General features: G+C 72.1%; 63 protein-coding genes and 4 pseudogenes. 41 read left to right on the top strand and 26 right to left on the bottom strand.

Annotated elements, in window-relative coordinates; translation table 11 throughout:
* Positions 1 to 320 precede the first annotated feature (320 nt).
* Positions 321 to 1176: pseudogene (locus AB0C46_RS33745) on the top strand (IS5 family transposase).
* Between the two features lie 29 nt (positions 1177 to 1205).
* On the opposite strand, the pseudogene AB0C46_RS33740 reads toward AB0C46_RS33745, so the two are convergent.
* Positions 1206 to 1355 (bottom strand): annotated as a pseudogene (locus tag AB0C46_RS33740) (IS256 family transposase); the annotation flags it as partial.
* A gap of 180 nt (positions 1356 to 1535) precedes the next feature.
* On the opposite strand from AB0C46_RS33740, the gene AB0C46_RS33735 reads away from it, so the two are divergent.
* Positions 1536 to 3722, top strand: coding sequence for an NACHT domain-containing protein (locus tag AB0C46_RS33735; protein ID WP_362832535.1), 2187 nt, complete (start codon positions 1536 to 1538; stop codon positions 3720 to 3722).
* Between the two features lie 125 nt (positions 3723 to 3847).
* Positions 3848 to 4093, top strand: a complete 246-nt coding sequence (locus AB0C46_RS33730; RefSeq protein WP_362832528.1) for a hypothetical protein — start codon at positions 3848 to 3850, stop codon at positions 4091 to 4093.
* Between the two features lie 195 nt (positions 4094 to 4288).
* Here the strand turns inward: AB0C46_RS33730 and AB0C46_RS33725 are convergent, their stop codons facing one another.
* Both AB0C46_RS33725 and AB0C46_RS33720 read right to left on the bottom strand, forming a co-directional pair.
* The gene (locus tag AB0C46_RS33725; protein WP_362832526.1) at positions 4289 to 4891 is read right to left on the bottom strand and encodes a hypothetical protein; all 603 of its coding nucleotides are present in this window, start codon (positions 4889 to 4891) and stop codon (positions 4289 to 4291) included.
* Between the two features lie 172 nt (positions 4892 to 5063).
* A complete protein-coding gene (locus tag AB0C46_RS33720) occupies positions 5064 to 6371 on the bottom strand; it encodes a glycoside hydrolase family 27 protein (protein WP_362832524.1) in 1308 nt (435 codons plus the stop codon).
* Positions 6372 to 6548: 177 nt separating this feature from the next.
* Here AB0C46_RS33720 and AB0C46_RS33715 point away from each other — a divergent pair, with 177 nt between their 5' ends.
* From AB0C46_RS33715 to AB0C46_RS33695, 5 genes are all read left to right on the top strand, one after another.
* The gene (locus AB0C46_RS33715) at positions 6549 to 8114 is read left to right on the top strand and encodes an NAD(P)/FAD-dependent oxidoreductase (protein ID WP_362832523.1); all 1566 of its coding nucleotides are present in this window, start codon (positions 6549 to 6551) and stop codon (positions 8112 to 8114) included.
* A 111-nt stretch (positions 8115 to 8225) separates the two neighbouring features.
* Positions 8226 to 9329 carry a nitronate monooxygenase family protein gene (locus AB0C46_RS33710; RefSeq protein WP_362832522.1) on the top strand — a complete coding sequence of 368 codons (1104 nt, stop codon included), beginning with the start codon at positions 8226 to 8228 and terminating at the stop codon, positions 9327 to 9329.
* A 19-nt stretch (positions 9330 to 9348) separates the two neighbouring features.
* Positions 9349 to 10908 (top strand): acyl-CoA synthetase, encoded by a 1560-nt coding sequence (locus AB0C46_RS33705; RefSeq protein ID WP_362832521.1) that lies wholly within the window; start codon positions 9349 to 9351, stop codon positions 10906 to 10908.
* A 114-nt stretch (positions 10909 to 11022) separates the two neighbouring features.
* Positions 11023 to 12585 (top strand): acyl-CoA synthetase, encoded by a 1563-nt coding sequence (locus tag AB0C46_RS33700; RefSeq protein WP_362832520.1) that lies wholly within the window; start codon positions 11023 to 11025, stop codon positions 12583 to 12585.
* A gap of 112 nt (positions 12586 to 12697) precedes the next feature.
* Positions 12698 to 13498: a VOC family protein gene (locus tag AB0C46_RS33695; RefSeq protein WP_362832519.1), complete on the top strand. Its 801-nt coding sequence runs from the start codon at positions 12698 to 12700 to the stop codon at positions 13496 to 13498.
* 53 nt (positions 13499 to 13551) lie between these two features.
* On the opposite strand, the gene paaK is transcribed toward AB0C46_RS33695, so the two are convergent.
* Positions 13552 to 14868, bottom strand: a complete 1317-nt coding sequence (paaK, locus tag AB0C46_RS33690; RefSeq protein ID WP_362832533.1) for a phenylacetate--CoA ligase PaaK — start codon at positions 14866 to 14868, stop codon at positions 13552 to 13554.
* Between the two features lie 122 nt (positions 14869 to 14990).
* Here paaK and AB0C46_RS33685 point away from each other — a divergent pair, with 122 nt between their 5' ends.
* Positions 14991 to 15689, top strand: a complete 699-nt coding sequence (locus AB0C46_RS33685; protein ID WP_362832518.1) for an alpha/beta hydrolase — start codon at positions 14991 to 14993, stop codon at positions 15687 to 15689.
* A 99-nt stretch (positions 15690 to 15788) separates the two neighbouring features.
* Here the strand turns inward: AB0C46_RS33685 and AB0C46_RS33680 are convergent, their stop codons facing one another.
* Positions 15789 to 17105, bottom strand: coding sequence for an ice-binding family protein (locus tag AB0C46_RS33680; protein WP_362832517.1), 1317 nt, complete (start codon positions 17103 to 17105; stop codon positions 15789 to 15791).
* Between the two features lie 286 nt (positions 17106 to 17391).
* Between AB0C46_RS33680 and aroQ the strand changes: the two genes are divergently transcribed.
* Complete coding sequence (gene aroQ / locus AB0C46_RS33675) at positions 17392 to 18042, top strand: gamma subclass chorismate mutase AroQ (RefSeq protein ID WP_362832516.1); 651 nt, start codon at positions 17392 to 17394, stop codon at positions 18040 to 18042.
* 27 nt (positions 18043 to 18069) lie between these two features.
* On the opposite strand, the gene AB0C46_RS33670 is transcribed toward aroQ, so the two are convergent.
* Positions 18070 to 19698: an acyl-CoA synthetase gene (locus tag AB0C46_RS33670; RefSeq protein ID WP_362832514.1), complete on the bottom strand. Its 1629-nt coding sequence runs from the start codon at positions 19696 to 19698 to the stop codon at positions 18070 to 18072.
* A 164-nt stretch (positions 19699 to 19862) separates the two neighbouring features.
* Here AB0C46_RS33670 and AB0C46_RS33665 point away from each other — a divergent pair, with 164 nt between their 5' ends.
* The 5 genes from AB0C46_RS33665 to AB0C46_RS33645 all read left to right on the top strand — a co-directional run bounded on the left by AB0C46_RS33665 (position 19863) and on the right by AB0C46_RS33645 (position 24228).
* Positions 19863 to 20663, top strand: a complete 801-nt coding sequence (locus tag AB0C46_RS33665; RefSeq protein ID WP_362832513.1) for a crotonase/enoyl-CoA hydratase family protein — start codon at positions 19863 to 19865, stop codon at positions 20661 to 20663.
* A gap of 15 nt (positions 20664 to 20678) precedes the next feature.
* Positions 20679 to 21635, top strand: a complete 957-nt coding sequence (locus AB0C46_RS33660; protein ID WP_362832512.1) for an OB-fold domain-containing protein — start codon at positions 20679 to 20681, stop codon at positions 21633 to 21635.
* Entirely contained in the window at positions 21635 to 22684 is a 1050-nt protein-coding gene (locus AB0C46_RS33655) for a thiolase domain-containing protein (protein ID WP_362832511.1), read from the top strand. The genes AB0C46_RS33660 and AB0C46_RS33655 overlap by 1 nt, the downstream gene beginning before the upstream one ends.
* Positions 22684 to 23850 (top strand): thiolase domain-containing protein, encoded by a 1167-nt coding sequence (locus AB0C46_RS33650; RefSeq protein WP_362832510.1) that lies wholly within the window; start codon positions 22684 to 22686, stop codon positions 23848 to 23850. The genes AB0C46_RS33655 and AB0C46_RS33650 overlap by 1 nt, the downstream gene beginning before the upstream one ends.
* Positions 23851 to 23988: 138 nt before the next feature.
* The gene (locus tag AB0C46_RS33645) at positions 23989 to 24228 is read left to right on the top strand and encodes a DUF397 domain-containing protein (RefSeq protein WP_362832509.1); all 240 of its coding nucleotides are present in this window, start codon (positions 23989 to 23991) and stop codon (positions 24226 to 24228) included.
* A gap of 70 nt (positions 24229 to 24298) precedes the next feature.
* On the opposite strand, the gene AB0C46_RS33640 is transcribed toward AB0C46_RS33645, so the two are convergent.
* From AB0C46_RS33640 to AB0C46_RS33630, 3 genes are read right to left on the bottom strand one after another with little or no spacing between them, the layout of a single operon-like run.
* Positions 24299 to 25039 carry a leucine-rich repeat domain-containing protein gene (locus tag AB0C46_RS33640; protein WP_362832508.1) on the bottom strand — a complete coding sequence of 247 codons (741 nt, stop codon included), beginning with the start codon at positions 25037 to 25039 and terminating at the stop codon, positions 24299 to 24301.
* Positions 25040 to 25076: 37 nt separating this feature from the next.
* A complete protein-coding gene (locus tag AB0C46_RS33635) occupies positions 25077 to 25805 on the bottom strand; it encodes a maleylpyruvate isomerase family mycothiol-dependent enzyme (protein ID WP_362832506.1) in 729 nt (242 codons plus the stop codon).
* Positions 25802 to 25981 (bottom strand): hypothetical protein, encoded by a 180-nt coding sequence (locus tag AB0C46_RS33630; RefSeq protein ID WP_362832505.1) that lies wholly within the window; start codon positions 25979 to 25981, stop codon positions 25802 to 25804. The genes AB0C46_RS33635 and AB0C46_RS33630 overlap by 4 nt, the downstream gene beginning before the upstream one ends.
* A 51-nt stretch (positions 25982 to 26032) precedes the next feature.
* Between AB0C46_RS33630 and AB0C46_RS33625 the strand changes: the two genes are divergently transcribed.
* The 3 genes from AB0C46_RS33625 (at position 26033) to AB0C46_RS33615 (ending at position 27646) form a co-directional block, all read left to right on the top strand.
* Complete coding sequence (locus tag AB0C46_RS33625) at positions 26033 to 26641, top strand: ABATE domain-containing protein (protein WP_362832504.1); 609 nt, start codon at positions 26033 to 26035, stop codon at positions 26639 to 26641.
* Positions 26642 to 26650: 9 nt separating this feature from the next.
* Positions 26651 to 27046, top strand: coding sequence for an ACT domain-containing protein (locus tag AB0C46_RS33620; protein WP_362832503.1), 396 nt, complete (start codon positions 26651 to 26653; stop codon positions 27044 to 27046).
* 99 nt (positions 27047 to 27145) lie between these two features.
* Positions 27146 to 27646, top strand: a complete 501-nt coding sequence (locus tag AB0C46_RS33615) for a hypothetical protein (protein ID WP_018090673.1) — start codon at positions 27146 to 27148, stop codon at positions 27644 to 27646.
* A gap of 87 nt (positions 27647 to 27733) precedes the next feature.
* Here AB0C46_RS33615 and AB0C46_RS33610 read toward each other — a convergent pair whose 3' ends face one another.
* Positions 27734 to 29740 carry an N-acetylmuramoyl-L-alanine amidase gene (locus AB0C46_RS33610; RefSeq protein WP_362832502.1) on the bottom strand — a complete coding sequence of 669 codons (2007 nt, stop codon included), beginning with the start codon at positions 29738 to 29740 and terminating at the stop codon, positions 27734 to 27736.
* Between the two features lie 336 nt (positions 29741 to 30076).
* Complete coding sequence (locus AB0C46_RS33605; protein WP_362832501.1) at positions 30077 to 31210, bottom strand: aminoglycoside phosphotransferase family protein; 1134 nt, start codon at positions 31208 to 31210, stop codon at positions 30077 to 30079.
* A 285-nt stretch (positions 31211 to 31495) separates the two neighbouring features.
* Between AB0C46_RS33605 and AB0C46_RS33600 the strand changes: the two genes are divergently transcribed.
* Positions 31496 to 33025 (top strand): hypothetical protein, encoded by a 1530-nt coding sequence (locus tag AB0C46_RS33600; RefSeq protein ID WP_362832499.1) that lies wholly within the window; start codon positions 31496 to 31498, stop codon positions 33023 to 33025.
* A 164-nt stretch (positions 33026 to 33189) separates the two neighbouring features.
* Here the strand turns inward: AB0C46_RS33600 and AB0C46_RS33595 are convergent, their stop codons facing one another.
* Positions 33190 to 34656 carry a SpoIIE family protein phosphatase gene (locus tag AB0C46_RS33595; protein WP_362832498.1) on the bottom strand — a complete coding sequence of 489 codons (1467 nt, stop codon included), beginning with the start codon at positions 34654 to 34656 and terminating at the stop codon, positions 33190 to 33192.
* 311 nt (positions 34657 to 34967) lie between these two features.
* On the opposite strand from AB0C46_RS33595, the gene AB0C46_RS33590 reads away from it, so the two are divergent.
* The 5 genes from AB0C46_RS33590 to AB0C46_RS33570 all read left to right on the top strand — a co-directional run bounded on the left by AB0C46_RS33590 (position 34968) and on the right by AB0C46_RS33570 (position 43914).
* The gene (locus AB0C46_RS33590; protein WP_362832497.1) at positions 34968 to 36386 is read left to right on the top strand and encodes a HEAT repeat domain-containing protein; all 1419 of its coding nucleotides are present in this window, start codon (positions 34968 to 34970) and stop codon (positions 36384 to 36386) included.
* Between the two features lie 604 nt (positions 36387 to 36990).
* A complete protein-coding gene (locus AB0C46_RS33585) occupies positions 36991 to 38118 on the top strand; it encodes a glycosyltransferase family 1 protein (RefSeq protein ID WP_362832496.1) in 1128 nt (375 codons plus the stop codon).
* The gene (locus tag AB0C46_RS33580; protein WP_362832495.1) at positions 38115 to 39344 is read left to right on the top strand and encodes a glycosyltransferase; all 1230 of its coding nucleotides are present in this window, start codon (positions 38115 to 38117) and stop codon (positions 39342 to 39344) included. Before AB0C46_RS33585 ends, AB0C46_RS33580 begins: the two co-directional genes overlap by 4 nt.
* A gap of 23 nt (positions 39345 to 39367) precedes the next feature.
* A complete protein-coding gene (locus AB0C46_RS33575; RefSeq protein ID WP_362832531.1) occupies positions 39368 to 40300 on the top strand; it encodes an SGNH/GDSL hydrolase family protein in 933 nt (310 codons plus the stop codon).
* Positions 40297 to 43914: a hydantoinase B/oxoprolinase family protein gene (locus AB0C46_RS33570; RefSeq protein WP_362832494.1), complete on the top strand. Its 3618-nt coding sequence runs from the start codon at positions 40297 to 40299 to the stop codon at positions 43912 to 43914. The genes AB0C46_RS33575 and AB0C46_RS33570 overlap by 4 nt, the downstream gene beginning before the upstream one ends.
* A gap of 175 nt (positions 43915 to 44089) precedes the next feature.
* Here the strand turns inward: AB0C46_RS33570 and AB0C46_RS33565 are convergent, their stop codons facing one another.
* From AB0C46_RS33565 to AB0C46_RS33555, 3 genes are read right to left on the bottom strand one after another with little or no spacing between them, the layout of a single operon-like run.
* A complete protein-coding gene (locus tag AB0C46_RS33565; protein ID WP_362832493.1) occupies positions 44090 to 44953 on the bottom strand; it encodes a biotin-dependent carboxyltransferase family protein in 864 nt (287 codons plus the stop codon).
* A complete protein-coding gene (gene pxpB / locus AB0C46_RS33560; RefSeq protein WP_362832491.1) occupies positions 44953 to 45573 on the bottom strand; it encodes a 5-oxoprolinase subunit PxpB in 621 nt (206 codons plus the stop codon). The genes AB0C46_RS33565 and pxpB overlap by 1 nt, the downstream gene beginning before the upstream one ends.
* The gene (locus tag AB0C46_RS33555) at positions 45570 to 46352 is read right to left on the bottom strand and encodes a 5-oxoprolinase subunit PxpA (protein WP_362832489.1); all 783 of its coding nucleotides are present in this window, start codon (positions 46350 to 46352) and stop codon (positions 45570 to 45572) included. The genes pxpB and AB0C46_RS33555 overlap by 4 nt, the downstream gene beginning before the upstream one ends.
* Before the next feature lie 382 nt (positions 46353 to 46734).
* Between AB0C46_RS33555 and AB0C46_RS33550 the strand changes: the two genes are divergently transcribed.
* From AB0C46_RS33550 to AB0C46_RS33520, 7 genes are all read left to right on the top strand, one after another.
* Positions 46735 to 47478, top strand: coding sequence for a GntR family transcriptional regulator (locus AB0C46_RS33550; protein ID WP_362832488.1), 744 nt, complete (start codon positions 46735 to 46737; stop codon positions 47476 to 47478).
* 158 nt (positions 47479 to 47636) lie between these two features.
* A complete protein-coding gene (locus AB0C46_RS33545; protein WP_362832487.1) occupies positions 47637 to 48347 on the top strand; it encodes a DUF969 domain-containing protein in 711 nt (236 codons plus the stop codon).
* Positions 48344 to 49312 (top strand): DUF979 domain-containing protein, encoded by a 969-nt coding sequence (locus AB0C46_RS33540; RefSeq protein WP_362832485.1) that lies wholly within the window; start codon positions 48344 to 48346, stop codon positions 49310 to 49312. The genes AB0C46_RS33545 and AB0C46_RS33540 overlap by 4 nt, the downstream gene beginning before the upstream one ends.
* A 153-nt stretch (positions 49313 to 49465) precedes the next feature.
* Positions 49466 to 50110, top strand: a complete 645-nt coding sequence (gene pcp, locus AB0C46_RS33535; protein ID WP_362832484.1) for a pyroglutamyl-peptidase I — start codon at positions 49466 to 49468, stop codon at positions 50108 to 50110.
* 202 nt (positions 50111 to 50312) lie between these two features.
* Positions 50313 to 51836 carry a hypothetical protein gene (locus AB0C46_RS33530; RefSeq protein WP_362832483.1) on the top strand — a complete coding sequence of 508 codons (1524 nt, stop codon included), beginning with the start codon at positions 50313 to 50315 and terminating at the stop codon, positions 51834 to 51836.
* A gap of 136 nt (positions 51837 to 51972) precedes the next feature.
* Positions 51973 to 52983, top strand: a complete 1011-nt coding sequence (locus tag AB0C46_RS33525; RefSeq protein WP_362832481.1) for a hypothetical protein — start codon at positions 51973 to 51975, stop codon at positions 52981 to 52983.
* A gap of 79 nt (positions 52984 to 53062) precedes the next feature.
* On the top strand, positions 53063 to 57748 hold the full coding sequence (locus AB0C46_RS33520) for a hypothetical protein (protein WP_362832480.1): 4686 nt from the start codon (positions 53063 to 53065) through the stop codon (positions 57746 to 57748).
* Positions 57749 to 57775: 27 nt separating this feature from the next.
* Here AB0C46_RS33520 and AB0C46_RS33515 read toward each other — a convergent pair whose 3' ends face one another.
* Entirely contained in the window at positions 57776 to 58861 is a 1086-nt protein-coding gene (locus AB0C46_RS33515) for an S-(hydroxymethyl)mycothiol dehydrogenase (RefSeq protein ID WP_362832479.1), read from the bottom strand.
* 239 nt (positions 58862 to 59100) lie between these two features.
* Complete coding sequence (locus tag AB0C46_RS33510) at positions 59101 to 59907, bottom strand: IclR family transcriptional regulator (RefSeq protein WP_362832478.1); 807 nt, start codon at positions 59905 to 59907, stop codon at positions 59101 to 59103.
* A gap of 160 nt (positions 59908 to 60067) precedes the next feature.
* On the opposite strand from AB0C46_RS33510, the gene AB0C46_RS33505 reads away from it, so the two are divergent.
* Positions 60068 to 60397: a bifunctional 3-phenylpropionate/cinnamic acid dioxygenase ferredoxin subunit gene (locus AB0C46_RS33505; protein ID WP_362832476.1), complete on the top strand. Its 330-nt coding sequence runs from the start codon at positions 60068 to 60070 to the stop codon at positions 60395 to 60397.
* A gap of 159 nt (positions 60398 to 60556) precedes the next feature.
* On the opposite strand, the gene AB0C46_RS33500 is transcribed toward AB0C46_RS33505, so the two are convergent.
* Positions 60557 to 60973, bottom strand: a complete 417-nt coding sequence (locus tag AB0C46_RS33500; protein WP_362832475.1) for a hypothetical protein — start codon at positions 60971 to 60973, stop codon at positions 60557 to 60559.
* Positions 60974 to 61327: 354 nt separating this feature from the next.
* Here AB0C46_RS33500 and AB0C46_RS33495 point away from each other — a divergent pair, with 354 nt between their 5' ends.
* From AB0C46_RS33495 to AB0C46_RS33470, 6 genes are all read left to right on the top strand, one after another.
* Positions 61328 to 64171, top strand: coding sequence for a nitrate- and nitrite sensing domain-containing protein (locus AB0C46_RS33495; RefSeq protein ID WP_362832474.1), 2844 nt, complete (start codon positions 61328 to 61330; stop codon positions 64169 to 64171).
* Positions 64168 to 64608, top strand: a complete 441-nt coding sequence (locus AB0C46_RS33490) for a roadblock/LC7 domain-containing protein (RefSeq protein WP_362832473.1) — start codon at positions 64168 to 64170, stop codon at positions 64606 to 64608. Before AB0C46_RS33495 ends, AB0C46_RS33490 begins: the two co-directional genes overlap by 4 nt.
* A 96-nt stretch (positions 64609 to 64704) precedes the next feature.
* On the top strand, positions 64705 to 65118 hold the full coding sequence (locus AB0C46_RS33485; protein ID WP_362832471.1) for a DUF742 domain-containing protein: 414 nt from the start codon (positions 64705 to 64707) through the stop codon (positions 65116 to 65118).
* 510 nt (positions 65119 to 65628) lie between these two features.
* Positions 65629 to 66498, top strand: a complete 870-nt coding sequence (locus tag AB0C46_RS33480; RefSeq protein WP_362832470.1) for an alpha/beta hydrolase — start codon at positions 65629 to 65631, stop codon at positions 66496 to 66498.
* A 60-nt stretch (positions 66499 to 66558) separates the two neighbouring features.
* A complete protein-coding gene (locus AB0C46_RS33475; RefSeq protein ID WP_362832469.1) occupies positions 66559 to 67170 on the top strand; it encodes a TetR/AcrR family transcriptional regulator in 612 nt (203 codons plus the stop codon).
* A gap of 224 nt (positions 67171 to 67394) precedes the next feature.
* On the top strand, positions 67395 to 68006 hold the full coding sequence (locus AB0C46_RS33470) for an ATP/GTP-binding protein (protein ID WP_362832468.1): 612 nt from the start codon (positions 67395 to 67397) through the stop codon (positions 68004 to 68006).
* Between the two features lie 69 nt (positions 68007 to 68075).
* Here AB0C46_RS33470 and glpK read toward each other — a convergent pair whose 3' ends face one another.
* The 4 genes and pseudogenes from glpK to AB0C46_RS33450 form a co-directional block, all read right to left on the bottom strand.
* Positions 68076 to 69614 (bottom strand): glycerol kinase GlpK, encoded by a 1539-nt coding sequence (gene glpK / locus AB0C46_RS33465; RefSeq protein WP_362832467.1) that lies wholly within the window; start codon positions 69612 to 69614, stop codon positions 68076 to 68078.
* 86 nt (positions 69615 to 69700) lie between these two features.
* On the bottom strand, positions 69701 to 70468 hold the full coding sequence (locus AB0C46_RS33460; RefSeq protein ID WP_362832466.1) for an MIP/aquaporin family protein: 768 nt from the start codon (positions 70466 to 70468) through the stop codon (positions 69701 to 69703).
* Between the two features lie 390 nt (positions 70469 to 70858).
* Positions 70859 to 72037: a lipid-transfer protein gene (locus AB0C46_RS33455; RefSeq protein ID WP_362832529.1), complete on the bottom strand. Its 1179-nt coding sequence runs from the start codon at positions 72035 to 72037 to the stop codon at positions 70859 to 70861.
* Positions 72038 to 72232: 195 nt separating this feature from the next.
* Positions 72233 to 72658 (bottom strand): annotated as a pseudogene (locus AB0C46_RS33450) (zinc ribbon domain-containing protein); the annotation flags it as partial.
* A 127-nt stretch (positions 72659 to 72785) separates the two neighbouring features.
* Between AB0C46_RS33450 and AB0C46_RS33445 the strand changes: the two are divergent.
* Positions 72786 to 73444: pseudogene (locus AB0C46_RS33445) on the top strand (NUDIX domain-containing protein); the annotation flags it as partial.
* Between the two features lie 66 nt (positions 73445 to 73510).
* Here the strand turns inward: AB0C46_RS33445 and AB0C46_RS33440 are convergent.
* Complete coding sequence (locus AB0C46_RS33440) at positions 73511 to 74353, bottom strand: M15 family metallopeptidase (protein WP_362832464.1); 843 nt, start codon at positions 74351 to 74353, stop codon at positions 73511 to 73513.
* 163 nt (positions 74354 to 74516) lie between these two features.
* On the bottom strand, positions 74517 to 76919 hold the full coding sequence (locus AB0C46_RS33435; RefSeq protein WP_362832463.1) for a TIM-barrel domain-containing protein: 2403 nt from the start codon (positions 76917 to 76919) through the stop codon (positions 74517 to 74519).
* Between the two features lie 328 nt (positions 76920 to 77247).
* Here AB0C46_RS33435 and AB0C46_RS33430 point away from each other — a divergent pair, with 328 nt between their 5' ends.
* Together AB0C46_RS33430 and AB0C46_RS33425 are read left to right on the top strand one after the other, a co-directional pair.
* On the top strand, positions 77248 to 79278 hold the full coding sequence (locus AB0C46_RS33430) for an acetoacetate--CoA ligase (RefSeq protein ID WP_362832462.1): 2031 nt from the start codon (positions 77248 to 77250) through the stop codon (positions 79276 to 79278).
* Positions 79279 to 79477: 199 nt separating this feature from the next.
* Entirely contained in the window at positions 79478 to 80407 is a 930-nt protein-coding gene (locus AB0C46_RS33425; RefSeq protein ID WP_362832460.1) for a hypothetical protein, read from the top strand.
* Positions 80408 to 80492: 85 nt separating this feature from the next.
* Here AB0C46_RS33425 and ptsP read toward each other — a convergent pair whose 3' ends face one another.
* Positions 80493 to 82163, bottom strand: coding sequence for a phosphoenolpyruvate--protein phosphotransferase (gene ptsP / locus AB0C46_RS33420; RefSeq protein WP_362832459.1), 1671 nt, complete (start codon positions 82161 to 82163; stop codon positions 80493 to 80495).
* Between the two features lie 75 nt (positions 82164 to 82238).
* On the bottom strand, positions 82239 to 82688 hold the full coding sequence (locus AB0C46_RS33415) for a PTS glucose transporter subunit IIA (protein ID WP_018090628.1): 450 nt from the start codon (positions 82686 to 82688) through the stop codon (positions 82239 to 82241).
* Between the last annotated feature and the right edge of the window lie 653 nt (positions 82689 to 83341).

The following is an 83341-nucleotide window of genomic DNA, read 5'->3' as shown; positions in this document are numbered from 1 at the left end:
GGCGACCGAAGGGGAAGGTTGATATGCCACCCCGACAGCCTCCCACCCACACGGCCACCACACCCACCGAACTTACGAAAAGATCAGTAGAGGTCGTTTTCATCTTGAGTGCGGTTGTCGGGGGTGGATTGTTCTGCCTGTCGATGTGCTGCTGGTGAGGCTGTGGTGGCGGCTGTGTGTGGTGAGGCTGGCGGTGTGACAGATGGGGCGGAGGCCTGCTTGCGCCTGTCTCATTCCAGGACGCCCGAGTCTGTCCCGTGCTTCGACGCGGCAGGTTGCACGCCTGGGCGCACGCCCCCGCACGGCGGTATGCCCAGGTCATGACGGAACGTCGTGCGTATCCAAGTGATCTGTCCGATGCACGCTGGGAGTTGATCGAGCCGGTGCTGTCCGCCTGGCGCTTCGAGCGCCGCGGTCGGGCTCTGGACTTCGGCCGGCCTTCCACGACATGACCTGCGCGAGATCATGAACGCGATCCTCCACGTGGACCGCACCGGCTGCCAGTGGGCCTATCTCCCGCATGACTTCCCGCCACACCAGAGCGTACGGCTACTTCGCCAGGTGGCAAAAGGACGGTGTCTTCGCCCAGCTCAACGGACTCTTGCGAGAGTTGGTGCGCCAGCAAGAAGGCAAGAGCCCCGAGCCCTCGGCCTGCGTGATCGACGCGCAGAGCGTCAAGACCTCCACCTCCGTCCCTGCCAAGAGTCAGGGCATCGACGCGGGCAAGGAGATCGTGGGCCGCAAGCGCAGCATCATCACCGACACCCTCGGACTGCTGCTGGCGGTGCTGGTCACCGCAGCCGGCGTCCAGGACTCCACCGCCGGGCAAACCCTCCTGGACCAGACCGCCGCTGACCATCCCGGCCTGCGCAAGGTGGCTACCGCAAACACTTCATCGAGCACGCCGCCACCATCGGCATCGACCTCGAAATCGTCCAACGCACGCCTGGCGCCAAAGGGTTCACCCCCATCCCGAAACGCTGGGCGGTCGAGCGGACCTACGGCTGGCTCATGCTCCACCGCCGCCTGGCCCGCGACTACGAAACCCACCCACACCGCTCCGAAGCCATGATTCACCTAGCCATGACCGACCTCATGGCCCGCCGCCTCACCGGCGAGAACACCATCTCCTGGCGCGACCCGACACCAGCCCATCAAAGCCGCATCCAGGGATGAAGCAACGGGACGAAACGACCTCTTAACGCCCTCTGAAGCAACCCACCCTCCCCGGTCAGCTGCAGGCCCTCCGACCGGGCCCGGTCCACGAGCATCGCAACCAACTGCTCGTCACTCGCCGCCACGGCCTCCGCCGCCGGCTCACCACCCGGTATCTGCTCGATGGTCGTGTCGCTCATCTGGCGTCTCCTTGATCATCGGGTCCGCTGATCATTGAACACTCCCGTTTCTGCGTGGGAATCAATACGCTGATGGTGTGACGGGGCGTCAGCGTCACGACAAGATCGCGACAGTCGGGGGAGTGCATGCGTAGGAAGCGCTCAGGGCCTTCTCGCGGCAGGAGGCAGCGGTTCTTGATCGTGGTGGTGGCGGTGCTCACCGCCTGGCTGCCGATCTACTTCGGTCCTCTCGGCGACTGGGTGAAAGAGCACCCACCGCAGTTCATAGCCTGGATGAAGAACGATGTCACGCTTGCGGTCGTCCTGCTCATGGCAGCTACTGCCCTGGTCGTGTGGTTGTCCATTCCGAAGCCAGCAACGCCACGGACATTGGACGACCTCGTTACTGACCTGGCCGATGCCGTAGCCGAGCGGTGGCTGGCGGAGGAGAAGACCCTCCAACTTCAGGCTCCTTGGCCGTTGCCGGTGCGGTGGATGAACACGGCGCGGTCGGTAGCAGACCACTGGGAGGCGATCAACGGTGCCCCCGATCAGAGTGAGCCCGTGGACCTTTCCGGGCAACTGCACAGGCAGGCGAACGATGGGGACATCGCTGCGGTATTCGGCCGGGTGGTCTCGCGGCGGCTAGTGATCCTCGGTGAACCGGGGGCGGGCAAAACCGTCTTGGCCCTGAGCCTGGTGCTGAAGCTCCTTGACCAGCGCCAAGACGGGGACCCAGTGCCGGTGTTGCTCTCGGTGGGCTCCTGGGACCCCGAGCGAGAGTCGTTGCACGCGTGGATGGCACGCCGATTAGGTGAGGACGACCCCAGGTTGCGGGCTCGGTCGGAGTCGCAACCCACACTGGCCTGGGAGTTGATCAAGGCCGGATGGGTGCTGCCAGTGCTGGATGGGTTGGACGAGATCCCCTCTGCGGCGCGGCGGACCGCGCTGGTGGCATTGAACCGGGCCCTGAAGAGGGGGGAGCCGCTGGTGGTGACGTGTCGGGCGAAGGAGTACGAGCAGGCGGTGAAGGAGAATGTGCTCATTGCCGCTGCAGTGGTCGAACTGTGCCCGCTGGACCAACCAGTCCTGCAGAAGTATCTGCAGGTCACCACGCCTCCCCGTCAGGCCGGCAAGTGGGATGAAGTATTTGCCGAGTTGGAGGACCACCCTGACGGGCCGGTGGCACGTGCTTTGACTACTCCATTGATGGCGTGGCTTGCTCGTACCGCCTACGCTGGCACCGGCGCCCGCCCGGCGACACTGGTCGCCTCTGACGATGACGGAAACCGTAGGTTCGCCGACCAGACGGCGGTGGAGAATCACCTGCTGGGCCGGTTCGTCCCCGCCGTATACTCCTCAGATTTGTCCGAGGAGGGTTCGCGGGAGTGGGCGAGTGAGGATGCGCATCGATGGCTGAGCTTCCTCGCCTGGCACCTGCGTCGGCTCGGCGCAGACGGCGTGGCCTGGTGGGAGATCGGCACCACTATGCGCCGATCTTCGCGCATGGTGGTGGTAGGCCTTGTCGCTGGGCTGTTGTTTGGGCTAATCGTCTGGTTGGTGGACGGGCTGATGTACGTCACTGGCGGGCTCGGGCTCACTCCCGGGTTCGTGTTCGTGAACGGACTGATGAACGGGGCCGAGGCCGCGTTGATTTGCGGACTTGCGCACGGGATTTGGCCCAGGTTGAACGGTGATGCCTTGAAGCCGTCGCGGGTACGCATACGGATCCGTGGATGGGAAAGGACGTTGGGTCCAAGAACGATCCCCAGGCTCCTGGGCGGGCTCGGGTTGGGGCTGGCAGTCGGGCTCATGGACGGGCTGGTGACGGGGCTCGGCCACGCGTTGATGTTCGACCGTGTGCCCTGGCTCATGATCGGACTGGTGGACGCGGTGTACTACGGGCTCGTGCTCGGGGGTGGAGCCAGCCTCGTTCTCGGGGCCACGGCCTGGTTTGAAGCTCCCATCGACACCACAACTGCCACTAGCCCCGCAGGCCTGCTGAATACCAATCGCACGACTGTGCTTTTCCAAGCGCTCGCGCTCGGACCTGTTTTCGGAATTGTGGCCGGGTTCGGACGCTGGTTCGTGGCAGATCTTTTTCACGGATACCTGTGGGGCGTGACGCTTGAGTGGGGATTCACGGACGGGCTGAGGTACGGGTTTCAGCTCGGACTTGGCGGCTGGCTCGCGGCTGGGCTCAGCCTGACCGCTTGGGGCCAGTGGGTGGTCCTGGCGCGCATCTGGCTGCCGCTGACCGGGCGGCTGCCTTGGGCCGTGAGTGCTTTCCTTAAGGACGCCCACCGGCGAGGCGTACTGCGCCAAAGCGGAGCGTACTACCAGTTTCGCCACGCCCGGCTCCAGAGTCACCTCCAGGAGTCGATGTAGTCGCGGATCTGCTTGATCAGGACGTGGACGCTTGTGAACGTGCCGCGGCGGATGGACTGCCGGGTGATGATTCCGAACCCAGTCTCAAGACCCTCGCGGCCAAGCACCGCTCGTCAGTGTCGAAAATGGCATCCAAACATAAGGCCAGAATCGACACTCTCAACGGGCCCCGAGTATGTTTCGAGACCCGTATCGAGCGGAAGAACAGGAAACCACTGGTGGCACGGTTCGGTGGAATTCGCCTCCAACGGCAGCGAGCGGCAGAATTCACCGATCGTGAGCCGGTGCGGGTGGACTATCTGCAGAAGGGACTCATCGCGAGACTTCTCGCGGACACCTGCGAGATCTGCGGAGGCAAGGGCAACGTGTAAGTGCACCATGTCCGCGCTCTCGCCGACCTCGCGCATGCCGGATGGCAGCCTTCTGAGAGGGCGTCACGAGGTCGTTTTGTCCCGTTGCTTCATCCCTGGATGCGGCTTTGATGGGCTGGTGTCGGGTCGCGCCAGGAGATGGTGTTCTCGCACGCAGGCACTATGGCCGACCGCTCCTCGCGGACCGGCGGGCGTCTAATGATCTGCGTGCTGCCCGTGCGAGGGCTCGGGCTGCCGTATCCACGCGGCCAGTAGCCGAAGCGCCTCTTCGGAGCTGGAGCCTGCCTCGGCGGTGTAGACACTCAGCCGCTGGTCCGGGTCGGCGGGCAGGGTGAGGGACTCGTAATTGAGGGCGAGCGGGCCGACGATCGGGTGGTGGAAGTGTTTGCTGCCATGCGTGTGGCGATACACGTTCTGGCCGGCCCACCAGCGGCGGAAGTCCTCATCCGTGATCGAGAGTTCGCCGACGAGTTCGGCCAGCAGTGGATCGTGTGGATGGCGTCCGGCGTCTCGCCGGAGCGAGGCGACAATGTCCTGGGCGTGGGTGTCCCAGTGGGTATACAGCGAGCGGGCGTTCTCGTCGCAGAACATGAACCGCACCAGGTTCCGCTCGCGGTGCGGCAGCGCGTCGAAGTCGGTGAGCAGCGCACGTGCCATCTGGTTGGACGCAAGTACGTCCAGTCGCCGCCCCAGCACAAGGGCGGGGGTGTGCTCGAGGATCCGGAGCAGGTCGCGCAGCCCCGGGGGCTGTCGGCCTCCACCGACTTCGACGACGTCAGCCGGTCCGTCTGATGTCACTCGCTGTCGGGCCCCAGCGCGGGGCCTCGACGGCGGCCTTCATCACCAAGCTGGCTGCTCTTGGTCCACCACGGCCGGACTGCTCGTAGCCGTTCACGCCACCCAGCACCTCCTGGTAACCGGGTGGAGGTTAAAACTCGAGCTAGGGGGTGTTCCTGGCCCGCCGCCCCGGTCACCTCGGAGTGACCCGGTAGAGCACGGTGCTGTGCGGCGGCACCTCCCGCGCCACGATGTTCCCCTTGCTGTGCGTACGGCGGCCGGTGATCAGATCGTGCAGCCGGTAGGAGCCGGCCTTCGCCAGCCCGGCCGTGCCGGCGGGGACGGACAGCGTGCGGGGGGTGCTGCCCGAGTTGAACAGGGCGACCGCCCGGTCGCCGTTCTGCAGCGGCTTGGACAGCACCGCCGAGCCGTCGTCCTGCGCGACGACGCGCCCCTGGACGCCGAGCGGATCCTGGTCGACGGCGATGACCTCCTCGTTCCCGAGCACCTCGCGCGCCGCCGGGGACAGCTTGCCGAGATCCGTACTGGAGATCAGCGGTGCCGCCATCATCGCCCACAGCGACATCTGGCTCTGCATCTCATGCCGTGTCAGGCCGGTGTCCCCGGCCAGCAGAAAGTCCGGATCGTTCCAGCGTCCGGGCCGTTGGAGGCCGGCCAGATGCGCGTTGTAGCGGAAGTTGTAGACGATGGAGGACCACTTCGCGGCCGGGGTGTTCTTCTGCAGTGCCACATCCCGCCCCGTGCGCCACAGATTGCCGAGCTCGGCCGACCAGCCGATGACCCGGCGCCAGACGCTGTCCCCGTCGTACTGGAAGTAGGCCGGTGCCGACACGGAGAAGGTCATCGGACGGCCGGTGGCGCGCAGGGCACGGCCCATCTGCCCGTACAGGTCCCGGTAGGTCTCCTCCTTGCGGTGTCCCGGGGTGACCGGCACATTGCAGCCGTCCGCCTTGACGTAGTCCACCTTCCAGCGGGCGAACAGCTTGGCGTCCTGCTGGAAATGACCGAGGCTGCCCGGGAACTTCTCGCAGGTGAGCGTCCCGACGTCCGTATAGATCCCGAACTTCAGGCCCATCCGGTGCAGCTGCTGCCCGAGGTGGGCCATGCCGTGCGGGAACTTGGTCCGGTCCGCCACCAGCCGGCCCTTGGTGTCACGCTGTCTGGTCATCCAGCAGTCGTCGACGGTGACGGTGCGGTAGCCCTTCCGGGCCAGCCCCGTACGGACCAGCGCCCGCGCATTGTCGAGGACGGCCTTCTCGTTGATGTCGCACATGTAGTAGGACCAGTTGTTCCAGCCCATCGGGGGCCTCGGGGCCAGATTCGGATACGCCCCGGTGGCGTGCGGGGCGCCGGGTGCGCGGGCCGGATCGGGGGTGGCGGACGCGGGCGCGGGGGCCGCGAGCAGCCCGGCCGAGCAGGCGGCGACGGCGGTCAGTCCGGCGAAGGTGCGGCCGATGCGGGGTACCGGGGGATGGGTCACGGGTCACCTCATGGGTGGGCGGGACGGCCTGCGGAGCGGAAGGCGGGAGCGGTGCCGGGCGGACACGGCCGGACGCTAGGAGCAGCCCCCGGGCCGGTCAAGAAGCCGCACCGGCCCGGGGAGAGGTTTCAGCCGCCTGCACCTGGCGACCGGGATCACCGCGTGCTACCAAGGGGCATGCCGGAACGGACTTCGTATGACGCGGTCATCGTCGGTGGCGGGCACAACGGACTGGTGGCCGCCGCCTATCTCGCACGCGCCGGGCGCAGCGTGCTGGTGCTGGAGCGGCTGGACCACACCGGTGGTGCGGCCGTGTCGACCCGGGCGTTCGCCGGGGTCGACGCCCGGCTGTCCCGCTACTCCTACCTCGTCAGCCTGCTGCCGCCGAAGATCGTGCGGGACCTCGGGCTGCGGTTCGCGGTCCGTAAACGCACCGTCTCCTCCTACACCCCCGCCGTACGCGACGGCCGTCCCACCGGACTCCTCGTCGGCGGCGGTGAGGCCCGGACCCGTACCGCGTTCGCCGAACTCACCGGCTCCGACCGGGAGTTCACCGCCTGGCAGCGCTTCTACGGCAGCACGCAGCGGCTGGCCGAACGGGTCTTCCCCACCCTGACCGAGCCGCTCCCCTCCCGCGCCGCGCTGCGCGCCGGGGTCGACGACGACGCCCTGTGGCACGCACTGTTCGAACGCCCCCTGGGCGAGGTGGTCGAGGAGACCTTCACCGACGATCTGGTCCGCGGGGTGGTGCTCACCGATGCCCTGATCGGCACCTTCGCCGGCGCTCATGATCCGTCGCTGCGCCAGAACCGCTGTTTCCTCTACCACGTCATCGGCGGCGGCACCGGCGACTGGGACGTCCCCATCGGCGGGATGGGCGCCCTCACCGACGCACTGGCCGACGCCGCCCGCCGGGCCGGGGCGGAGATCGTCACCGATTGCGCGGTGACCGGTATCGCGACGGACGGCCGCACCGCGGAGGTGACCTGCGACCAGGGCACCGTCGGCGCCCGCCGGGTCCTCGTCAACGCCGCCCCGCGGGAGCTGGCCCGCCTCCTGGGCGAGGCTCCGCCGCCACCCGCCGAGGGCGCCCAGCTCAAGGTCAACATGCTGCTCACCCGGCTGCCGCGCCTACGCGACACCCGGGTGGACCCACGGGAGGCCTTCTCCGGCACCTTCCATATCGCCGAGGGCTATCGCCAGCTGGAGGACGCCTACCAACAGGCCGCGTCCGGCGGGCTGCCGGTCTCCCCGCCCTCCGAGATCTACTGCCATTCCCTCACCGACCCCTCCATCCTCGGTGCCGACCTGGTCCGCCAGGGCTACCAGACGCTCACCCTGTTCGGTCTGCACGCCCCCGCGCGCCTGTTCACCGCCGACAACGACGCCACCCGCGACCGTCTCCTGGCGGCCACCCTCGCCGAACTGGACACCCACCTCGCCGAGCCCCTCGCCGGCTGTCTGGCCCACGACGCCGACGGCCGCCCCTGCATCGAGGCCAGATCCCCCCTCGACCTGGACCGTGAACTGGGCCTGCCTGGCGGCAACATCTTCCACCGCGACCTGGCCTTTCCGTACGCGGAGCCGTCGGACGACCCCGCCGAGGGCGCCGCCCCGGCGCGCTGGGGGGTGGCGACCACCCACCCCAACGTCCTCCTGTGCGGCGCGGGCGCGGTCCGCGGCGGGGGAGTGAGCGGTATCCCGGGCCACAACGCGGCGATGGCGGTGCTGGAGGAGGGGTGAGGGGTGCGGGCCGGCCGTTCCGGCCCGGTGAAACGTGCCCGTGGCACACGTTTCTGACGCTGCATCAGAAAATCTCTTCCCTCGTACGGCCCGCTGCGGCATCCTGCGCCCATGCAGACGGAGCTGAGCAACACGCTGGGAGCCGAGCACGCCGTCTTCGGGTTCACGCCCTTTCCCGCGGTCGCCGCGGCGATCACCCGGGCCGGCGGGTTCGGGGTGCTCGGGGCGGTCCGCTACACCGCTCCGGACGAGCTGGCGCGTGACCTCGACTGGATGCAGGAGCACACCGACGGGCTCCCGTACGGGCTCGATGTGGTGATGCCCGCCAAGAAGGTGGAGGACGTCAGCGAGGCCGAGGTCGAAGCGATGATCCCGGAGGAACACCGCCGCTTCGTCACCGAACTGCTGGAGAAACACCAGGTACCGCGGCTCGCGGAGGGCGAGGCGTCCGGCTGGCGGATCACCGGGTGGATGGAGCAGGTCGCCCGCAGCCAGCTCGATGTGGCCTTCGACTATCCGATCAAGCTGCTGGCCAACGCCCTCGGGTCACCGCCGGCCGATGTCATCGGGCGCGCCCACGAGCACGGCATCCTCGTCGCCGCGCTGGCCGGCAGCCCCCGGCACGCCCTGCACCACAAGGCCGCCGGCATCGACATCGTCGTCGCCCAGGGATACGAGGCAGGCGGCCACACCGGCGAGATCGCCACCATGGTGCTCACCCCCGAGGTCGTGGCCGCCGTCGACCCGCTGCCGGTGCTGGCCGCGGGCGGTATCGGCACCGGGGAGCAGATCGCCGCCGGGCTCGCCCTCGGCGCACAGGGCGTCTGGCTGGGCTCACTCTGGCTGACCACCGAGGAGGCCCAGCTGCACTCCCGGCGGCTGACCGCGAAACTGCTCGCCGCGGGCCCGGGGGACACCGTTCGCTCCCGCGCCCTGACCGGCAAACCCGCCCGTCAGCTGCGCACCGCATGGACCGACGCCTGGGACGACCCGAGCGGCCCCGGCCCGCTCCCCATGCCGCTGCAGGGCCTGCTGGTCGCCGAGGCCAACTCCCGTATCCAGCGGCACGAGGTCGAGCCGCTGCTGGGCACCCCGGTCGGCCAGATCGTCGGCCGGATGAACAGCGAGCGCAGCGTACAGGCCGTCTTCGACGAGCTGACCCGCGGCTTCGAGCGGGCCATCGACCGGATCAACCGCATCGCCGGACGTGCATGAACCCGAGGAGGACAGCGGAATGAGCAAGGACTCCCCACCGCCCAACGGCTTCTGGGCGCAGGCCGCCGCCGACCCGGACCGTACGGTCCTGATCACCGCGGACGGCGAGGAGTGGACCGCTGGCCGGCTGCACGCCGCGAGCAACCAGCTGGTCCACGGACTGCGCGCGGCGGGTCTGGAACGCGGCGACGCCTTCGCCGTGGTCCTCCCCAACGGCGTCGAGTTCTTCACCGCCTACCTCGCCGCGTCCCAGGCCGGTTTCTACCTCGTCCCCGTCAACCACCACCTGGTCGGCCCGGAGATCGCCTGGATCGTGGCCGACTCCGGGGCGAAGGTGCTGATCGCGCACGAGCGGTTCGCGCAGGCGGCCCGGCACGCCGCCGACGAGGCGAAGCTGCCCGCGTCCCACCGCTACGCCGCCGGTCACCTCGACGGCTTCCGGCCGTACGGGCAACTCCTCGACGGACAGCCGGAGTCCGCACCCGCCGACCGCACCCTGGGCTGGGTCATGAACTACACCTCGGGCACCACCGGACGCCCGCGCGGCATCCGCCGCCCGCTGCCCGGCACCCCGCCCGAGGACTCCTACCTCGGTGGCTTCCTCGCCATCTTCGGCATCAAGCCGTTCGACGACAACGTCCACCTGGTCTGCTCACCGCTATACCACACGGCCGTGCTGCAATTCGCCGGTGCCTCGCTGCACATCGGCCATCGCCTCGTCGTGATGGACAAGTGGACGCCGCAGCGCATGCTGGCCCTGATCGACACGCACCGCTGCACCCACACCCATATGGTGCCCACCCAGTTCCACCGGCTGCTCGCCCTGCCGGAGGAGACCCGTGCGGCGTACGACGTGAGCTCGATGCGGCATGCCATCCATGGCGCCGCGCCCTGCCCCGACCACGTCAAACGCGCGATGATCGACTGGTGGGGCGGCTGCGTCGAGGAGTACTACGCGGCGAGTGAGGGCGGCGGCGCCTTCGCGACCGCCGAGGACTGGCTGAAGAAGCCCGGGACGGTCGGAAAGGCCTGGCCGATCAGCGAACTGGCCGTCTTCGACGACGACGGCAACCGGCTGCCCGCGGGCGAACTCGGCACCGTCTACCTGAAGATGAGCACCGGCGGCTTCCGCTACCACAAGGACGAGGGCAAGACCCGGAAGAACCGGATCGGTGACTTCTTCACCGTCGGCGACCTCGGCTGTCTCGACGAGGACGGGTATCTCTTCCTCCGTGACCGCAAGATCGACATGATCATCTCGGGCGGGGTGAACATCTACCCCGCCGAGATCGAATCCGCCCTGCTCAGCCACCCCGCGGTCGCCGACGCGGCCGCCTTCGGCATCCCGCACGACGACTGGGGCGAGGAGGTCAAGGCCGTCGTGGAACCCGCCGAGGGCCACCCGCCGTCACCCGGACTGGCCGCGGAGATCCTGGACCACTGCGCACAGCACCTGGCCGGGTACAAACGGCCCAAGTCGCTCGACTTCATCGCCGTCATGCCGCGCGATCCCAACGGCAAGCTCTACAAGCGCCGGCTGCGTGACCCGTACTGGGAGGGCAGGGAGCGCGCCCTGTAACCGTGCCCGCGCAGCCGCCCGCGGCCGGACGCCCTCCGGGACCGCCGCGGGCGGCCGGCGCCGGACCCCGCCGGGTGCCTTGACCCGGAGGGGGGTGCGGCCCAGGATCGCGCCATGACGCGAGCGCGGAGCAATACGGTCGACGGAGTCCTGCGACGGAGCGCCCGACGGGTGCCCGGACGGACCGCGGTGCGGTACGCGGACCGGTCCTGGACCTACCGCGAGCTGGACGACGCGGTGACCGCCGCGGCCCGGGTGCTGCTGGCGGACGGCCTGGAGCCGGGCGACCGGGTCGCCTCCTACGGACACAACTCCGATGCGTATCTGATCGGCTTTCTGGCCTGCGCCCGCGCCGGACTGGTGCATGTGCCGGTCAACCACAGCCTGACCGGCGAGGATCTGCGCTACCTCCTGGACCAGTCGGGCAGCGCGCTGGTGCTCACCGACCCCGCGCTCGCGCACCGGCTGCCGGATTCCGCCCGCACCATGCCCCTCCACGGGGCGCCCGGCGGGCTGCTGGAGCGGCTCGCGGCCCGGGAAGCGCCCGCGGGCGCCGAACCGGGGCCGGCGGATCCCGGCGGCGCGGACCTGGTCACCGAGGTCCCCGACGACGCCCTCGTCCAGCTCCTCTACACCTCGGGAACCACCGCGCTGCCCAAGGGCGCGATGATGACGCACCGCGCCCTGGTGCACGAGTACACCAGCGCCGTCGTCGCCCTCGACCTGAAGGAGACGGACCGGCCGGTGCACTCGCTGCCGCTCTACCACTCCGCGCAGCTGCATGTGTTCCTGCTGCCGTATCTGGCGGTGGGCGCGGAGAACACCATCCTGGACGGGCCCGACCCGGACCGGATCTTCGCCTTGGTGGAAGCGGGCCTGGCCGACAGCCTGTTCGCGCCGCCGACCGTGTGGATCGGGCTGTCGAACCACCCCGACTTCACCGTCCGGGAGCTGAGCGGGCTGCGCAAGGCCTACTACGGAGCCTCGATCATGCCGGTGCCGGTCCTGGAGCGGCTCCGCGCCCGGCTGCCCGACCTCGCCTTCTACAACTGCTTCGGGCAGAGCGAGGTCGGACCGCTGGCCACCGTGCTCGGCCCCGGGGAGCACGAGGGCCGGATGGACTCCTGCGGGCGCCCGGTGCTGTTCGTCGAGGCACGGGTGGTGGACGAGGAGGGCCGGGAGGTACCCGACGGCACCTCGGGCGAGGTCGTCTACCGGTCGCCCCAGCTGTGTACCGGCTACTGGGACAAGCCGGAGGAGACCGCGGCGGCGTTCCGGGGCGGCTGGTTCCACTCCGGGGATCTCGCCGTCCGCGACCCGGAGGGCTATTTCACGGTGGTCGACCGCGTCAAGGACGTCATCAACTCCGGTGGCGTACTGGTCGCCTCGCGCCAGGTGGAGGATGTGCTCTACGAGCATCCGCAGGTCGCCGAGGTCGCGGTCATCGGGCTGCCGGACGAGCGGTGGATCGAGGCGGTCACCGCAGTGGTCGTACGGCGCACGGACGGCGCCGGCGGCGGCCAGGCGGTGGGGGAGCAGGAGCTGATCGACGCGGCCCGCGCCCGCCTGGCACCGTTCAAGGCGCCCAAACGGGTGATGTTCGTGGACGCGCTGCCGCGCAACGCCAGCGGCAAGGTCCTCAAGCGCGAGCTGCGGGCCCGGTTCGGCGCACCGTGAGCCGGGCCCGGCACGGCGTGCGTGAAGGGCGGCTGTCAGTGCCCGCTGCCATGCTGAGAAACGGCAGGCACACAGCCGTGAACGTCACGATCCGTGCAACGGAGGTCCCTCCATGCTGACCACCAACTATGTCCCGGGCACCCCGAACTGGCTCGACCTGGGAGCCCCCGACATCGACGCCGCCGTCTCCTTCTACTCCGCCGTGTTCGGCTGGAGCTTCCAGTCGGCCGGCCCGGATGCCGGCGGGTACGGCTTCTTCCAGCTCGGCGGCAAGACGGTCGGCGCCATCGGCCCGCTGATGGAAGAGGGCGCCCGCTCCGCCTGGACCGTGTACTTCCAGACCCCCGACACGGACGCCACGGCCAAGGCGGTGGAGCAGGCCGGCGGCTCGGTGCGCGTCCCGCCGATGGAGGTCTTCACCGCGGGCCGGCTGGCCGCCTTCACCGACCCCACGGGCGGCGACTTCGCCGTATGGCAGCCGGGCGACGTCCAGGGGCTGGAGCGGGTGATGGAGCCGAACACGCTGTGCTGGACGGAGCTGTACACCACCGACGCGGCCGCGGCGAAGGCCTTCTACCGCGCCGTCTTCTCCTGGGACCATCAGGACATGCCGATGGGCGGCGACATCGTCTACTCGGTCGTCTCCGCACCCGGCGGCGGCCGGGGCGACGACTCGGGGCAGGGCGGCATCATGCAGCTGCCGGAGGAGAATCTGCAGGCCGGTTCGACCTCGGAGTGGCACCCGTATTTCGGGGTGACCGACTGTGACGCCACCTTCGCGGCGGCCACCGGCCATGGCGCCACGGTACTGATCCCGCCCACCGATGCCCCCGGCGTCGGCCGACTGGCCATGGTCAAGGACCCGGCAGGAGCCCCGTTCGCCCTGATCAAGGGGGACCCGACGATGACTTGAGCGGGGCTGCCGCAGCCGTCAGCCACCAGCCGTCCGGCATCAGCCGTCAGCCGTCAGGCGGTGTCCCTCGGCCGGGCGTCCACGATGCGCTTGATCTTGCCGACCGAGCGCTCCAGGGTCTCCGGGTCGACGATCTCGACCGCGACCGAGACCCCGATGCCCTCCTTGACGCTGCGCGCGATCCGCCCGACGGCTGCCGTGCGCTCATCAGGGGTCGCATCCGGCCGGGCCTCGGCGCGCACGGTCAGCCGGTCCATCCGGCCCTCCCGGGTGAGCTTGAGCTGGAAGTGCGGGGCGACGCCGGGGGTTCTCAGCACGATCTCCTCGATCTGCGCGGGGAAGAGATTGACGCCGCGCAGAATGATCATGTCGTCACTGCGCCCGGTGATCTTCTCCATCCGGCGGAAGGCGGGACGGGCGGTGCCGGGCAGCAGCCGGGTCAGATCGCGGGTGCGGTAGCGGACGACCGGCATCGCTTCCTTGGTGAGCGAGGTGAACACCAGCTCACCGTGCGCACCGTCCGGCAGCACCTCCCCGGTGAGCGGGTCGACCACCTCCGGGTAGAAGTGGTCCTCCCAGATGTGCAGCCCGTCCTTGGTCTCCACACACTCCTGGGCGACGCCCGGCCCCATGACCTCCGACAGGCCGTAGATGTCCACGGCGTCGATCGCGAACCGTTCCTCGATCTCGCGGCGCATCTCCTGCGTCCAGGGCTCGGCGCCGAAGACGCCCACCCTGAGCGAGGTCGTACGGGGATCGATGCCCTGCCGCTCGAACTCGTCCAGCAGGGTGAGCATGTACGACGGCGTGACCATGATGATCTCGGGGCGGAAGTCCTGGATGATCTGCACCTGCCGGCCGGTCATCCCGCCGGACGCCGGGACGACCGTGCAGCCGAGCCGCTCCGCGCCGTAGTGCGCGCCCAGTCCGCCGGTGAACAGCCCGTATCCGTAAGCGATATGGACGGTGTGACCGGGCCGGCCGCCGGCCGCGTGGAGGGAGCGGGCGACCACATCCGCCCAGTGCGACAGATCGCGCTCGGTGTAGCCCACGACCGTCGGGCGGCCTGTGGTGCCGCTGGAGGCATGGATACGGCGTACCTCCGCCTTGGGGACGGCGAACATCCCGAAGGGGTACTGGGCGCGCAGATCGTCCTTGACGGTGAACGGGAAGCGGGCGAGATCGCCGAGCGAGCGGCAGTCCTGCGGATGCACCCCGGCCCGGTCGAAGGACTCCCGGTAGAACGGGACGTGGTCGTAGGCATGCTGCAACGAGGCGCGCAGCCGGGTGAGTTGCAGCGCGCGCAACGCGTCCCCGGAGAGCCGTTCCACCTCGTCGAACGTCTCACTTCCCGTAGCCGCTTCCGGCATGGAGTTCACCGCCTCGGTTTCCCTACCGATCATTCGGTAGCTGCATGCTGATCCAAGTAATCAGCGCGCGGCGAACACGTCAAGGGGCGTGGCGCAGCCGGCTCACGGGTAGCGTCCAGCGCATGAGTGACGTCCGGAAAGTGCAGGTCGGTGAGGTCCAGCTGGCATACCGGGTGTGGGGAGAGGGGGACGCGCCCCCGGCCGTGCTGCTGCACCGCCTCGGTGAGGACGGCGAGGACTGGCGCGGCGTGGTCGGCCGGCTCGCCGGCACCCATCGTGTCTTCGCGCTCGACCAGCGTGGCCACGGCCACAGCGACTGGCCGGGCGAGTACGGTTTCGCGCGGTGGCGGGACGATGCGATCGGCTTCCTCCAGGCACTCGGCCTGGCGCGGGTGACCCTCATCGGGCACTCGCTGGGCGCGCTGGCCGCCCTGCTGGTGGCCGCCGAGCGCCCGGATCTGGTGGCCCGGCTGGTCCTGGAAGAGGTGCCCCCGCCGCTGCCCGCCGACCCGCCGCAGGAGGTGCCCGAGCAGCCGGCCGGCCCGCAGCCGTTCGACTGGCAGGCCGAGGTCGCGGTGGTGGCGGAGCGCAACGCCCCCGACCCCGTGTGGTGGGAGGCGCTGGAGAAGATCACCGCACCGACCCTGGTCATCGGCGGCGGTGCGACCAGCCATATCCCGCAGGGACACCTCGGCGAGCTGGTCGAGCGGCTCCCCGATGCCCGCCTGGTGACGGTGGAGGGCGCCGGTCATCTCGTCCACGAGGAGCGCCCCGGAGAGTTCTTCGCCGCGGTCAACTCGTTCCTCGCGCCGCGTCCGTAGCCTGCCGCGAAGCCCTGCTCCGGTGCAGCGAAGAGCGCTCGGAGCATCCGGTCCGCCTGCGGGAAGCGGTTGCCGGTCATCCGCAGTGTGGGGGGCTCTTCACCACGGGCGGGTGATGCTGTTGGTGTCCAGGGTTACCGAGCCGTCGCGGGCCAGGGTCTGGCCGTTGACCGTCACACCGGCGTTCACGGTGATCGATACCTGCGCCAGGACCCTGCCTGCCAGGGCGGTGTCGGTGCCCAGAGTGGCTGAACTTCCGATCAGCCAGAGGACATTGCGGGCCGTGGCGCCATTGGTGAGCAGCACGCCGCTCGCGGTTGCCGTCGTCAGGGTCGATCCGATTTGGAAGATCCAGCGGGCGTTGCGGTCGCCCTGGGCATCCAGCGTGAGCGTGCCGGTGAGCCCGATGGAAGAGGCGGCGTTGTAGACGCCGGGAGCCAGTGTCTGGCCGCCGAGGTCTCCGGAGATGCTCGCATCCGGGATCTGGGCGACGGCGTTGTCGTATGTCGCGATCAGATCGGCGTGGCCCTGAACGGCGTCCGCATCCGAGATGTGGATGGTTCCGTTCACCTGGCCGGGCGGGAATCCGGTAATGGACACTCCCGGACTCACTCCGAGGTCTCCGGTGAGGCTTGAGGGGCCGGTGTTGGTGACCGACGCTCCGCCCAGCACCGCGAAGCGTCCCAGATAGGTATAGGCGTCCGGGGCGGTTGTGGTGCCACCGAGGGTGGTGACGGAGACGTCGGCCGGGCCGAGCGTTCCGGCCGGTACCACGGCGTCGATCTCGGTGTCCGAAGCGATCCGGTAGGAGAGAACGGGCGTGCCACCGAAGGTGACGCCGGTGGTGTAGGAGAAGGCGGTCCCGGTGATGACGACGAGATTGCCGCCGTCCACCGGTCCCGAGTCGAGGGTGACGACGGTGAGGGACGGCGCGTTGAGGTAGGTGTAGGTGACTCCGCTGGCGACTCCGCCCCTGGTGGTCACGGTGACCCCCACCGGACCCGCGGAGGCCGCCGCTGGAGCGGTCACGGTGAGCTGGCCGTCCGAGTCGACGGTGAACACGGCGGCCTGCGTACCGAATCGGACCTCACTCGTGGTGTAGAGGCCGATGCCGGTGAGGATCACCGTATTGCCGCCGGCCAGGGGGCCCGCGGGAGGCGGGACGAGGCGGAAGGAGGGGGGCGGCAGGTAGTAGAAGGTGCCGACAATCCCCGTTCCTCCGGGAGTGGTGACAGAGACCGGGACGGCGCCGCCGCCGGACGGGGTGATGGTGGTGGTAGTGGTGTCGCTGACGACCGTGAAACTCGTGGCCTGGCGCGATCCGTAGCGCACGCTGGTGGTGCCGGTGAAGTGGGTGCCGGTGAGGGTGACTGCATCGCCCCCACCGGTCGATCCTTGGTTCGGTGCGACCGGCATAGGGGTGCTCCCTGAATCCATCGGGTCGGCGGACGGGGCGTGTCGCGAGCCGGCTCCTCCGTCGACGAGCACAGCAGTTCCCTACGCCAAGTAGCCACTCGCGACATGGCGTGGCAATGGGCGGCACCTCATGTCACCCGAAAGGGTGATGTTCCGTCCTTCGTATCGAGCGGTCACTGCCGACGCGTCACTTTTCCTCCATGTCGGTGGATCGGGGCTTAGGCTCGCGGCTGTATGCCCCCCATGAACTCCCCTCGGGGTCCCTGAGGTTCGAGAAAGGCCGACCGTGCAGCTGACCACCTCGATACGGAGCGCCCTGATCGCCGGCGCCGCCGCGACCGCCCTGTTCACCGGCGCCGCCGGGGCCGTCGCGGCACCGGCCGCCCCGCCGGCACCGGCCGCCGCACCGGCCACCGCCACCGCACCGGCCACCGCCACCGGACACTCCCCGTACGGTCAACTCCGCCCGCTCGCCGCGCTGTCCGCGGAGCGGCTGGCCACCGGCGATTTGGTGGCCGCGGCGAAATGGGGCACCGACAGCCCGGTCGACGACCCGGTCCGGGAGCGGGAGGTGCTGCGGGCGGTGGCGGAACAGGCGCGGCAGCTGGGCGCCGATCCGGCGGTCACGGTGCGGATCTTCCGGGACCAGATCGAGGCGAGCAAGATCGTGCAGCGGGGGCTGCACCGTGCGTGGGAGGCGGACCCCGGCCGGGCGCCGACCGAGCGGCCCGACCTCGGCGAGGTGCGGAAGGAGATCAACCGCGTCAACGGCGAGCTGGTGCGGGCCATCGCCGGCTCCCCGTATGCCCGCTCGGCGCCGTACTGCGCTCCGCTGCTGACCGCGGCCGCCGTGCGGGTAGGCCAGGAGCGGCAGCTGGACGGACTGCACACGGGCGCACTGGCCCGCTCGCTGCGGTCGGTCTGCGACGGAGGCTGAGACCCCGGGCGGGCGCAGCCGCCCGCCTCAGGCCGTCGGCTCGCCCGCCGCCACCGCCTTCGCCCAGCGGTAGTCCGCCTTGCCGCTGGGTGAACGCCGGATGTGGTCGGTGAAGACCACGGCGCGCGGAATCTTGTAGCCCGCCAGCCGCGTCCGGCAGTGGAGCTGGATGTCCGCCAGGTCCGGCTCCGGCGCCCCGGGACGGAGGTGGACCACGGCGGCGACGCGCTGGCCCCACCGCTCGTCCGGCACCCCCGCCACCAGCGCGTCATAGACGTCCGGATGCGCCTTCAGCGCCTGCTCGACCTCTTCCGGATAGATCTTCTCGCCACCGGAGTTGATGCACTGCGAGCCCCGGCCGAGGACGGTGACGATGCCCCCCTCGTCGACGGTGGCCATATCGCCCAGCAGCACCCATCGGTCACCGTGCGCTTCGAAGAAGGTCTCGGCGGTCTTCTTGGGGTCGTTGTAATAGCCCAGTGGTACGTGCCCGCGCAGGGCGATCCGGCCCACCTCGCCGACCGGGACCGGCTCGTACGTCGCCGGATCCACCACTGCCGTACGGGAGTTGACGCGCAGCCGGAAGCCCTTGTCCGGGCCCGAGTCCTCGGTCGCGGTGCCGTTGAAGCCGGATTCCGAGGAGCCGAAGTTGTTGAGCAGCATGACGTGCGGGACCAGCGCGCTGAACTGGGCGCGTACGGTCTCGGAGAGGATCGCGCCGGAGCTGCTGACGCTGAACAGCGAGGAGCAGTCGGTGTCCTTGAGCGGCCCGCCGAGCGCATCGACGAGCGGGCGCAGCATCGCATCGCCGACCAGCGAAACGCTGGTGACCCGCTCCCGCTCGACGGTCCGCAGCACCTCCTCGGGCACGTACTTGCGGTGGATGACGACCTTCTGGCCGAAGTGGAAGGCGATGAACGCGGTGAGGGTGGAGGTGCCGTGCATCAGCGGGGGCGTGGGGAAGAAGACCAGGCCGTCGCCCCCGGCCGCGACCCGCTCGGCCAGCTCCTGCGGCCGTGTGACCGGTTCACCGGTCGGTGCCCCGCCGCCCATCCCGGAGAAGAAGATGTCCTCGTGGCGCCACATCACGCCCTTGGGTAATCCGGTGGTGCCGCCGGTGTAGATGACGATCCGGTCGTCGGCGGAGCGCGGGCCGAAGCCGCGCGCGGGAGAGCCGGCGGCCTCGGCGTCGGCGAGCGCGACGGGTGCGATCCGGGGCTCGGGGGTGCCGTCGGGCGGGGTGCCGACCCGTACGAGATGCCGTAGCCCGGGTGCCTGGGGGAGAACGGCGGCCACCCGGGCGGTGAACTCCGCGTCGAAGACCAGCGCCGCCAGGTCGGCGTCCCGGTAGAGGTAGGCCAACTCCTCTTCCACGTAGCGGTAGTTGACGTTGACCGGAACGGCGCGGATCTTCAGACAGGCGTAGACGGCCTGGAGGTACTCGACGCCGTTGTAGAGGTGCAGTCCGACGTGCCGGCCGGGGCCGATGCCCTGGTCGGCGAGGTGATGGGCCAGGCGGTTGGCCGCGCGGTCCAGCTCCGCGTACGTCAGCCGCCGCTCGGCGCCGGTCCCGGGATGGTCGACGTACACCAGCGCCTCGCGGTCGGGGACCGTGTCGACGATCGACTCGAAGAGGTCGGCAAGGTTGTACTCCACGTCTCCTCCAGACCGGGCGGGCGTCGGCTTGGCGGTCATTAGAGCGCCGCCGCGAGGAGCAGGGAAGGGCCACGGACAAGAAATCTGACTGTCTGTCAGAAAAGCCTTGAAGTCGCTGTGCGGCTACTGCAACCTGTTCTCGTCGTGAGACGGGAGGACGGAACATGGGTGGTACGGAACATCTGTCGGTGGAGCGCGTGGGCGCGACACTGGTGCTCACCCTCAACCGGCCGGAGGCGAAGAACGCGCTCTCGCTGCCGATGCTGGTGGGCCTGTACGACGGCTGGCTCGCCGCCGACGAGGACGACGGGATCCGCTCCATCGTCCTCACCGGTGCCGGCGGCACCTTCTGCGCCGGAATGGACCTCAAGGCCCTCGCGGGCGACGGGATGGCCGGCGAGCAGTACCGCGACCGGCTGCGAGCCGACCCGGACCTGCACTGGAAGGCGATGCTGCGGCACCACCGCCCCCGCAAGCCGGTGATCGCCGCCGTCGAGGGGCACTGCGTCGCGGGCGGAACGGAGATCCTCCAGGGCACCGACATCCGCGTCGCCGGTGAGAGCGCCACCTTCGGGCTCTTCGAGGTCCGGCGCGGACTGTTCCCCATCGGCGGCTCCACCGTCCGTCTCGCCCGCCAGATCCCCCGCACCCACGCCCTGGAGATGCTGCTCACCGGCCGGCCCTACCCCGCACGCGAGGCCGAACGCATCGGACTGATCGGCCATGTCGTGCCCGAGGGAACCGCGCGCGACAAGGCCCTTGCGATCGCCGATCTGATCAACGGCTGCGGACCGCTGGCCGTCGAGGCCGTCAAGGCCTCCGTCTACGAGACCGCCGACATGACCGAGACCGACGGGCTGGCCGCCGAACTCGCCCGCGGCTGGCCGGTCTTCGACACCGCCGACGCCAAAGAGGGCTCCCGGGCCTTCGCGGAGAAGCGCCCGCCCGTCTACCGGCGGGCCTGACCCAAGGAGTCCCGTATGCCCGAGGTCCTCACGGCACCCCTCGTCGTGGAGTTCCCCTTCACCCGCTCGCTCGGCCCGGTCCAGAGCGCCTTTCTCACCGGGCTGCGTGAGCGCACCGTCCTCGGTGTCACGGCGAGCGACGGCCGGGTGGTCGTACCACCGACCGAGTACGACCCGGTCACCGCCGAGGAGATCCGCGAGCTGGTCGAGGTGGGCAGCCGCGGCACCGTCACCACCTGGGCCTGGAACCCGTCCCCCCGCCGGGGCCAGCCGCTCGCCACCCCCTTCGCCTGGGTCCTGGTCCGGCTCGACGGCGCCGACACCGCGCTGCTGCACGCACTGGACGCACCCGGCCCCGACGCGGTACGCACCGGAATGCGGGTCCGCGTCCGCTGGGCCGCGGAGCGCACCGGGGCGATCACCGACATCGCCTGCTTCGAGCCGGACGACAGCCCCGGCCGCGACGGTGCACCGGCCCCGCACAGCGGGGAGTTCGCGCACCCCGTCACCGGAATCACCACCCCCGCCCGGCTCGACTACACCTACGCGCCCGGCCGCGCCCAGTCCCGCTACATCCGGGCGCTCTCGGACCAGAAGACCATCGGCGAACGCTGCCCCTCCTGCCGCAAGGTCTACGTTCCGCCCCGCGGCGCCTGCCCCACCTGCGGTGTCGCCACCGACACCCAGGTCGAGGTCGGCCCCCGCGGCACCGTCACCACCTTCTGCATCGTCAACATCAAGGCTCGCCATTCGGCGAATCTCGACATCGAAGTCCCCTACGTCTACGCCCATATCGCCCTGGACGGCGCCGACCTGGCCCTGCACGCCCGGATCGGCGGCATCCCGTACGACCGGGTCCGCATGGGGCTGCGGGTGGAACCCGTATGGACCGGGCACGGCCGCTTCCCCGACCACTACCGCCCCACCGGCGAACCCGATGCCGACTACGACAGCTACAAGGAGCTGATCTGATGCGCGAGGTCGCCATCGTCGCCTTCGGGCAGAGCGATCATGTCCGCGACAGCGCGGAGACCTCCGAGGTCGAGATGCTGATGCCGGTACTGCACGAGGTGCTGGACCGGACCGGCCTGGCCGCCCGGGACATCGACTTCACCTGCTCCGGCTCCTCCGACTACCTCGCCGGCCGCGCCTTCTCCTTCACCATGGCCCTGGACGGCGTCGGCGCCTGGCCGCCGATCTCCGAGTCCCATGTAGAGATGGACGGCGCCTGGGCGCTGTACGAGGCCTGGGTGAAGCTCCTCACCGGCGAGGCGGAGACCGCGCTGGTCTACGCGTACGGCAAGTCCTCGCCGGGCGACGTCCGCGAGGTCCTCACCCGTCAGCTCGACCCCTACTACGTGGCCCCGCTGTGGCCCGACTCGGTCGCGCTCGCCGCCCTCCAGGCCCAGGCACTGATCGACGCGGAGCTGACCGACGAGCGGGCACTGGCCGGTATCGCGGCGCGTAGCCGCACGGCCGCCGAGTCCAATCCGCACGCCCAGCTGCGCGGCGCCGTGCCCGCCGGCGAGCACCTCGTCGCCCCGCTGCGTACCGGCGACTGCCCGCCCATCGGCGACGGCGCGGCCGCCGTCGTCCTTGCCGCCGGCGACACCGCCCGCCGGCTGACCGACCGCCCCGCCTGGATACGCGGCCTCGATCACCGCATCGAGGCACCCGGCCTGGGCGTCCGCGACCTCACCGACTCACCCTCCACCCGGCTCGCCGCCGAGCGCGCCGGCGCCTTCGAACGGCCCCCCGACACCGCCGAGTTGCACGCCCCCTTCACCTCCCAGGAAGTCGTGCTGCGCCGCGCCCTGAAGCTCGACGCGCCGGACAGTACGGTCCGGATCAACCCGTCCGGCGGCGCGCTCGCCGCCAACCCCGTCATGGCCGCCGGGCTGATCCGCCTGGGCGAGGCCGCCACCCGTATCCAGCGCGGTGAATCCGACCGCGCCCTCGCGCACGCCACCTCGGGGCCGTGCCTGCAGCAGAACCTGGTCGCCGTCCTGGAGGGTGAGTGATGAGCAAGGAGCCCGTGGCCGTCGTCGGCATCGGCCAGACCCGGCACGTCGCCGCCCGCCGCGATGTCTCCCTCGCCGGACTCGTCCGCGAGGCCGCCCGGCGTGCCCTGGACGACGCCGAGTTGACCTGGGCGGACATCGACGCCGTGGTGATCGGCAAGGCCCCCGACTTCTTCGAGGGCCTGATGATGCCGGAGCTGTACCTCGCCGACGCCCTGGGCGCCGTCGGCAAACCGATGCTGCGGGTGCACACCGCCGGCTCGGTCGGCGGCTCCACCGCCCTCGTCGCCACCAACCTCGTCGCCGCCCGGGTCCACCGCACCGTCCTCACCCTCGCCTTCGAGAAGCAGTCCGAGTCCAACGCCATGTGGGGCCTGTCCCTGCCGATCCCCTTCCAGCAGCCCCTGCTCGCTGGCGCCGGCGGCTTCTTCGCCCCGCACATCCGCGCGTACATGCGGCGCACCGGCGCCCCGGACACCATCGGCTCCCTCGTCGCCTACAAGGACCGCCGCAACGCCCTCAAGAACCCCTACGCCCATCTCCACGAGAAGGACCTCACCCTCGAAAAGGTCCAGGCCTCGCCGATGCTCTGGGACCCGATCCGCTACTCAGAGACCTGCCCGTCCTCCGACGGGGCCTGCGCCATGATCCTCACCGACCGCTCCGGGGCCGCCCGCGCACCGCACCCGGCGGCCTGGGTGCACGGCGGCGCGATGCGCAGCGAACCCACCCTCTTCGCCGGCAAGGACTTCGTCTCGCCGCAGGCCGGCAAGGACTGCGCCGCCGACGTCTACCGGCAGGCCGGTATCACCGACCCGCGCCGGGAGATCGACGCGGTGGAGATGTACGTCCCCTTCAGCTGGTACGAGCCGATGTGGCTGGAGAACCTGGGCTTCGCCGAGGAGGGCGAGGGCTGGAAGCTCACCGAGTCCGGCGTCACCGAACTCGACGGCGCGCTCCCCGTCAATCCCTCCGGCGGGGTGCTGTCCACCAACCCGATCGGCGCCTCCGGCATGATCCGCTTCGCGGAGGCCGCCCTCCAGGTACGCGGCCAGGCCGGCGACCACCAAGTCGACGGCGCCCGCAGGGCGTTGGGGCATGCCTACGGCGGGGGCTCGCAGTTCTTCTCGATGTGGCTGGTGGGTGCCGACACGCCGGGCGGCTGACTTCCACCGGGGGCGGGCGCGCCCGGCCGGTGCGCCCGCCCCCGGATCACCACTCCACCGCCTCGCCACGTCCCCTGTCCGTCCCCGGGGGCAGTGGTTAGGCTGACCGCGGACGACGAACCGGGAGGTGCGGTACACGTGACCGACAGCATCACGGAGCAGCGGCTCGTGGGCGGGCCCAGGCCTGATCTCGACCTGACGCGGGCCGAGTGGCAGTCGAGCAGCCAGGGCGTGGGCGATGTCCAGATCGCCTTCGTCGAGGGCTATATCGCGATGCGCAACCGCCGCAGTCCCGAGGTCCCGGCGGTGATCTTCACCCCCGCCGAGTGGCGCGCCTTCGTCCTCGACGCGCGCGAGGGCGAATTCGACCTCACGTAGGGCGTGTCTCCAGGGCGTGTCTCCCGGCGCGCAGGGCACGCCCCGCAACGGATACGAGGAGCGACGGCGGTCAGGTGAGCACCACGCACCCGCTCTCCCGGAGCGCCAGGACCGGTTCCGCCCCGTCCGCCACGGTGTTCCAGCGCAGATCGAGCTTCTCCAGCGACGGCAGCTCCGCGATCCAGGGCGGCAGCTCCGCGATCCGGTTGCCGCGCAGGTCGATCCGGCGCAGCAGCGGCAGAGCGCGCAGCGCCTCCGGGACGTGGGAGAGGGCGTTGTCCCGCAGCTCCAGCACGCGCAGCTCGCGCAGCGCCGCGAGGCTCCCGGGCAGTGTCGTCAGCGCATTGCCGCCCAGCCACAGCTCCCGGAGCCGGCCGAGCCGCCCCAGCGACTCCGGCAGTCCGCTCAACTCCGCCTGCTGCGCGCGGAGTTCGACCAGCCCGGCCAGCTCGCCGAGCGCGGCCGGCAGCCGCCCGAGCGGATTCTCGCCGACGTTGAGATAGCCGAGCCGGTCCAGTCCGCCGAGGGTGTCCGGTAGCGCGGTGAGCCGGTTGTCGTGCAGGTAGAGAAAGCGGGTCAGCCCGGCGAGGCCGCCGATCTCGTCGGGGACCGCGGCCAGGGAGTTGTGGCCGAGGTCGAGGGTGTGCAGGGCGCGCAGCCGGCCGAGCGCCGCCGGGATCTCGGTCAGCGCGTTGTCGGCGAGGATCAGCACCTCCCAGTCCGTGCGCCGCCAGACGCCGGGCGGTACCGCACGCAGGCCCGCCTTCCAGAGGTTGAGCACGGGAGGACTGCCGGACCCGGGGGGAGGCACGGGGCGAGGTTCCTTCCAGGAGGCGGTGCCGGACCCGTTACGGCCAGCCGAGCAGCTCGGGCAGCGGGGTCAGCGCCCCCGACCGGCGGCAGTCGAGCGGGTGGTGCGGCCTGCGGCCGGTCAGCCAGGCCGCGAGGTCGGTGAGCGGGCCGCGCACGGTCACCGTCGGCGCGTCCCCGGAACCGTAGTGCCGTGACAGCGTGCCGTCCGTGGCCGTCACGACGAGGTGCAGGTCCTCGGGAACGCGGGGCGCCATATGGTCCAGGAGGTGGTGGCACAGCTCCGTTGGCCAGTCCCGCGGGCCGTGGCCGATCCCCGCGTCCGCCGTATGGATCTCCAACTCCCGCCACCAGGCCAGCAACGCGGAGCGCAGATCACCGTTGCGGTGCCGCACCGGCCGCGACCAGTCGGCCGGGCCGACCGCCGCCCAGGCCGCGGACGCCTCGGCCAGTGCGGCCCGTACGGCATCCCCCAGCGCCGCCGCACTCCGCACCGCTCCGGCCTCGATCGCGGCGTTGCGCGCCGGGCGTCCGCCGTCGTACGGCTCGATCAGCTCACCGCGCAGCCCGTAGCGGGCCTGCCGGGCCAGGGCCAGCGCGACGCCTTCGAGGTGCGAGAGGACATGGGCGCGGGACCAGCCGGGCAGCTCGCTGGGCTCCCGCACCCCGGCGTCGGTCAGGGCGGGCAGCAGGGCGCGCAGCCGCTCCTGGCCCGCCTCGATCCCGGCCCGTACCGCCTCGGCCGGCATCGGGTGCTCCGTCGTCATGGCCACAGCAGCTCCTTCGTCATGGCATGCGGCTCGGGGGCCTGCGCCCGTACGGCACCGAGGGGCCATACGGTGAGCGGTCCCACCGGGCCGTCGGGTGCCGTCGGCGGATCGGATGCGGGCAGCTCACCCGCGAAGACCGGGAGAACGCACAGCAGTTGACGAATGTCGGCCACACCGCCCCCCTCAGCCGGCTAATGGTTGCTGGCGACGTTACCATTAGCCTCATGGTCGCCACACGGCTCACGCTTGACCTCGCCGTCACCATCCGCCACGACGGACACGGCGGCGTCACCGATGACCTCGCCGGTCCGGAGGGGCTCGCGGTCTGGGTGCGCGAGCGGGCCGCGCTGCTGGACTGCGCCGGGCAACCGGTCGCCGTGGACGAGGCGCTGCACACCGCCGTACGGGAGCTGCGGGCTGCGGTCAGGGCGCTGTTCGCCCGCGCCGTCCGGCCGGGACCGCCCAGCTCCGCCGACGCCCACCGGCTGCTCCCGGAAGCAGAGGCGGTCCGCCGGCTGAACGCCGCCGCGGCCCTGGTCCCCACGGTGCCCCGGCTCAGCTGGGAGCCGGATGCCCGGCCCACACTGCGGTTGTGGCCGGCCGGTTCCCCGCCGGCCGCCGACCGGATCGTCGCCGCGCTGGCCCGCGCCGCGCTCACCTTCCTCGACGGGCCGGACCGCGCCCTGTTGCGGGCCTGCCCCGCCCCGCGCTGTGTGCGCTACTTCGTCAAGGACCACGCCCGCCAGGAGTGGTGCAGCCCCTCCTGCGGCAACCGCGCCCGGGTCGCCCGCCATCACGAGCGACGCCGGGAAGCCCGGGGCGACGCCCCGTAGGCTGGTGGCATGACGGGCGAACGTGATCTCCGGGCCCTGCTGAGCGGGATGCGTCCCGAGCGGAACGAGGGCCGTTACGTCTTTGCCAGCGTCCCCGGCGCGATCCCCGAGGAGCTGACGCCGGTGGTCACCGTCACCGAGCCCGAAGGCCGCACCCTCGTCGTCCACCAGGAAGAGGCCGACCGCGCGGGCCTGGCGTACGACTACGTCGCCGCCTGGATCACCCTGCGGGTGCACTCCGCGCTGGACGCCGTCGGACTGACCGCCGCCGTCGCCACCGCACTCGCCCAGGCCGGCCTCAGCTGCAATGTCGTCGCGGGCTTCCACCACGATCACCTCTTCGTGCCGTATGCCGCCGCCGACGAGGCGCTGCGGCGGCTTCGCGCACTGGCCCACCAGGCCTGAGACCACCGGCCACCGGAGCCGGCGGCGGCGCCGCGCACGGGGTGTCGCTGACCCCGACGTCCGCGCGGCGCGCCCGGCCGGGCCACGTACGATGGCGGCATGTCCTTCCTCCGCCGCCGCAGCGCAGCCACGCCCGCCGGGCCTGACTTCGACGTCCTCGCCATGGACCCCGGGGACTGGCCGGGCAACCTCGGAGCCGGGCTGCTGCCCGCGCCCGACGGAAGCTGCCAGGGTGTCTTCCTCCGCTACGACCTGTTCGGCGGCCGCGGCCCCGCGATGATCATCGGCAATCTGCCGGAAGGCTCCCCGGCCCGCGAGCTCGAGGACGACCAGGTGCCCTTCGAGGTGGCCCAGCTGCTCGCGGCGCTCGGCAACGACGAACCGGTGACGGTCGTCGAGAGCGAGGACACCCCGGTGATGCACGAGGACAACCTGCTGATCGTCAAGCGCATCAAGTGCTCCGAGAGCCGGATCTCCTGCGCTCAGTTCGACCGCAGCGACGGCGTACTGGTCACCATCGCCAGCTGGGACCGGCCGATCACCGACGACCTCTACGCCCTGCTCAAGCCGCTGCCGGCGGAGCTCTTCCAGCAGGGCTGAGCCCCGGCGCGGTACCGGAGCGGACACGGTCGCGCCCGGTGGACGGTTCCCCCGTCCACCGGGCGCGACGCGTTCACCCGACGGTGTTCAGGAACCCGAGCGCCGCACCTCGACGTCGGCCGCCCGCACATAACCGACCCGGTGCCCGAGCTGGATCTCGTAGTAGACGTCCTTGCCGCGCACGATCGCATGCTTGCTGACATCGAAGGTCGGGGAGTAGAAGTAGTCGCCCTTCATCCGGCCCCCGACGGCGTACTTCTGGCCGGCGGCGAGCTTGTACGGCAGCGGGGAGACCGTCTGGTACGGAACCCCGGCCGGGTAGGCGTCCTTCTCCGGGTACGCCCGGCCGTAGACCGGGATCTCTTGCCGGCCGGCCTTCGGTGTGGCGATCCGTCCCTTGGCGGGCACCGCCACCCGCTCGTCGTGCGGATTGTGGAACCACGCCTTCTGCCCGAGGTACCAGATCGCGGTCCAGTCGCCGGACCGGCCGGCCACCGCGAACCGCTGACCCGTCGTGGCGCGGGCGCCGGTGTCGTTCACACCGGTCGTCGAGGCGCTGCCGTCCGGGTGCAGTCCGACGTCCTTGACCAGCGGTGCGTCCTCGTCCGGCGCGCTGTACAGCCGGACCGCCGTGGAGCCGTGCGGCGCACAGGGCTCACCGGCCTTCGCACAGCCGGTGTACGCCGGCTGGTTCTCGTCGTAGTCGGGGCGGATGGTGACCAGCCCGCCACGCGGGCCCGCGGTGGCCTTGAACGGCTTACCCAGCAGGGTGAAGTAGTGCGCCCAGTCCCAGTACGGGCCGGGGTCGGTGTGCATACCCGGGATGGTGGCCGTCGTCGTGGCGGGCACATTGTCGTGCCCCAGGATGTGCTGCCGGTCGAGCGGCACGTCGTACTTGCGGCTCAGATACTTCACCAGACGGGCCGAGGTGCGGTACATCGCCTCCGTGTACCAGGCGTCCGGCGCGGCCAGGAAGCCCTCGTGCTCGATGCCGACGGAGTGCGAGTTGATGTACCAGTTCCCCGCATGCCAGGCGACGTCCTTGGTCGGCACATGCTGGGCGATCAGACCGTCCGAGGAGCGGATCGTGTAGTGCCAGGACACATACGCCGGGTCCTTGATCAGCTTCAGCGTGGTCTCCCAGGACCCCTCGGTGTCATGGATGACGATGGCGCTGACCCGCTGGTCCGCGGGACGGTCCGCCTTGTCGTGGTTGCCGTAGTCACCGTCGCCGAACTCCTCGTACGGCGCCGGGACCGACTCGCAGGCGACGTTCCACGGGCACTCCAGCGTGCGAGCGGCGGGCGCCGCCGAGGCCTTGGTGGCCGGCGCGCTGAGACGTTTCTGCTGCGTGGCGTCAGGAGCCAGACCCGGTGCGGCGGCCAGTGTGACCCGCTGTCCCGCGTCGGTGGTGCGGGCCTGGCCCTGGCGCATCACCGCGTACACCTCGTCCGCGAAGGCCTTACCGCTGCGCGCACTGTCCTGACCGCCGTAGCGCGCCACTGCCGCGTACCACCGTGCCGGGTCGCGGCCGGCGGCCGTCCCCAGCTTGCGCTGCTCCGCGGCGAGCAGCGCCGCACCGCCGAGCACATTCGCCGCGGGGTCGGTGCGCAGCTTCTCGGCCGGAATCCCGGTCAGCTTCGCGGCCGTCGGCAACGTACGGAGCCGGGCCGGGAGTTCGGTGGGCAGCGCGGCCCGCCGCGCCGCACCGGACGGCACCCTCTTACGGGCCCGCGACCCGTCGCCGCGCGCATCCTCGTCGCCCTCGCTGAACTCGGGCGTCCGCGTCAGGGCCGTACGGGCGTCGGTCAGATGCATCGGACCGTAGCCCCCGGAGACACTGGGCGCGCCACCGTGAGCGTCCCAGCGGGACTCCAGGTACGAGACGCCGAGCAGCACACTGCGCGGCACATGGAAGCGGGCGGCGGCCTCGGTGAAGGCGCGTTGCAGCGCGTCCGTCCGGGGCTGCCCGGCCTGTGCGGACGGCGCTCCCGAGAGCGGCAGCAGCAGCACCGCGGCCGCGACGGCGGTGGCGGATTTCCGCAGGGCGGGGCGGGGGACTCTCTTCTCGTCTTCCGGGGCGGATCCTTGCAAAGCAACCTCCTTGAGCCGGCCCGAACCGGGGCGGTGTGACGGTGGGTGCGCAAACGGCCGCACGGGCGGGACCCGAGACTAGAGCCCCCTGTCGGCTTAGAGCTATCCGTTTGCCGACGGTCCGTCAATCACCATGCCGGTTCGGGATTCCGCATGTCAGGGCGTCTCCAGAGGAGCCTTCCCGGACCGGTGCCGGGCCCGCGGAGTGTCAGTGGAATGGACCAATGACCCGGCCCGGCGGGCCGCCGAGGAGCAGAGCCGGCGGTTGGACGGGCGCACATGGGTGAGCGGCGCACCCCGTGCCCGGGTGCGCCGCTCACAGTCCCCCCTCGGCGGTCAGCGGGTGCCGACCGCCGCCCGTACCGCACGCCGCGCCATCTGGCAGTCGTCGTGCAGTCGGCGCAGGAGCAGCCGCTGCTCCTCGCCCGCCGCGGGCACGCCGGGATGTCCCGGACCCGGTGCCCCCGTCGGCGTGGGCTCGCGCATGGTCCGCTGGACCGCGGTTTCATAGCGTCGGATCTCGCGGGTGAGCACCAGCATCAGATTCACCAGGAAGGCGTCCCGCGAGGCCGGTCCCGCGTTCTGGGCGAGCTGGCTGATGTGGCGGCGGGCCACCGGTGCATCACCGAGCACGGACCACAGCGTCGCCAGGTCGTAGCCCGGCAGATACCAGCCCGCGTTGTCCCAGTCCAGCAGCACCGGGCCCGCGGGGGACAGCAGCACATTGTTCAGCAGCGCATCGCCGTGACAGAACTGGCCCTGGGTGTGCGACAGCCCGTGCATCAGCTTCTGCAGATCGCCCAGGTCCCGGTCGGTGAGCAGCCCCAGGTCGTGATAGCGGCCGATCCGGCCGGCGTAGTCCAGCGGGGTCTCGAACAGCCCGGACGGCGGACGCCAGAGATTGATCCGGCAGATCGCGCCGAGCGCGGCCCGTACGTCCGCGCGGGGCGGGGCCTCGGACGGGTGCCGGGTCAGGGCCGCGACCCGGCCGGGCATCCGCTCCATGATGAGGGTGCAGTTGTCGGGATCGGCCGCCACCAGCCGCGGCACCCGTACCGGCGGACGATGCCGGACGAATGCGCGGTATGCACTTATTTCCTGCCGGAACCTTTCCGCCCAGGCCGGAGACTGGTCAAGTAAACACTTGGCGACCGCGGTCATCCGGCCCGTCGTCCCCACGAGGAGGACGGATCTGCCGCTGCGACGCAGCACCTGCACCGGGTTGAACTCCGGGCAGACGCGGTGCACCGAGGCGACGGCGGCGCGCAGCTGGGCGCCCTGGGGGCCGGACAAGTCGAGCCGCCCGCTGAGCGGTTGGGTGCCTGTCCCCTGCACCCGCCGGGTACGGCCGCCGGGGAGACCGGTGACCGCCCCCGCGGAGGGGGAGGGGTCGAGATACGGCCCGCCTCCGGTGGGGTGCGGGCGGTGCGGCCGGGTGGGGGCGGTCACGGCGGACGATGCTGCATACATGGGTGAGACAGATCCCTTCGTGCGCCGGCGAGTTGCGTGCGCTCCCCGGCCCGGTGGTGGGAACCCGTGAACGGGCCCCGTGCAGGAGGCCGATCCAGGGTCCCTGTGAAGGGCGCGCACCCTGGGGAATGCGGTCCCGCCACCAGGCCGGGGGCGGCATATCTACAGAACACGTGGCTGCGGGTGGCAGACCATCTGGCGCAGGGTGGCGAACCCTGGCGAATGGACACAGCGCATGTCACCGGCCGTTACTGTCAACTCAGTCGAGGAACCTGGGGGCTTGACGTGGACAGGCAGCCGAACACCCGTCTCGCGGACCTTTTCGGCCTGGCCGGCTGGTCCAAAGGAGAGCTGGCGAGACTGGTCAACCGGCAGGCGGCGGCCATGGGCCATCCGCAGCTGGCGACCGACACCTCACGAGTGCGGCGCTGGATCGACATGGGGGAGACCCCGCGCGATCCGGTGCCCAAGGTTCTGGCTTCCCTGTTCACCGAGCGCCTCGGCCGTGTCGTAACCATCGAGGACCTCGGGTTCGCAAGAACCGGTCGCTCGGGGAAGCGGCAGGCCATGGACGGTCTGCCGTGGGCTCCCGAACAGACCGCTGCGGTCCTCACGGAATTCACGGGAATGGACCTCATGCTCAACCGACGCGGCTTGGTGGGTGCGGGCGCTGCGCTCGCCGCGGGTTCCGCACTCACCGGCGCCATGCACGACTGGCTGCACACCGACCCGACACCGGCCGGCGCCCCACGCCACGATGCCCCGTTCGCTACCGACTCCTTCGACGAACTCGATCAGATCGGCTTCGACCGCTACGAGGCGGCCCCCGTGGGGTCGCAGGAGATCGATGCGCTGGAGCGCTCGGTCGAGGTGTTCCGCGCCTGGGACGCGGCCCGCGGCGGCGGCCTGCAGCGCAAGGCCGTGGTGGGCCAGCTCAACGAGGTCGGCGGCATGCTCGCCTACCGCCACCCCGAGCATCTGCAGCGCAGGCTGTGGGGGGTGGCCGCCAATCTGGCGGTGCTGGCCGGCTGGATGTCCCACGACGTGGGCCTGGAGCCCACCGCCCAGAAGTACTTCATCATCGCCGCCCATGCGGCCCGCGAGGGCGGCGACCGCCCCCGTGCCGGGGAGGCGCTCTCGCGTGCCGCCCGCCAGATGGTCCATCTGGGCCGCCCGGACGACGCGCTGGATCTGATGAAGCTGGCCAAGTCCGGTTCCGGCGCGGAAACCCTGCCGCGCACCCGCGCCATGCTGCACACCATCGAGGCCTGGGCGCAGGCGTCCAAGGGGCACGGCCAGGCGATGCGCCGCACCCTGGGCGAGGCGGAGGATCTGTTCGTCTCGGACAAGGGCGATGTGCCGCCGCCGAGCTGGATGCAGATGTTCGACGAGGCGGATCTGCACGGCATGCAGGCGCTGGCGTTCCGTACCCTCGCCGACCACGATCCCTCGGTCGCCAGGGTCGCCCAGCACCACGCCAAGCGGGCACTGACGCTGCGGGAGAACGGCCGTCAGCGGTCGCAGATCTTCGACTACCTCTCGATGGCGTCGGCCTGCTTCATCGGCAACGACCCCGAACAGGCCGACCGTTACGCCAGGCTGGCGCTGGTGTCCATCGGGGAGAATTCCTCGCATCGGACCTGGGACCGGCTCCGTGAAATGTTCCGGCTCACGGGGCAGTACGCGAACTACGCCAAGATCCAGGACCTGCGCGAGGAGATCCAGCATGTCCTGCCGAAGGCGAAGCCCAAGTCCAAGGGATCGGGCCTGGGCCCCGGTATCGGGGCGGGCGTGGGAAAGAACTTCTCGGCCTGAGGCGGGCGGCGACGCGGGATGTGACGGTGCGTCATCTGCAGCCGCAGAGGGCGAAACGTCCTCCGCGGCCCTGCCGCCTCACCTGTCCACCGCCGGTCCGCCGACCCACATCACCAGGGCGGCCGCCACCAGCAACGGTCCGCCCTCAGCTGCCCCGATGTGTGTCAGCCGCCGACCCGGGCGATCAGCACACAGGCGTCGTCCTCGCGCTCGGCGGTGCCGAACTCCTCGACGACGATACGGACGCTGTCCTGGGCACTGCGTGCGGCGGCGAACCGCGGCGCCAGGGCGAGGAGCCGCTCGGCTCCCTCATGGGCGGCATCCGCGCCCTGCGCACGGCGCGGGACAAGGCCGTCGGTGTGCAGGACGAGGAGGTCGCCGGGCTCCAGCTGCTCGGTGTGCTGGGTGTAGGACGCACCCGAGGTCGCCCCGAGGAGTACCCCCTCGGGCGGCTCCAGCGCGCGCCCCGTGCCGCCGCGGAACAGCAGCGGTGCGGGGTGCCCCGCCTGGGCCCACTCCAGCGTCCGTGCGGCGGGGTCGAACCGGCCGCACACCGCGCTGCCCAGCGCCGGCTGGGTGGCGGTGTCCAGCAGTTGGTTGAGGAAGCCCATCAGGGGTCCCGGACGGTGACCGGCGACCGCCATACCGCGCAGCGCGCCGAGCACCATCGCCATTCCGGACGTGGCGGTGACGCCGTGCCCGGTGAGATCGCCGACGCTCAGCAGGGTGCTGCCGTCCGGGAGTTGCAGTGCGTCGTACCAGTCCCCGCCGACCAGGGCGCGGGTGCCGGACGGCAGATAGCGCCCGGCGAGGTCGAGGGCCACCGGGCCGCCGTGCGGGAACCGCAGGGAGCCGCGCCACGGCGGTAGCACAGCCTCCTGCAGCTCGACCGCAAGCCGGTGCTCGGTCTGCGCGATCTGCCGCTCGCGGTGCAGCGAGTCACGGGTCTCGTGTACCGCCTGCTGGCTGCGGCGCAGCTCGCTGACGTCCCGCAGCACGGCCCACATGCAGGCGGTACTGCCGTCGGCGTCGAGCACCGGCTCGCCCACCATGTGCACCGTGCGCAGGCTCTCGTCCGGACGCACGATGCGGAATTCGCCGTCGATCGGCCGGCCGTCCACCAGACAGTCCGTGACCATCGTGGCCAGCCCGTCCTGGTCCTCGGGGTGGACCAGGGACGGCAGCTCGTCGAGGGTGAGCGGGCCGTCGGACGGGGCCCGGCCGAACATCGTGAACAGCTCGTCGGACCAGCTGACCTCGTCGGTGAGCAGATTCCACTCGGCGCTGCCCACCCGGCGCAGCAGCGAGCCCCGCTCATGGGGCTCGGGCTCCGGCGGGGCGGCCGGCGGCCCGGCCTCCGGCGCCCGGTCGTCCTCGCTCTCGGCGGGCAGGCCCTCTCTCAGCTGGTCGAGATGGCCCCCGAGGTCGTCGAGGTGGTGCACGGCGAGATCGCACAGGGCCCGCTGCCAGCGCAGCTGCGGGTCGGCGGCGAGGTCGGTGTCCACCGTGGACTCCCGGCGGACCGCGTCGAGGCCACCGCGCAGGCGGCGCGCCTGCGTGATGAGTGCCTCGACCGTTTCACGCTCGGGGGGCCGGTCGGCTGGGTGATCCGCGAAGAGAGGGGGCGGCATGACGTACTCCGTGATCAGGCGGCGCCGGGCTGAGGGCCGGTAACGACTGTTGCACAGGCGGCGACGGTCCGTAAGGGATTTGGCACTACCCGATACGGTGGTGCATCTGGCATATGCCACCGGCCGTCCTGGGGAAACCCCGGGGCGAATCGGCGGAATAACAGCTTCCACGCTAGGCTTCGGCCGCCGTACAGCAGGCGTTCCCGCCGATCCATGGTGGGAACGAGGCTTACGGCCCGCGGTCACCGGCAAGAATGCCGGTCAGCGGAAATCCCGTTGCCAGCCTGTCCCCCGCACCGGATGCTGACCTCATGTTCGATCCAGACATAGCGCCCAGTGGCACCCTGCTCGGCCTCCTGCAGCGAGGCCGCGGCGACGGGACCCTGCATGCCCTCGCGGCGCCGCGGGCCGAGGCGCTCGCGGCACTCAACGACAGCGTGCTGCGCGACCCCCGGCGCGACTGGCAGGTCGAGAACCGCTCGCTCTACTACGCACGCCTCTACATGCAGCTCGACGGCGGGCTAGAGGAGATCGAACGTCACCTCTTCCACCCCGACGACCTCGTCGACACCGGCGAGGAGCGCACCGGCCTCGCCCTCGCCGTCCTCGGCCACCTCGCCGCGTACGGCAGGGACGCCGCCCGTCTGCTGCTGCGCAGCTATGCCGCGGTCGGCAGCAACTGGCGCTGGGCCCTGGACGAGCTTGCGCTGCGTGACGACGACGCCGGGCTGATGACCCTCGCCCACGCCGTCCTCGCCCGCTTCCCCGAGACCGAGCAGGGCGAGGCCGAGCTGGCCGCCGCCGTCCGCGACGCCTTCGAGCCCCGGCCCTGGCGGCTGTGGGCCGAGGACTCCCGTTACGGCGCACGTCTGGCCGCCGCCGGGGAACAGGGCTCCTTCGACCGCTGGCAGCGGCAGCTGCAACCCCGCGGGCCGCGCCCCGGCTGGAGCGTGACCGAGGTTCTGGACTGGGCCCAGCAGGGCCTGGAGCTGGAGCCCGCCGAACACCGGCACCACGCCGCCGCCCGCTGCCTGGGCGCCGTCGCCGGCCCCGAGGACCGCCCCGAGCTGCTCCGCGCCGCGCGCAGCGCCCCGGACGCGGCGCGCGCCGCCGTGCTCCACCACCTCGCCGAGCGCGGCGACCCGGGCACCCTCGACCTGATCGAGGCCGCGGTGGCCGACCTCTTCTCCTCCGAGCAATTGGTCTCCGCCGCGCTGGGCGCCTTTGCGCGGATGCGCAGTGTGGCCGCGGTCGAGCGGGCCCGTCTGTGGGCGCCGCGGGCGGACCGGCTGGGCGTGGCCGCCGCCGCGGTGCTCGCCCGCCGAGGCGGGCGGCGCGACGCCGAGCTGGTGCTGGCCGCGCTGCGCAGGACCGTGCGCGAGGAGGGGCCGGACGCCGACGGCCTGTGGGAGCTGGTCGACGGCACCGGCCGCCTCGGCGTCGGCTGCGCCGCCCCCGTCCTGCGGCACATCTACCGCGAAACCTCCTCCTCCCACCTCCGCGGTCGGGCCGCCGGAGCGCTCGCCGCCACCGACCCCGGGTTCGCGGCCGGCTTCGCCGTCGAGTGCCTGTGGGACTGCGAGGAGACCACCCGGGAACTGGCCGCCCGGCACGCCGCCACCGGCGACGACCGGGTCGTCGAACAGCTGCGGCGCCTCGCCGCCGACCCGGCCGAGGAGGACGAGGTCCAGACGGCCGTCCGCAGCCGAATCGGACCCGAGGGGTCCTAGGTTCTTCCCACGTTTTTGGCTTTCCCGCCGTGGTGGTTGCTCGCCGTTGCGCCTGCGGCGGGCGGGGTCCGCTGCGCGGGGCTGTCGGGGTGCGGTGACGGGCCTCCGGGGCAGGGGTATGGGACTGCTTCGCTTTACGTCCCACACCCCTGCCCCTCCGGCCCGTCCCCTCCCGTTGGGGGTGGGAAAAGGGCCGGTGGGGGTGCATGCCGGTGGTCCGGTGCTCCTCTTGAGGCAGGAGTGATGCGTCCTACGGACGCCCGCCCCCACTCACCTGTACTCACTCCTCCCACGGGAGGGGACGGGCCGGAGGGGCAGGGTGTCCGGACGTAAAGCGAAGCAGTCCGGACACCCTGCCCCGGAGGTCCGTCACCGCACCCGACACCCACCCGCCCGCCGCAGGCGCAACGGCGGGGAACCTTGCAAGCATCCCCCGAGCCCACGCCCCGCGCAGCGGACCCGCCCGCCGCCAGGCGAAACGGCGAGCAACCACCACGGCGGGAAAGCCGAATACGTGGGGGCAAAGGCAAAGCGCAGCGGAACGTTTTCCAGTAGGAAAGATCCCTTTGGTTCCCTCCACGCACGGTGCGCCGAGAACAGCGGTATGCGTGTCGTCCTCGTCACCGAATCCTTCCCGCCCGATGTCAATGGCGTCTCCCACTGCGCCCTGCAAACCGCCCGGCATCTCGTCCGGCGCGGTCACGATCCGCTGGTCATCGCACCGCTCGGGGGTGCTTCGGCGGATGCCGGTACGGACGAGAGTCCCTGCCCCGTCGTCCGGGTGCCCTCCATGCCGCTGCCCGGCTATCCGCAGGTGCGGATCGCGCTCCCCGGGCGCCGGCTGTCCGCGGCGCTCGACGGGCACCGCCCCGACCTGGTGCACCTCGCCAGCCCCTTCGTCCTCGGGGCCCGCGGAATGGCGGCCGCTGCCCGTCGGCAGGTGCCCGCGATCGCCGTCTACCAGACCGACCTGGGCCGCTACGCCCGTACTTACCTCGGCGGGGGCGCGGCCACGGCCTGGCGGCGTATCCGGGCGGTGCATGCCGCCGCCGACCGCACCCTGGCGCCGTCCAGTGCGGCGCTGCTGGATCTGACCGAGCACGGGGTGCCGCGGGTCCACCTCTGGCCGCGCGGTGTCGACTCCGAGCGGTTCCACCCGGGGCGGCGTGATGCGGTGCTGCGCAGCTCGCTGACCGCGGGGCGGGAGCTGCTGGTGGGGTACGTGGGGCGGCTCGCGCCGGAGAAGGACGTCCGGCTGCTGGCGGAGACCTCGCGGCTGCCGGGCGTACGTACCGTTGTCATCGGCGAGGGCCCCAGCGCCGCCGGGCTGCGCACCGCGCTGCCGGAGGTCCGCTTCCTCGGCCGCCGCACCGGAGACGAACTCGCACGCCTCTACGCGTCGTTGGACATCTTCGTGCACACCGGGCCTAATGAGACGTTCTGCCAGACCGTGCAGGAGGCGATGGCCTCCGGGGTGCCGGTGGTGGCGCCACGGGCGGGCGGTCCGCTGGACCTGGTGGACCACGGCCGTACGGGGCTGCTGGTGCCGCCCGGTGACGGCGGCGCGTTCCGGGACGCGGTGCAGCTGCTCGCGGGGAACGCCGAGCTGCGCGCCCGGTACGGCGCCGCGGCCCGCCGCACCGTCGCGGACCGCACCTGGGAGGCGGTCGGCGACCAGCTCCTGGGGCACTACGAGGCCGTGCTCAGCGACCGGACGGCGGTGGCGGCATGAGCGCGCGACGCGGCACCGGGGCGGGTCTGCGGATCGTCCGGATCGCCAACTTCGTCACCCCGGCCTCCGGCGGGCTGCGCACCGCGCTGCGCGAGCTCGGTGCGGGCTACCGGGCCGCCGGGCATGAGCCGGTGCTCATCGTCCCCGGCCCGCCGGGGGCGGACGGGACGGCCGGCATCCGCGACGAACTCACCGGGCAGGGGCGGGTGATCACCGTGCCGGGGCCCGAGCTGCCGGGCAGCGGCGGCTACCGCATGCTGACCGACCGCCGTCGGCTGGCGCGGCTGCTGGACACGCTGGCCCCGGACCGGCTGGAGGTCTCCGACCGTACGACGCTGCGCTGGACGGGGGAGTGGGCGCGCCGGGCCCGGGTGCCCGCGGTGATGGTCTCCCACGAGAGCGTGGACGGGGTACTGCGCACCTGGGGCGTGCCGCAGCCGCTCGCCCGCGCCGCCGCGGACCGGCTCAACCGCCGTACGGCGCACGCCTACAGCCGGGTCGTGTGCACCACCGAGTGGGCGGCGGCGGAGTTCGTCCGGGCCGGTGTGCGCAATGTGGTGCGCGCACCGCTCGGTGTCGACCTCGCCGCCTGGCACCCGGACTGCCGCAGCGCCGAGCTGCGGCGGCACTGCGCGGGCCGCGCGGAGTTCCTGCTGCTGCTCTGCTCCCGGCTGTCGCAGGAGAAGCGGCCGGGCCGGGCCCTGGACGCGCTCGCCGAGCTGCGGCGGCGCGGGGTCGACGCGGCGCTGGTGGTGGCCGGTGACGGGCCGCTCCGGGCGCGACTGGAGGCCCGGGTACGGGCCGAGCGGCTGCCCGTGGCGTTCCTCGGCCATCTCGCCGACCGCTCCCGGCTCGCCGCGGTGCAGGCCGGCGCCGATCTCGCGCTGGCGCCCGGCCCGGCCGAGACCTTCGGGCTGGCCGCCCTGGAGGCACTCGCCTGTGGCACACCGGTGGTCGCCAGTGCGGCGTCGGCGCTGGCGGGCCTGGTCGGCAGCGGCGGGGACACGGCGCTCGACGACGGGCCGTCCTTCGCCGATGCGGTTCAGCGGGTCCTGGCCCGGCCGGAGCCCGCCCGGCGCGCGGCCGCCCGCCGGCGGGCCGAGGGCTACGGCTGGCAGCCCGCCATCGATGCCTTCCTGGCGGCGCACGACGCGCCCGCACCGGTCGGCAGGCCGGTCGCCGCCGTGGCCGCGGCGCATCCGGCGGGCCCGTTGGGCGGGTGGTGACGGTGGGCTCCAAGGGTGTGGTGATACCGGCGCAGGCGTCGGGCGGCGGGCGTTCGCCGGCCCCGGGCTGCTTTGTCGCACTCGGCGATTCCCTGACCGAGGGGCTCGGTGACCCGGTACCGGGCGGCGGCTGGCGCGGCTGGGCCGCCCTGCTGGCCGAGGCGCTGGTCGCACGGTCCGGGAGCGTCCCGCTGGTGAATCTGGCGCAGAGCGGGGCACTCGCCGCCGATGTCGCTGAACGGCAGCTGGCCGCGGCGCGGGCGCTCGGGCCGCGCTTCGCGTCGCTGCTCGTCGGGGCGAACGACACCCTGCGCGCCGCCTTCGCCATCGAGCGGGTCGCGGCCGCGCTGGACCGGGCGCACGGCGCGCTGAGCGCCGACGGGGCCGTGGTGCTGACGGCATGTCTGCCCGATCCGGGCCGGATGCTGGGGCTGCCCGCGCCGCTGGCCCGTCCGCTGGGGCGCCGGATGCGTGCCGTGAACACCGTCGTCCATGCGGTGTCCACCCGCTACCAGGGCGTGCATCTGCACCTCGCCGACCACCCCTGGGTCGCCGACCGGGCCTCCTGGAGCGTGGACCGGCTGCACCCCAGCGAGCGCGGTCACCGGCTGCTGGCCCGCGGCTTCCACACGGCGCTCGCCGCCACCGGCCTGCCCGTCGGACCGCCGCCCGCGCTCACCCTCGACGGGCCGGCGCCGACCCGTGCCGGCTCCGCGCTGTGGATGGCGACCCGGGGGACCCGCTGGGTCGCCGACCGGTGTACGGATCTGCTGCCCGGTCTGCTCGGACTGGCGCTCCAGGAGTGCCGGCACGGACTGGCGGGGTCCGGGCGGCTGCTGGACGCCGCGGCCGACCGTGCCACCAGCTCGGCGCTCGCCGCGCTGGGCCGGACGGACGGCGCGGGGGCCGGCAAAGACCCTGCGATGACGAAGGGCGCTGCGACAATGGCGGGATGACCGGACGCTGGGAGTTCTGGATCGACCGGGGTGGCACGTTCACGGACGTCGTCGGCAGGCGGCCGGACGGGCGGCTGGTCACCACCAAGCTGCTCTCGCGCCATCCGGAGCGCTACCGGGACGCCGCGGTCGCCGGCATCCGGATGATGCTGCGGCTCGGCCCGGATGAACCGGTGCCCGCCGAGCAGGTGTCCGTCGTCAAGATGGGCACCACCGTCGCCACCAACGCCCTGTTGGAGCGCAAGGGGGAACCGACGGTGCTGCTGATCACCGAAGGCTTCCGGGACGCGCTGCGGATCGCCTACCAGAACCGGCCGCGGATCTTCGACCGGCGGATCGTGCTGCCCGAGGCGCTCTACGACCGGGTGATCGAGGTACCGGAGCGGATCGGCGCACAGGGCGAGCCCGTCCGGCCGCTGGACGCGGACGCGGTCCGCCGGGCCCTGATCCGGGCCCGTGCGGACGGTCTGCGCAGCGCCGCCGTCGTCCTGCTGCACGGCTACCGCCACGTCGAGCACGAGCAGGCCGTCGCCGAACTGGCCCGGCGCGCCGGCTTCGCCCAGGTCAGCTGTTCGCACGAGGTCAGTCCGCTGATGAAGCTGGTGCCGCGCGGCGACACCACCGTCGTCGACGCTTATCTCTCGCCGATCCTGGGCCGCTACGTCGACGAGATCGCCGCCCAGCTCCCCGGTATCCGGCTGATGTTCATGCAGTCCAACGGCGGGCTGCGGCAGGCCGCGCACTTCCGCGGCAAGGACGCGGTGCTGTCCGGGCCGGCGGGCGGCGTGGTCGGCATGGTCCGTACGGCGGCCGAGGCCGGCGGCGGCCATGACCGGGTGATCGGCTTCGACATGGGTGGCACCTCCACCGATGTGTCGCACTACGCCGGCGAGTTCGAGCGGGTCTTCGGCAACGAGGTCGCGGGCGTACGGATGCGCGCCCCGATGATGAACATCCACACCGTCGCGGCCGGGGGCGGCTCCGTACTCCACTTCGACGGCCGCCGCTACCGGGTCGGCCCCGACTCGGCCGGCGCGGACCCGGGACCGGCCTGCTACCGGCGCGGCGGCCCGCTCACCGTCACCGACGCGAATGTGATGCTCGGCCGCGTCCAGCCCGCGCACTTCCCGGCGGTGTTCGGGCCGGACGGTGACCAGCCGCTGGACGCCGAGGTGGTCCGCACCCGCTTCGCGGAACTGGCCGCGCGGGCCGCCGCGGAGGCCGGGGACGACCGCGGCCCCGAGGAGGTCGCGGCCGGCTTCCTCGACATCGCGGTGCTCAACATGGCCAACGCCGTCAAGAAGATCTCCGTCCAGCGCGGCCACGACATCACCCGCTACGCCCTCACCAGCTTCGGCGGCGCCGGCGGTCAGCACGCCTGCGCGGTCGCCGATGCGCTGGGCATCGACACGGTGCTCGTCCCGCCGCTGGCCGGGGTGCTCTCCGCGTACGGCATCGGGGTCGCCGACGCCACCGCGATGCGCGAGCAGGCCGTCGAGGCGGAGTTCACTGACCCCGCGGCCCTCGGCCGGGTCCAGGAGGTCTGCGACACCCTCGCCACACAGACCCGGCGCGAACTCCTCGACGACGGAGTACCGGACGCCTCGGTCACCACCCGCGCCCGGGTGCTGATCCGCTACGCGGGGACCGACTCCACCATCGGCGTCCCGCTGGCCGACGCCGACACCATGGCCGCGGAATTCGTCCGGGCGCACCGCGAGCGCTACGCCTTCACCATGGACAAACCGCTGGTGGCCGAGGTGGTGTCGGTCGAGGCGCTGGGCACGCCCGGTGGTGCCGGGGGCCACGAGACCCAACCCGGCGCCAGGGAAGGGGAGTTGGCGCCTGCCGCGACGATCCGGATGTACACCGGAGGCCGCTGGCAGGACACCGGTCTCTACCGGCGCACCGACCTGCGTCCCGGTGACACCCTCACCGGCCCGGCCGTCATCGCCGAGGAGGACGCGACCACGGTCCTCGACCCCGACTGGCAGGCGGCCATGGGCGACCGCGGACACCTCATGCTGACCCGGACCCGGTCGCGCACCGGCCGGGTCGCGGTCGGCACGGCGGCCGACCCGGTGATGCTGGAGGTCTTCAACAGCCTCTTCATGGCCATCGCCGAGCAGATGGGCGTCCGCCTGGAGAACACCGCACACTCCGTCAACATCAAGGAACGCCTCGACTTCTCCTGTGCGCTCTTCGACGCCGACGGCAATCTGATCGCCAACGCCCCGCACATTCCCGTCCATCTGGGCTCGATGGGGGAGTCCATCAAGGAGGTGCTCAGGCGCCGCGGCGACGCGATGCGGCCCGGCGATGTGTATGCGATCAACGATCCGTACCACGGGGGCACCCATCTCCCCGACGTCACGGTCGTCACCCCCGTCTTCGATGCCGACGGGGACACGCTGCTGTTCCTGGTGGCCTCCCGCGGCCACCACGCCGAGATCGGCGGTATCACCCCGGGCTCGATGCCCGCCTTCAGCACCACCATCCAGGAGGAGGGCATCCTCTTCGACAACTGGCTGCTGGTGCGCGACGGCGAGCTGCGCGAGGACGCGACCCGCGAACTGCTCGCCGCCGGCCCGTACCCCTCCCGCGCACCGGACGCCAACCTCGCCGATCTGCGGGCCCAGATCGCCGCCAACGAGAAGGGCATCCAGGAACTCCGGCGGATGACCGAGCAGTTCGGCCTGGACGTCGTACAGGCCTATATGGGGCACGTCCAGGACAACGCCGAGGAATCGGTCCGGCGGATCATCGCCCGGCTGTCGGACGGCAGCTACCGCTACGAAACCGACAGCGGGGCCGAGATCCATGTCGCGCTGACCGTCGACCGTGCCGCCCGCAGCGCCGTACTGGACTTCGCCGGCACCTCACCCCAGCAGCCCGGCAACGCGAACGCGCCCAGCTCGGTGGTGATGGCGGCCGTCCTGTACGTCTTCCGCACCCTGGTCGCCGACGACATCCCGCTCAACAGCGGCTGCCTCAAGCCCGTACAGGTCCGCATCCCGGAGGGCTCGATGCTCGCCCCCGTCTTTCCGGCGGCCACCGTCGCGGGCAATGTGGAGACCTCCCAGGCGGTCACCGGTGCGCTTTACGCCGCGCTCGGTGTCCAGGCCGAGGGCTCGGGCACCATGAACAACCTCACCTTCGGCAATGACCGGGTGCAGTATTACGAGACCGTCGCCAGCGGTTCGGGCGCCGGCGACGGCTTCGACGGCGCGGATGCCGTGCAGACCCATATGACCAACTCCCGGCTGACGGACCCCGAAGTGCTGGAGTGGCGCTACCCCGTCCGCGTCGACAGCTTCGCCATCCGCTCCGGCAGCGGCGGTACGGGCCGCTGGCACGGCGGCTGCGGGGTCGAGCGGCGGCTGCGCTTCCTGGAGCCGATGACCATCGCCCTGCTGACCAACCACCGCCGGGTCGCGCCGTACGGCATGGCGGGCGGCGCCCCGGGCGCACTGGGCGCCAACTCCATCGAGCGGGCGGACGGTGCGCACGAGGCCCTGGCGGGCTGTGACGCGGCGGACGTCGGCGTGGACGATGTGCTGGTGCTGCGCACACCGGGCGGCGGTGGATACGGGGTGCCGGACGGGCCGGGGTGATTCCCCGGGCGGCCTCGCCGAGGTCCCGTGCGGTTCGGCCGTGCCCCAACGGGGCGCGGGGAACGGCGCGACCGGCCACGGCGCGACCGGCCACGGAGCAGCTGGCCTCGGCGCGACCGGCCACAACGCGACCGCAGACACATGACGGCACTGCTCGGCACGCCCCGCGCGGCGCTCAGCGCATGCGGAGAAAGCGGACCGGTGTCCCCGGTACCGCCTGTGCCACGGTGGCCAGACAACGCTCGGGGACGACACCGATGACCGGGTAGCCGCCGGTCGTGGGGTGGTCGTGCAGGAAGAGGACCGGCAGGCCGTCGGGCGGGACCTGGAGGGCGCCCAGGGGCATGCCCTCGCTGGGGAGTTCGCCGGTACGGGCGCGCTCCAGGGGCGGTCCTTCGGTGCGCAAGCCGATGCGGTTGCTGGCGGGGGAGACCCGGAAGCGACCGGTGGTGAGGGTGTGCAGACCGGCGTCGGTGAACCAGGTGTCGCGTGGGCCGGGCAGGAACGGAAGGAGGAGTTCCGGCACCGGGCCGCGGTGCGGGACGGTATCGGTGCCGGCCGGGGGGCCGTGCGGGTCGCCCAGCGGGAGGACCGCGCCGTCGGTGAGCGGGTCCGGGCCCAGGCCGGAGAGCAGATCGGTGGCGCGGCTGCCGAGGACCGGTTCGGCGTCGACACCGCCGGCGAAGGCGAGATACGAGCGCAGACCGTGGGTGGCGGGTCCCGCGTCCAGGACGGCGCCCGCCGGCACCCGGACCGGGGCGCCCCAGGGGGCCGGGCGGCCGTCGATGGTCACCGGGCAGGGAGCGCCCGTGACGGCGACGGTGGTGGCCGTACGCACCCGCAGGGCGCAGCCCGTGAGCGTCGTCTCCAGAGTGGCGGCGGACCCGGGGTTGCCCACCAGGCGGTTGGCGAGCCGGTGCGCGGGTGCGTCGAGGGCGCCGGCCCGCGGCACACCCAGGTGGGCGTGGCCGGGCCTGCCGAGGTCCTGGACGGTGGTGAGCGCACCGGCCCGGACGACCGAGAAGGCGCGGTCGGTCATCAGGCGGTCTCCTGCGGGACGAAGCGGACGCGGGTGCCGGGTGCGAGCAGCGCCGCCGGTTCACGGCGCGGGTCCCACAGCACGGTGCCGGTGGTGCCGATCAGCTGCCAGCCGCCGGGGGAGGAGCGCGGATAGACACCGGTGTACGGGCCGGCGAGGGCGACCGAGCCGACCGGGACCTTGGTGCGGGGCGTGTCCCGGCGCGGTACGTGCAGTGGCTCGGGCAGACCGGTCAGATAGCTGAAGCCGGGCGCGAAGCCGCAGAAGGCGACATGGAATTCCGTGGCCGAGTGCAGCCGCACCACCTCGTCGGGGGCGACGCCCCACAGCGCGGCGACTTCGGCGAGATCGGGGCCGTCGTAGCGGACCGGGATCTCCACGCAGGGCCGGTCGCCGGCGGTGAGCGGCGGAATGTCCCAGGCGGCGAGTTCGGCGATGAGCCCACGGGGGTCGGCGAGGCCGTCGAGGAGCACCGTACGGGCGGCCGGCACGATCTCGCGCAGTGGCGGCAGGGCTCCGTCGGCGGCCCGGCGCAGCAGTTCGGCGTGCAGTGCCTCGACCTCCTCGGCACTGTCCAGCTCGATGAGCAGCCCGTGTTCACCGACCGGCAGCGGCCTCATACGAAGCTCCGTACGTGGACGCCGGCCGCGGTCAGCTCGGACCGGACCCGCCGGGCGAGGTCCGCGGCTCCGGGGGTGTCGCCGTGCAGACACAGCGAACGGGCCGTGATGCCCACGCGCCGGCCGTCGCGGGCGGTGACGGCGTGGTCGCGGGCCATGCCGAGGGCGCGCTTGACGACCTCGTCGGGGTCGTGGATCACCGCGCCCGGTTCACGGCGCGGTACCAGGGTGCCCTCAGGGGTGTAGGCCCGGTCGGCGAACGCCTCGCCGACCACGGGCAGCCGGGCCTCCCGGGCGGCCTCGTGCAGCCGGGAGCCGGGCAGTCCGAGGACCGGCAGCCCGCCGCCCGCGGTGCGGATGCCGTCGATGACGGCGCGGGCCTGCTCCTCGTCGTGGACACACCGGTTATAGAGCGCGCCATGGGGTTTGACATAGCCGACGTGCGCACCGGCGGCGCGCGCGAAGACCTCCAGAGCACCGATCTGGTAGGCGATCTCGGCGGCCAGCTCGTCCGGCGGTACGTCCATCGCGCGGCGGCCGAAGCCGGCCAGATCGCGGTAGGAGACCTGGGCGCCGATGACCACACCGCGCTCGGCGGCCAGTTCGCACACCCGGCGCATCGTGGCCGGGTCGCCGGCGTGGAAGCCACAGGCGACATTGGCGCTGGTGACGACGGAGAGCAGGGCCTCGTCGTCGGTGAGCTGCCAGCGGCCGAAGCCTTCCCCGAGGTCGGCATTGAGGTCGATGACGGGAGGGGTCCCCATGCTGCGCTCGCTCATGCCGAAACCTCGCTCCGCTCGGCCCCGCATTCGCGAGGCGCGCACCTTCCGCTGATTTGCTCGCTGCGCTCGCTCATGTGTGTCCGTTCCAGGGGTGCTCGGGGCCGACGCGCTGCGCACTGCGCGGCGTACGGGGCCCGTGTGCGGGCAGGGCGGGCGGGGACTTCCGGCCGGCCCGTATCCGTAGTGACTACCCCCGAGGGCACTTGAGCCGACCGGCACCGAGGACAACGTAGAGGATCGTTCAACGATCCGACAAGAGGTGTCTGCGAACCGTTCACGGGTGCGTTGTTTCGTCCTCCCATCTGGGATTGACTTTCGCTCAACGACACCGGGACGGCTCGAACCCGCCGCCCGGTACGGCGCGAGAGCGGGGAGCGGAATGGCCGGCGGAGTGGCGAAGAACGATCAGGGGCGGCTCACCGAGGTCTCGGGCCTGGAGCGGGACCGTCCCCTGCTGGGCCGCTCCAGCACGGCCGAGCGGGTCGCCGACATCCTGCGCGACCGGATCACCGAGGGCTACTTCCCGCCCGGCGCCCGGCTCTCGGAAGAGAGCATCGGCGGTGCGCTGGGCGTCTCCCGCAACACGCTGCGGGAGGCGTTCCGGCTGCTGACCCATGAGCGGCTGCTGGTGCACGAACTCAACCGCGGGGTGTTCGTCCGCGTGGTGACGGTCGAGGACCTGGAGGACATCTACCGGGTGCGCACCCTCGTGGAGTGCGCGGCGGTACGGGGGCTGGGGCAGGGGCCCTACGACGCCGGCGTGGCCGAGGTCATCGCGGCGATCGAGGCCGCCGTACAGGCCGGCGAGGCCGCCTCGGCGGACCGGGAGTGGCAGGCGCTCTCGACGGCCAACATCCGCTTTCACCAGGGCGTCGTGGCCCTGGCGGGGAGTCCGCGCACGGACGAGCTGATGCGCGGTGTGCTCGCCGAACTCCGGCTGGTCTTCCATGTCATGGCCGACCCCCGGCGCTTTCACGCGCCCTATCTGACCCGTAACCGCCAGATTGTCGAGGCGCTGCAGGCGGGCGATGCCGCCGAGGCCGAGCGGCTGTTGTTGTCCTATCTGGAGGACTCGCGCAACCAGCTGTCGGGGGCGTACGCGCAGCGCATCGCGGAGGGGTGAGGGGCGGGGGGAGGTGCTGCGAAGGCCGTCCCGGGAAGTGCCGCAGATCTGTTGTTGCAGACCCCTTGTCGGATCGTTGAACAATCGCCTAGCCTCCGCTGCAATCTCTTCATCTCCTCATGGGCCCTGTGGGGTCCCCGTACGCGGAAGGCGGATCCATGATCGTGCTCCTCGGCGTGCTCGTGGTCGTGATCGGCTTCGCCACGAAACGCAATCCCTTGCTGGTCGTGGGGGTGGCCGGCATCGCGACCGGCCTCCTCGGCGGGCTGTCACCGGGCAAGGTGCTCGCCGCGTTCGGCGAAGGCTTCGCCGGCAGCCGGGCGGTGACGATCTTCGCGATCACCCTCCCGGTCATCGGCCTCCTGGAGCGCTACGGCCTCCAGGAGCAGGCCCGTAACCTCATCGCCCGGTTCGCCAAGCTCACCACGGGCCGTTTCCTCGCGCTCTACCTGGGGCTGCGGCAGATCGGCGCGGCGGTGGGACTGACCCAGGTCTTCGGCCCGGCCCAGACCGTCCGCCCGCTTGCCGTCCCCATGGCCGAGGGCGCGGCCGAGCGCAAATACGGCGGACTCCCGGACCGCACACGGGAGAAGGTCCGGTCGTTCGCCGCCAGCGCGGACAACGTCGGCCTCTTCTTCGGGGAGGACGTCTTCCTCGCCGTCGGCTCGATCCTGCTGATCACCGGCTTCGTCAACACCACCTACGGCACCCACCTCGAACCGCTGCAGCTCGCGCTGTGGGCGATCCCCACCGCCGTGTGCGCCTTCGTGGTCCACGGGTGGCGCCTGCTGCGCCTGGACCGCCAGTTGGAACGCGAACTGCTCACCGCCCATGCCCACGACACCGCCGCAGTGGAGGCCGCCAAGTGATCAAGGCAGAGTGGTTCTACTGGCTGGTGGGCCTCAGCTTCCTGGTGATGGCCTCCCAAATGCTCGCCGACCGCAGCAACCCCAAGCGCTTCGGTACCGGTACCTTCTGGGGCCTGATCGGCGCCGGCTTCATCTATAGCAGCTGGGTCGTCACCAAGCAGGCACCCGCCGAGCCGCTGGGCGTCGCGGTGCTGGTCATGGCCTGTCTGGCCGGTTTCGGTTTCACCGGACGCGGCACCCCGCGCACCACCACCCCCGAGCAGCGCGCCGCGAGCGCCACCAGGCTCGGCAACCGGCTGTTCGTTCCGGCGCTCACCATCCCGGTCGTCGCCATGGCCTGCGCCATCGGCGTCAAGCACCTGTCCTTCGGGGGCGAGCCGGTCCTTGAGGAGGGCAGCGAGACCATCCTGGGCCTCGGCATCGGAGCCGTCGTCGCCCTCGTCGTCGGCATGGTCATCCTCCGTGAGAAGCGGATCTCCGTGCCCGTGCAGTCCGGCCGTTCCATGCTGGAGGCGATGGGCTGGGCCATGCTGCTGCCGCAGATGCTGGCCACCCTGGGCGCCATCTTCCAGGTCTCCGGCGTCGGCGACCAGGTCGGCAAGCTGACCCTCTCCGTCCTGCCCGAGGACTCGCTCTACATTGCGATCGTCGTCTACTGCGTGGGCATGTTCGCCTTCACCATGATCATGGGCAACGCCTTCGCCGCCTTCCCCGTGATGACCGCGGCCGTCGGCTGGCCCGTCCTGGTCGGGCACTTCGACGGCAACGCCCCCGCCGTGCTGGCCATCGGCATGCTCGCCGGATTCTGCGGCACCCTCGTGACCCCCATGGCCGCCAACTTCAACATCGTCCCGGCGGCGCTGCTGGAACTGAAGGACCAGTACGGGCCCATCAAGGCCCAGCTGCCCACCGCGGGTGTGCTGCTGGGCTGCAACATCGTGATCATGGCGCTGTTCGCTTTCTGAGGCCGCTCCCACTACGCGCCGCTCCCACTACGCGCCGCTCCCACTACGCACCGCGCCACGCACCGCCGTGCCACGCACCGCCGTGGCGCGGCGCGGCACCCGGGCCCTCACCCGCCCCGTCCCCGCTCGACCAGTCGCACCAAGGATGACCGTATGACCCGGGTACTGCTGACCGGATTTGCACCCTTCGACGGTGAATCCATCAACCCCTCCTGGCAGGCGGTCCGCGCCGCCGCGGCCGAACCGCCCGCCGGCATCGAGGCGTCCGCCGTCCAACTGCCCTGCGTCTATGGAGCCTCGGTCGCGGTGCTGCGCGCCGCGATCGAGGAGACCCACCCCGAGATAGTGGTGTGCGTCGGCCAGGCGGGCGGCCGGCCCGACATCACCGTCGAACGCCTCGCCGTCAACGTCGACGACGCCCGTATCCCCGATGCCACGGGCGCCGAACCCATCGACGAGGCGATCGTGCCCGGCGGCCCCGCCGCGTACTTCTCCACCCTGCCGATCAAGGCATGTGTGGCGGCCGTCCGCGCCGCCGGACTGCCCGCCTCCGTCTCCAACACCGCGGGCACCTTCGTCTGCAACCACGTGTTCTACGGCCTCGCCCACCTCATCGCCACCGAACTTCCCGGTATACGCGGCGGATTCGTCCACGTCCCCTACACGCCGGAACAGGTCGTCGACCGCGCCGAGCCGTCGCTCCCGGCCGACGCCGTAGCCCGGGCCCTGCGCGAGATCGCCCTCACCGCCGCGCACACCCGCACCGACATCCGCGTCGCCGGCGGGGCCACCCACTGAGACCGGCACCGGCGCCCACGGGACCTGGCGGCCGGCCACCGCGCGCCACGCCGTAGACTGTCGCGTCGGCCCGTGAGCGGTTCCGTGAACGGCCCGTGAGCGGTCCGTGAGCGGTCCGTCAACGGATCCACCAGCGGTTCCACCCATGAGCGGATCCGCGCCGTTTCGTCCGTTGTCAGTGCGAGCGCCTACTCTGTGCGACGTGACTTTTCCCGCCCCGGGGGCCGCTGCGCCCCAGCTCAACGGCCCTCACCGGCCTGCGCCGGGCCCGGCCGCCGACGAAGGCCTGGCCCGCCGGCTGCGTGCCCTGGCATGCACCGCGCCGCTGCACGACCTCGATGTGCGCAAGGCCAACCTCGCGGGCGAGTACGGCGTCTACGCCATGGCGGAGGTGGCGCTCGCCGTCATCGACCTCGTCACCCTCAACATGGACTTCGACACCGGCGCCGACCACGAGGAAATAGTGGCGAAGGTGCTCCCCCGGGTTGCCGCCCAGGCCACCCGCCGTCCTACGGGCGAGCATGAGCGGGTGGCCCGCTGGGTGCTGGAGAACCTGATCAACGTCGGCAGCGTCGACCGCGGCTTCCGGGCCGTCTACGGCACCTTCGACACCGAAGGCCAGTACGTCCGCCGCGACTACGACTTCAAGCTCATCGAGGAGGTCCCCGGCGCCGGCGGCAGCGTCTTCCTGCGGGCCACCGACGAAGCGGTCAACGTCCTGGTCGGCGCGCTCGACACGGACGTCACCAGCGCCCAGATCGCCGCCGAGGTCAAGCTGGAGGTGCTGATCAACCGCGGCCGGCTGGCCGACGCCCAGCTCGCCGCCGAGCAGGCCCGCTACCGCACCGTGCAGTATGCGGAGACGCTGCGCAGGACCCTGGACGCCACCCGCCGCAACGTCCGCGCCGTGGACTGGCTGGAGACCGTCCCGGACATGATCAACGAGGCGCTGGACCACGTCGCGGACCGCTACCGCCACGAGAACGCCATCCTGACGAACATCCGCAAGGCCCGGGACGAGACCGAGGAGCCCGAGCACAAGCGGCGGGCCGCCGAGCTCGTCGACATCGTCAAGGACTGCATCCGCCGCCACACCCAGCTCCAGTCCCGGCTGCTGGAGGCCGGGCCGCTGTTCCGCGCCGAGCAGGACCGGCAGGCCTTCGCCACCCCCGTCGCCCGCTCCGGACTCGACCTGTACGGCCAGTTGGTCGCCCCCCTGCTGCCGCTCCCCGCCGAGCAGGCCATCCGCGTCACCGACGCCTTCTTCGCCAAGGGCACGGGGCTGCGCACCCCGTCGGCCGTGCGCGTCGGGGATCTCGTCGAGATGCTGCTCACCCCGCCCATGGAGCGGGAGCACCTCGGCGCCGAGATGCCCGAGCCGGACCTGGTCGCCACCCCGGACGACAGCCGCTTCAGCGAGGCCCAGCTCGACGCCGCGATGGCGCTGCTCGACCTGCCCGCCGACGCGCCCCGCCGGCTCTCCGGCCTGCTCGCCGAGGCGCGCCGCAGCGACCCCGAACTCCCCTACCTCGTCGCCCTGCTGGCGGTACACGCCGCCAGCCCGCCGGTCGGTACGGCCTACCGCCAGGGCGAACAGCAGCTGCTGTTCGCCGTCGACGACGGCACGGAGCTGATAGACCCCGAGTTCGGCGGCGCCGACCTCATCGTCGGCACGGCACTGCTGGACTCCGCCGGAATGGCCGCGGACCGCTCGGAGGTGGCCTGATGCGCCGTGCCCAGGGTGAGCGGCCGGCGAACGGCGGGGCGCGCCCGGTCCGGCAGGGCTGTGGCGCGCCGGGCGGCCGTCCGCCGTCGCGCCGGCCCGAGATGTCCCAGACCGTCCCCTGCAAGGAGCTTGTTCCGTGACCCAGTACGACGAGACGCCGCAGCCGGACCTGGCGTCCGGGACCGGTGAGCCGGGCTGGGGCGCGCCCACCGCCGACGCCGAGCCGGCCGCGGCGGGGCCCTTCGCCAGGCTCTCGGCTTCTTCCCCGCTCTCGACATCAGTCGAGCGGGGGGACTCCCATGGGCAGGGGAGGAGCCCCCAACCCCTCACCCCCGCCGATGCCGCCGACGCCGCACGGCTGGTCTCCTTCGGCCTCCAGCCCAAGCTGCTGCCCGCCCGCGACGCCGAATACGGCGAACTCCTGCGCCGCTATCGGGACGACCCCGCCTTCGCCCGGCTCGCCGACGCCGTCGCTACCGGCCTCGGCCTGGTCGTCCTGGAGGTGTCCACCCGCGCCGGGATGGCCGTCACCGCCGACGAGGACTCCGTCTTCGCCGTACGGATGGGCGACTACGCCCGGCGTGCCTCCGCCGACTCCGCCGACCGCTTCCTGCACGGCCTGGCCCATCTCGCCGTCGCCGCGCTGGCCTTCCCGCGCCCCGAGGACCTCGCCGACGACGGCTATATCGGCCGGATCACGGTCAATGGCGTCGATGCCTTCGTCCGGCAGGCCTGCCGCCGGCTGGAGGAGCGCGCCGAGCAGGAGGGCGAGAACACCGACCCGGCCACCAACGCCCCCGGCCTGGAGTCCGCCTGGCGCATCTACGCGCGGCGCAGCGCGACCGGCGCCACCAAGGACGCCCGCCGGCTGGCCGGTTCCACCACCGGCATCATCGCCAAGGCCGTCACCTTCCTCGTCGACTCCGGATTCCTCCAGCGCACCGGTGACGACGCCGGCGGCGCCTACCGCACCACCGCCCGCTATCAGCTCCAGGTCCGCGACATGGCCGGCAGCGCCGCCATGGCCGAACTGCTGGAGCTGGGCATCGTCCCCGTCGCCGACGGCAGTGCCGCACTGCTGCCGGGCGAGGACACCGACGACCTCGACCTGGTCGCCGGCGCCGGACTGCCCTTCCACTCCGGCTGACGGGGCCGTCCGACCGCTGACGCGGTGGCCCCCCGCCGCCGCTCCGACCGCCTACCGAACACGACAACGAGAGTCCGCCATGTACGAGCTGTCCCGGGTCCGCCTCTACTCCATCGGGCCCGCCGGTGCGCGCTACGCCAACACCGTCATGGACCTGCGCGGAGTCGGTGCGCCCGTACCCCAACCGGCCCCGGCCCAGGCGGACTTCTTCGAGGACGAACCGGTCGGCCCGCCGCGCCGCCCGGCCCCCGCGGGCGTGCTCTTCCTGGAGAACGGCGGCGGCAAGTCCGTCCTGCTGAAGCTGATCTTCTCGGTGATGCTGCCCGGCCACCGCAACACCCTCGGCGGCGCCAGCTCCGGTGTGCTGCGCAAGTTCCTGCTCGCCGACGACTGCGGCCACGTCGCCCTGGAGTGGCAGCACGTCCTGACTGGCGAGAGCGTGGTCGTCGGCAAGGTGAGTGAATGGCGCGGCCGGCAGGTCTCCAACGACCCCCGGAAGTTCGCCGAGGCCTGGTACAGCTTCCGGCCCGGCCCCGGCATGAGCCTGGACTCCCTCCCCGTCGCCGAGGCCACCGTCGTCCGCCCCCGCCAGGAGAGCGGCGAGGGCAGCTCCGGCGCCCAGGGCCGCCGCCGGACGATGAAGGGCTTCCGCGACATCCTCACCGAGGCCGGGAAGAACTACCCCAATCTGGATGTCGTCTGGGAAGAGATCCACGAGCGCTGGAACGAGCACCTCGGCGAGCTGGGGCTGGACCCGGAGCTCTTCCGCTACCAGCGGGAGATGAACGCCGACGAGGGCGAGGCGGCCGGCCTGTTCGCGGTCAAGAACGACTCGGACTTCACCGACCTGCTGCTGCGCGCCGTCACGGACACCCGCGACACCGACGGCCTCGCCGATCTGGTGCACGGCTTCGCCCACAAGCTCGGCCGGCGCGCCGAACTCACCGCCGAACGGGACTTCACGGCCGGCTCCCTCGATCTGCTCTCGCGCATCGCCGACGCCGCCGAGCAGCGCGAACGCGCCCGCGAGGTGCATGCCGGAGCCGAGCGCCGCACCCGCGGCCTCGCCCAGCGGCTGCACGCCCGGGGCACCGAGGAGCGCGGCCGCGCCGCCGAGCTCGCCGAGCAGGTCGCCGCCGCGGCGCACCGCGTCACCGACGCCGAGCGGGTGCGCGAGCGCCGCTCCCTGGTCTCCGCCGAACTCGCCTACCGGCACGCCTCGCTGGCGCTGGCCGCCGCGGAGAAGGGCGCCGCCGCCCAGCGCCGGGAGCTCAATGACGCCCGTACGCTGCACAGCGCCTGGCAGGCCGCCGAGATCGCACTGCGGCACCGCGCCGCCGCGGACCGTTCCGCGCGGGTCGCCGCCGCCATCCGCGAGGCCGAGCGGGACGCCGCCCCCGCGCTCGCCGCCCGTGCCACCGCCGCCACCGACCTGGTGCGCGCCCTGCACGCCGCGGCCGAGGCCGGTGAGCGGATCGCCAACGAGGAGGAGGAACGCTCCGCAGCCCTCCAGGAGGCCGGCGAATCGGCGCATCGCGACGCCACCACCGCCGCCACCCACGCCCAGCGCGCCCGCAGTGAGGCCGAGCACCTCAAGCAGCGGCTCGCCGAGGTCGCCGAGGAGACCGCCGAGGCCGTCCGGGCCGGCTGGCTGGACGACAGCGCCCCCGACGCCGACCCGGCCCGCGCCGCACTCGCCGCCTCGGACGCCGAGAAGACCGCCGTCGAGGCCTGGGACTCGGCCCGCGAAGCCGCCCGGCAGGCCACCGACCGGGCCCGTGAGGCCACCGCCCGGCACTCCGCCGCCGAGCTGACGGCGGCCCGCGCCGAGGACGCCGCCGAGGCCGCCGAGCGGGCATACGAGGCCGAGCGCCGGGCCGCCGAGTCCATCGGTGCCGAACAGCGGCTCGCCGACCTCCTCGGACTCCCGCAGTCCGAGGCCAAGTCCCTGGGCGTGCCCGGCCCCCGTGCGGCCACGTCCGGCCCGGACCCGAGCGCCCCGCGCCGTCCCACCGCCGGCCCGCTGACCGCCGAGGAGCTGGACCGCAACGCCGACGGGCTGCACGAGCTGCTGGAGGAGGGCGTCACCGCCGCCGAACGCCAGCTGTTCGACCTGCGCACGGCCGCCGCCGACGATGCGCGGATCCTCGGCGCGCTGGGCGACGGCGGTCTGCTGCCGCCGGGGCCCGATGTGCTGACCGCCGTGGAGTATCTCGGCGAGCACGGCGTCCCCGCGCTGCCGGGCTGGCGCTATCTCGCCCAGTCCGTCGACCCGGCCGACCACACCCGGGTGCTCGCCGCCCGCCCCGAGCTGGTCGACGGCGTGATCATCACGGATCCGGACACCCACGCGCGGGCCCGTGAGGTGCTCGCCCAGGCCGCGCTGCTGCCGCGCTCGGCCGTCGCGGTCGGCACCGCCGCCGCGCTGCTCGCGCCCACACCCGCCCCCGAAGAGCGGGACACCGGCGTCTTCCTCGTCCCGCCGAACCCGGCGATGCACGACGAATCCGCCGCGGACGAGGAGCGCCAGGCGCTGCGGGCGCGCGCCATAGAGCGGGACGAGGAGATCCGGGCGCTGGCCGCCCGGCTCTCCGGGGACCGGGCGCTGGCCGCCCGGCTCGGCTCGTGGCGTACGGGCTGCCCGGCCGGCCGCCTCGGTGAGCTGGCCGCCGCCGCGGAGGAGACCCGGACGGCCGCGGAGGAGGCCGCCGCGGAGCTGGCCGAGGCCCGCGCGGCCCGCGCCGAGACCGACGAGGTCGCGGCCGAGGCCACCCGGGTGCGCGACGAGCGCCAGGAGACCGCCCAGCGCGCCCGCCGTGCCGCCGATCTGCTGGCCGGGCTCGCCCACCGGCTGCGCGAGCGTGCCTCCTGGCAGTCCCGGATGCGTGAACTCGTCGACGAGGGAGCCGAGTTCGAGGCCCGCGCCGAGGAGTGCGTGGACCGCGCGCGGGCCGCCGACGAGGACCGCAGGGCGGCCCAGCGCGCCGCCGACGACGCCCGTCGCACCGCCCGTGCGCTGCGCGCCGAGCGTGCCGAGATCGCCGGTGTACCGGACGATCCGGGCGAGGCTCCGGAGGCCCCGAGCGCCTCCCTGCCCGCGCTGCGCGAGGCCTACCGCGCCGCCTCCCAGCTCTACGAGAAGGTCGGTGTCGGCGCCGATCTGCGCGCCGAACAGGCCCGCGCCGAGGGGGAAGAGAGCGCCGCCCTGGCCGAGTTGAACCGCCTCACCAACAAGGTCCGTACCCGCGCGGAGGCGCTCCTGGAGAGTCCGGACGCGGCCGACGGCCCGTCCCGGCAGGCCGCCGCGGCCCGCGCCGAATCGCTGGTGCAGATGCTGGAGACCCGCGCCTCGACCGCCAGCGAGCAGCTCGGCCGGCTGCGCGGTGAGGCCGAGCGGCTCGCCCCCACGGACGGCGACGCGCACACCGAGCTGCCCGAGGAACTGGTGCCCGCGGACGCCGACCGCGCCAAGGAGCTGCTGCGCACCGCGGCGGGCGAACTGGCCACCGCCACCGAGGCGCTGACGGCGGCCCGCGACCGGCACGAGGAGCTGCTGCGCGGCCACCGTGCCGCCGAGGACGCAGCCGGCGGCTTCGACGAGACCGCCGCCCTGCTGCGCGATCTGCTCCGTGACCACCAGGACGCCGAGGACGCGGCGGACGGGCAGATCGAGCCGTACGCCGGCCGGCTGGAGGACGCCCGGCAGGCCGCCGCCGAGTCCCGCCGCTCGCTGCGTGGCTGCGCCGCCGATCTGTCCACCGCGGATTCCGCGGTGCGCGAGGCGAGCGACATCCTCGTACGGCACGCCAACTCCACCCGCTACGAACAGGTCCGTACCCCCGCCCGCCAGCAGATCCGCGAGCTGCCCGCCGCGGCCCTCCCGGACCATGCCGCCAAGTGGGCGGAAGCCTTCGCCCCCCGGCTGCGGGTGCTCACCGACGAGCTGGCGCAGCTGGAGCGCAACCGCGACTCCATCGTCGACCGGCTCCGCGGCCTGGTCGAGTCGTCGCTGACGACGCTGCGCTCCGCCCAGCGGCTGTCGCGGCTGCCCGAGGGGCTGGGGGAGTGGTCCGGGCAGGAGTTCCTGCGGATCCGGTTCGAGGACCCCGACCAGGCCACGCTCACCGAGCGGCTCGGCGAGGTGATCGACGAGGCGACCCGCGCGGCCGTCAAGAAGAACAGCGATCTGCGGCGGGACGGGATGTCCCTGCTGCTGCGCGGCGTCAGCGCGGCGCTGCAGCCGCGCGGGGTGGCCGTGGAGATCCTCAAGCCGGATGCGGTGCTGCGCGCCGAGCGGGTGCCGGTCGGGCAGATGGGCGATGTGTTCTCCGGTGGCCAGCTGCTGACCGCCGCCATCGCGCTGTACTGCACGATGGCCGCGCTGCGCAGCAACGACCGGGGCCGCGACAAGCAGCGGCACGCCGGCACGCTGTTCCTGGACAACCCCATCGGCCGCGCCAACGCGACCTATCTGCTGGAGCTGCAGCGTGCCGTCGCCGATGCGCTGGGCGTCCAGCTGCTCTACACCACCGGCCTGTTCGACACCACCGCGCTCGCCGAGTTCCCGCTGGTCATCCGGCTGCGCAATGACGCGGATCTGCGGGCCGGGCTGAAGTACATCAGCGTCGAGGAGCATCTGCGGCCGGGCCTGCCGCAGCAGGACCCGTCCGGCGAGGCGGTGCACGGCCAGATCACGGCGACGCGGATGTACCGCCGTCCGGAGGACCCGGCCCCTGAGGAGCGGGCGGACCCGGCCGGCGGATGACGGGCGGCGCGGGAGGCCTGCGGGCGGTCAGACCACCACCACCGACCGCAGGACCTCCCCGCGCTGCATCTTGGCGAAGGCCGGTTCGATGTCGTCGAGCGCGATGGTTTCGCTGATGAACCGTTCCAGATCGAGCTTGCCGCTCAGGAACAGATCGATCAGGACCGGGAAGTCGCGGCTGGGCAGACAGTCGCCGTACCAGGATGACTTCAGCGCGCCGCCGCGTGAGAAGAGGTCGATGAGCGGCAGTTCGATCCGCATGTCCGGTTCGGGGACGCCGACCTGGACCAGCGTGCCGGCCAGATCGCGCATGTAGAACGCCTGCCGGTAGGTCTCCGGACGGCCCACCGCGTCGATCACCACATCGGCGCCGTGCCCGCCGGTGAGCGCCCGGACCGCCTCGACGGGGTCCGTACCACGGGAGTTGACGGTGTCGGTGGCGCCGAACCGTTCGGCGGCGTCCAGCTTGCCGTCGTCGAGGTCCACGGCGATGACCCGCCGCGCCCCGGCCCGGGAGGCGCCCGCGATGGCGGCGTTGCCGACGCCGCCGCAGCCGATGACGGCGACGGTGTCCCCGCTGCCCACTCCGCCGGTGTGCACCGCCGCGCCGTACCCGGCCATTACCCCACAGCCGATCAGCCCCGCCGCCTCCGGGCGCGCCGACGGGTCGACCTTCACCGCCTGCCCGGCGGCGACCAGGGTCTTCTCGGCAAAGGCGCCGATGCCCAGGGCCGCGGTCAGCTCCGTGCCATCCCCCAGGGTCATCGGCTGGGCGGCATTGCGGGAGGCGAAGCAGTACCAGGGGCGGGCACGACGGCAGGCGCGGCACTGCCCGCACGGCGCCCGCCAGGCGAGCACCACATAGTCGCCGGGCGACAGTTCGGTGACCCCGGGGCCGACGTCCTCGATCACCCCGGCCGCCTCATGGCCGAGCAGATAGGGAAAGTCCTCGCCGATCGCGCCGTCGCGATAGTGCAGATCGGTGTGGCACACCCCGCAGGCCTGGACGGTCACGAGCACTTCGCCCGGACCGGGATCGGGCACGAGGATCGGCAGCACCTCGACGGGGGCGCCCTTCTTGAGGGCGACGACGGCGCGGGCTTCGTGCGGCATGTCTCACTCCTAAAACAGCGCCTGCGGCGGCGGCCTGCGGGTAGCACGCGTGAGGTGGCACGGATGCCTGTGAGGGGTGGGAGTGGTGCGCTGTGCTGAGAACGGGGGCAGTGGTGGAGGACGGTCCACCTCTGTCGCCGTGTTGCCTATAGTGCGCTTGGTTGCGCTATAGGAGACATGCTGGAAGTCCGTCAGGGATACGTCAAGGGGGATTTTCCGCTACGGCACGCCCTGTCCGCTCAACCCGCGTACCCCATCAGGCGGGAGAGGTCGGCGGCCGCCTTCGCCGCCCGTTCCGCGAGCTCCGGCAGCAGTGGACGCTCCATCCGGTACGCCGGCCCCGAGACGCCGATCGCGCCGATCACCGCGCCGTCGTGGGCCCGCACCGGCGCCGCCACCGCGTTCAGCCCGATCTCCAACTCCTCGCTGGTGCAGGCGAATCCGTCCTCCAGCGCCGCGGCCAGCTGCTCGCGCAGACCGGCCGCCGTGGTCAGGGTGTGCTCGGTGAATCGCGGCAGCTTGCGGGTCGCCAGGGTCTCCCGGCGCGGGGCCGGCAGATGCGCCAGCAGGACCTTGCCGCTGGCGGTGGCGTGCAGCGGGGTCCGGCGGCCCAGCCAGTTGTACGCGGTGACCGCCGCGGAGCCCCTGGCCTGCATGATGTTGACCGCCGCATCGCCGTCCAGCACCGCGATGTTGGCGGTCTCCCCGGTGTCTTCGGCGAGCGCCCGGCACACCGGCTGGCCCTCCTGGGAGATGTCCAGCCGGATCGCCGCGGCACCCGCCAGCCGCAGCACCCCGGCGCCCAGGAAGTACTTCCCGCGGTCCTTCTCCTGCTCCACCAGCCCGCGGTTCTCCAGCACCCCGAGGATCCGGAACGCGGTCGACTTGTGGACGCCCAGCTCCTCGGAGATCTCGGTCACCCCGGCCTCGCCCAGCTTGGCCAGGATCTCCAGCACGCTCACCGCGCGGTCCACGGACTGGACGGATCCCGCCCCGCCGCGCCGTTCCTCGGACCGGTCGTCCGCCGTCTCGCTCGTCTTCGACATGGGTCTTTGTGTCACCACCCGGTGGCCCCGCGGGGCACGTCTGAAGGCATCTGCCGGGAAGCCCTTGACGGCCCGCTTCCCGGCTTGGATTCTGTTGCGCATCGCGCTTTGCGATGCGTTATTCAGAACACATGATACCGATCAGCGCGAGGGGGGCCAGATGATTCCCGTCTGCCGCATCGAGGACCTGCCCGAGGGTGAGTCCGTCCGGATCGAGATCGACGACGCCACACCGGCCATCGCGGTCTTCCACGCCGAGGGCGGTTTCTACGCCGTCGATGACACCTGCAGCCACCAGGACGCCTCGCTCTCCGAGGGCTGGGTCGAGGGCTGCTTCGTCGAATGCCCGCTGCATGCGGCCCTGTTCGACCTGCGCACCGGAGCCCCGACCTGTCTGCCCGCCCGCCGGCCGGTGCGCACGCACCAGGTGGACGTCCTGGACGGCATCATTCATGTACGGCCTGCCGTGCGGGAAGAGGCGGTGGCGTAAAAAGGCCGGCCACGGTGAGCCGTGGCCGGCCGAAGTCGAACGCGGTTCCCCGGTCTCACGGGGCCCGAAGCAGCCCCTGGTCCCGTGCCCTGCGGGGCAGCAGGGGAACCGCTCACCACACCCATCCCGCCCGCCTCCGCGGCCACCCCGCGCGGCCGTTCACGCCGCCGCGCGATCGACCCTCGGCGGGCCCTCCCGTGACTCCCGGCGCTGCCGCCGCCGCGCCCGGCGCCGTTCGCGGCGCAGCTCCCGGGCCGTACTGCTCGGCTGCGACTGCACCCCGTTGCGCTGTACCCACACCTGGCGGGTCACCCAGACGTCCAGCACTCCCCAGGTGGCGACCACGGTGCTGGCGACCGTGCTGAGCACCGCGGGGAACGCGAGCCAGGAGCCCGCCAGCGTGCTCAGGAACGCCACCATGGCCTGTACCAGAGTGAGCGCCACGATGATCACGGCGCGCACCGCTGCGGTGCGCACCGGATCCGCCATCCGGGGCCGGGCCGCCGGTTCCTCCTGCCACAACGGATGTCTGCCGGTGTCCATGACCGCGTCACTCTCCCCGTACTCTCCCCGCACGTCCGGTCCTTGGTGGCTGCCCGGAATTCACCGGTACACGCCCTTGGAGCCGCACCCCGTCCCTTCTCATGGTCACGCACCGAACGCGCGCAGGGTTACCCGGGGTCAGGGTTACCCGGGGTAGAGCAAAACCGGCCAACCGACCGGCATGCGTCCGGACACCGATGGCATGGGTGGGTCCCGGAATCACGGGTGGGTTGTCCGGGAATCAACGGACAACTCGTGACGATACCTCCCCGGCACCTGCTCCGACCTCCGGAGAGGCCTTCGGCTCGGTCACCCGACAGTAGTAGGCTCGCGCCGTTTGTTGACGGAACACCACCCCCGTGCGCCGGGGTTGACGTAGGGGAGGCCATGCGCTTTCGCGGGAAGTCGGTCCGCCGGAAGATCGTGGCGTTGCTGCTCGTACCGTTGGTGTCCCTGACGTCCATGTGGGCGTTCATGACCTACCTCACCGGGCGGGAGGCCAACCAGCTGCTGGACGTCGGCAACGTCGTACAGAAGCTGGGGTATCCGGTCGAGGACGTCGTCCAGGCCCTGCAACGCGAGCGCCGGCAGAGCCTGCTGTACCTCGCCGACCGGCGCGGCGCCGACGCGCTCGATGAGCTCCGCGGCCGGGCCCGGGCCACCGACGAGGCCGTCACCCGGCTCCGCACCGACGCCGGCACCCGCGACGTCCGCGAGGACCTGACCGGCGACACCGGCAACCGGATGCGCAGCATCCTCAAGGGCCTGTCCGGCCTCGGCTCGCTGCGCGCCCAGGTCGAGGACAACACCGTCTCCCGCGACGAGGCCATGGAGGGCTACAACTCCCTGGTCGACCCCAGCTACGACTTCCTCGCCGCGCTCCACGCCCTGGAGAACGTGGAGATGGACAAGCAGGGCCGGGCGCTGGTCATCGTCACCCGCGCCCGGGAGGCCGTCGCCCGCGAGGACGCCCTGATGTCCGCGGTGCTCGCTTCCGGCACCATGAACAAACGCGATCTGCGGGCGCTGTCCGACCACGCCGCCGAGCGCCGGGTCCTCTACGACACCAGCCTTCCCATGCTGCCCCTGCGGGACCGCGGCCTCTACGAGGACTACTGGCGTTCCGCGAAGGCGCGCGAGCTGACGTCCTACGAGGACCGGGTGATCGCCGCCGGCGCACAGGACGGACCGCGGACGGTCAATGCCGAGCGCTGGAACACCGCGGCGAAGAAGGTCCTCGGCGACCTCCAGCGGATGGGCAAGGACGCCGGTGACCGCTACCAGGAGCGCGTCGCCCCGGTCGCCACGAACATCCTGCTCAAGGCCGCCATCGCCGGTGTCCTCGGCTTTGTCGCACTGCTGGTCTCGATCATCGTCTCGTTCCGGATCGGCCGCCGCCATGTGCGGGACCTCGTCCGGCTGCGCAAGGCCGCCCATGACGTCTCCGGCGTCCGGCTGCCGAGCGTCATGCGCCGGCTGGCGGCCGGCGAACAGATCGACGTGGAGACCGAGGCGCCCCGGCTCGTCTTCGGCCAGGACGAGACCGGCCAGGTCGGGCAGGCGCTCAACACCCTCCAGCGGGCCGCGATCGAGGCCGCCGTCAAACAGGCCGATATGCGCCGCGGCGTCTCCGACGTGTTCGTCAACCTCGCCCGCCGCAGCCAGGTCCTGCTGCACCGCCAGCTGACCCTCCTGGACGCCATGGAACGGCGCACCGAGGACACCGACGAACTCGCCGACCTCTTCCGGATCGACCATCTGACCACCCGTATGCGCCGGCATGCGGAGGGCCTGGTCATCCTCTCCGGCGCGGCCCCCTCCCGGCAGTGGCGCAAACCGATCCAGCTGATGGACGTGGTACGCGCGGCGGTCGCCGAGGTGGAGGACTACGAGCGGATCGAGGTGCGCCGGCTGCCGCGGCTCGCGGTGGACGGCCCCGCGGTGTCCGACCTCACGCACCTGATCGCCGAACTCCTGGAGAACGCCACGGTCTTCTCCCCGCCGCACACCGCCGTCCAGGTGCTGGGCGAGCGGGTCGCCAACGGCTACACCCTGGAGATCCACGACCGCGGCCTGGGCATGGCGCCCGACCTGCTGCTGGAGGCCAATCTCCGGCTCGCCGAAACCCCCGAGTTCGAGCTGTCCGACACCGACCGGCTCGGCCTGTTCGTGGTCAGCCGGCTCGCCCAGCGGCAGAACGTACGGGTCTCCCTGCAGCCCTCGCCGTACGGCGGCACCACCGCCGTGATCTTCCTCCCCGGGACGCTCCTCACCGAGACCGCCGACGGCGGCCGGGAGAGCGACGATCCGGCCGCCGGCGGCTCCGTCGGCAATGAACTGGAGCATGCGGCGGGCAAGTTGGCCGCGCTGTCGCAGCTGCCGGTGCCGCGGCCCGAGCGGGAGCGGGCGCCGGCCGTCATCGACGGACCGGTCGAACTCGAGGCGCCGCTCGGCCCGGACGAGCTGGGCCCGGACGAGCTGGGCCCCGACGACGAGGGCGGTCTCTTCCGGAAGCGGGAACGCGGCCGCGACCCGCAGGGGCCCGCCGCTGCACCGGCCGGTCCGTCCTCCGCACCGCGCGGTATCGCCCCGGTACCGCCCGCGCCGGAGGGCGAGCAGCACCAGCAGACCCAGGACCAGGCGCCCGGCGGCCTGGCACCGCTGCCGCGCCGCCGCCCGCCGGTGCTGGTCTCCGACCACGGCAGAACGGTCGACGACCGCGACGCACAGCGGAAGCCGGGCGCCGCACGTCCCGGCGGCCCGGAGAGCTCGGGCTCCGGGCGTTCCGCGGACCGGCCGTCGTCGTCCGCCGCGCCGCAGGACCCGGCACCGGACGCCGCACAGCCCGCCGGGGAACCGGTCACGCCCGCGCCGACCACGTCCACGGGCCTGCCCCGGCGGGTACGGCAGGCCAGCCTCGCGCCCCAGCTCAAGTCCGACCCCGCCGAGCCGGCGGAGGCGCGGCGGAGCACCGCGCCGCCCGCGGACGACCGGGACGCCGAGGCGGTACGCGCCCGGATGGCCTCGCTCCAGCGCGGCTGGCAGCGCGGCCGCCGCGACAACGGCGAGGACCCACGCGAGACCGGCAAGCCACCGCGGGGCGAGGACCCGGCCGCGGACACCACAGGCCCGGACACCACAGGCCCGGACGCCCGTGACACCGTCAGTCATGACGACGACGCCACGGGCACCACAGCACCAGGAACCACATCGGGAGGGGACGGTCCATGACCGCACCGCAGGCAGCAGCTTCCACCGCATCGGTCTCGGCGAAGGGATCCGGCGAGCTGAACTGGCTCCTGGACGAACTGGTCGAGCGGGTCGGCTCCATCCGCAAGGCACTCGTCCTCTCCAGCGACGGCCTGGCCACCGGAGCCTCGAAGGACCTGACCCGCGAGGACGGCGAGCATCTGGCCGCGGTCGCGTCCGGCTTCCACAGCCTGGCCAAGGGCGTCGGCCGGCACTTCGACGCGGGCCAGGTCCGGCAGACCATGGTCGAGCTGGACGATGCGTTCCTGTTCGTCAGCGCGGCCGGCGACGGCAGCTGCCTGGCCGTACTGGCCGATGCGGACTCCGATGTCGGGCTGATCGCGTACGAGATGACGCTGCTGGTCAAGCGCGTGGGCACCCACCTGGGCACCGCGCCCCGGTCCGGCCTGACCCCCTGAGCACGACGAGGGTGACGCCATGAGCGAGCGTAGCGAGCTCATCGTGCAAAGATGCGTGCCTCGCGAGTGCGGGACCGAGCGCGGCGAGGTAGCGGCATGAGCGAGCAGGACGGCCGGGCGGCGCGGGACCGGGATGCGGCCCGCTGGTTCGACGACGACGCGGGCCCGGTCGTCCGCCCGTACGCGATGACGCGCGGGCGCACCCGTACGGCGGCGGAGGGGCGCCTCGATCTGATCGCGCTGGTGATCGCCGAGAGCCGCGCGGAGGAGACGGTCGACGACCAGACACTCTCGCCCGAGCATGTCGAGATCGTCGGGCTGTGCCGGCAGGAGCCGTTGTCGGTCGCCGAGCTGGCGGCCGAACTCGATCTGCCGGTCGGCGTCGTACGGGTCCTGATCGGGGATCTGCTGGACGCCGAGCTGGTCCATGTCAGCAGGCCGGTGCCCCCGGCCGAACTGCCCGACGAAAAGGTGCTGCGCGAGGTGATCGACGGCCTGCGCGCGCTGTGATCCGCCGTCCGGCCCGGCCACCGCCGTCCGGCTGAGCAGCCGCCGTCCGGCTGAGCAGCCGCCGTCCGGCTCAGCGGCCACCGTCCGGCCCGGCCGCCGCCGTCCGGCTTCTGCTTCCGCGGGCGGCGGCCACTGCTCGACGGCGCCCCCGGATCCAGCCGGGGAGAGCGCATCCGCCCGCTGCCCGCAGCCCCGCGGATCTCCTCATGGGTGCTGCGCCGCTTGGATGTTGAGCCGCCCGGTTGTTGAGCCGTTCGGTTGTTGAGCCGCCTGGGTGTTGCGCCACTCGATGCCGACCGCGGCGAGCGGTAGCGCCGTCAGTGGGGACGCCGCTGCTGACGGCCGCGTTCACCGGCATCCCGGCCGGTGCCCCGGGAAACACCAGCGCAACGACATCCGGGGGAGGGGCAACCGGCGCGCCGGCCACGGTGGAAGGGCTTTGTTGAGCAGCGTTCAACGGCGCGGTACGGTGCCTATTGAGCAATTGTCAACAGAAGGAGATCCGCTGCCATGGCCCCGGACGCGACCCCGGCACCCTTCGACCACCTGGAGATCCAGGCCGGCCCGCACACCTACGACGCACTGGCCTGCGGGCCCGCCGACGGGGACTTCGTGCTGCTGCTGCACGGCTGGCCCGAATTCGCCGACTCCTGGAGCGCTGTGCTCACCGCCCTGGGCGCGGCCGGCTACCGGGCCGTCGCGGTCGACCAGCGAGGCTACTCCCCACGCGCCCGCCCGACCCGGATCGCCGACTACGCCGTGCCCGAACTCGTCGCCGACGCCCTCGCCTTCGCCGACTCCCAGGGCGCGGACCGCTTCCACGTCGTCTCGCACGACTGGGGCGGCATGGTCGCCTGGGCACTGGCCGGTGCTCACCCCGAGCGGCTGAAGTCCCTGACCGTGCTGGCCACTCCGCACCCGGACGCGCTCAACCGCGCCGCCGCCGAGGACCCCACCCAGCACCACCGGCTCGACTACGTCCGCTTCTTCCGCAGCGGCGAGGGCGCCGCGGAAGCCGCCCTGCTCGCCGACGACGCCGCCAGGCTGCGCGCCGCGTACGGCGGCAAGGTCCCCGCCGCCCTCGTGGACGGCAATGTCCGCCGGCTCTCCGCACCGGGCGCGCTCACCGCCACGCTGAACTGGTACCGCGCCCCCGAGTCGGTCATCTCGGTACCGGCCGGCCGGATCACCGTCCCCACCCTCTTCCTGTGGGGCAGTGAGGACATGGCCCTGGGCCGGGGCGCAGCGGAGTCGACGGGCGAGTGGGTGGACGGTCCGTACCGCTTCGAGGCCCTGGAGGGGGCCAGCCACTGGCTGCCCGAAGAGGTCCCCGACCTGGTCACACCCCCGATCCTGGAGCACCTCGGACAATACGTCTGACGCCGTGGCGGGCCGGGACACCGAGGCCGTCCCGGCCCCCCGCCGCCGTAAACTGCGGGCATGTCCGGCAAGCGAACCACCCGCCTCACGCCCGACCAGCGCAGGGAACAGCTGGTCGGCATCGGTCTGGAGATGCTCGCCGACCGCTCCCTGGACGAGCTGTCCACCGACGAGGTCGCCCGCCGGGCCGGGATCTCCCGCGGGCTGCTGTTCCACTACTTCGACTCCAAGCGCGACTTCTACCGCGCGGTGGTCCGCACCGCGTGCGACCGCTTCACCGCCGCGACGGAACCGGACGGCACCCTGGAGCCGGTCGCCTGGATGCGGGCCTTCATCGCGGGCTTCGTGGCCTACGTCCTGGAACACCGTCAGGTGTATCTCGCCCTGGTACGGGGCGCCGCCGGCAGCCATCCCGCGGTCACCGACATCGTCGGCGCGACCCGTGAGACCCTCGCCCGCCGGGTGCGCGACGGCCAGCGGCGGCTCGGGATGCCGGACGCCCCGCGGCTCGAACTGGCCTCCCGCGCCTGGATGGCGTTCGCCGAGGAGGCGGTCACCAACTGGCCCGCCGAGGAACCCGGCGCCCAGGAGGAGCTCTGCGCCTTCATCGAATCCAGCTTTGTGAGCCTGCTGGGACTGCTCGACCGGCCCGCCGTCCTCACCCCGCGCTGATCGCCCGCGGCTCCGGCCCCCGCCGCCAACAGCCGCCCCCACCGCCCATTTGGGCAGGTTGGCGCCCTCTGCCCCTCGCTGTCTCCCCCGGCGTGACGCATCTCAAATGGGCGCCGTGCCGAGCACGTTGTACCGTTCCCTTGCATCTGCTGCCCCGTGCGCCGAGGCTCGGGTATCAAGCGTGAGCTCCCCCCGCATACACGGCAATTCAGGAGAAGAATCCCATGGCCTTCGGGCGCTCCGATCGCCGCCGACGGTCCGCCGCCGTCGAACCGGTGACGCTCAAGATCCTGGTCGCGGGCGGCTTCGGGGTCGGTAAGACCACCCTGGTCGGCGCCGTCAGCGAGATCAAACCGCTGCGTACCGAGGAACGGCTGACCGAGGCGGGCCGGCCGGTCGACGACCTCGACGGGGTGGAGGCCAAGACCACCACCACCGTCGCGATGGACTTCGGACGGATCACCGTCAACGAGGAACTGGTTCTCTATCTCTTCGGCACCCCGGGCCAGGACCGCTTCTGGTTCCTGTGGGACGAGCTGGCGCGCGGTGCGCTCGGCGCGGTGGTGCTCGCCGACACCCGCCGGCTGGCGGACAGTTTCGCCGCCATCGACTACTTCGAGCGGCGCGGACTGCCCTTCACCGTCGCCGTCAACTGCTTCGACGGCGCCGACCGCTATCCGCCGCAGGCCGTACGGGACGCCCTGGACCTGGACCCCCAGGTGCCGGTGGTGCTGTGCGACGCCCGCCTCAAGGACTCCGCACGGGATGTGCTGATCTCGGTCGTCGAGCATGCGATGCGGACCGGCGCCCGCCGGCGGGAGCCCGCGCTGCCCTGACGGGGACGTAAGTACGGCCGGTACCCCGCCGTCCGGGGTACCGGCCGTACGTCTGCGTACCGCGCCGCGCTACGAGGCCGCCGAGCCGTCCTCGGCCAGCCAGCCGAAGCTCCGCTCCACGGCCTTGCGCCAGTTGGCGAACTCGCGGTCGCGGGCCGGCCCGTCCATCCGCGGCGTCCACTCGGTGTCACGTTGCCAGTGGCTCCGGAGTTCGTCCAGGTCCTGCCAGACACCGGTCGCCAGACCGGCCGCGTACGCCGCTCCCAGACAGGTGGTCTCCGAGATCACCGGGCGGATCACCGGTACCCCGAGCACATCGGCCTGATGCTGCATCAGCAGCTGGTTGGCGGTCATCCCGCCGTCGACCTTCAACTGGGTGATCTGCACACCCGAGTCCTGGTACATGGCGTCCACTACCTCCCGGGTCTGCCAGCTGGTCGCCTCCAGTACGGCGCGCGCCAGATGCGCCTTGGTGACGAAGCCGGTCAGGCCGGTGATGACACCGCGGGCGTCGGAGCGCCAATAGGGCGCGAACAGACCGGAGAAGGCCGGCACGACATACGCCCCACCGTTGTCCGGGACGCTCGCCGCCAGCGGTTCGATCTCCTCGGCCGACGCGATGATGCCCAGCTGATCGCGGAACCACTGCACGAGGGCGCCGGTGATGGCGATGGATCCCTCCAGGCAGTAGACCGGCGCCTCCCCGCCGAGCTGGTAGCCCATGGTCGTCAGCAGCCCGTTCTTGGACGGGACCGGGCGGTTGCCGGTGTTCAGCAGCAGGAACGAGCCGGTGCCGTAGGTGTTCTTGGCCTCCCCGACGCCGTAGCAGGTCTGGCCGAAGACGGCCGCCTGCTGGTCGCCGAGCGCGGACGCCACCGGCACCCCCTGCAGCTGCCCCACGGCCGTGCCGTACACCTCGGCCGACGACCTGATCTCCGGCAGGATCGCGGCCGGTACGTTCATCGCCGACAGGATCGCCGGATCCCACTGGAGGGTGGACAGGTTCATCAGCATCGTGCGGCCCGCGTTGGTCACATCGGTGACATGCACCCCGCCGTCGGTGCCGCCGGTCAGATTCCAGATCAGCCAGGAGTCGATGGTGCCGAAGGCGATCTCCCCGCGCTCGGCACGGGCCCGCAGCCCCGGCACCTCGTCCAGCAGCCAGGCCGCCTTCGGCCCGGAGAAGTAGCTGGCCAGCGGCAGTCCGGTGGCATCCCGGAAGCGGTCCTGGCCGTCCGCGCCGCCGAGTTCGGCGCACAGCTGGGAGGTCCGGGTGTCCTGCCAGACGATCGCATGGTGCACCGGCCGGCCGGTGGCCCGGTCCCACAGGACCGTGGTCTCCCGCTGGTTGGTGATGCCCAGCGCACTGAGCTGGTCCGCGCGCAGTCCCGCCTTGGCGAGCGCGCCCGCCACCACCGCCTGCACCTTCGACCAGATCTCGGTGGCGTCGTGCTCCACCCAGCCCGGCTTGGGGAAGATCTGCCGGTGCTCGCGCTGGTCGACGGCGACGATCGCCCCGCCGTGGTCGAAGATGATGCAGCGGCTGGAGGTGGTGCCCTGGTCGATCGCGGCTACATACTTCTCGGTCTTCCCGGTTCGCTCCGTCATGCCGTCACGCCTCCTGAAGTCCTGGTGAGTGGGTGCAGCGGGGCACGGGACGGCCCGGTGACCACGCCCCGACGGCCCCGGCCGGGTCAGAACGCCGCGTTGTACACCAGGCCGGACAGCACCGCGCCGATCAGCGGACCGGCCACCGGGATCCAGGCGTAACTCCAGTCGGAGGCACCCTTGTTGGGGATCGGCAGCAGGGCGTGCACCAGGCGCGGGCCGAGGTCACGCGCGGGGTTGATGGCATAGCCGGTGGGCCCGCCCAGCGACAGCCCGATGCCGACGACCAGCAGGGCGACCAGCAGCACATTGATCCCGGAGCCGTAGATCCCCGCGTGCGCGCCGGGGACCTGACCGATACCGATGCCCTTGTTCTGGCCGAAGAACAGCAGCGGCAGCACCAGACCGAGGGTGGCGATGATCTCGGTGACCAGGTTGGCGGCCGGCTTGCGGATCTCCGGGCCGGTGGAGAAGATCCCCAGCGTCGGCTGGGCCCTGCCCTGTTCGGCGTTGGCGGCGAACTGCGCGTAATACAGCGCCCAGGCCAGTACGGCCCCGATCATGGCGCCGACCATCTGCGCCAGGATGTACAGCGGCACCTTCGACCACTCGGTGCCGCCCGCGACCGCCGAGCCCAGCGTCACCGCGGGGTTGAGATGCCCGCCGGACAGCGGCGCCGCGGTGTAGGCGCCGGCCAGTACGGCCATGCCCCAGCCGAAGGCGATCACGACCCAGCCGGCGCCCTTCGCCTTGGAATAGTGCAGGGTGACGGCGGCGCACACACCGGCCCCGAAGAGAATGAGTATCGCGGTGCCGATCACTTCACCGACGACGATGTCCCCATTGGAATACATGGCGGCTCCTTGGCCCTCGCCCGGGGACGTCCCCCGGTCCTCCGTGCAGGGTGCGTGCCACCGGCGGGCAGCGGACAGCCGCTACCACCCGGCCGGGGTGCCTGAGTGCGGCGATGCCGACTGGCATCCGGAAGTGTTCACCGGTGCTGAAGGACCGTCAAGGTCGCGCACAACAAAGGATGTTGAGGACACCGGTCGGACCCGTGGCCCGTACAGCCATCGTCAGCCGCGGACCGGCCCCTACTGTGCGGCCGCACTCACACGCCCTCCTGGCCGGGCGGGCGGCGCACCCGGCACCTGCCGGACCGGCTGCCCCGGCCGTGGTGCCGTGGCGGATCTCGGTCCGCTCCGACCCGGATGCTTGCGCACGCCCGGTGTGCGACTGCGCACTCACCGCACCGCGACCACGGCCGACCCGTGCCCGAACAGCCCCTGATTGGCGGTCACCCCCACCCGGGCACCCGCCACCTGACGCGCGCCCGCCTGCCCCCGTAACTGCCAGGTCAGCTCGCAGACCTGAGCGATGGCCTGGGCCGGTACCGCCTCACCGAAGGAGGCCAGGCCGCCGCTGGCATTCACCGGCAGCCGCCCGCCCAGCGCCGTCGCACCGTCCCGCAGCAGTTTCGCGCCCTCCCCGGCGCCGCACAGCCCCAGATCCTCGTACCACTCCAGCTCCAGGGCGGTGGACAGGTCGTAGACCTCGGCCAGTGAGAGGTCCTCGGGGCCGATCCCGGCCTCCTCGTAGGCGGTGTGCGCGATCGACGCCCGGAAGCCGGTCTCCGGCTCCGGTACGGCGGCTGCCGAGTCGGTGGCGATGTCCGGAAGATCCAGGACGGTCCGTGGATAGTGCGGGGTGGCCGTGGAGACCGCGCGGATCCGGACCGGGTCCGGGACACCGTGCCGGCGCGCGAAGTCCATGCTGGTCAGGACCAGTGCCGCGGCGCCGTCGGAGGTGGCGCAGATGTCCAGCAGCCGCAGCGGATCGGCGACCACGGCGGACGCCGCGACCTCCTGCGCGGTGACCTGCTTGCGGTAGCGGGCGTACGGATTGGCCGCACCCGCCGCCGAGTTCTTCACCTTCACCCGCGCGAAGTCGTCGGCCGTGTCGCCGTACCGCGCCATCCGGCGGCGCGCATACAGCCCGAAGTACGCTGGGTTGGTGGCCCCCAGCACCCGGAACCGCAACCAGTCCGGATCATCGGGCCGCTCGCCGCCGGCCGGGGCGAAGAACCCCTTCGGCGCGGCGTCGGCGCCCACCACCAGGGCCACTTCCGCCATCCCCGAAAGGATCTGCGCCCGCGCGGTGTTGAGGGCCTGGGCGCCCGAAGCGCAGGCGGCATAGACGCTGGTCACCCGGGCGCCCTGCCACCCCAGCGCCTTGGCGAAGGTCGCGCCCGCCACGTAACCGGGGTAGCCGCCGCGCACCGTGTCCGCGCCGACCACGCTCTGCACGGCGCGCCAGTCGAGCCCGGCGTCCGCGAGGGCGTCCCTGGCCGCCTTCGTCCCGTACTCGACGAAGCTGCGCCCCCACTTGCCCCAGGGGTGCATCCCGGCGCCGAGCACCGCCACATCGCCGCTGGCGCTGTGGCGGGGTGGGCTGCCTGCCCGCCGCCGATCCGGGCCATTGGTTTTTTCCCCGCCGCCCACCCCCCTTCGGGGGGTGGGCGGGTGTAGTGACGCGGTTTCCGCTCCGGGCGCACCCGGCTGTCGCGACGCGGACGCCGCCCCACTCCCGCCCCCGCCCCAGCCCCCGCTCTCCGCCAACCGCCACTGCCAGGTCGTCCAGGTGTGCTCCGCGTCCTCGTGGAGCACCCCCGGCACCAGCTCGACCTCCGTGCCCACGGTGAGATCCGCGGCACGGACGCCGGGCGCGGCCTGTCCGAGGACCACCATCCGTTCCTCCGCCAATTCCACCGCGACCAGGAGGTACGGCTGCCACGCGGCGTCCGGGTCGGACACGTACGGGGCGGGCGGGCGATAGCGGGTGTCGGTGTACGACCAGACCGTGCCGCGCCGGGACAGCGGCACCTCCGTCAGCTCGCCGCCCTCGCACGCGGGGTTGCGGCAGAAGGTGTCCTCACGGGGGAAGAACACCGCACCGCAGGCCCGGCACCGGGTCCCCAGCAGCCGGAAGTCCGCCCCGCCCTCGTCGAACCACCCCGGCACCACCGGCTTCCGCGTACGTGCCACAGCCCCTCCTCAACCGCACACCGAAATCCCAGAACTGACGGAACGTCAGGAGTGTGCCACGGGGCCGCCCGGCGCGGAACCCCGTGCAGGCGACGGGCGATCAAGCCGTTCACGGTCGGCCGGCCCCCTGGGGAGGCCGGCCCCCTGCACATGCCGCCGGGGCGCGGACCCACCTCACGCGGCGCTGCCCGGCGGCCTCGTCCGTGCCGGCCGGGAATCGCTCGACGCGGCCGCCGCCCGCGAACTCGCCGAGGAGACCGGGCTGGAGGCCATGCAACTGGAGCGCGTCCACCTCGAACAGCTCGGCTCGTACGGCGATCCCGGACGCGACCCGCGGATGCCGGTCGTCACGGTCGCCTACCTCGCCTTCGCGCCCGACCTCCCCGAGGCCCGGGGCGGCGGCGACGCCTCGTCCGCGGCCTGGATCCCGGTCGGTGCGCTGGACCTCGGCGCCCCACGCGACGGCCGTGCGGAGGGGGCGGCGCCCGAACGGAAAGCCGTGCAGGAATTCGCCGAACCGGACGCGGCCCGGCCGCGTCCCCCACAACAGGGTCCGGGGCACGGGATCGACGGGGGTGATGCCGTGCCCCGGCCCGCGGACGACCCGGCACCGGAGGCGGCGCCGGCCCGCGAGGCCTCCTCCCGCCCGCCTTCGACCACGCCCGGATCGTCGCCGACGGACTCGACCGCGCCCGCGCAAAGATCGAGTACACCCCGCTGGCCACGGCGTTCCTCGACGAGGAATTCACCATCGCCGAACTCCGCGGCGGCTATGAATCCATCTGGAGCCCTACGGGCCGACCGCGGCGGACAAGGCAGGGCCGCTGGCCGGGCCGCCGACGGCGTCGCCGGTCAGTGCCGGGCCAGTGACCGCCGCGCTATCGGGAAGTCGAAGTAGGTGTCCGGGAAAGTCTCCGGTGTGAAGGTGTAGTGCCACCACTCGCTCGGGTAGTTGACGAATCCGGCGCGCTCCAGACCGTCCTTCAGCAGCAGCCGGTGGGCCCGCCGGCTGCCCGTGATCCGTGGGTCGAGAGTGTGCGCCAGGGTGTCGAAACAGTCGAAGCCGGTGCCCATGTCCAGCGAATTGTCCGGGAAGCGGGCCGCCTTCGGGCCGTAACACGACGTCAGCGGCTCCCCGGGGACGTACGGCCGGGTCGGCAGCGCGGGCAGCCGCACCAGCGTCAGATCGACGGTGCTGCCGCGGCTGTGCCCGGACTTCTCCGCGATATAGCCGTCCTCGAAAAGCATCGACTTGTCGACCCGCGGATAGAACTCGGCCTTCATCCGCTGGTCGCCGAGGTCCCTGGCCCAGGACACGAAGTGGTTCACGGCACGCTGCGGGCGATAGCAGTCGTAGACCTTGAGGGAGTACCCGCGGCGCAGGAACGAGACCTGTGCCCGGTGCAGGGCCCGCGCCGTGTCCCGGGTCAGCAGGCACATCGGAGCCCGGTAGCCGGTCACCGGCACGCCCATGAAGTTGTGCGGTGTGAAGTAGCGCATCTCCTGGATGATCGTGGGATCCACGCTGCGCAGCGCGACGAACTCCCTTGGCGCCTTGGGGCCGTGGGCGGGCGGCGACGACGGCCCGGGGTGGTTGGCGGTGCCTGCCGCCGCATTCGGAGAGAGCGCGGTGACAGCGATCAGAGCGGCGGCAGCGGCAGCGAGGCCGCGCAGCGCGGCAGCAAGTCTCGGCATGGCCCTCGTCTACCAGCCCCGGCAGCCGGAGGGGAAGCCCCGCCACGCGGCCGGCCCACCGCGCAGCCACGCAGCCGTCCCACCGCGCGCCCCGCCGCCCCGCCCGCGTTCCCTCCGGCCCCGCCGAACCTCCCGCTGCCCCACCGCGGCTCGCCCCGCCCGGCTACCCCTCCGCCTCCTCGTCCAGCCCCCGCACCCGCACCGGATACCCCACCGCGCCCCCGTCCCGCCGCTCCACAATCACCCGGCCGCCCGACCTCCGCGAGGTGAAGCGCTCCACGGTCGGCCGCTGCCAGCCGTCCCCGGCGTCCGGCACCACCAGCCCGCTGCCGCCGCGTTCGGCGACCGGCGCCCACACCTCCAGCTCCGTCCCGCCGTCCGCCCCCGCCACCGGCAGCACCGCACCGGCCCGCGCCAGCACCGGAATCCGCGACAGCGGCGCCTCCACCCACACCTGCCCGGGACCGTCGTACGCCCGCCCGGTCGCGGTGTCGTACCACCGGCCGCGCGGCAGCCGCACCGGCCGCCGGGTCACCCCCGCCGCCAGCGCCGGCGCCACCAGCAGCGCATCCCCGAGCAGAAAGGCGTCCTCGCAGTCCCGTAGCGCCCGGTCCCGCGGTGCGCTCCACCACAGCGGCCGGACGTACGGCGCCCCGGTCAGCCGCGCCAACTGCCCCAGCGTCCCGAGGTATGGCAGCAGCCGCTGCCGCTCACGCATTGCCGTACGGGCATGCGCGAGCACCTCGCTCCCGAACTCCCAGGGCTCCCGCCGCCCCGCCCCGATCGCCGAATGGGTACGGAACAGCGGCATATGGGCGCCCAGTTGGAACCACCGCAGATACAGCTCCGGGCACGGCACTCCGGAGTACCCGCCGATGTCGGGACCGCTGTACGGCACCCCGCACAGCCCCAGCCCCAGCACCAGCGACAGCGACGCCCGCAGCCCCGGCCAGCCCGTCGCCACATCGCCCGACCAGCTGCCGCCGTAGCGCTGCATCCCGGCCCAGCCCGAACGCGAGAAGAGGAACGGCCGTTCGCCCGGCCGCAGTTCGCACAGCCCCTCGAAGCCGGCCCGCGCCATGGCCATGCCGTAGACGTTGTGCGCCTCCCGGTGGTCGCCGCCCCGCCCCTCCAACGCATGCCGTGCCGAGCGCGGCAGGGTCTGTTCCCCGAACGCGGCAAAGGAGACCGGTTCGTTCATGTCGTGCCAGACCCCCGAGAAGCCCTGCGCCAGCCGCTCCGCGTACAGCGCACCCCACCACTTGCGCACCCGCGCATCGGTGAAATCCGGGTACACCGACTCGCCCGGCCACACCACCCCGCGCACCTCGCGCCCCCGCGCGTCCCGCACAAAGGCGTCCGCCGCCGCCCCGCCCTCGTACACCGCGTCCCCCGGCTCGGCCTTCACCGCCGGATCCACGATCGACACCAGCCGCACCCCGTCCGCGCGCAGCTCCCGCGCCAGCCCCGGAAGATCCGGATAGCGCTGCCGGTCGACGGTGAACACCCGGTGCCGGTCGTAGTGGTCGATGTCCAAATGGACGGCCGACAGCGGAAGTTCCCGCTCCTGGAATCCGGCCACCACCCGGCGTATCTCGGCCTCCCCGCCGAAGCCCCAACGGGAGTGCTGATACCCCAGTGCCCACTGCGGCGGCAGCGCGGGCGCACCGGTCAGTGCCGTCCAGACCTGCAGCACCCGGGCCGGGGTCCCGGCCAGCACCCAGTAGCGCAGCGGCCCGCCGTCCATCCGCAGCTCACAGGTGCCCGGCCGGTCATGACCCGAGCCCGCCCCCTCCGCGCCCTCGCGCAGCGTGACCCGGCCGTCCCAGGAGTTGTCGTGGAAAACCAGATGTGTACCGGCGTCCGCCACCACCAGCTGCACCGGCATCGTCAGCGACAGCGGATCGTCGCCCGGCCTGAAGGCTCCGCCCGGATCGGTGTTCCACAGCCGGTACGCACCGTCCCGCAGCCGTGGCCCGTGCGCCCGGCCGCCCAGCCCGAAGAACCGGCCGTCGGCCGCCACCTCCGAGCGCTGCACCCAGCGCGAGACGCCCCCCTCCGGCCGCCCGGTGCGCTCCTCCGCCCCCTCGCCCGCTGTCCGGTCCCACCAGCGCGGCGGCAACTCGCGCCGCAGCACCGCCCCGCCGGGTGTCCGCACCTCCACTGCGCCGTGCCGGGACACCACCACCAGCACCCGCTCGGAGACCACCCGCCAGCCGCCCTCCGTATCGGGCTCCAGCACCGCCCGCGCATCCACCTCCGGGCACGCCCCGGCCAGCGCGTACGACGGCTCCGGCTCGGCACCGTCCCAGCCGCAGAACACCGCACCGCCCGCGGCCACCCGCACCCGCAGCGACGACCGGGCGAAATGGATCATCCCGCCGCCCGGCTGGGGCTCCGCGCGCCGGGCCGGCCCCGGCACCCGCGCCCGTTCCGCGCCGCGCCGCGGCAGCGCCCGTGCATCCGCTCTCCGCGCCCGCCACGCCGAGCGCACGGACCGCAGCCCCTGCGCCGGCCCGACCGCCCTGATCACCCGTACCGACCGCACCAGATCCCGCCCGTCCATGCCGGTCAGCCTGCCATTGACGGGCAGGTGCGCGGGGACCGTTCAACTGCCGTTCACCTGCGCCGGGTCACGCTCGGCCAGCTTCAGGCCTGGGGCCGGCCCCCCACTGGCCGAATCCCGCCGGGGCCCCGCCACCCGCCCCGCGCCACATGGCGGCACCACATCCGCCACCCCCCGAATGTGGGGAGTCCACCCTGGTGCACAAGTCGATCACATGGCATCGTCCAGGCAAGCCGTGTCACGCGCACACGCCCACCCACTGGGCCGGGGGACCCCCACCGCTGTGCGCGCCCGACGCCCACCACGCGTATCGCCCGGGAGCCGCATCATGACCACCGCACCGCAGTCCGCCCACCAGCCGGAACCGCTCTGGCAACCAGGCCCGGACCGCATCGCCGGCGCGCAGGTCACCCGCTTCCACACCTGGGCGGCCGCGCACCACGGCGCACCCGCCCCCACCCCCGGCGACCCCGCGACGAGCTACGCCGACCTGCACCGCTGGTCCGTCAGCGACCTCTCCGCCTTCTGGCAGGCCACCGCGGAGTGGTTCGACGTCCGCTTCGCCACCCCGTACGAGACCGTGATCGCCGACCGTGCGATGCCCGGCGCCCGCTGGTTCCCCGGTGCCACCCTCAACTACGCCGAGCACGCCCTGCGCGCCGCCGAGGACCCGGCCCGCGCCGATGCGCCCGCGCTGCTGTACGTCGACGAGACCCATGAGCCCACCCCGGTGACCTGGACGGACCTGCGCTCCCAGGTCGGCTCGCTGGCCGCCGAACTCCGCCGCCTCGGCGTCCGCCCCGGCGACCGCGTCAGCGCCTACGTCCCCAACATCCCGCAGGCCGTCGTCGCACTCCTCGCCAGCGCCGCGGTCGGCGCCGTATGGACCTCCTGCGCCCCCGACTTCGGCGCCCGCAGCGTGCTGGACCGCTTCCAGCAGATCGAACCGGTCGTCCTGTTCGCCGTCGACGGCTACCACTACGGCGGCAAGGAACACGACCGCCGCGACACCGTCGCCGAACTCCGCAACGAACTGCCCACCCTGCGCGCCGTCGTCCACATCCCGCTGCTCGGCACCCCCGCTCCCGAAGGCGCCGTGAACTGGTCGGACCTGACCTCGAACGACACCGAACCGGTCTTCGAACAGGTCCCGTTCGACCACCCGCTGTGGGTCCTGTACTCCTCCGGCACCACCGGCCTGCCCAAGGCCATCGTCCAGTCCCAGGGCGGCATCCTGCTCGAACACCTCAAGCAGACCGGCCTGCACTGCGACCTCGGCCCCGAGGACCGGTTCTTCTGGTACACCTCCACCGGCTGGATGATGTGGAACTTCCTCGTCGCCGGCCTCCTGGTGGGCTCCACGATCGTGCTTTACGACGGCAGCCCCGGCCACCCCGATATCTCGGCCCAGTGGCGGGTCGCCGAAACCACCCGCGCCACCGTCTTCGGCACCTCGGCCGCCTACGTCATGGCCTGCCGCAAGGCCGGTATCCACCCGGCCCGCGACCTCGACCTCTCCGCCATCACCTGCGTCGCCACCACCGGCTCCCCGCTCCCGCCGGACGGCTTCCGCTGGCTGCACGACTGCTTCACGGAGGGCGGCACCGACCTGTGGACCGCCTCCGTCAGCGGCGGCACCGACGTCTGCAGCTGCTTCGCCGGCGCCGTCCCCACCCTCCCCGTCCACATCGGCGAACTCCAGGCCCCCTGCCTCGGCACCGACCTGCAGGCCTGGGACCCCCAGGGCAAACCGGTCATCGACGAGGTCGGCGAACTCGTCGTCACCAACCCCATGCCGTCCATGCCCACCCGCTTCTGGAACGACCCCGACGGCACCCGCTACCACGACAGCTACTTCGACATGTACCCCGGAGTCTGGCGGCACGGCGACTGGATCACCGTCACCTCCCGCGGCAGCGTCGTCATCCACGGCCGCTCCGACTCCACCCTCAACCGCCAGGGCGTCCGGATGGGCTCCGCCGACATCTACGAAGCCGTCGAACGGCTCCCCGAGATCCGCGAATCCCTCGTCATCGGCCTGGAGCTGCCCGACGGCGGCTACTGGATGCCGCTCTTCGTCCACCTCGCCCCCGGCGCCACCCTCGACGACGCCCTCCGCGACCGCATCAAGCGCACCATCCGCGAACAGCTCTCCCCGCGGCACGTCCCCGACGACATCATCGAAGCCCCCGGAGTACCGCACACCCTCACCGGCAAACGCATCGAGGTCCCGGTCAAGCGCCTCCTCCAGGGCACCCCCCTCGAAAAGGCCGTCAACCCCGGCTCCGTCGACAACCTCGAACTCCTCCGCTTCTACGAGCGGGTGGCCCGCGACCGCGCCACCGACCGCACGCAGTAGGCCCGCCCGGCGCCGGACCGAAGGCCCGCACGGCCTCCGGCCGGACGACCGCGGCCGCGCCGAGCAGGTACGCCTGCTGCTGGACGCCGGAGCGATCGGGCGCCCGGCCGCATTGTCAGACCCCCCGATTACTCTCAGTGACAAGTGGCGTCCGGCCGGCCCACCGCTCAGCGCCGGACGCATCTCACCAGGGGGAGTCATGACAGCCACATCCAAATACACCGACCAGTCCGCCGCCCGCCGCAAACTCCGCCGCGAAGTCCCCAGCGCCGCCGCCGTCCTGGCCGACGAGCAGGACTTCCGCGCCATGCGCCGCTACCGCACCTTCCCGTTCGACGACCACCGCAGCTACCTCCAGCAGATGGAGCACCTGCTGCGCACCCTCACCTCCCAGGGCGTGCTCACGACCCTCAGCCTCTTCGACCCGGTCGCCTACGAGAAGTACTGCGCCGACCTCGCCCTGGACCCCGACCGCCCCGACAGCCGCAGCCGCTACACCGCCGAAGTCGCCCGCACCGGCGCCACATTGACCTACCAGGGCGAACCGCTGGGCCGACTGCTCCCGCTGCTCGTCGAGGAGGCCGACCGACAGGCGACCTGGGACCACGCCTCCGCGGTCCTGGCCCGCGCCGGCGACTGTCCGGAGTGCGGCGAAGACCTCGCCCACGCCGCCTTCGCCCGCGCCACCCAAGCCCTCCAGCAGCTCCTCGAAACCCTCGGCAGCGGCACCCACCACCTGGTCTGCTCCGTCGCGGCCGGCGACCCGTCGCTCCTGGCGGTGCTGCACGTGACCGCCCAGGAGGGCGCCCGGCTCCAGCTCGCCGAATCCGACACCCTCATCTTCTGCACCGTCCTCGCTGCCGGCTTCGCCCTGCGCACCCCCGGCGGCATCGTCTCCCGCACCACCACCGGCCCCGCCGACCACGACACCACCGGCGACCCCACCCATGACACGGTCCGCGGCTGGTCCCTGCGCGACTCCTGGCCCCGCGCCCTCAGCGCCGCCGAGGTCTTTACCGCCTACTGCACCGACGCCGAAACCGGCGAGCCGATCCCACCCGAGCACGGCGTCGACCACGCCCCCGGCCTTCCCCTCACACCCCCACCCGACCCGCATCAGCACCGCTGACCGCACCACCACAACAGCATGGCCGCCCTGCCACAAAGGGCGGGACGGCCATCAGCACTCCTGCGGCGCACCGCGCCGCGCGAGGTCACTCCCCGGAGAGCACCGCCTGCGCGGCGGCCCGCGCGTCGTCGGCGGTGTCCGCGGCCCGCGCCGCGGCCGCCGCCCGCTCACACTGCGCCAGCGTGTGCTTCGACAGCGTCGACCGCACATAGGGAATCGACGCCGCACCCATCGAAAGGCTGGTGACACCGAGCCCCGTCAGCACACACGCCAACAGCGGATCGGAGGCCGCCTCACCACAGACGCCACAGCTCTTGCCCTCGGCCTTCGCCGCCTCGGCCGAAACCGCCACGAGGTCCAGCAGCGCCGGCTGCCAGGGATCCTGCAGCCGCGAGACGGCACCCACCTGACGGTCGGCGGCGAAGGTGTACTGCGCCAGGTCATTGGTCCCCAGCGAAAGGAACTCGACCTCCTGCAGAATCGACCGCGCCCGCAGAGCCGCGGACGGGATCTCCACCATCGCCCCGAACTTCGCCTGCAGCCCGGCCTCCCGGCAGGCGTCGGCGAACGCCTTGGCGTCGATCCGGTCCGCCACCATCGGCGCCATGACCTCGAGGTAGACCGGCAGCCCCTCGGCCGCCTTCGCCAGCGCCGTCAGCTGCGTACGCAGCACATCGGGGTGGTCGAGCAGCGTCCGCAGACCCCGCACACCCAGCGCGGGGTTGGGCTCATCGGCCGGCGTCAGGAAGTCCAGCGGCTTATCGGCACCGGCGTCCAGCACCCGCACGACCACGCGGCCCTCCGGAAATGCCTCCAGCACCTTCCGATACGCCTCGACCTGCTTCTCCTCGGACGGTGCCTTCTTGCTGTCGTCCAGGAACAGGAACTCGGTACGGAAGAGGCCGACACCCTCGGCCCCGGCCTCGACCGCCGCGGCCACATCACCGGGTCCGCCGACATTCGCCAGCAGCGGCACTTTGTGCCCGTCGGAGGTGGCACCCGGGCCCGACGACGCCGCCAGCGCCGCCTTCCGCTCCGCCGCGGCCTGCTCCAGCGACGCCCGCTTCTCGGCGCTCGGCTCCACGAACACCTCACCGGTGCTGCCGTCGACCGCGATGACCGTGCCCTCGACGAGCTCACCCGCACCCGGCAGCGCAACGATGGCCGGCACACCCAGCGCCCGCGCAAGAATCGCGCTGTGGCTGGTCGGCCCGCCCTCCTCGGTCACGAACCCGAGCACCAGCGTCGGGTCGAGCAGCGCGGTGTCGGCCGGCGCCAGATCGCGCGCGATCAGCACATACGGCTCATCACTGTCCGGCACACCCGGCATCGGCACACCCAGCAGCCGGGCGACAATACGGTTCCGCACATCATCGAGGTCGGCCACCCGGCCCGCGAGGTACTCCCCGGCACCCGCCAGCAGCGCCCGGTAGGCAGCGAACGCGTCATACACACCGCGCTCGGCGGTGCTGCCGACGGCGATCCGCCGCTCGACATCCGCCATCAGCTCGGGGTCCTGCGCCATCATGGCCTGTGCCTCCAGCACGGCCTGCGCCTCACCGCCCGCCAGGTTTCCCCGCGCTATCAGATCAGCAGCGACAGCTTCCACGGCCTGCCGGGCACGCCCCTGTTCGCGCTCCGCCTCGTCCGCCGGAATCTGCTTGGCCGGCGGCTCGAGAACCGCCGTGCCCATGTGCCGCACCTCGCCGATCGCCACACCGTGGCTGACGCCGACGCCTCGCAGCGTTGTCTCCATTGCACCCGTCTCCGGTTGATGCGGCGGCCGAGGCCGCCGCGCTGGATGTCGTACCTGCCGTTGGGGGAGCCCCGGCTACTGCCAGGAGAAGAGCTGGTCGCCCGCCTTGACGTCGCCGTCCTCACGCACTTCGCCGAGCGAGTCCGCAGTGGCCTCCAGCGCGACGACCGGGCACACCGGCGACTTCCCGGCCTGCTCAACAGCGGCCGGGTTCCAGCGCACGACCTCCTGGCCGCGGGTAACGGTGTCGCCCTTGTTCACAAGCAGCTCGAAGCCCTCGCCATTGAGCTGAACGGTGTCGATCCCGAGGTGGGTGAGTACACCGTGCCCCTCGGAGTCGACGACGACGAACGCATGCGGGTGCAGCGATACGAGAACACCGTCCACGGGCGAAACAGCGGCGGACGGCTCACGCACCGGATCGATGGCGGTACCGGGACCCACCATCGCTCCAGAGAACACCGGGTCGGGCACAGCCGCGAGTCCGATGGCGCGTCCGGCAAGAGGGGACGTCACGGTGGTCATGGGAAGCCTCCCAGGGGTGGAGATTCATCAGGCCGCCGTCACTACCTGTCCTGGACGGCGCACCGTTCAGAAGCGTAAGTCATAAGAACTGACGGTTCCGCATGAGAGACGCCGGTTGCAGTCCGCGAGTCCCGCCGAATCGATTTGCCTCGCCCACACCAGAGCTGTACTGTCTGACACCTGCCCCGGACTGCCAGGACGCAATCAACTGCGTCCGGTTGAGGTGGGCGGCACTCCTAGCGTCTTGATCGCGACTCAAGAATTGCGCTTTCTGCATGTCTGCAGAAAAGCAGCGGTTCGAAAGCCGAAAAAGGCCTGATAGAGTGTGAAACACCGAAGGGAAGCGCCCGGAGAGCCCGGTACTGAGTCAATCAGAACCGATAAGGCACAAAGGAAGCGTCCGTTCCTTGAGAACTCAACAGCGTGCCAAAAGTCAACGCCAGATATGTTGATACCCCGTCTACCGGAAACTTCCGGTGACGAGGTTCCTTTGAAAGTCCATCCCGTCCATGTGGCGTGGATGGCACACACAGCGAGGACGCTGTGAACCACCAGACTTATTCCGTCCGGTGGTTCCGCTCTCGTGTGTGTTTCACCCGATTACGGGTAAACATTCACGGAGAGTTTGATCCTGGCTCAGGACGAACGCTGGC

It is taken from the genome of Streptomyces sp. NPDC048637, from assembly GCF_040650675.1.
In the GTDB taxonomy this organism is placed as follows: domain Bacteria; phylum Actinomycetota; class Actinomycetes; order Streptomycetales; family Streptomycetaceae; genus Streptomyces.
The sequence above is the reverse complement of the archived record's forward strand: the minus strand, read 5'-3'. Positions and strand labels throughout refer to the sequence as shown.

What these genes read in the sequence shown, in the direction of transcription:
- AB0C46_RS33480 (WP_362832470.1), top strand. Translation starts at nt 65,629, where the DNA reads ATGGCCCCGGACGCGACCCCGGCACCCTTCGACCACCTGGAGATCCAG.
- AB0C46_RS33430 (WP_362832462.1), top strand. Translation starts at nt 77,248, where the DNA reads ATGACCACCGCACCGCAGTCCGCCCACCAGCCGGAACCGCTCTGGCAA.
- AB0C46_RS33660 (WP_362832512.1), top strand. Translation starts at nt 20,679, where the DNA reads ATGCCCGAGGTCCTCACGGCACCCCTCGTCGTGGAGTTCCCCTTCACC.
- pcp (WP_362832484.1), top strand. Translation starts at nt 49,466, where the DNA reads ATGACCCGGGTACTGCTGACCGGATTTGCACCCTTCGACGGTGAATCC.
- ptsP (WP_362832459.1), bottom strand. Translation starts at nt 82,163, where the DNA reads ATGGAGACAACGCTGCGAGGCGTCGGCGTCAGCCACGGTGTGGCGATC.
- AB0C46_RS33590 (WP_362832497.1), top strand. Translation starts at nt 34,968, where the DNA reads ATGTTCGATCCAGACATAGCGCCCAGTGGCACCCTGCTCGGCCTCCTG.
- pxpB (WP_362832491.1), bottom strand. Translation starts at nt 45,573, where the DNA reads ATGAGGCCGCTGCCGGTCGGTGAACACGGGCTGCTCATCGAGCTGGAC.
- AB0C46_RS33615 (WP_018090673.1), top strand. Translation starts at nt 27,146, where the DNA reads ATGTCCTTCCTCCGCCGCCGCAGCGCAGCCACGCCCGCCGGGCCTGAC.
- AB0C46_RS33470 (WP_362832468.1), top strand. Translation starts at nt 67,395, where the DNA reads ATGGCCTTCGGGCGCTCCGATCGCCGCCGACGGTCCGCCGCCGTCGAA.
- AB0C46_RS33625 (WP_362832504.1), top strand. Translation starts at nt 26,033, where the DNA reads ATGGTCGCCACACGGCTCACGCTTGACCTCGCCGTCACCATCCGCCAC.
- AB0C46_RS33635 (WP_362832506.1), bottom strand. Translation starts at nt 25,805, where the DNA reads ATGACGACGGAGCACCCGATGCCGGCCGAGGCGGTACGGGCCGGGATC.
- AB0C46_RS33585 (WP_362832496.1), top strand. Translation starts at nt 36,991, where the DNA reads ATGCGTGTCGTCCTCGTCACCGAATCCTTCCCGCCCGATGTCAATGGC.
- AB0C46_RS33510 (WP_362832478.1), bottom strand. Translation starts at nt 59,907, where the DNA reads ATGTCGAAGACGAGCGAGACGGCGGACGACCGGTCCGAGGAACGGCGC.
- glpK (WP_362832467.1), bottom strand. Translation starts at nt 69,614, where the DNA reads ATGACGGAGCGAACCGGGAAGACCGAGAAGTATGTAGCCGCGATCGAC.
- paaK (WP_362832533.1), bottom strand. Translation starts at nt 14,868, where the DNA reads ATGCCGGAAGCGGCTACGGGAAGTGAGACGTTCGACGAGGTGGAACGG.
- AB0C46_RS33710 (WP_362832522.1), top strand. Translation starts at nt 8,226, where the DNA reads ATGCAGACGGAGCTGAGCAACACGCTGGGAGCCGAGCACGCCGTCTTC.
- AB0C46_RS33680 (WP_362832517.1), bottom strand. Translation starts at nt 17,105, where the DNA reads ATGCCGGTCGCACCGAACCAAGGATCGACCGGTGGGGGCGATGCAGTC.
- AB0C46_RS33715 (WP_362832523.1), top strand. Translation starts at nt 6,549, where the DNA reads ATGCCGGAACGGACTTCGTATGACGCGGTCATCGTCGGTGGCGGGCAC.
- AB0C46_RS33605 (WP_362832501.1), bottom strand. Translation starts at nt 31,210, where the DNA reads ATGTATGCAGCATCGTCCGCCGTGACCGCCCCCACCCGGCCGCACCGC.
- AB0C46_RS33685 (WP_362832518.1), top strand. Translation starts at nt 14,991, where the DNA reads ATGAGTGACGTCCGGAAAGTGCAGGTCGGTGAGGTCCAGCTGGCATAC.
- AB0C46_RS33705 (WP_362832521.1), top strand. Translation starts at nt 9,349, where the DNA reads ATGAGCAAGGACTCCCCACCGCCCAACGGCTTCTGGGCGCAGGCCGCC.
- AB0C46_RS33595 (WP_362832498.1), bottom strand. Translation starts at nt 34,656, where the DNA reads ATGCCGCCCCCTCTCTTCGCGGATCACCCAGCCGACCGGCCCCCCGAG.
- AB0C46_RS33495 (WP_362832474.1), top strand. Translation starts at nt 61,328, where the DNA reads ATGCGCTTTCGCGGGAAGTCGGTCCGCCGGAAGATCGTGGCGTTGCTG.
- AB0C46_RS33655 (WP_362832511.1), top strand. Translation starts at nt 21,635, where the DNA reads ATGCGCGAGGTCGCCATCGTCGCCTTCGGGCAGAGCGATCATGTCCGC.
- AB0C46_RS33505 (WP_362832476.1), top strand. Translation starts at nt 60,068, where the DNA reads ATGATTCCCGTCTGCCGCATCGAGGACCTGCCCGAGGGTGAGTCCGTC.
- AB0C46_RS33440 (WP_362832464.1), bottom strand. Translation starts at nt 74,353, where the DNA reads ATGCCGAGACTTGCTGCCGCGCTGCGCGGCCTCGCTGCCGCTGCCGCC.
- AB0C46_RS33515 (WP_362832479.1), bottom strand. Translation starts at nt 58,861, where the DNA reads ATGCCGCACGAAGCCCGCGCCGTCGTCGCCCTCAAGAAGGGCGCCCCC.
- AB0C46_RS33545 (WP_362832487.1), top strand. Translation starts at nt 47,637, where the DNA reads ATGATCGTGCTCCTCGGCGTGCTCGTGGTCGTGATCGGCTTCGCCACG.
- AB0C46_RS33550 (WP_362832488.1), top strand. Translation starts at nt 46,735, where the DNA reads ATGGCCGGCGGAGTGGCGAAGAACGATCAGGGGCGGCTCACCGAGGTC.
- AB0C46_RS33565 (WP_362832493.1), bottom strand. Translation starts at nt 44,953, where the DNA reads ATGACCGACCGCGCCTTCTCGGTCGTCCGGGCCGGTGCGCTCACCACC.
- AB0C46_RS33520 (WP_362832480.1), top strand. Translation starts at nt 53,063, where the DNA reads ATGTACGAGCTGTCCCGGGTCCGCCTCTACTCCATCGGGCCCGCCGGT.
- AB0C46_RS33730 (WP_362832528.1), top strand. Translation starts at nt 3,848, where the DNA reads ATGGCATCCAAACATAAGGCCAGAATCGACACTCTCAACGGGCCCCGA.
- AB0C46_RS33435 (WP_362832463.1), bottom strand. Translation starts at nt 76,919, where the DNA reads ATGGACGGGCGGGATCTGGTGCGGTCGGTACGGGTGATCAGGGCGGTC.
- AB0C46_RS33700 (WP_362832520.1), top strand. Translation starts at nt 11,023, where the DNA reads ATGACGCGAGCGCGGAGCAATACGGTCGACGGAGTCCTGCGACGGAGC.
- AB0C46_RS33570 (WP_362832494.1), top strand. Translation starts at nt 40,297, where the DNA reads ATGACCGGACGCTGGGAGTTCTGGATCGACCGGGGTGGCACGTTCACG.
- AB0C46_RS33475 (WP_362832469.1), top strand. Translation starts at nt 66,559, where the DNA reads ATGTCCGGCAAGCGAACCACCCGCCTCACGCCCGACCAGCGCAGGGAA.
- AB0C46_RS33460 (WP_362832466.1), bottom strand. Translation starts at nt 70,468, where the DNA reads ATGTATTCCAATGGGGACATCGTCGTCGGTGAAGTGATCGGCACCGCG.
- AB0C46_RS33555 (WP_362832489.1), bottom strand. Translation starts at nt 46,352, where the DNA reads ATGAGCGAGCGCAGCATGGGGACCCCTCCCGTCATCGACCTCAATGCC.
- AB0C46_RS33425 (WP_362832460.1), top strand. Translation starts at nt 79,478, where the DNA reads ATGACAGCCACATCCAAATACACCGACCAGTCCGCCGCCCGCCGCAAA.
- AB0C46_RS33580 (WP_362832495.1), top strand. Translation starts at nt 38,115, where the DNA reads ATGAGCGCGCGACGCGGCACCGGGGCGGGTCTGCGGATCGTCCGGATC.
- AB0C46_RS33620 (WP_362832503.1), top strand. Translation starts at nt 26,651, where the DNA reads ATGACGGGCGAACGTGATCTCCGGGCCCTGCTGAGCGGGATGCGTCCC.
- AB0C46_RS33485 (WP_362832471.1), top strand. Translation starts at nt 64,705, where the DNA reads ATGAGCGAGCAGGACGGCCGGGCGGCGCGGGACCGGGATGCGGCCCGC.
- AB0C46_RS33650 (WP_362832510.1), top strand. Translation starts at nt 22,684, where the DNA reads ATGAGCAAGGAGCCCGTGGCCGTCGTCGGCATCGGCCAGACCCGGCAC.
- AB0C46_RS33665 (WP_362832513.1), top strand. Translation starts at nt 19,863, where the DNA reads ATGGGTGGTACGGAACATCTGTCGGTGGAGCGCGTGGGCGCGACACTG.
- AB0C46_RS33695 (WP_362832519.1), top strand. Translation starts at nt 12,698, where the DNA reads ATGCTGACCACCAACTATGTCCCGGGCACCCCGAACTGGCTCGACCTG.
- AB0C46_RS33415 (WP_018090628.1), bottom strand. Translation starts at nt 82,688, where the DNA reads ATGACCACCGTGACGTCCCCTCTTGCCGGACGCGCCATCGGACTCGCG.
- AB0C46_RS33490 (WP_362832473.1), top strand. Translation starts at nt 64,168, where the DNA reads ATGACCGCACCGCAGGCAGCAGCTTCCACCGCATCGGTCTCGGCGAAG.